Below are 115,343 nucleotides of genomic sequence, written 5' to 3' on the forward strand. Positions count from 1 at the left end.
CTCGTTTCTGCTCTTGCTCGCATGGAGCGTACCGGAGTTGCTATTGATGTCGATTTTCTTGCCGTTATGTCGAAGGAACTTGAGCACCAACTTGAAACCCTTACGCGTGAAATTCACGCTGCCGCCGGCACTTCGTTCAACATCAATTCTACACAACAACTTGCGGAAGTACTGTTTAACAAACTTCAATTGATGCCGGTACGTAAAACCAAATCGGGCTTTTCCACCGACGTCGCTGTGCTTGAAGTATTAAAAGACACGCATCCTATTATTGAGATGCTGCTCGAATTCCGACAATCAACAAAATTGAAATCAACGTACATCGACGCTCTTCCGAAACTGATTAACGGTCGTACAGGACGGGTGCATACATCGTTTAATCAAACAGTCACGACAACAGGAAGATTATCGAGCAGCGATCCAAATATTCAAAACATTCCCATCCGCACAGAGATTGGCAAATCGATAAGGAAAGCATTCGTCGCCGGCGATCCGGGATCGCTTATTCTTTCTGCCGACTATTCGCAAATCGAATTGCGAGTGATGGCGCACATGTCCGGTGACGAAGGAATGACTGAAGCATTTCGGAATAAAGAAGACATTCATACGACAACGGCGGCAAAAGTATTCGGAGTCGCAGCATCGGATGTCACACGAGAGATGCGGCGGAAAGCAAAGGAAGTGAATTTCGGAATTATGTACGGGATCGGTGCTTACGGACTTGCCAGCAGATTAGAAATTAGTCAGGGCGAGGCCAAAGAAATTATTGCGCGCTACTTTGCCCGCTTCCCAAAAGTTCAGCAATACATTGGTGACACGATTGCAGGTGCGCGAAAAGATGGATATGTCAGCACGCTCCTTGGCCGTCGGCGATACATTGCAGACATCCGCAGCAACAATCAAAACATCCGCCAGAATGCCGAGCGGCAAGCCATTAATATGCCAATTCAAGGAACTGCGGCGGACATGATTAAACTCGCAATGGTGCATATTGACGCAGAAATAATAAAGCAGCAACTTGTTAGTTCCATGCTTCTGCAAGTTCATGATGAATTGGTCTTTGAAGTGCGAATGAATGAAGAATTAACTTTAAAAAAGCTTGTAGAAAAGGAAATGTGCCAAGCGCTTCCGCTTACTGTTCCCGTTGAAGTCGATCTCGGTATCGGTAAGAACTGGTTAGAAGCGCATTAATTTTTTTGTTGCCGGCGGCGGAAGATAAGTGAAATCCCCCAGAGAATAATGAGTACGGGCCAGTAGGTGTGCACATAGTATTTCATCTCAAACCAATCAATCACATCCCACCACCATAAATAGTACAGAATGCCGTACCCGCCGAAGAAGAGCATGGGAATAAGTACACCAAAACGACGCGGTTCATAGAAGAATAACATCAAAAATGAAAGGCCGAGCGCAAGAGAAAAAGTTGCCGGGACATCCCACGGAGCAGAATTAAAAAGTTCAAACCTGTGGACGAGAATTGCAATGCTCGAGAAGAATAAAAAGCTTCCCCAGAAAACCACTCCGCGTCTTCGCGTGATAAAGGCCTGGACTGCCGCCGCAAGTCCTGCAACGCCCAGACACACCCAAAGAATAGTCCCCCATTTATAATGAAATAGATTCAGCTTGCTCAGGATAAGTCCCGCGCCCAGCAGAATCAAAAAAATTCCGAATATGGAAAATCCGCTGGACCGCTTTCGTGTAATCGTTTCCATCATTTCCTCACTGTTGTGTTCTTGTTTGCGGTTGACCTTCAGGAATAATCAAGTACATCAACAAATAAATCAAAATTCCTGTACCGCCGGAAAGCACGGTAAAAACCGCATATGCAATACGGATGATTGTCGGATCGATATCAAAATATTCTCCCGCTCCTCCACAAATCCCAAAAAGTTTTTTATCGCTCATCGAACGCCGAAGCGCTTTCGGTTTCGGCTGGTCATGTGGTGAAGAATCCTTGTGTGGTATCTGATCCTGAGAGGGCTGTTCCCCTGTCATTGGTGATTCTTGTGATTGCAGAGGCGTTGAAATCTTGTCGTGTTTTGTAAGGAAATAAATACCGGCAAGAATAAGAAGCCCGGGGAATACAAATTCCCACGACATATGCCACCAGCGATGAAATGATAAAATATCAAGATTGTCAAGTAAGATAGCGACGCCTGCGCCAACGAACAGAAATCCAAAAATGCGCACAGCAGTAAAATCATGAATCTGCGGCGAAGTTGCTTGACCAGGTTCAATTGGTTTTTCTGGAACAATAAAATATGCGAGGATATATGCAATAATTCCTGCACCGCCTAGAAGTGTTAAGAGAATCCAAACAAGGCGGACAACCGTGGTATCTACGTTCAAATACTCACCGAGTCCGCTGCAAACTCCGGCAACCACTTTATTCGTTTGATTTCGATAGAGGCGGCGTTGTTGATTAGTCATGGAAGTCTCCTGTTTGTTTCGTCAGTTATATTCTCAATACGAATTTCAGTTGCGAAGGTTACATTTTCAATCTGAAAAAAGAAATCCCGATTCCGTTATTTCGAAACCGGGATTTCACATTTGACTGGTTGAGTCGGAAATGTTAAGTATTTACATTGATTTATTTATTTTTCATTTAGAAACCTTGCTGTAATATAACAGGGCAGCCGAAAACTCTGCGCTGCACCATGAAAGTGGCGATGCCGGGCTACAATCGCTATTGTTTAAATATATTCTTTCAGGCATCAGGCCATAACTGTTCGAATTGTTTATCATCCAATCGATATTTTGTTTTGCAACTTTCGGATTTCCAAACAAAGAATGGTATTGGGCACTGGCTGCCGTGGTGAAGAAAAAGCAGGCATGTCCATAATCGGTCAAACTATTATCAAGTGTTTCAAAATATTGTACCCCACCATTCAGTTTATAGGTATTCTTCTGGTAGAAATTATTGGATTCAATTGCCTCTTTATGATTTGGATAACCCCAGATGAGGCCAAAATTCATGGAACAATCCCACAAGTACAAAGTATCTTTTGTGATGTTTGAAAGGCTTTCATTGTTCGCACCTTTTATACCAATATACCGGACATCAGCATAGGTTCCGTTCTTCTTATCGAACATCATAATTAAGTTAACCGATATTTTTTCTGAAGTATTTTTATAAAGCAACGCTTTGTCCTTATCCCCAAAGCTATCAGCTATCTTAGATGCCGTTAGGAGACTGGCTGCGCAAGTCATATTGGTAGCAGGTAAATATCCAGTCCATTCAACAATTCCCCCTTCGTATAAAAGAGAATTTTTATCAATTTTACTTACCAGAAAATCAGCCAACTCGTAAATAAAATCCTTATTGACCAACCAAACTTTCTTTTGCTGGTAGTACATATCGATCAATTGAATATAATATCCGTTGGCATCCCATTCGGGTTCATCATACCTGGCACCAGTTCCACCATCAACAGCTTTAGCATTTGCATCATACCTGGCATACCATTCGCCTTTGCTCTTTCGCGGGATTTCCTTTCTATTCCAAAACGTAATAATATCTTTTGCTTCGTCAAAATGTCCGGTCAATAGCATTACCCTGGCACACATCATTTCATCACGGGGATACAACTGGGGCATATTGTTTGTAACAAATTGCCCGGTGATATCGGCAGGAATTTGCCCATTTAAAATTGCTGATTTAACACAATATATATTACGTTCAAAAAAAGCAGAATAGCTTTTTTCATTTTCATTGAACTGGGGCACAATTCCACTCTTCAGCCATTTACTCCAATAATCTTGGGCTGAAGCATATAAGTCTTTTTGTGACCGCAACCTGTTTACATTTTCAATAGCTTCATTTAATGATTTCGAAGGGCAAATTATTACTTCGAGTTTTTCATCCGGTCTTACTTTACCTGTTACACTAACAACCGAACCTTTTATATCTACCAACTGTTCCGATGTCTTTCCAGCTATAACTATAAATACATTGTTAGACCATTCAGCAATGGCTTTGTTGTTTTCAACTTTTAACGAAACCATACGGATTTCTTTATCTGTGACTTTTTTATCTACAAGATTAATTTCAATCTTCTGTATTAATTCATTTGAACCACCTGAAACTTGTGAAGAAAGTATTATCGCATTTTCAGGATGAGCATAACAGTTTACCAATTGGACAGTTGAATTTGGATAGTAATTATTAGTGGAAGCTGTAAAAAAACTTTTAAATCCAATCTCTTTATCCCTTATTGCAATTAATTGATTATCTGTTGACTTATTGTATAAGCTGACTTTAGACGCCGAAATATAATCGCAAGTATAATCATTATAGTAAAAATGCTGGATTCCTTTTCCATCAATTCGCCGATCATCTGAATATACCGCGCATATAGTACCATTACCAAGAATTGAATACCCTTTCCACGGTCTTTTTGAAAGTGAAATATCAGTATTTTCCAATTTTTGGGCGACAATTGATATCTCCCAAAAAGGAATCGAAAAACAATAGAATCCAATTAGAAAAATGCTTTTCATTTTCATATAATTCCTCTTGCTAGAATCGATAAAATATTGGATTTAGAAGTAAACAAACTTGCGATTTGGTTTTTTTTCTTTTCACCATTGAACAATTATATCAGAATCACGGTAAAGCGTCAAGAGAATTCAAACGATACTGTCAACTGTGGTATTCACATTCAATGATCCACCAAGTCAACTGCATACCTCGTGGTAATTACTTTTTTATTTTGATTTCAGAAGTGGAGTTGTTGATTTGCCCTCGGAAAACTCCTATTTAAATTGTCGTATTCATTTTCAGTACGGAATACATTTTTGAAGGTTACATATTCAATCTATAGAAAACAATCCTTATTCCATTAATTAGAAATCGGTATACCATATCCAACAATCTATCGATATCATACTTCCATTATTTCTTTTTCTTTCATAGCAAGATGATTGTCGATATCTTTAATGTGTTTATCTGTAAGCTTTTGTGTATCTTGCTCACCGCGTTTTCGTTCATCTTCAGACATGTGTTCGCCTTTTTCAGCTTTTTTGAGATGCTCGATGGCATCACGGCGGATATTGCGTATAGCAATCTTTCCATCTTCACCGAACTTTTTTACTAACTTCACCAGATCACGACGACGCTCTTCATTCAGCGCAGGAATTGGAACACGCACGATTGTTCCATCTGAAACCGGATTGAGACCAAGATTGGCTACCAGAATTGCCTTCTCAATGATCGGGATAATATTTTTTTCCCACGGTTGAACGGCAACCGTATGCACATCCGGTATGCTAACGTTTGCGACTTTATTCAGCGGAGTCATAGTGCCGTAGTAATCAATTTTAATTCCGTCTAACAGTGCTGTGGTTGCTTTGCCTGTGCGGACTTTTATAAGTTCTTCCCGTACAACTTCCACGGCTTTCTTCATTCTGTCTTCTGCTTGTTTCAGAATATCTTTTGAGTTTGTCATAGGCGTCCCATCAATTAGTGAATTGGATGAATGATGTTACGATTTTTGTGTCGATATTTCAACTATTTTTGATCCAACCGCTTCTCCACAGACCACACGCTTCAAATTCCCGTGAATATTCATATTGAATATGACCAGCGGAAGGTTATTCTCTTTAGAAAGAGTGATTGCAGTGAGATCCATAACCTGAAGGTCTTTTTTTAAAACGTCTGCATAAGAGATTTCGGGAAGATGGATAGCTGCAGGGTTCTTTTCTGGATCGCAATCATACACACCATCAACGCGCGTTCCTTTGATGATCACATTCGCTTCTATTTCGATTGCACGCAGTACCGCGGCAGTATCGGTGGTAAAATAGGGATTTCCTGTACCTGCTGCAAAAATAACCACACGGCCCTTTTCCAAATGACGGATAGCGCGCCGCCGAATAAACGGCTCGGCAATGCGTTGCATATCGATTGCACTCAAACAGCGTGTTTTTAATCCCTTGTGCTCCAGCGAATTTTGTAACGCTAGTGCATTGATAACGGTTGCCAGCATTCCCATTTGGTCGCCGGTCACCTTATCTATACCGTCTGTGGATCCTTCCATACCGCGATAAATGTTTCCGCCGCCGATCACTATACCGATTTGCACGCCAAGCTTTGCAATCGATGCAATCTCCTCAGCATAACGAGTCACTACTTTAGGATCGATCCCGTACTCTCGATCGCCCATAAGTGATTCCCCACTGAGTTTTAAGAGAACACGGTTGTATTTGAGGTCTGCCATACCCACCCCCGCAAAAAAAATCCCGAATTGTTTTCGGGATTTTGATTTTTAATTTGATTCACCAAGATGATAACGAAGGAATCGACGAACAGTGATTTTTTCGCCAACCTTCGCCGTCTCTTCATCAATAATATCTTTAATAGTTTTACCAGAATCCTTGATAAAACTTTGCTCTATCAACACTGTTTCTTGATAGAATTTTTCAAGGCGCCCCTGCGAAATCTTTTCTGCAATCTGCGCCGGTTTGCCTTCATTCTGCGCTTGTATTTTATAGATTTCCAATTCCTTTTCGATAACCGCCTGCGGAATTTGTTCACGAGATACATAGAGCGGAGTCATTGCAGCAACTTGCATGGCAATATCATGCGCCAATTGTTTGAATCCAGCGGTCTTTGCGACAAAATCTGTCTCGCAGTTTAACTCTACCATTGCACCAATTCTCCCGCCGGCGTGAATGTATGCTTCCACTACGCCTTGGTTCGTTTCACGATCGGCACGTTTTGCAGCAACTGCAGCTCCTTTTTTACGGAGATAATCGATAGCGAGTTCCATATCGCCTTTGGTTTCCGTAAGAGCATTTTTGCAATCCATCATGCCCGCGCCGGTTATATCTCGAAGTTTCTTTACTACGTCACTAGAAATTACTGCCATACGAATTCACTTCCTTCTTTCAATTATTTTTTTTCTGAAGCTTTCTCTGCGGCATCTGCTGTTGCGCGCTCTTCCGCTTCTGCTTGTTGTTTTGCAGATGCGCGCTCAACACCATCGAGCACTGCGTCGGCAATAGCTTTCGCAATCAATTGTACTGATTTAAGGGCATCATCGTTCGCTGGAATTGGATAATCAATTGGATCGGGATCGGTGTTCGTATCCACGATGGCAACGACCGGAATGCCCAGACGTTTCGCTTCCTTCACCGCAATGGCTTCTTTTTTTATATCGACAACGAATACAATACCGGGCAGACGCGACATTTCAACAACGCCGGACAGCACTGCTTGAAGTTTGTCGCGCTCGCGAGTTAAGAAGAGCCGTTCTTTCTTCGTAATGTTTTCGAAAGTGCCGTCAGTCTCCATCTTCTCGATATTGGTAAGACGCTTCACACTTTTTCGGATGGTGCTGAAATTTGTCAGCATACCGCCCAGCCAGCGTTCCGTCACGTAATGCGCATGGCATCGCTGTGCTTCCTGCTTCATGACATCACTTGCCTGCTGTTTCGTACCGACGAAGAGCGGTTTCTTCCCTTCAGCAATGCTATTCGAAACAGCGTTGCATGCTGTTTCGAGCATCTCTTGGGTTTTCTTTAAATCGATAATATGAATCCCGTTGCGCTCCATGAAAATATAGGGCTTCATTTTGGGATTCCAACGGCGGGTCAAGTGTCCGAAATGGGCACCGGATTGAAGCAACGCATCGAGTTCTACACGAGGCATAATCAAACATCCTTTCAGTTAGACTGCTATTCTCGTCCTCTTCTTCCGGAATCCCGATGAACTGGATTCATCGGGACACTGCCGGTCGAATCAGAGAATATGATTTGTGATTAAACTTCTGCTCTAGCCAAACGGACCATCGCAGATTGAAAATACAAATTAACGTTTGGAGAACTGGAACCGTTTGCGGGCTTTTTTCTGTCCGTATTTTTTTCGTTCTACCATACGCGGATCGCGTGTAAGAAGTCCGGCACCGCGAAGCGCCGTGCGGGCATCTTCGTCAAGTGCGACTAACGAACGCGCAATGCCAAGCCGTACTGCTCCAGCTTGTCCGTTAGGACCGCCGCCGTTGACGCGTATCATGACATCGTACCGCCCCATCGTGTCGGTGACCTTAAACGGTTTCATGATTTCATCCCGCTGAATCTCCAGTGGGAAATAATTTTCAAATTCTCGTTTGTTCACTGTGATTTTACCGGAACCATCGATCAGCTTTACTCGAGCAATGGCATTTTTTCTACGGCCAACTGTAGTTCTTGGTTGCATGGAGTCGTTCATTCCTTACTCAAAAAGAAATCGGTTCTGGTTGCTGTGCAGCGTGGGGATGTTGCGCTCCCCGGTATACTTTCAATTTCTTAAACATCTGACGTCCTAAACGGTTATGCGGTAACATACCTTTTACAGCATGCTCCATTACCTTCTCTGGATTCGTTTTTATTAAATCTTTAAAGGATTCAAAACGTGCGCCGCCTGGATAACCTGTGTTATGAAAAAGTTCTTTCAACTCAGGCCGTTTTCCGGTCATCTTCACTTTTTCGATATTAACAATCACGACAAAATCTCCTAAGTCGTGATTCGGCGTAAATTCCGGTTTATGCTTGCCGCGCAGAATATGGGCAACGTGCGACGCAATACGGCCTAATGTTTTTCCGTCTGCATCAACAAGAAACCATTTCTGATTGATTTCCTCTGGTTTAAAAAACCGTGTTTTCGGTGACGTGTTCAATCGAATTCTCCTACTCTAAATCTTTATTCAATAATATTTTTTGCGTCCAGAAGGTTTTTCCGCTTACATAACAACAACGAGTCCATTGCTCCATGGTGCACCCACCAGGACTCTCCGCCAGAGGCGGATGCGCCTTCGGCGCAGAACCTGGATCCCATCTTTCACTCTGACCGCTCTACAATGAATCCACTGTTACTTCAGTGCACCCACCAGGACTCGAACCTGGAACCCACTGATTAAGAGTCAGTTGCTCTACCAATTGAGCCATGGGTGCAAATGATTACTTGCTACCCGGTATTGGTGCTTCTGGTACTTGCTGTGCTGGTGGTAACGCTGCCGGAGGAGGACCAGATTGAATAACACTTTCTTTCTTTATCTCACCACGCGGCAATAGCCATAAGTTGATAACCAACGCAAGGACCATGAAAACGCCGGCCATCCATTGTGTCAACTTGGTGAGAAAATCCGAAGTGCGCCGGACGCCAAAGACAGCGCCCATGTTGGCACCGCCAAAACCTCCAGCCAATCCACCACCTTTGCTCGACTGCATTAGAATCGCGAGCATCAATAAAATTCCAATAATGACTTCAATAATGATTGCAAATGTGTACATTGACGTCGTTCCTCAAGCGAAAAAAATCCCCACCAACAGTGGGGCTTGCGGTCTATAGTATAAAAAAAAATGGCTCGAAATGCAAGAACGAAAGTTCGATCACAATTATTTCTTTATCGAAATCCTTCTTACCTCAAATAGGCGTTCTACATACTTGCCGAGAACGTCAAATTCAAGGTTGACTGCGGCTCCCGGTCGAAGCAATTTGAATGTTGTCACTTCCATTGTATGTGGAATAATGGAAACAGCGAAAGAATTACTTTTTACTTCAGCCATTGTTAAACTTACACCGTTGACAGCTATGGAACCGACAGGTACAAGGTGATGGGCAAATTTTTTCGGCACCTGAATCCAGAAAATCCAACTGCTTTCACGATATTCCAGCCCTGCCACTTTGCCCATGCCATCCACGTGTCCAAGAACAAAGTGCCCGCCAATCCGGTCCGATGGCAATAACGGCCGTTCTAAATTGATAGAGCTACCTGCCCGCAATTTGCCAAGCGTCGTTTTTTTCAATGTCTCTTCCACAGCCTGTACGTCGAATGTCTTTGCAGTTCTTTTCATCACTGTCAAACAAACACCTTCCACCGCGATGCTGTGATCGATACGCAAAGTTTTAGCAGTTTTTTTTCCTTGAATAGTGAAGACAACACTGCCCCCTTTTTGTTTCATTGATTTGACGGTTCCAGTTTCCTCAACTAATCCTGTGAACATACTCGTTCTTCTTTCAATCGTGAATAAACTTTGCTTCAATGAGTACATCTTCTCCAACGAGCGTACTTTTTATCATCTTCAGCATTATTGGTTTGCGGAGAAATCTCGGCGTTTTAAAGCAGAATCCATTCAGACCATCTCCCAAAATTTTTGGTGCAACAAACAGATACAGCTTATCAGCAAGAGACCGATTGACAAACCCGCCAACAGTATGAGCACCGCCCTCTATGAGCACAGAAGAAACGCCCTCAGCCGCAAGTGAGCGGAGTATGGATTCCGCGTCGATACGGTAAGCAGATGAAACCGGAAGCACACGTACGCCCTGCGAAACAAGCTTCTGCACTTTTTGAATATTTGCTATCACTGCTTTTGCGGATGTCAGCAGCCACGTTGGCGCAGCTGTTGTATTGAAGAGTGCTTGAGATGTCGGAAGCGAAAGACGTCCATCAACGACAACACGCACAGGATTCCTTCCATTCACAAGCCGGACCGTCAACTCTGGATTATCCTGGAGAACGGTATTCGCTCCAACAAAAACCGCGTCAAAATCATTGCGCAGGCGATGTACTTCTTTTCGCGCGGTTTGAGATGTAATCCATTTTGATTTTCCCGCAACATCAGCAATTCTTCCATCGAGTGTTTGTGCAAGTTTGATGCCGACAAACGGTAATCCGGTTTTCATAAACTTAAAGAATTTTTCATTCAGCAGTTCAGCTTCTTTCTGCAGTACTCCAACGTTTACCTGAATGCCTGCTCTGCGCAGTCGCCGTATTCCCTTCCCGCTGACAAGAGGATTTGGATCCTTCGACGCAATCACCACTTGGGAAATTCCAGCTTGAATGATTGCATCGGTGCACGGCGGTGTCTTTCCGAAATGCGCGCACGGTTCCAAGCTGACATACAATGCTGCACCCTTCGTTTTTTCCCCGGCGTGTTTCAGCGCAAGAATTTCAGCGTGCGGCCCGCCAAATTTCTTGTGGAATCCTTCTCCCACAATTTTACCGTTTCGTACTATCACGCATCCCACCATCGGATTGGGATTGACCATACCTGCACCTTTCCGTGCAAGTTCAAGACAACGGCGCATCATGACATGTTCGTTGAATGTTTTCATCGCCAATACACTTTTAATTTCGAATCGAGTGTAGCGTGCAGAAGATGTGCAGCACTATTTTTTTTTGCTGATATCTCTACCAAACCGTTGCTGCCCACGATGAGACACGGAGTATTTTCCGGAGCTTCATCATAAAATCGAATCCATTTGCTCACCATATTACTGCCGATCGATACGGTTTGTATCTCCTTCATGCTTTTTTCCAATTCAAAAGACCGGAGGTTTGTTATAATGTTCCCATAGCTATCAATATGCAAAATACACATCGGTACAACGTCCCTCCGAGAACTCACAAAAGGCGAAAGAATTACCGGCAGTGAATACGGTATACCAAATTGTTTGATCGGCACGTTGTCGGAAATATATGCAGCGAGCGGTGCGATGAGATCGCGTCCATGGAATGTTGATGAGATATCGCCAATAGCGTATTTTTTGAGAGATGATGGTGTCACCTCAACCGCTGATACACTCTTTTCTTGATATAAAACGAAGTCCAACAATCCGTTATCAGGAGCTATAAATGTATACTTCTTTGTATTCATCACAATGATACGCCTTCCACTACCGACCCCGGGATCTACTACATTTACAAAAATTGTATTCTTTGGAAAATAATTGTACACAGACCAAAGCATATACGCAGCTTGATGAATTCTATAAGGTTGAATTTCGTGAGTGATATCAATAATATTCATCGTTGCATTGATGGACAACATTACTGCTTTCATCGATGCCACATATTGATCCTGTTGTCCGAAGTCGGTGAGGAGCGCGATGATTGGAGCAGATACCTTTCCTGTAGGATGATAAGATCGCGCAGCACGCTTTGTCGAAGAGGTCATTGATATTCTTACAAGAGCTACTTTATTGCAACAGCTTTGCCGCGTTTGGCAGATTTATAAATTAATTCTAAAATCTTCATCCGTTGCACAGCTTCATCGCCGTTAGAAATAATCGAATGCAATCCACGCAACGCGCCAATCCAATGCTTTAGTTCGTTTTCGTATGATTTGCGATAAAGACTCTGCGGCGTTTCGATCGAAGCAGGTGCAACATTGACAAGATTATCGTGCATACGTTTGATGATACGAAACGGATTGAGCGATCCGCTTCCATCCGTACCAAAACAATCGCAGTAGAAAAAGTCCGACGTTGATTCAAACGACCAGCTTGCTTCAATAGTTAAGGTGGAGCCGTTCTTCATTTTGAGGAACGCGATCGATGAATCCTCTACATCTTTTGTATGATGCGAATAATTTGTTGCCGACACTTCTCGCACCTCTGGAAATCCCATCATCCAAAAAGCAAGATCGAGCAGCCGCCTCCGGATTGGGTTTTCTTGGTCAGCCAGGCACTCTCCGCATTCAGCTTCTTGAACCATCCGGCCTTCGTATAGAAGAGTTTACCAAGCGCATTATCTTCTATAAAACTTTTAAGAATCATGGCATCCGGGCGGAAGCGATTGTTCATGCCAACCATCAATGTTTGATGATATTTCCTTGCTGCAGCGGCAATTTCTTCTGCTTCCATTGCAGTTCGTGCTAAAGGTTTTTCAATGAGAACGTTATTCTTCTCCGCGAGGGCCGCAATCGCCATGTCTTTGTGCAATAGCGTCGGCGTACAGATGTCAAATCCATCGAGATCTTGTTCGATCGCAAGCATTTTCTCGAAGTTGTTGTAGTAACGCCGCACTTTAAATTTATCAGCGACAAATTGCGCCTTTGCCCTATCGAGATCGCAAACTGCTACAATTTCGACATCCGGAAATTTACTGAGGATCGGAAGATGAATTGTCTGTGCAATAGATCCAAGTCCAACGATACCAATACGTGCTTTTTCCATACAAGGTCCGGTATGATAGTTACGTGGTATGCAACGCGGAATTTCCGCGAGTAATTTTCAAATGTTCTTTCGCCACTTCAGCAATCCCGTCAGCATCAAGCTTCACCATTTGATGTAATTCACTTGGCGAACCATGCTCAATGAATTCATCCGGCAGTCCGTGTACTTTGACAGAAACATCGGAGATGCCGCAATGACTGAACGCTTCCAATACTCCAGCCCCGAATCCGCCATGAACGACATTCTCTTCGATTGTAACAAATGTATTGATTCGTTGGGCCAACGATTTTAACATTTCTTCATCAATCGGTTTCGCAAATCTCATATTCACAACTTCTGCTTCAACACCTTCATTACTCAATACGTCTGCCGCTGCGAGTGCATTCGGCACCATATTCCCGATGGCAAGCAGAGCAATATCCCTCCCTGAGCGTACTGTTTCGGCTTTACCGATTTCTAACTTCTGAAATCCATTGCGCACAGAAACACCAAGCGCATGACCGCGAGGATACCGAAGAGCAATCGGTCCTTGTTTATACTCAACAGCTGTAAAGAGCATATCGCGCAATTCCTGTTCATCTTTCGGCGCCATGATAACCATACCGGGAATGCAGCGTAAGAAAGAAAAATCTAATGCACCGTGATGCGTAGCACCATCAGCACCAACTAATCCGCCGCGATCCATCGCCAAAACGACGTGTAATTTCTGAATCGCACAGTCGTGTACTACCTGATCGAAAGCACGCTGCATAAAAGTAGAATAAATTGCAACAACCGGAATGTATCCTTCTGTTGCCATCCCCGCCGCAAAGGTCACGGCATGCTGTTCAGCTATACCAACATCAAAAAAACGTTCAGGCATTTCTTCGTGGAGTTGAATGAGGCCCGTTCCATCCGACATCGCAGCGGTAACACCAACAACTTTTGTATTCTGTTTGCAGATTTCCACCAGAGCTTTACCGAAGATATCCGTGTACGCCGGCGGTTGACCATTTTTCTTTGGAGAGATACCGGTAATTTTATCGAAGGGCGTCACTCCATGCAAACGTGTCACCTCGCGCTCCGCCGGCGCATATCCTTTCCCTTTTTCAGTGATCACGTGAATGAGAATAGGACCGTTTAAATCCTTGACTTGCCGAAATATTTCTACCAGCTTTACGACATTATGTCCATTGATCGGGCCGAAGTAACGAAAACCAAGTGCCTCGAAGAGCATGCCCGGAGTTACAACGGCTTTAATTCCTTTCTCCATTTGTTGCGCAACCATGCGAAGTCGATCGCCGAATGTATCCAATTTGCCAGTCAAGTCCCACACATTTGCTTTGAACTTGTTGTATGTCGGATGTGTCAACATCTTTGTAAAATAATTGTGGAATGACCAGACACTGGGTTCTAACGATGAAAGCGAACCCATTTGGTTGTCATTGAGTACAACGATAAGATTTTTTTTCAGCACTCCGGCGTTGTTCATTGCCTCGTACACCATACCGCCGGTCATAGAGCCATCACCGACGATGGCCGCAACTTTGAAATTCTTTTTTTCTAAATCACGAGCCGCTGCAATACCAAGCGCTGCGGAGATTGCCGTGCTTGCATGTCCAGCGCCGAATGTATCGTATTCGCTTTCAGTACGCTTCAGAAAACCGCTCAATCCGCCCAACGTGCGGATTGTTTCCATTCTGTTTTTTCGTCCGGTCAGAATTTTATGCGGATATGCTTGATGTCCGACATCCCATATCAGTTTATCTTCCGGCGTATGAAAAACATAATGAAGCGCTACGGTAAGTTCCACCGCACCAAGTCCGGCACCAAGATGACCGCCTGTTTTCGAAACACAATCGATCAGATACTCTCGTACCTCGGCACAGACGGTCCGGAGTTCTTGAACATCCAGCTTGCGTAAATCTTCCGGAAGATTAATGGAATCAAGAAATTGAAAATTAAATTCGTTCATGCTTCTTCAGACTCATTCAGTGTAAATTGCCCGTCAATCTCTTTTGATAACTTTTTTATTTTCAATTCGGCGGCTTTCAATTTTTCAGCACATCCTTTTGAAATCTGAACTCCCTCTTCATATAAAACCACAGCGTCATCGAGTGGTGTCTCACCGCGCTCCAGCGTTTCCACAATTTCCTCAAGCCGCTTGAGAGAACTTTCTAATGAATTCTTCACTGCTTTCTTCGTCGTCATCATGAATGTCCTTTTTCTACTTTCACACCAACACTACCATCGTGGAATTGAATATCAGCTTCGTCATCGTACCCCAGCATCGTTGCACTCGAAACAATCCGTCCTTCCTTCCTCACAATTGCATACCCGCGTTTGAGCACACCGCCCGGATTCAACGCCTGTAATTGCCGTTGAAGCGAATTATATTTTTGACGCACTGTCTGAGCACTATGCGCAAAAGAAATTCCAAGACTGCGTTCAAGTTCATCCACACGCTGGGAAAATTCCCGGACCAAATCTTTGGGACGATTAAAAGAATAACTGGTCACCAAACCCACTATTCGCTCACGAAGCCCGGACACTTGATTGTCGAATGCGCCGCGCATAGTATAGCACATGTTGGCAATATCTTCAAGAAGTTCTGAACGGTCGCGAACGGCTAATTCTGCCGCCGCCGAGGGTGTTGGTGCACGCAAATCAGCGACAAAATCCGCTATGCTGAAATCAATTTCGTGCCCGACAGCACTTATGATTGGAATTTTTGATGCGTAGATCGCACGAGCGACAACTTCTTCATTGAACGCCCACAAATCTTCCAGCGAACCGCCGCCGCGTCCAACAATCAGCACATCACTACCGCCGTATTGATTCAGGTCTTTGATCGCATCGGCAATTTCCTCCGCAGCACCTGTACCCTGCACGCTCACCGGTGCAAGAATTACGTGGACAGATGGATGGCGGCGCGAAAGCACGCTTCGAATATCCTGCAGTGCTGCGCCTGTCTCCGATGTGACAAGGCCTATGCATTCGGGAAATTCCGGAATTGGTTTCTTATGTTCAGCATCGAACAGCCCTTCTCTTTCCAACTTTTGTTTTAGACGCTCAAACGCAACCTGAAGTTCTCCAAGTCCGATCGGTTGAATCTGATCTACATCAAGTTGATAATTGCCGCGCGGCGGATACACGGTAATTGAACCGCGGGCGATTACCTTCATTCCATCTTCCGGTTGAAACGTGAGATTCGCAACACGGCTCCTCCACATCAGCGCGGAAAGCTGAGCGCCTTCATCTTTCAATGTAAAATACAGATGCCCGGATGTATGCTGCTTGAAGTTCGATATTTCACCTTCAACCCACACGCGTGGGAAACTCGATTCCAGCGAAAATTTAATTTGCCGCGTTAATTCGGTAATGGTAATTACATTTTTTTCGATCGCCATGCAGTGACTCCATTCCCAAAGTACCGAATGTTGGCACCACATTCAACTCTGGAAAATGACAATACATTAATCCTGCATGGATTTGATCGCCTTCAATTTTCTGATTTGTTCTCCTTGTCTTTCCCTCTTCTCTTGTCTATATTTCATTAACACATTTGAGGAATATCTATGAACGTTGACGTATTAGCAATTGGCGCACATCCCGACGATATTGAACTCGCTTGCGGCGGAACAGTCGCTCACTTAGTTCAGCAAGGTTCTAAAGTTGCTCTTTGCGATCTGACACAGGGCGAGCTTGGCACGCGCGGCACAAAAGAGATTAGAAGAGAAGAAGCTCAGCAGGCGGCAATAATTCTTGGCGCTGTAACGCGACGGAATCTGCAAATCCCCGATGGAAACGTTGAAGTAAGTAGAAAGAACCTTTTAAAGATTATCACACTCATTCGCGAGCTCCGCCCCGCTCTCCTTATTATTCCTTATGGTGTTGAGCGGCATCCAGATCATGTGCATACAAGCGACCTTTGCCGTGAAGCCTGGTACTACAGCGGTTTGGAAAAGATGAAAACAATGCTCAACGGCAAAGTACAGGAACGCCATCGACCGCATCACTACTTTGAGTTTATGCAATGGATGGAATTCGAGCCGACATTTATTGTGGACATTAGCAGTTCATTTGACTTGAAAATGAAGTCTGTGCGCGCACATGCCTCGCAATTCTTCAATCCGGAAAGCAAAGAAAGCGAGACGAAGTTGAGCAGACCTGATTTTTTAGAAGTGATCGAAACTCGATGCCGATATTTCGGCTCCAAGATCGGCGTTAAATATGGCGAGCCGTTTATATCAAAATGGTCGCTCGGGATTGATAATCCATTCAACTTTATTGTGAACAGGGGATAAGATTCATTCGGACTTTATGTTTGAGCTCACCGAGGTAGAGAAATCCTATGTGGTCGCAAATTGCGACTGCATAGCCATGAAGAGTTTAACATGTTGATGTTCCAATTTGGAACATCAAGTTAGAGTGGCACACGGAAGCTTCTCTATGCACAGCGAAAAAAGTAAAGCAATGAAAATGAGTTCACAGCATTTCAACGCGCCCTCATTCGTCCATGCAAACTAAATTGGTTGGATAACTATAATGTGTTATTAAGTTGTAGAAAATAATGTTTTTTAAAATTAAGGTATAAATATGGTAAATCTTGGTAAGACTATTCAAATCTACCTTCCAGATGGAAATCCGCGCGGATTGAAGTTGGCTGAAATCAAGGATTGACTTGTTTCTCAGGTATAGTAGATTTTACGAGGTAATTCTTTTATAGGGACATTTAGCGGAACGAGGATATGCAGGGATTTGATTCATCAAATCCCTGTGTAGAAGGGGGCTCAAAAGTACGTGATAAATCACGGGCATACAACGAACATCAAGATTGTTTTTTCATCACACCGATCTTACCTTCGTACTTTGACGGGCATTTGGTCAGCACTTCTGTAGCATGGAAGTAATTGTCTACATACTTCCCTTTGATAACGACGCTGGTTGCAAGATCGAAATTATTTGGTTTGGCGCCGTCTAAAACGACCTTAAGAATCTCGCCACTGTCGTCCTTCAAGAAAAAAGTATATTGAATTTTCTGTGCATCGAAAGAGCTCTCGCGGTCTTTGACCCATTCGCCTTTCACCTGAATTTTTTTCTGCGTTTTTTTCGCCAGGGCGAAATCGCCGTACTCGACATTTGAATCGAAGAAATTTACTACTCCCAGCACAATGCCGAACACAATAATCAAACCACCGACCACCACTTTTACATTCATCTCATTTATCCTTCTTTAAACGTTTTTCGATCTGTCCAATCTTTTTATCAATACGCACCAGATACCAGATGATGCCGGACCAGATGAGCAGCGTGATAACAAGAACGATGTACATTTGGTTTTGATTTAAGAATTCGTACATAACTCCCTCAATTCTCTTTTTTTGAAAGTTGATATTCTATCCGTGCAGCACGGACGCGCACATTGTGAAGCCACACAAATAATAAACTGAACCCGATTATTCCGATGAAGAACACAAAGCGCATATTGGGCGGCATGTGAAGCTGTGCCACCGGTGTGGAACCCGCTGTATCACCTTTTGCACCGGGATGTAATCCGCCAACAATGCGCGGCATGATGAAAATAAAGAATGGAGCTGTTAATCCTGCAAGTATGGAATAGACTGCCGATAAACGCGCGCGAACTTCGTCCGAGCCGAGCGCTGAACGAAGCGCGAAGTACGCTCCGTAAATAAGAAGAAGAATAAAGATGGAAGTCTCACGTGGGTCCCAATTCCAGAAAGAACCCCAGTTGAACTTAGCCCAAAGAGAGCCGGTCACTGTCGCAAGCATGCAGAACACCATTCCAAGTCCTGCTGCAGAGACAGACTTTATGTCATAATCGAAATCCTTTGTCCGAAGATAACGAAATCCGTAGTAGAGTGCGAATAAAAATCCAAGCACCGCTGCCCACGCAACCGGCACGTGAAAGAAAATATTCCGCGCTTTATCTTCGAGCCCGGGAATGATTGGAAATTCCAGCCAGCTTTGCGGCTGCGGTACCATCGGTATCGCAATACCTGCAACAATCACGAATGTGATGAATACAATGGATGAGTATTTAATAAACCTCATGCTTATTCCTTCCATACATAATCAAACAAGAGATACGAGCCGGCAATCATGATCATCAAATAGGAAACAAGAATCTGGAATTCGCCCAGCGCCGCAATGAACAGTTCGCCGTCGAGAGCACGGGCAGTTGACTTCATCACTGTCATGAGCAATGGAATCAGAATTGGAAACGACAGCACGGGGTACAAAGTTCCTTTTGAATTCGCCTTGGCAATGATAGCCGCAATAATAGTCGCGGCAGCGGCAAATCCAAGACTTCCCAGAAAGATTGTCAGCGTAAAGATTGCCATCGACTTGATAATAAACGTCGGAAACGCTGCTACGTATAAAACAGTAACCGCCAATGAAAGTGCAAGCGTCAAACCGCTGTTGAATATCAACTTTCCGAAATAGACTACGGAAGGTGAAGCAACAAGCTGGAGTGTCAGTGTTGTCCCGCGTTCCTCTTCGCTGACAAATATTCGAGAAAGTCCAGACATTGCCGTAAAAAAAATAACCACCCAGAACATTCCGGAGAGGACTTCTGTGCTTACTTCATCGTCTCGAAGAGCAAATAAAATTGTTGCCACCGAGGTAACAACAAACATCAAGAGTGCGTTCATTGCATAACGTGTCCGCAGTTCCGAACGAACATCTTTCGAGACAATCGTCAATGTGCTTGTAATGAAATTCACGGTTTTTTCATAAGTGTTAATACTGATATTACACACAATACAATAAAATATTGCCAAGACCTTTGGCAACGCCATCCCTTCGGGACAGGTCGTGGTATTAATATTTACCAAAAATCTGGGCTTTTCCCAAAGGGATGGCTTTTTGCCAAGCCCAAAGCGATTCAAAATATGGCTAAAGCCGATGCTACTTCATTCTTCTGTCCACGACGTAAACGTCGTGGCTATAAATTTACTGCTGTATTGTCCCAACTTGAATTTGTTGTGCACACCAATGAGCTTCTTCTTTGTTGTTCGTTGCGATAATCAGAATGTTCGTTTCCTTTTGTTTCCGTACGATTTCCTTGACAACTTCGATGCCTTCTGTGTCGAGGTTGCTTGTCGGCTCATCGAGAATCAAGACCGCCGGATGATGAAGGAGGGCAAATGCATACTTCAGCCGCTGTTTCATTCCCGAAGAAAATGTACCTACACTATCATTCCGGCGATTCCATAATCCCACAGTCACAAGCAGTTCTTTTATTCTTTCGTCATTTTCTTGAGCTGCAGCTCGAATGCGGGAAAGGAACTGAAGATTTTCTAATGCCGTGAACTCGTCGTATAAATTCAAGTACGGCGAAACAAATCCGATGTGATGTTTGAATTCCTCAATTCCAATTTGCTTCTCATCTGCCGAATACGTGATAGATCCGCGTGTTGAACTTAATAAACCGGCAAGAATTTTTGAAAGCGTTGATTTCCCCGCGCCATTTTTTCCCGTAATAGACAGCGATGCCGGTGATGCCAGGGAGAACGAAATATCTTTGAAGATGGAACTCCGGTTAAAGTCTTTCGATAGTCCAGTCACTGTAATGGATATCGAATTCATCGGATCACCGCCAATTTCCATTTGTAACTCTTGTTTACCGTTTTTGCAAGAATGAAATAGATTCCGGAAGAAAGTTTTGATTTAATTGCCGATGCCGGCACTTCGATAACGTATGTACCTCCGTTTTCATAGAACGAAGAATGGAATTGTCCGGAGTATGCCAGATCAAAAGTCGAGTTGTAGATGTACACATCTGCCAATGATGCATTGTCTTCATTAATGGGAAGATATAATTTCTGCGCTTCAGCCAGCCGGAAAGGATTTGGCGCCGCATCAAACTGCAAACGCTGTATCGGGACTGCCTCCTGCATAAAGAACGGGCGCCAAAGAGACAGATTATCAACAGCAATTTTAACTTTCAATCCATTTGCCAATTCTATATATGGTTGAGAAAGAGATTGTGAAGAAAGTGTGACATCAATCTTTTGCTGCGTTGTATTTCTCATTATTGCATTGCCAATATCCACGTTCGCGATAACAGCGGTGATCGTATCCTGCTGCAAATTAAACTCGTACATTGAAGATGAAAACGGTTCAACATTACCACTTGTTGTCGATGACGTATTAAAATATGCTATTTTCTGAAGCGGTTGGAAACGCGGATAATGATTTCCTTCCGAGTAGTAATTTATCGTATCGGCACGATCCCATGTAAAATAGTTCCACTTCGTGAATATGGAAAATGCTGTCTGGAGCGTTGTGTCCATATTGGCAAGTACTGCAGCGTTGCTTTCAAGAAAAACATCTACATCCGCCTGATAAGGACTATTCCGCATTGCTTCCCACACCGAGCGCATCACGTTCGCACTAAACTGTTTTGCCATAAAAAGCGCCCAGACACAACGCTCGTACCCGCCGGTACCAGGATTGGAGTTAAACGCACGTCCATCACTGAATCGTCCAAAGTAATCAGGTAGGTAATTATAATAATCATTTACATCAGTATAGACTACATCTTCCATCCAAGTTGAAGTCAATTCGTGAACATATCTATATTTATCAATATCGAAAAGACCATAGGAACCCATTTGAATAGCATGATGGAATTCATGGGCTGCTGTTACTTCCAATCCCCTTATACCAAAAGTTGTGAAACCACGGTAATCATTATCGATAGTAATGTAACTGGTATATCTTGGTGGATACTCAGATCCATTTATCTGCAGGATTGGTGTAGTCGATCCATATTCACCTGTCACATTCGTTACAAAAATGTTGTAATACGATTGACCGCTTTCAAATGGCGGTGCTGAATAACCCATTTGATCGACTTCAACGTCCCAAACGTGATTGAATATTTGAGCGACATATTGTATATATGCTTTCGCAGTCCCTAGAATCCGCTGATTAATACTATCCAGCAATGCCGGTTCGTTGATTCCAGTCGTATCGTAGAAAATATGGAAATGCCCGGCAATTGTATCGCTTTGCGTCACATTGGCTTTCATCAGCAATGACAACTCAGCACGCTGCTCCTGCGAAAATTCTTGCCATCGATTAATCACCTGAGCTCGAATTCCGAACCCGCACTTTCCATCTTGGATTGATCCGTCAGATACCGCAGGTTGAAGAGAAGGATTTTTGATTGAACGTAAATGGTTAAGGAGCTGTTCAGTCGTGAGCCGCTTTGAATTCCCCTTATCTTCCGCTGCAGCCCAATTTGAAACGGTAGAAAAGAGAAGAACAATAAGCGACAAATATTTGAGCCAGCGCCAGGTCATGTTTTTCTTATTAATTTTATTCAAGAAGTTATGTATTAATTCTCTTTTTGCAATTATGAGGCATAGTTTTCTATTTGTTTATCTCAGATCGAAAAGGAAGCCGTTTACCATTAATAATTTTCAAAATACCTTTCTTCCCAAGCGTCATCGCTAAATCCTTCACACCATCAGCATCGACATCGGCAACAGCGTAATGGCTCAAGTCAGGTTGTGTCGCCAATGTTTGATCGGCGCCAAAGTTGCAATCGCCCCGGTTGCGAAACCAATCCACGCGCCCAAGCTTTTGTGAGCCAATGACAATATCGGGAAAACCATCGCCATCTACATCAACAATTTGCAGGTTCGACCGTTCTTCAATCGGTAAGCCGCTTGTGATAATTTTAGGATCGTAAAAAAGGCCGTTTCCCTTCCCTTTGGCAACCATGAGATAGTCCACGGGAGATCCTGCTTGCATCAGAAAATCGAGAACACCGTTATTATCAAAGTCGGCCAGCCAAATGAAAACTTGCTTGACGTCGGGAAGCGCAAATTCTCGCGAGACAATGCGATGTTTCATGGAATACGCGGAGTCGCCATACGCTACTCCTAGTTCTACTAGCGAAGTATCACCGGTTCGGTATGCATAGATAATACCCGGAAACCCGTCTTGATTCAAATCTGCAATCGAAGCTCCTAATAAAAAATCCGGCGGAAGGAGGCGAAACGTACGCTCGATAAATGTTACCGGACCAAGTTGTTCATAAAAGCTTAATGAATTTCCTTCCGGTGACATTGTATTCCATGTAACGAATTCTGACTGATGGTTCTGATTTATGGAAGCAGAGAGCAGTTGCGCATCTCCCTCGCATCCTATGAAAGCATTAGAGACAGAATTATTTGCGGCATCAAGTGTGAAGTACGAAATTTGATGCGTCTGCGGAAATGTAAGTACAAGCTGTAATGTCGTATCCGTTGATGAATGAAACGCGAGATGATTTGGCTCACCAGTCAATAAATACGAAAGTGGTCCAAAAGGAATAGTACCTTTTTGACCCCAATAGAGCGAAACAGATTGACTTTTTGTATTGAGCAATGCAATGTCCATAACACTATCTCGATTAAAATCATTCACAATGATTTCAGTCGGAGAGACACCCGTCGCAAGCTGAATGGAATCTGTCATCGAACTCGGCTTCGCGGCATTCCTGTAAACAATCAATTGGTTACCGTTCCTGTCAAAGACAATACAATTTCCTTGCGGCATGACGACAATATCTTGAGGATCATCACCAGAGGCATATTCCATGCGATCAGTAAATGCATCTATATCATTATTGAACAAAACTTGCAGGGAGGCAGGATTCGTGGACATGACAATGTCATTTAAACCATCATGATTCACGTCAACAAAACAGAAATCTGTAATATGCTCTTCACAAGGAAGATGATTTTTTATTTGAAAATCGCCGAAATCGTTTCCTTCCCAGACTTGAAACTCGGACGGCTTAGTCATCTTCAACATTAAATCAAGTGCATGGTCACGAATCATCGATATTGCCGTAAGTGATTTCACTTCGCCTTGTACCGGAAATGTACTCTGATCTATGAATCTTCCATTCCCGGCTCCATACAGCACATGGAGTTCGCTTTTGACCCAATCCCACAGAACAATGTCTGTTAGATTATCATTGTTCACCTGAGCAAAATCGGCGGCGCCAACTGCGTTGTCCTGTGCGATAATTCTACCACGCGTAAAGTACCCTTTACCGTTGCCAATGAGAGGAAGAATGCCGGGCGTTTTACGTGCATACACCAGGATATCGATATGCTTATCATTGTTGTAATCACCCATGAGTATTTGTTCAGGTTCGAATGGAATCTTCATCGTACTCGTTATTTGAAGAGAATCCGGTTTCAGATTCAGCACGAACGAAATCAATTTCTCATGGTTGTTCACCAGCATGAAATCCGGCAATCCGTCGCTATTGAAATCCGCCGCATAGAGATTATCAAACTCAACCGCCGTGTGTTTCATGGTGTACGTAACAGATGTCTCCGTTGTGTCAAATGTCGCTAAGAGAATTTCGCCGCGATGTCCGGACCACAACGCAAGTGTCGTCACCTGCTGGTGATTTGATGAAACCTGAGTACTCTTTTCAAATTGTGCAGGAAGCGGGAAGAAGTGTACTTCTCCAAAAGCAGATTCATTCGTTTGCGCCGAAACCGTACGGATAGCAAGCCAGAAAACAAATGAAGTAGAACTGAGCACATGTGCAAAGCGATGGCGCCGAGAAGGATCGCTGCAATTGAATGTGTTGTCTTTCCCCGGAATGATAATCAACCTCGCTGACGATGCAACAATCGCAACTTCCTGCGGTACCCTGCTTCACGGAAACGCCTTTTTTCTACATTTTTCACCGGCTTCACAGGATTCGCGGGCACTGGTTGACCATCATCATCGATTGCAACGAACATCAGATATGCGCTGTTTGTGTGCTGCCGTTCACCTGTAAGAAGATTTTCTTTTGTGACACGCACTCCAACTTCGAGGGATGTGCGGAACACTCGGTTCACCGACGCCTGCAAGATCACAACCTCACCCTGCCTGACCGGATGATGGAAATGCAATTCATCCAGCGATGCGGTGACGCAGACACGATTCGTGTGCCGAGATGCGGCAATGGCAGCAGCGATGTCGATCCAATGCATCAATCGTCCGCCGAGAAGATTTCCCAGCCGGTTTGTATCATTCGGAATAACTAATTCGGTCATCTCTACTTGTGAGGCACTGACCGGCTTTGCTTTCAGTATCTGCATGTTATTTTCCCGGTTGAGGCACTGGCTTGCTGGTGTCTTTCATCGACTCCAGCGCTTTTTGATTCTTCGTTTTCTCGGCACGAAGTCCTGCTTCAATATCAGAATCCAACCTATCAGCATCCGACTTCAAAACGCTCGACGGATATTTCTCACGGAACTTCTGCAGTGCTTCTTTTGCATCAGCATATTTCTTACGACTTGTTAATGCTTCGGCTTTCTTGAGCGTTGCTGGTTCTGCATATTGCGTGTCGTGATATTTATCCAGGACAAGATCGAAATAATAAGTTGCGGCTTTGTAATATTCCATGTGCATATATGTGATACCATTCTCGAAATCTTTCTGTGCCAGCTTTGTATTTAGTTCATTAATCCTTTGTTCTGCCAAAGATACTAGTGTGTCGGTAGGGTGGTATTCCAAGAATGCTTGGTATTCATCTATCGCTTTTCGGGAATAATTTTGATCTAAAATAAATTTTGGCGAGAGGTTATAGAAACATGTAGCACGTCGAAAACGGGCACGGGATACAAAGATGCTGGAAGGCATTGTGCGTATCAAGACATCGTATTCAAACGCGGCAAGTATATATTCCTCTCGGAGGAACCTGCATTCAGCCATAGAGAACTGCGCCGAATCGGCAACTTTGCTTCCTTGGTACTGCAGCGATACGACCTTGAATTCTTCAATCGCCGCTAAATAATCTTCGCCTTTAAATGCTTTCATGCCGAGCGCGTACCGCTCTTCAGCGCTCAGCTGCTTCGTCGCTTGATCAGAACCACATCCCGCAATAAAGGTTGAGAGTGTTATACAAGAAAAAAGAATGAAAAAACTATTGAGATGCTTTTCCAACAGACGGTTTAACAAAGTAACCTCGCTCTGTGTGTGTGATAGAAACTGTTGATAACATTTGAATCCGATTCATCAATTCCTCTATTTCGTTCTCGTTCAAATCTGTGCTTGGCTGATACCCGGGATGAAATGGAATCAATTCTATAGACGATATTTTTTTCTGACCGTTCCTCTTTTCAAATTCCAAAAGTGGGGTAAATGACCTCTGTGTCCAGAACCGTTGCGGCTGATTGAACACCGCATTGCCTAGTGAATGGAATATCCAGCATCCACGATACATTTCAATACCATTTGGTACATGTGGATGATGCCCAAAAATAATATCAGCACCAAAATCTGCCAGAAGTTTCATATCCCGATCAGCGGAAGCTCCGGGGACATCTTTATACTCATCACCGCCGTGATAACTTGCAATCACGAAATCCACTTGCGGTTTCAGTGTATGGATTTCGCGCCATGCTCTTGCTGAATCAAAGACAGAAATGAATCCATGCCATCTTGTATGAAAATTAACGGTTTGTGTGTATGCTAAGATACCAAATTTTATTCCATTTCGTTCGATAATGGCCGGCGTAAATTCTTCTCCAGCATTCATGACCGTTCCCGTGAACCGGATGCTGTCTTTTTGCAAAAACCTGATCGTTTCTTGAAGACCTTTCACACCATAATCAAACGCATGATTGTTTGCCGTTGAAACAACTGTTACACCAGCGCGCCGCAGCGTTGCCCCAGCGTTCGGCGGTGCACAAAAAATTACGTTCGATTTTGGACTTTGCGTTTCGCCATTCTGATCCGTCACAGGACATTCAAGATTCGCAAACACAACTTCGGCACGAGCAAGGACGCTGTCAAATTTTTCAAATGGAAAATCCGTTTTGCCTTTCAGAATTTCCTGTCCGACCGAACGTCCGAGATTAACATCACCCAACGCAAGCAGCGATACACTCATCACAGAATCAGAATTCTGTGTGAATACTCTTGACGCTGGTTGAACAATCAACAGACCGACGATCAACAGCGTAAACTTATATCTCAACTTCTCACCGTAAAGAACAAATAGACAATCACGATCGCGCCGCCAACAACGATGAATGGCGTCAACATACGTTGAAGAATTCCATTTTCATCACTTTTCTGAGCTGGCGGAAGCATTCCAGCCGTGACTACCTGTGCAGTATCTTTTGTTTCCCTCTGAAAAGTGCCGAGCAGTCGTACTTCACGTTCAACGCCTTTTACCGTTCTCGCTTCCAGAATTGTTCGGATATTCCGTTCTGATACCTTTGCATTCAACTCCTTTGCTGTAATTTCGGTGTTGAGAAGAAACACTTGAAGCGTTTGATTTGTTGCTGTGGTATCGATAACCACCGAAGTGTAATTACGTTTTTGAAGCGCCTCGATGAACGCATTCTCCGCCAACGTTCGTGGTCCTTCACCTTCTACTAAAACAGCAACGCGCCCTTTTACATCAAACTTCGCTGAATCGAGAACCTCATCGGCAATACTTTGCAGTTGTGATAGAACAATGGACGTACTGTTGACTCCAGTGGTATCTTTTGCAAAAGACACTGCATCTGATCCCGCTAAAAGTATCATCCATGCAGCACACCAGATTGATCGAGTAAGTTTCAAGTGGATGCCTTTAGCGAATACCGCCCATTGCGAGTTGTTCAAGCCGCGCGATGCGTTCTTCCGTCGGTGGATGCGTGGAAAACAACTTAGTAATTCCACCGCCGAACAATGGATTGACGATAAACATGTGCGCAGTTGCTGTGCCTGCATTTTGCATCGGAATTTGTTCTACGCCTTTCTCAAGTTTACGCAACGCGTTGGCAAGACTCAATGGCCGTTGACAAATTTGTGCGCCCCCTTCATCTGCGGCAAATTCCCGCGAACGTGATACGGCAAATTGAATAAGCATTGCCGCGATAGGTGCAAGAATGATAAGAAGAATTTGACCGATGGGATTAGAATCCTCCCGGTCCCTGCTTCCACCGCCGAAGAATGAAGCGTACATCGCCATGCGAGCAACAAAGGTAATCGTTCCAGCCATCGTCGCTACAAGCGTCGCAATCAAAATATCCCGATGTTTCACGTGTGCCAGCTCATGCGCAATCACACCCTCCAATTCATCATCAGAAAGTATGCGGAGAATTCCCTCAGTTGCCGCAACGGCAGCATGTTCCGGATTGCGTCCGGTCGCAAATGCGTTTGGCGAATCACCGGGAATAATGTACACCTTCGGCATTGGCAATTGCGCTTGTGCGGCAAGACGATGCACAATGCCGGTCAGGCGTGGTGCCTCCGCTTCCGTCACTTCTCTTGCACCGTACGTCATCAACACAATCTTACTGGAAAACCAATACATACCAAAGTTCATCAGCAATGAGAATATAAATGCCATAACCAGACCTTGTTCGCCGCCAAGCCAATCTCCAAGGAACAGCAGCAAGCCCATCATAAGAGCCATCAGCAGAATCGTTTTTAGTGAATTTGTCATTTTCAGTGTCCTTTCAAAACATTTTCAGAGTGAATCATTGAAATCTACGAAAAAGTGTGCGGAGTTTCAACTTGAGCAATGGAAGAAGAAGAGAGGAAATTTTATGAATGCGAACGAAATTCTAAGGATGTTTCTACTTTCTTTTTAGCTGGCGGCGAAGCGTTTCAAGTACCAATTCCGGTCGCTCATCGAGGAAGTGCCGCGAAAATCGTCTTGCGCGCTGCACATCGTTGGAATCAAGTTCGGCGTAGATCAGGCATTCTTCCTGCAGCTTCGCGCTGGATATCATCTCTCCGCCGGGGGATGTAATGTTGGAACCGCCCCAGAAGTTCACACCGTCTTCAAATCCAACTCTGTTGCTGAACAGGATGTAAATATTGAGCAGCCGCGCAAATGTGCGGTGATGTTCATAATTCACTACTTGATTATCAAACTGCGTTCCTTCGCCGGAAAGCCGTGTCGGGCTTGCGGTCAAGCAGAGAATCGCTTCCGCTCCATCAAGTGCCAGCAAGTACGGCAGTGATACATGCCAAAGGTCTTCACAAACGAGCATGCCGAGACGGCCAAGTTTTGAATCGAACGCTGTAACAGTCTTTCCGAAACCAAAGTATCTGCCTTCTTCAAACATTCCGTATGTCGGCGGATAGATCTTGCGATGAATGTGTTTGATTTCCCCATCTTCTAAAAACATTGCGCTGTTGTAGATACCATAATGTGTACCGCTTTCAACAAATCCGGCAGCAATGGAAATCTTGCGGCTTCTTTCAAGTAATGGAGCAATGATTTTATTTTGAAAAGGATTCATGGCGACATCCCATGCTAAATCCCGCAGAGTATAACCTGTAAGACTTAGTTCCGGGAAGAGGACAAGCTTCGCTCCTTCGGCGATGGCGTGATCAATAAATTCAAGATGGCGATTGAGGTTATGTTCGAACGCTCCGACACGACAGTCAATTTGCGCTATGGCAGCTTTGAACTTCATTGCCGTAAAAAAGAAGATCTATGAACTTCTAAAGTTTTACTGCACATGCACATCATTAGGCAGCTCATTTGTATCGTCGGATTTTCTTGGAAAGAATTTTGAAAGTTCCACACCAACTGAATGGACTCCGTGAATAATGCCAAGGCGAAATTTTTTCTGAGAGAAATGATTCGACATTTCATTTGCAATCATGTCCCACGTACCATTTTCAACCTTTGAGTGAATTCCATTATCAGCGAGGATAAAGAATTTTTTATCTTCCAGTAAGAGAAAGATCAGGATACCCGTACGGTCCTTTGTCTTTGTCATGCCCAATACACGAAATTCTTGACGTGCCATTTCTTCGATGGTAAGTTTTCTTTCCCGCCACTTCCGCTTCTGGCGGATGCTGACACGAATTTCTCCAGCTGTTGTTTTTTCCGCCTCACCTATTGCCGATGCAATTGCAGAAAGGTCTTCTTTTGTGAACATGTGCTTTACAAGGTTTTTCATGCGGTGCTACTCCGCTACGATAAGTCAATCATTTTAATATCTCTAATGTACTTTACTGTTTTATCTTCTTTCAAATTCCGAAGTTTTTCGAGCTTCAACTGCATCCGTTCCACATTGTCTTTGATCAGTTTTAAGTATTTCACAGCTTTTTCAGGTAACGAATTCTGTTCAAGTTCACTGACGATCTTATTCATATCTTCAAGTGGTTCACTGATCTTATCGGAAATACTTACAACAATTTCCTGCATTGCTTCCAAGCGTTTTCGCTTCATTTCCAATTTATCCTGTTCTTGCTTCAGATATCCCTTCTCTACGACCCTGAGAAGTGTTTGCGGAAAAACGTGTGTGACAACATCTTCTTTCAGCAAATAGTCTTTCACACCCATCCGCATCACTTCAACTGCAAAATTCACATCTTTGCTCGTTGTAAGAAACACAACAGGAATGTCGTATTTCAAGTCCTTCAACTTGTGAGTGAATTCTACGCCGCTCATTCCCTGCAGAACGTCTTCGGTCACGATCACATCGACAGCGTTTTGTTCCTCAAGAAATAGTATCGCCTTTTCAGCACTTGGCTGCCAAATAATATCAAAACGTGCACCCTCAAATTTTGAAAGACGTTCGCTCATAGATTGAACATCTTGCTCGGTCCCGTTCACATAGAGTACTCGTATTTTTTCGTTACTCATATGGCACTCACTCTACTTCCCGCTCTTCATTACCAGCTGCCGGAGGCACCGCCGCCGCCAGACATTCCACCACCGCCGCTAAATCCACCGCCGCCGCCAAATCCACCTCCACCAAATCCGCCACTGCCAAAACCGCCACCATAGCCCCAACCGGAAAAATAGCTATGACCGCCTGAACCGATAATCGATCGTCGCCGTGACGTCATCATCGGCATGAGAACGAAGATAACAAAGAGGATGACTAATGTCACAAGTCCAGCTGATGCGGCAGGTGCTCTTTTCCCTTTATTGTCTGCATGATACTCGCCGGCGGTTGCGCGCATAATCGCATCAACACCGGTGACGATGCCGCCGAAATAATTATCAGCTTTAAAGTACGGAGTAATTTCCTGGCGGATGATCTGCGATGTTATAGCATCAGTGAGCACGCCTTCCAATCCATAGCCTACTTCTATTCTCATTGCATGATCTTGTTTTGCAATGAGAAGCAGCACGCCATTATCCTTCTTCGCTTGACCAATCTTGTTTTCTGTAAAAGTTTTATTGGCATACTCTTCAATACTCTCGCCTTCGAGCGAACGAATCATGAGAACAACAACCTGCGTAGAGGTTGAATCCTCAAAGCTTTTCAGCAATTGATCCAACTGCTGCCATTCCTGAAAGCTCAGTGTGTTTGTGAAGTCTGAAACACGTTGTTCAAGCTTCGGGATTTTCGTTTCTGCAGCAGCAAATGCACTGCATATAACGATCAAAAGAACAAGAACAACCCAGCGAAAATTTTTCATAGGGATACTCAGAATTTTACTTGCGGTGCCTTTTCAGACCCTGCAATGGATTTAAAATATTGTGCTTCACGGAATCCGCCAAAACCCGCTATCATCGATGCGGGGAACCGGCGAATCATGACATTAAATTCCTGCACTGTTTCGTTAAAACGGCGGCGCTCTACCGCGATGCGATTTTCGGTGCCTTCCAATTGCGACTGGAGTTCAAGAAAATTTTGATTGGATTTTAAATCAGGATATTTTTCTACAATAACCATCAAGCGCGACAATGCCGCACCTAATCCGTCTTGTGCCTGTTGGAAATGCTGAAATGCCTGGGGATCGCGCAAAACTTCTGGTGTCACTTTCATTTGGCCAACACTGGCGCGTGCTTCCGTTACACCAATAAGCACGTCTTTTTCCTGCTTTGCATACCCTTTCACTGTTTCAACAAGATTCGGTATCAGATCGTAACGACGCTGGTATTGGTTCTCGACTTGGCTCCAACCATTTTTCACGCCTTCATCTGCGCTGACAATTTTGTTATAGACACCAACACCCCAGCCAATTGTTAAAAAGATAACCAATAGCAAACCGCCAAGAATCGATAACGTGATAATCAATCCTTTACTCATTTTATTCTCCTCATATTTTTTCGATTAAATTGTATGTTATTGTACCAAATCTTCGTGCCAAAAACAACAAAGCCAAATGATGATCCAAGACCTTTGCAAATTCAATGACTTGTGAGTACTTTGCAGGGAACAATGGAACAGGAATGTATCTATGCGGATTTATCTTCATTCAAAAATCCATAAAGCAACAATCACAAACGCAAATCTTCATTACGTTGGTTCTATTACAATCGATGAACGATTAATGAAGCTGGCCGATTTGTGTGAGTACGAAAAAGTGCTCGTCGTTGATAATACCAACGGCCAACGGCTCGAGACTTACGTCATCAAGGGAAAGAAAGACTCCGGTGTCATCGGCATCAATGGCGCAGCCGCTCACCTTATGCACAAAGGCGATGAAGTAATCATTATGTCGTTTCAGATTTCTGACCGCCCTAAGAAACCTGTCAACATTCTTGTTGATCGTAAGAATCAATTTATAAAATATCTCAAAGAAAAGTCCGAGATGCGGGATGCAGATGGATGTTAAATCAATGGAACAGTGTTCCATGAGCAGTGATGATTGAGGAGTTACGTTTTTAGCTTTTCTTTCAAAAAGTATATCTGATAAAAATTGCTACTGCATCTTAAGGAAGAACACCATAAAGTTCTTTCCTTCAATCCGAAAAAATTACCAGTCTCCCCAAAAACAACAGAGCCACGAATTTCTTTCGATCATCGTGGCTCGATTCAGTTAGCTATTCATCACCTTGAGGAATTCTTTGTTTGTTTTTGTACCTCGCATTTTATCAAGCAAGAGTTCCATTGCTTCATTTGGTTCTAAATCACTCAAGAACTTGCGAAGAATCCAGACACGATTCAAATCATCAGGTTCGAACAGTATTTCTTCCTTGCGTGTGCCAGACCGATTCACATTAATCGCTGGGAAAATACGTTTATCACTTAAACCGCGATCCAGTACAATTTCCATGTTGCCGGTGCCTTTGAATTCTTCAAAGATTACTTCATCCATACGACTGCCGGTTTCCACCAGCGCAGTGGCAATAATAGTAAGACTTCCGCCTTCTTCAATATTTCGCGCAGCACCAAAGAATCGTTTTGGACGATGCAATGCATTTGCATCAACACCGCCGGAAAGAATCTTGCCGCTATGCGGAACAACCGTGTTGTGTGCGCGTGCCAGGCGTGTAATGCTGTCGAGAAGAATAACAACATCCTTTTTTGCCTCAACTAACCGCTTTGCTTTATCCAATACCATATCCGCAACTTGCACGTGCCGCTCTGGCGGTTCATCAAATGTGGAACTTACTACTTCTGCGCTGACCGAACGTTCCATGTCCGTTACTTCTTCCGGTCGCTCGTCGATCAGCAAAACAATGAGTTTCACTTCCGGATGATTGCGGGTGATGCTGTTTGCCATCTTTTGGAGAAGGATCGTCTTCCCAGCTTTTGGAGGAGATACGATCATGCCACGCTGGCCCTTTCCCACCGGCGCAAGCAAATCGAGAATGCGCATCGCATATTCGCCGGGAATGGTTTCCAACTTTATTCTCTGTGCCGGATACATCGGTGTCAGATTCTCAAACAAGACGCGTTCACGAATCAAATCCGGATGATCATCATTCACAGCCTCAACACGAAGCAGCGCAAAAAACCGTTCGCCTTCCTTCGGTGGGCGGACTTGACCACTCACTGTATCGCCCGTACGCAATCCAAATTTCTTAATCTGCGAAGGCGACACATAGATATCGTCAGGTGACGGCAAATAATTATAATCAACCGAGCGGAGAAATCCGTATCCATCTGGCAGCACCTCGAGCACACCTTTACTAAACCCCAACCCATCTTTTTGGGTCTGTGCTTCGAGAATTTTAAAAATGAGATCCTGTTTGCGAAGATCGCTATAGCCAGTGATGTTGAGCTCTTTGGCAATCGCGTTCAACTCGGCAATTTTTTTAGTTTTTAATTCTGTGATGTCCATTGGCATGGAAAGTATACCTCGATGTTAGTTTGATAGAATGAGAAGAGAAAATATATTTGATGATCGTATGATAAAATGCGAGTACAATATTTTTTATAAATAATTAGATCGGAACAAAATTTCTTGAAGTAACCTTGGTTGGGTATATAGGAAATGAATATTTCTCTACCAACTTGCACTTCTATGATACTCGATTATTGGTTTATTGTCAAGTATTTTTCCTTATTGAGGAACGCGACCGCCTCACCAATGACAAAGTGAGAACCTGTTATCAGTATTGGCGCGCCATCACGCTGGCTCAGTGCCGATGCAACGCCATCGGCAACAGTATGAAATTCCTTCACAGACAATCCGACTCGGCGAATTTCCCGAGCTATCTCAGCGGTACTTCGTGATCGTTCTGTCTGCGCTTCTACTATGAAAACACTTTTTGCAATCTGCCGAAGCTCTGAGATAATAGTCAGATAATTCTTATCTTGCATCAAACCAAAAACAATATGAATTTTTCCAAGGTGTAATCTTTTCAGTGACGCACACAGTACGCGCACCGCTTCCGGGTTATGCGCAACATCGGCAAGGACAAGAGGATTTCTCTGAACAACCGACAGGCGTGCTTGAATTCCTGAAAACCGTTTGATATCCGCCAATCCTTCACGAATTGCCTTTTCATCAACCGTAAAATTACTTCGCTGAACAGCAACGGTGACTGCATGAAGAGCAAGAAGCGCATTCATTGCTTGATGCATGCCTGCCAGCGATATGCGCACATTTTTAAAATTTTTCCCCGCTACATCACAATCCACCAAAAGTCCATCGAGAGAGGATTGATGAATAAGAACTCTATTCGGGCGGACACGAATGAATTGCGATTTTTTTTTGATACAGATATCACTAAGAACTTGAACTGCTTTCTGCGATTTCACGCCTGTAATGCAGGGAACTCCTTTCTTGACAATTCCTCCTTTTTCGAAAGCAATCTTTTCCAGACTCGTACCGAGAATCTGTGTGTGTTCCAAACCGATAGTTGTAATGACAGAAACTAACGGCAGAAGAGTATTTGTTGCATCTAATCTGCCGCCCAAACCGGTTTCCACAACAGCGATATCCACATGAGATTCGGCAAAGTATTTGAATGCCATTGCAGTCACCGCTTCAAAAAAAGTATAGTGTTTCTTTTCTACCTGAGAACGAATTGCAGTTGCGAGCCGCGCTGCTGCTCGCGAAGAGATTGCTTTTCCGTTGACTCTTATTCTTTCATTAAACCTGACAATATGCGGCGAAGTGTAAAGTCCTGTTTTGTAGCCTGCTGCCGTAAATATTGAAGCTATCATCGAAGCGGTAGATCCTTTACCGTTCGTACCGGCAACGTGGATTGAAGAAAATTGTTTTTCCGGATGATCAAGAGAAGTAAGTAATGTTCGGATTCCATGCAATCCGAATTTCATTCCAAACTTCTGGAGACCGTAAAGAAATCTGATAGATGCAGTGTACGTCAACGTAATGTTACGCGGAAATAAGTAATGCGATTTTCTGGTATTTCACATCCACGATTGAAGGACCGAAAACTTAATATCGGCATCAAGCGCACCAACCAGTGTGCTGATGTCCGAAATGTTATTTTCACGGGCATAATTTTCCAATCCTTTTGCGATCTTTACGGAAATTGCGGGATCGATAAAGTTCATTGTACCGATTTGCACCGCAGTTGCCCCCACGAGCAGGAATTCAATTGCATCTTCGGTACTGGCAATTCCGCCGATGCCAAATACCGGAATTTTTACTGCCTGGGCAACTTCATAAACCTTCGCCAGTGCAACCGGTTTAATAGCTGGTCCAGAGAGACCGCCAGTGACGGTGGAAAGTTTTGGTTTGCGTGTTTTAATGTCAACCGCCATTCCGATGAGTGTATTCATTACAGAAACAGCGTCCGCTCCTGCCGACTCCGCGGCGCGTGCAAATTCTGAAATATGTGTTACATTTGGTGTCAACTTAAGAATGAGCGGTTTGGTCGTTAATTTGCGAAGATGTGAAGTGATTTCCGCCGTCATGTTACAGTCGGTTCCGAAGCTCATTCCGCCTTCTTTAACATTCGGGCACGAAACATTGATTTCATAACCCGAAATTCCAACTTGTTCTTCCAGCACGCTCAGAACATCACAGAATTCTTTAAGCGAGCTTGCAGCAATGTTCACAAGAATGCGAGTATTGAGTGTGCGGAGGTAAGGAAGTCTCTGCTCGATAAACGATTGGACACCGATATTAGCAAGTCCGATTGAGTTGAGCATGCCGCTTGCCGTTTCAGTAATGCGCTGCGGAGGATTGCCGGAACGTGGTTTCCATGAAAGCGACTTAGTAAAGATTCCACCTAACTGATTCACATCTACCAAATCGCGAACTTCATCACCATATCCAAACGTGCCAGAAGCGACAAACACGCGGTTCTTGAATTCCACACCACAAAGTGTGAACGATGTTTTTATTCCGCTCGCCGGTGAGGACGTTGTCATAAATTCACTTCCGTTGAAAGAAATGCGGGTCCATCTTTACAGACGAGTGCATATTTTGCAGGTCCTTCTGTCCGTTCTACTGCACAACCTTGACAAATACCGAAACCACAAGCCATCTGTCCTTCCAGCGACATTTCACAGCAGATGTTCTTACAACGAGCAAGTTCTGTAAGTGCCTTCAACATGACTGTTGGACCGCAGGCAAATATTTTCGCTTTGCCAAAATTGTTTTGAACAAGAGATGACTCAAGAAGTTGGACGACATTTCCATGAAATCCATTGCTGCCGTCATCCGTCGCTATGCGGACATTTTGCAGGTGCTCAGTAAAAACCTGTTCTGTATTTCTGTATCCTATAAATGTCTCAATTCGCTTGCCCCGTTTCAACAATTCGTCTGTCAGAAAAGGAAACGGTGCTACACCGATTCCACCCGCAACAAGCAGTGCAGTGTCATACTCGGCGTTCCCATGGAACGGCTCGCCAAGCGGACCTACAATATCAACCCAATCTCCAAGGTGTTTCCGAGAAAGCAGATTTGTGCCAATTCCAACAACGTGAAAAATTATTTCAAGGATGTCATCCTCAATACGAGAGATGCTAAACGGCCTTCGCAAGAACGGTCCTTCTCCAGTTTCAGCGGCAAGTATGTTGACAAATTGTCCGGGTTGCGCTGAAGCGGCAATTTCTGGCGATTTGAATCGGAAGAGAAATGTCTTCGCGGCAACTTCACGACAAGATTGCACTGGGGATAATTGTTGAACTATCATACTCACTGAAATTCTATTCCTTGTCGAGAGAGTCCGGTTTCAGCACAGGGTTTTTCCTTTGTTCATTCTCTTTATCGATTCGCGGAAAAATCGGCTGATGTTTCACTGTATCCTTTTCAAATCTCATTGTATTTCTTTGAACACTGTCTGGACCAAACGATTTTTGTGGCGGAGACATCGGCAGATGTTTCACTGTATCCTTTTCAAATCTCGTTGTATTTCTTTGAACACTGTCTGGACCAAACGATTTTTGTGGCGGAGACATCGGCAGATGTTTCACTGTATCCTTTTCAAATCTCGCTGCGTTTTTCTGAATACTGTCTGAACTGAACGATTTTATGATTTGTGGGTTATTTTTCGTTTTCATTGTATCAATCTTTATCGTATCAGATTGCTGAACTTCTAAGGATCGTTTTGACGCAGCAAGCGCATACATTGTGCCTTTGTGATCATTTATTACCCGCTTGTATTGTATTATCGCACTATCCGGTTGTGCAAGACGATTTTCCATGATCCATCCAATCGCATATTCACTCTTAGCTGCAAATGGTGATTTTGGAAATAATTGTATAATAGAACGGAGTGTTTCAATTGCTTTTTCGTATAGTTGAGCATCAACTTGTTTTTCGGATCGTGCATAGTATTCCGAGGCAGAATCCGTTTTCACCGTTGAATTTGTTTTTCGAAGGAATCGACGCGCTTCATCTGCATAAATCGACTCAGGAAAATCGCGATCAAGACGCAAATGGTATTCTTCTGGTGCAGGGAGTTTCTTTTCCGGATTAATTCTAGAAAGCTCTGCAAGTATGTAAAGAATACGCGGACTGCGGGAATGATTATAACTCCATACAAGAGACTGATTATACCAAGTGAATGCTGAATCCGGCACCACAACTTCTGAATAGAATATATCACCTAGCTCCTGCGCAGCAATAGACTTGAGTATACGAAGCGAGTCAGCGCTTGGGAGCACAGGCTGGACAACAACTTGTACGGGTTTCCGCTTTGTTGTATCTGAGACAACATTCTTTGTCTTAAGGGAATCGATATGGGAAATTACAGAGAGCGAATCAACGCGTGTAACTTTTCGATGTGTTGAATCAGCAGCTATGGTATTGAGCGTGTCGAGAACTATTTTGTGCGTAGTATCACTGAGAACGAATAACAAACTATCCGCTGTATTCAATCGATGCCATGCATCAAAATAGCGGGTGAGCGCTATAAATTTTCTACGCCCCTCTGCTATAACGCTTGGTCCTGTTGCAGCGTTCACTTCTGAATAATATTTCAGCGCTTGCTGGTAATTACCAATCTCCTTCTCGAACATTGATCCGAGTTGATATGCAGAACGTACAGCGTACTCGGTGCGAGCGTACGTCGTGTCCACATAAATATATTCGGCAATTGCATCGGCTCGTCTTCCGCTTGCGGCATAGTTATTCGCTCGCTCAAAGAGTAAAGCCGCCAAATATTCCTTATTACGGAAATCATCAATCATGGAATTAACCAGAGCCAACCCTTTGTTCTGCTCTCCCATTGTACGATAGGCGATTGACGCTTGCAATTTGCTGTAATAGTTTAAATAAATATCAGAAGTGTATTCTTCAGTTCGGAGATACACTTCTACCGCCTTTTTATATTGACCATCTGTAAAATAAATATCTCCCACACTTCTCAGCGCATCACATTTGTCAGCATTACTATTTGCAATGGAGATCGCTTTTTCGTACTCGGCAATTGATTTATCCGTTTGGTTCATCCGGCGATAAAGTACACCGAGCAGTACGTGTCCTTGAGTTTCTATTTCATTTTCATTGCTCGTCTGAGCAGCAAGTATCACTGCATCACTCTCACGAACGCCATCATTCAATTTTCCCAATTTCTCTGCCGATCGCGCGTACCAAAGCTGTGCTTCTAACGCCAGCGAACTGTTTGGAAATTGCGCTAGCAATTCGGCAAATTTTCGTTCTGCCTTGAGGTATTCCGCTTGATAGAAAAAGGATTTTCCAATAAGCAGGAGTGAATTATCGACTAAACTGCTGGTAGAATGAAATGCAAGAATATAGGAACATTTATCAATAACCTGTCCAAGCTTCTGTTTTGCTGTTGCAGGAATCTGATTAGCTTGCGCAGCAGGAACTTCTTTTCCCCGCGCCTGAAGAGCTGCTGTTGTGATTTCCTCTTCTGCATCACTGAACAATTTTTTTGCATTATAGTATCCATTAAAGTACGTAACCATGTTTTCGTACCCCAACGAAATAGTATTGCCAATAGAACAGCCGTTACAGAAGAATGCCATTACAAGAAAAAAGACGGCCAGGCATAATCGGACGTAGTGTAGGTGTTTCTTCATTGCTATCAATATATTAAATGGTGATCAGTGTATCAAGATGCAGCAACACGTCGTGCGGACTCAAGAACCGCTTCTTGAAAATATCCTTAAAACGTCGTCATACAATAAAGCACGTCGAGACTGCACAGTAGCAATAAAGAATTATTTTGCCTCCATTAGCTTTTTGAATTCCTGTTGATCAATGTGAGAAATTCGCTCCGTGTCTTCACATCATTTCGAAACGCGCCGAGCATTGCACTCGTCGTCGCAGTGGAATTGAGTTTCTCGACACCGCGCATAATCATGCACAAATGTTGTGCTTCCATTACGACAGCAACGCCCATCGGATTGAGATGCTGATACAGCGTATCAGCAATCTGTTGCGTCATCCGCTCTTGAACTTGAAGGCGCCGTGCAAACACTTCTACAATCCGCGGCATTTTGCTCAGGCCAACAATGCGGCCATTGGGAATGTATGCGATATGGCACTTACCAAAGAATGGAACGAGGTGATGCTCGCACAGAGAGAAGAAATCGATATCTTTCACGATGACCATTTCGCTGTATTTTTCCTCAAAGACCGCGCCATTCATTACTTCGCCAATGTCTTGTTGATATCCTTTCGTCAAAAATTCGTACATCCGCGCTACACGATCCGGAGTTTTCAACAACCCTTCTCGTTGTGGATCCTCACCGAGTTCTATAAGAAACTCTTTGATGAGCGTTTCTTTCCGACCGCTGTGTCCAGTCGTCATTCTTCACCTCGATATTCTACCATATTATTTTCTGTTTCATGCAGGCGAATGGCATAGAGTATCGCTTCGCCGTTTTTCGATTCCAGTACGCGCCAAAACGCACGGACGATGTTCTCCGCCGTTGGGATGATACCCTGTAAGAAATCGACATCATAATTTAAATGTTTATGATCAACCTTTTCAATGATCTCTGTTCGTACAAGGTTCTTCAGTTTTTTGAAATCAACAGCAAATCCACTATCGCCTTTCACATTTCCAGCAACAGTCACTTCAAGAATAAAATTATGTCCATGGCCATGTGGATTTGCGCACTTGTCGTACAATTCGAAATTCTGCTCATGAGACAATTCTTGATTCCAAAGGCGGTGTGACGCACTAAAAACTTCTCTCCGAGTGAGATACATCTTCGCCATAAATCATTGTCCTCCTCTTATAGTACAGCAATCACTTCATCGGTGTGGCCGTCTACCTTCACCTTATTGAAGATCTGCCGGACAATTCCCTTCTCATCGATTACGACGGTTGTACGTTCAATACCAAAATATTTCTTGCCGTACATCGATTTTTCTTTCCAGACACCATACGATTTGACGATTTCTTTCTTCTCATCGCTGAGTAACGGAAAGCTTAACCCATACTTCTGAGCAAACTTCATATGCGAGTCAACACTATCCGCACTCACACCGATGACTACTGCACCTTTTTTCTTAATTACCTTAAGATTACTCTCAAACGAGCATGCTTCCTTTGTGCAGCCGGAAGTATTATCTTTCGGATAGAAGTAAAGAACGATCTTCTTGCCAGCAAAATCTTTGAGGTTCAGAGTTTTTCCCTCGCCGGACGCAAGAGTGAAGTCAGGTGCCTTTTGACCAATCTTGAGCATAATTTTTCCTTAGTAATAGAATAGGGATAATCTGATTGAAATTCAAAAGAGATTTATAAGATTTTTCACTTGAGCGCTTGTGTGACCGCAGTGTAATCCGGTTCCACACCTGGATTTTCCGAAACCCAAGCATATTTCACGGTGCCGTTCGTGTCAATGATGAATACTGCACGTTTCGAAGCGCTGTATCCTTTCATTCCGGCAAAATCTTCATGCACGCCGCCGTATTGTTTGCTCACTTCGCGCGTGTAATCACTCAGTAACGGAAACTGTAGATTGTTTTGTGTTGCAAATGCTTTATTTGCGAACGGCGCATCCACACTGATTCCAACGACCTGCGCATGAAGATCGTTAAAATTCGACATCGCGTCGCGGAACGCACAAAGTTCTTTCGTGCATACTCCTGTAAACGCGCCGGGGAAAAAGGCGAGAACAACTTTCTTTCCGAGGAACTCGGAGAGAGAACGGGATTTCTTATCTGCGTCAAATAAAGTGAATTCTGGTGCTTTACTTCCTACATTGATTGCCATAGTGATATCCTCCTATTTCTTTTATCGTGATTTCAGAGATAAGAACATTCTTTCGAAGTAAAAGGTTTCATCGGCACATCTTTTGAATTCATTACGCTTTTTCTGTATATTTGAATCTCAGAGACCAAACTCGGAGAGGTGCGAGAGTGGTTGAATCGACCGGTCTCGAAAACCGGAATAGCCGCAAGGTTATCGAGGGTTCGAATCCCTCCCTCTCCGCTTTTTCAAGCAACAATTTGGAAATGAGATAATAGATTAGGATATTTGATTAATTGGAGAGATGCAAGAGTGGTTGAATTGGCTACCCTGGAAAGGTAGTGTATCCGTAAGGGTACCGTGGGTTCGAATCCCACTCTCTCCGCATAAAACACAAAAGCCGATTCTTTTGAATCGGCTTTTTTATTAGGTTTTTGCTTTTGTAGGGACGTGATTTATCACGTCCTCCTCCACAGAGATTTGATAAATCAAATCCCTACGAGGGTTTTCCTTCCACAATATTTATCTCTTCCCCAACGCATCATTTTTCACCCATGCTCGGATTGGTTCTCCTAACTTGGATCTGTGGCGGCAGCCGTCACATCAACATGCTTTTTCAATCTGCTCTAATGCTTTTAGAACAATCTCCAGATCGGTAACTCCTGTAAACCCACTAAATCCAACAGAAAGTTTTGTTCCGTCTTTTAAAATGATGGGTTGTCCACCTTCCCAGCCAATGAAGTCTGGCTTACTTATTCCAGCAATTTCTTCGGCAATTTCATTATTATAAATTTTCTTTTCATACTCTCCTGTTTTCATTCCGGTGAGCCATACTTGGCTTGCCTTTATCCATGCGACTCTAAATGATTCGCGTGCTCGTATTTTGTTATTGTGGATAAACACTTTTCCAAATACTCCGCCTGCTTCATCAATGATGCAGATAGCAACATTACCATTCGATATACCTTTATCTTCATCCTTCTTCATGTAAAGAGGAATTAACTCTTCCATCTTTTGAATAAGGTGTTCAATGCGTTTCTGAGGGTTATTCATTATTTTAACTCCAATGTTTTTATGCAACAATTATGTATGATTATGGTATCACAGATTTCTATTTGCTCTACAATAATATTTTCAATTACACAAAGTCTGGATGCCCGCTTATCCGCCAAAAAGACGACGGAATGACTATGGTGTAACGGTTTTTGCTTTTGTTGGGATGTATGGCGATACGTCCCTACAAGGATTTTCCCTCCACAGTCTTTCTCTCTTCCTCCGTCAACCCGTACAGCTTATACACCGCTTCGTAAATTCGGCGCTCTTTTCATTTGTAGAATCCGATCACAGATCGGATTGTTCACCCGCAATCGTCCGATGTAATCATCGGACTCTACGCTTTTCCCTCCACAATCTTTATCTCTTCCTCACTCAACCGATACAACTTATTAACCAATTCATCAATCTCGTTATCTGTTGTTTCGATTGTTTTTTATCCATGTGTCACGAATTTAAACAATTACCATAGTAAATGAAAGCCTTTTGCTATTTGACCGCTCTTTGCTTATCTTTCTAACGAATAGGAGATTGAAAAAGGTCTTCCCTTATAGTTTATTCCGGCAACGGTATATATCTTCTTCAAAAAACGCGAGTTTGACAAACACCTGCACCGGATGGAGGAATATTAAAATGCTCCACCGTTTATTCATACTTTCAATTTTCATTATTATCCTTCCTACTGTCATCTTTTCGCAACAAGTTGTTTTGCTGAAAATTGATGGTGCTATTAATCCGGCATCATCGGCTTTAATCGAACGCGGCATCGAAAGATCTGCTGAAAAAAACGCGGAGTGTCTCATCATCCAACTTAACACACCCGGCGGATTGCTTACATCTACACGTATCATTGTGAGTGCAATTCTGGAATCCAAAATTCCTATCGTGGTCTATGTTGCTCCAGGCGGAGCGCATGCAGGTTCGGCTGGTGTTTTTATTACAATGGCGGCGCACATTGCAGCGATGGCTCCAGGCACAAACATCGGCGCTGCCCATCCTGTGGAAATGGAAGGGAAAATGGATTCGGTGATGGGTGAAAAAGTCACTAATGATGCCGCAGCATTTATCCGCACGATCGCCGAAAAACGAAACCGTAACCTGAAGTGGGCTGAAGATGCTGTCCGGAAAAGCCAAGCTATTACAGAAACAGAGGCGCTCGACACAAATGTTATTGATCTCATTGCGAAGAATGTCGACGAATTGCTTACGCAAATTGACGGCAAACAAGTTGAGACCATCACCGGAACAACAACGCTCCATACAAAAGGCGCGCGGATCGAACAGATGGAGATGGGATGGGCCGAAAAGTTATTGGATCTTTTAAGCAATCCGAATATCGCCCTCATTCTTTTTCAACTCGGCACGATCGGCCTAATACTTGAGTTGTATAATCCGGGTTCCATCTTTCCCGGTATCGTTGGCGTGATTAGTCTCGTGCTTGCGTTTTATTCCATGCATACACTCCCCATCAACTATGCCGGACTCGCACTGATCATTTTTGGAATCATACTCTTCCTCTTGGAGATAAAAATAATCAGCCACGGCATGCTGGCAATCGGCGGGGCTGTATCAACTTTTATAGGATCAATTATGCTTATTCGTACATCAAGTGTTCTTGAGTTTGTGGAATTATCGTGGTCGGTCATCGTTGCATCGGTCTTGATAACCACCTTCTTTTTTGTCGTCATCCTCGGATTAGGAATTAAAGCTCAACGACGAAAGCCGACAACGGGTATTGAAGGATTGAACGGAGAGATGGGAGATGTTATCGAAACACTGAAGCCGGAAGGTGTTGTCCGTATCCAAGGTGAGATCTGGAATGCAGAATCACTCTCAGGGACAATTCAAAAAGGCAAGCGCGTACGAGTTGTTAAAATCAACGGATTAAAATTGTTAGTCGAACCATCCACAACATCTAAGGAGTGACTATGGAACCAGGATTTGTTTACATATTTCTTTTAGTATTTGCCTTTTTTCTTCTCGCAGTCAATTCAATAAAAATTTTACGCGAATATGATCGCGGTGTCATATTCCGTTTAGGACGATTGTTAGGAGTAAAGGGACCAGGACTTGTCTGGTTATGGCCCGGTATTGATAGAATGGTAAGAGTGAGTCTGCGAACAGTCGTTATGGATGTTCCTCCGCAGGATATCATAACACAGGACAACGTTTCGCTTAAAGTGAATGCTGTCGTATATTTTCGCGTGATGCAGCCAGAAAAAGCAGTTGTCTCGGTTGAGAATTATTTATTTGCCACGTCACAACTATCACAAACAACGTTACGAAGTGTGTTGGGACAGTCTGAATTAGATGATCTTCTTTCGCAACGCGACAAGATCAACCAAAAGCTCCAGCAAATTATCGACAGCCATACCGAGCCCTGGGGCGTGAAGGTTTCCAATGTCGAAGTGAAGCAGATCGATTTACCGCAGGAGATGCAGCGAGCGATGGCAAAACAGGCGGAAGCAGAACGTGAACGCCGCTCGAAAGTTATCGCAGCAGAAGGAGAATTCCAGGCATCACAACGCTTGTCCGATGCAGCAAAAGTCCTTAGCGAACAACCTAGCGCACTGACATTGCGTTACCTGCAAACGCTTCGTGAAATCGCTACGGAAAATAATTCTACGACAATCTTCCCAGTGCCTATCGATTTATTGAGGCCGTTTATGAATATGAATCTTGATAAGCCTAAGAAATGATGAATGGACAAGCTGCTCTATGGATATAATACCGAAGAGCGCATCGTCGCTGTCCAACAGCTGAACGATCAGACAATCAGACTCTACAAACGAGTTGAAGGGAAGGTTCTCCATCAAGATGTAGAATTCTTCCCTTTCTTTTTTCTGTCCGATGAATCGCTGATCAAAGACTACCCCAAAAAAATCTGGTTGAAGGAGCTTGCCGGCGGAAATTTTTACCGTTACATCGCTGCCTTCACGCGCTGGAGTGAGATGTGGGAAGCAGTACATTTCATTCTGCGTCAATATAACAAAACACATTCCTCTCGTGTGTCATCGTATCAGGAATTTAAAGAAATTCTTGTCCGCGCAGACGCCGTGCGCCAGTTTCTTCTGCAATCCGGTATCACATTATTCAAAGGGATGGAGTTTGAAGAACTCGTGCGGCTTCATGTGGATGTTCAGTTCGCCGCCGCAGCAGGGAAAAAACGGAATAGAAAAAGTTCAGAAGAACAAATTCTTGTTATCACGCTCGCCGCCAGCGATGGAAGTGAATATATATTCAGTACTGATAAGCACAATGAGCAAACGGTATTAAAACATTGTATTGACCGTATAAACATAATCAATCCGGATGTGATCGAAGGGTACGATTTGTTTGGAATGATTTTGCCAGCGCTCAGCCGTGCTTGCGAGCGCTCACAAATCCCGCTCGCGATTGGTAGAGATGGCAGCAACATACGAACTCCAACCGGATATGGCGCCGCTAGTACCGGAGAAAGTGAATGGTTTTCTTTTGATGTTTTCGGCAGACATCTCGTTGACTTGTTAACATTGGCAGAAACGGAAATCGACACGAAAAGAATTGAACAATCATTTACGCTCATTTCATTGGCAAAACATTTTGAAATTCCAATCGATACAGAGAAATCTGTTCCCCCACAACGAATAGCGGAAGAATGGAATCGTCAGCCGGAGAATATTATAAATCAATCTCTTCGCAATATTCGCATTGCACGCGATCTTTATAACTATCTTTCACCGCCGCTGTTCTATCTCGCGCAGATGTGTCCATTCAACTATCGAATGCTGACTCAGCTCAGTGCAGCTTCACGAATCGAATCTCTGATGCTTCGAGAATATGTCCGCCAGCGGCATTCAGTCCCACGAGCAAACGATAATTCCCGATCCATGACAACTCCATCGGAGATATTTCACGCCGGCGTTTTCTCCGACGTACTGTATGTTGAGTTAGCAGGAGTTCACTCTTCCATTTTACTCCGTCAGAACATCAAGCCAAGGACAGATGAATTAGATGTTTTTATTCAACTTCTTACACAACTCTCCGCGTTGCAGCGAGAGACATCCGGCCCGACGAACAACGAAACACTACACTCCCAAGATTCGGACCACCGATTGAAAGCGGTGCAACGTCTTCTTGATTCATTTCATCTCTATCTCGGCTCTGCGCGCGGATTATACAACGATCCTGAACAAGCAGAAGTTGTCTTGACCGCATATCACGAAATTCTGAAAGAAATTCTGGGCCAGATTGAACGCTTCAACGCGACCATCATTCAATCTGATGGTGAGGGTTTTTTTCTTCTCTCTCCAAACAATATTGTCGGCGAAGTAAATCAGAAGAATTTTGTCGAACGGCTCTCAAATACATTGCCGGAAGAAACCACGCTTGTCTTATCACATCGTTACAAGCAAATGTTCAGCTATCGGAAAAATAATTACGCCTTACTGGATCAGAACAACAATGTTCTTATCAAAGGAAACAATCTTTTCTCCCGCGGGATAGAACGTTTCCTAAGAGTATTTATTCAGCGGATGATTGAATGCCTGATGACAAACGATTTAAAACGGCTGCACCATGCGTATGCGACGGCACATACTCAAGTGCAGCAGCACAAATGGACTCCGGGAGATTTTTGTCGCACAGATATTGTCCGTATGGATACAGAAACGTATCAGAAGGAAGTGCTTTCTGGTCAAATCACAGCATCACCAGCGATGGAAGCTCTCGTACGATCAAGTCTCTTTGTTAAAGCGAATTCAAAAGTCTCTTATTACATAACCGGAAACGATACGGGTATTGCGCTTACTCGATCCTCTCGTTTAGTTGATGAATGGGACCCACATCAGCCAGACGAAAACACCGCCTATTATCTTGCTCGTTTGCATGAAACCATAGGCAAATTCCGGGAGTTTTTTGAACCGGCAGCATTTGAGCGACTATGTACGTTAGATGAAATGTTTCCTTTTTCCGATGAAGGCATCCACATCTTGACTCGAAGAATTACACCGGAAGGAGCAGAACCCAAGATCGAAACTGAGGAATATGGCATCTGGCTGGCAGACGAAGAGTAAGAAGATAAAGTGAAACACATGGTCTCACCACTTGCATTTTAATGCACGAAATTGTAATATTTGATCGTAGTTCACTGCACCGATTTTGTTTCATCGTTATTTGTTTTAGCTGTCGCGTCGCCCGTTGTTCATTCGACTGTGTGGATCCGATGCTTGGAAGCTGAGCAAGACAGGTGTAAAGCACTCGATGCACCTTTTTCGTTGAGAGACAAAGTTGCGGTGTGATGTTCAATGCATCAAGGGGATGAACCCGTATGGAACAGGGTACAGTAAAGTGGTTCAACAATACAAAAGGTTATGGCTTCATCAAACGGGAAAGTGGTGAAGACGTGTTCGTGCATTACAAGTCCATCAACGGAGACGGCTACAAAACGCTCAACGAAGGCGACAAAGTAGAGTTCGAAGTTGAACAGGGTCCCAAAGGGTTGCAGGCCGTCAAAGTTGCAAAACCTGCTTAAAACAACTTTAACAACACAAAACCCGTTGAGTGATTCTTAACGGGTTTTTTATTGTACTCAATCCATTCTTATACTGTATCATTTTCGATTTTATAGTTTTCTTACCTGGGGAGTTTCTAAATCAATTATAAATCGTTGCAATGTTGAATAGAAACGCGCAAGCGGGAATCCAACGACATTATAGAAACATCCGTTCACTCGCTCGATGAAGACAGCCCCAAAGTCATCCTGAATTCCATAGGCACCTGCTTTATCCATCGGCGAACCGCTATTAACATAGTCAGCAATTTCTTTCTCGGTTAATTTACGAAAACGGACTTTTGTTTCTTCCACGCCTGCTGTATGCTTTCCAGTTTCCACATCTTTTAATGCAAAGCCGGTAAAGACCGAATGCTCGCGTCCGCTTAACAATCTCAGCATCCGTTTGGCATCATCTTTGGATTTCGGTTTGCCGAGAACGTGATGATCGAGAACAACAATGGTATCTGCACCAATGACAATTCCTTTTCGCAAATGGGCAGCAACATCTATTGCCTTTTCCAAAGCAATGCGTTGAGCATTCTCACCTGGACTCTGGTGAGGAGAGATCACCTCTGCCGTTCGGCTTGGAACAACACGGAACTTCATCCCAATCTGATTGAGCAGATTTTTTCTCCGTGGTGATTGAGATGCAAGAATCAAAGGTTTCATTCAAACGCCTATAAACAAAAAAAGCGATGCAAAACGATCGCTTGATAAAAATTTTAGATATTCACTCAGCTCAACGGAACATTGCTTTGATGCTGCCCCACGTGCGTTTTGCCGCCGAGCTTGTGCTGCTGTAGGATGCGCCAACTTCACTCTGACATACGATAGTTGCATCCGCACGCAATGCTAGTACTTTATAGCGAAAATATTTTCCGGAAGTCTTGAATAAATCATTATCGCTGAAAGAGTAAGTTCCGCGAGGTACTTCTCCGATATGGCTGAATTGTCCGGTATTACCGGTACTTCTAAATATTGCATAATGGTCAATTCCGTCCTCTGACCCAATTGACCAGCTGATTTTCATTGTACCATCGTTTTCTTGTTTAACACCTATATTCATCGTTGTGGAAGTTTGCGCGAACATCATCCCGCTCACAATGATAATTAGAGCAACAAGAAGAAAATATTTTTGTCCTGCTTTCATCTGCCTCCAATATACTTTTTGGTCATGACTTACGCAAGTACTGAATTATTAATTTTTACTCTGTAACGCATTTTTTCGCGTCTTTTGATACAGGTCACTCAATCTTTATTCTATGCTGATTTATGCGATTAATTTCATTGCACTTCTTTGTTCTTGCGCGTGAAAATATCATCCGATAATTCAGATACTATCAAACCAAACAGAATCAGTATTCCTCCAATGACTCCCATCATCCCAATTTGTTCGCCAATAATAAAGAAGGCAAAGAGTGCAGCAAAGGGTGGTTCCATTGAATAAATAATTGCACTCCGTGTCGGCGTAGTATACTTCTGATATTTTGCCATCACATAGAGCGCGACAACGGTCGGCATCACCGCTAAATATGCAAGGTTCAAGAGGAAGTTGAAAGTCATATTCAGATGTGCCGTTTCTAAAAAAGGAATTGCCATGAAGGCAAATATTGCTGTAAAAACAAACTGGATAAAAGTTAAATGTGCTGGGTCATGGTCTTTGCCATACACACCGAGATACACGGTGTATATGCTGAACAAAACAGCGCACACGAGAGTCAGCGCATCACCAAAATTAAATTCTGATCCTTGGGGAGATGTTAAGAGATACAATCCAATGGCAACGAGCGCAACTCCGATCATATTTCCAATCTTTGGTGCTTTACGCTCGATGATGAGTTGAAATAGTGGCGTGAAGACAACCATGAGTCCGGTGATGAACGCAGATTTTGAGGCGGTCGTGAATTTCATCCCGATCGTTTGCAGGATGAAGCCGAGAAAGAGCAGCACACCCAGCACCAAACCTTTCGCGATTCCATCCTTTGAGATTGTTCGCAGTCTTCGGAAGAAGAACGCACCGAATAAAAGTGACGCGATAAAAAAACGGAGCGCGACGTAGACAAGAGGTGAAGCATCCTCGAGGATGAATTTCGTCAGAACAAACGTACTGCCCCAGATAATCGTCAAGGAAAGCAGAAACGATTCGGCGCGTGTTCGTGATGTCAGCTGCATTGCATTCACCGATTATGATCCGGTTGGCTGGTACGATGCAAAGAGTTGTCCCCATTGCGTTTTCGTAAGCCAGTGTTTGAACACACGTCTCTCTCGAAGCGGCCACCGGTAATAGTCGTGATAAAACTCCGAGGCAAAAATAAATACGTTGACAAGAGGTGTCCGGAAAAAAACACTTTGGAGCTTTTTCAAAAATCCAAACCACATCAGGTCACCCGCCCTGCTTGCTATATTATCACCAACCGTAAATTTCCAATTTTCGTTTGTAACGTCTTCTCCTACAATAGTAATTCCGCGGGGGTCGCCGCATCCGAGGCCGCTTTGGTGCGCCAGGCTAATATATTTGATAGAGAGCGGATCAAATCCCATCATCTTTGCAGCAACGGCATCAATCGCTACCTGATCGGCACTGGCAAGAATAAGATTTTTTTCAATGGGGAACATGGTTCGAGGTCCTGGACCGTTCCCTGCAGTTGTTCCGTCCATGAGTGCGAAAACGCCCGAATGAATTTCTTTCTGAATGGCAAGCAAATCAACAAGTGTTTCATGAATCCATGTATGCGTATAGTGTCTATGCGTAGCCAGCAAACCACCAAATGCATTTTTCATTGCTCCGGTTGTTGTTGTATAGATATGGCATTTTACAGTTGGGAGATGAAGAACGTTCTTTCCAAAAAAATAATCTGGAATTGAGATGCCTTCCGGGAAGATTTGATCGAGCACCAGCATGGGTGATTTTGGTTTATACGCAGTCCACTTCATATCACTCTCTTGAAAGTTGAAGAGAACCGGAATCTGATATTTCTTAAACAGCGGCGAGTATTTATTTAAGTCCTCCCCTTTGAATGCATCCGTTACCACTGTTCTATTCTGTACACACACAACATCGTTAAAACCATTCTTGTGTAAACCAAGAATCGCGCCCTCCAATTGCCATGGTGTTGTATTGGCGCCAGGGAAAGGGAAATGCCATGAGATGTTATCTTTCAGAATTGTAGGTGCATTTGTATGCAGCGTATTTTTCAATCCGGCAAGTTCCATTGCACGCTGCACATCTTCCAGCACTGTTTGCGGCGTCGTTTTCACAACAGCTACTTTCGGTGTGCAGGATGGAAGACCCGTGATTGTAATTGGCAGTTTGGGTTCGGGCAATTTCATTTTAGAATATCCATCTGGATGTGTCAGGAAAATAAATAATGAATACACATGCAAGGAACCAGAGAAGAATGTTCACAACCAATGGCGTATCGCTGAGTAATAAATGCATCGGATTGTCGTCCGTTTTTCGTCCTCGCATAAGAAATAGGTACCTAAAAATGCCAAACAAGACAAACACTGACGTAAAGATAAGATTCTCTGTGCCAAAGATATTCACAGTACGTTCGGCAACAGTATAGAGCGCGTACGAAATTGCCATTCCAGACGCCGCTACTGTCATGATTTGATCCATGAACGCCACATCGTACTGCTTCAAAACCGGACGAGAAGCATAGGAATCGGTCGCGGCGCTGAGCAACAATTCGCCGCGCCGTTTGGAAATAGCAAGGAACACCGAGACGAAGAGTGTACAAAGTATTATCCACGAAGAAATCACAACCTCGATCGCGAAAACACCGGCAAGAACGCGCAGCATAAATCCCGCCGCAATGATGAAAACATCCACGATAACAACCTGCTTCAACCAGAACGAATATGCAAGGTTGAGAAATCCATACAGCGCAATGGTGTACCAAAACCGAATACTGAGATATGGTGTCAAACTGATGACAAACGCAAGCAAAATGAGAATAACGACGACGACATCAGATAAACGAAGAAGTCCCGATGCAAGCGGACGATTTCTTTTTATGGGGTGAAGTCTATCCGCTTCAAGATCTGCAATATCGTTGATGGCGTATACAATACTGGAGACAAGACAAAAACCGGCGAACGCAAGTGCTTCCCGGCAGAAGTATGCCGGTTCGAAGAGATGTTTCGAGAAAATAAGCGGGGCAAAGAGAAAAATATTTTTCATCCATTGGGTAGGACGCAATACATGAAACGCGCCGACAATTTTCTTCTTCACTGCTCCTCTCTCCTCATTCTCTTGAAAGGTGATTCATATCCATCGCGAAGACAAATTCTCTTACGTTCTCCCAAACCGCTTATCGAGTTCTTCTAATGGAATTTTCACAATCACCGGCCTGCCATGGGGGCATACGTAGGGCACTTTCGTAAGAAACAAATATTCGATCAGCACAACCATCTCTGTTACGTTCAACCTATCCCCCGTTTTAATCGCTGCTTTGCAAGCAAAAGATTTTGCCAGATTGTCCCGTACATCTTTCACACCGGAGTGTTCGTTGTTTTTGAATTCATCCAGCACTTCCTGCAAGATCTTTTTTTCGTTCCCAATTCGTACATCCGCTGGAATACCTTCTATCACAACCGTGTTTTTACCAAAGAGCCGCATATCAAATCCAAGACGTACAAGATCCGGCAGCAATTCTTTTACTAAGGCATAGTCGCTTGCGCCCAGATCAACGGTTTCCGGAAACAGAAGCTGCTGCGATGATGGCAGAGTGTTCTCAAAATTCGCCATCACACGTTCATAGAGAATCCGTTCATGCGCAGCGTGCTGATCAATTATCATCAGTCCATTGTGAATCTGTGAAATGATATATTTATTGTGCGCTTGCCAAATAGGTCTGCTTTCCGGCATCTGCGATTGATCCAGCGCCGATCTTTGCCCAAGAATGCGATTGAGCGAGGATGAAGAGGCAGTCGCGTCAAACGGCAACCGAGATTCTGAACTTGAAGCAGAAGATCGAATATCATCAAGACCGATTATATTCGGTGTTGTTGGCACTGAATGTTCGCCAGGCCGAACGTCGGGACGAAGTGGGAACACCGGTGCACCAGTTTGATCGATAACTCCTTGTTTCCATGCGTGTTCACTAAATTGGAATTTGGCATCAAACGGCGAAACCGCGTTTCCATCTCGAAACGCCATTGATGGAATCAAATCATTCGCCGCAAGCGCCTTCCGCACAACCGACAGGATAATGCGATAGACATTCGATTCGTTTTCAAACTTCACTTCCATCTTCGATGGATGCACGTTGACATCAATTTTTTTCGGATCAATCGTAAGATTCAGAATAAAGAACGGAAATGATCCTTTTTCCAACAAATGTTCGTATGCTTGAAAAACCGCATGGTTCATCATTCTGCTGAAAATGAATCGCCGGTTAAGAAAAACAAATTGTTCTACGCGGCTCTTGCGCGCAAAGTTTGGTTTGCCGAGAAATCCGTTCACTGTCATCAATTCGTTGGTGTCGTCAAACTTGAACATCGAGCCAAATTGCGACTTGCCAAATACTTCCGCCACACGCCTTTCAACGTTTTGCGCTTTTACATCGAGCATGACTTCGTCGTCGCTTGCGTAGAACCATTCAACTTCAGGATATGCAATCGCCATTCTCACAATCACATCGGTTATGTTCTTAAGTTCGGTATGGCGGGTTTTTAGAAAATTGCGGCGCGCCGGAGTATTGTAGAACAAATTGCGTACTGTAATATTTGTACCGCGTTCCAGCGCTGATTTGGATTTCTCAATGGTCTCGCTGCCCTCAATCCGGATGTGCGTTGCGAGATCATCAGCATCTGTTCGAGTTTTTAATTCCACTTGCGCAACCGCCGCTATAGAGGCAAGCGCTTCGCCTCGAAATCCAAGCGTCCGGATTTCTTCCAGATCACTTGCCGAATGAATCTTGCTCGTTGCATGTCTCCGGAATGCGAGTGACGCATCCTGTTCGGACATTCCTTCGCCGTCGTCCACTACTTGGATGAACGCTTTGCCTGCATCTTTAACGATAACGCTGATACGCGTCGCCTTGGCATCAAGTGAGTTCTCAATTAACTCTTTGACAACAGCTGCAGGACGCTGCACTACTTCACCTGCGGCAATTTTGTTGGATAACTCGGGTGATAATATGTGAATTTTAAAAGCCACTTATAAATGATTTCCAATTTCCAAATGTCAATTGTCGATTAATGTGAATTATTTCCTATTCTGTTTTGCTGTTTTTGCTGATGCCGCAAATATTGCAACAAGTTCATACACTTCTTTTAAAGGCGTTTCTCCCTTATCTTTTGCCACAATATTTAGTTCCAATAAGTATTCAATCCATAAGGCAGTCTCATCAGCTTCTTCCTCTACAATACCAATTTTATTGATGAAATCAGCGCGAGATCGCGCTTTACATGCCGCACGATAGTTCGCAGCCACCGATGTTGCAGATCTAATTACTTGTCGTGAAAATATATCAACTTCTCTTGAGCGAGGCAATGAAGTAACCAATCGGATAACCGACAATGACATCTCTTTTGTTCGTCTTTTCAATTCTTCGGAAGTCATATCATCTATGGCCTATGAAAAATTAGCAATTGGAAGTCGGCAATTGGCAATCATTAGCTCAACTGCTCATTAACTCACCTCAAACAAAGCATCGACAAATGCGCGGCGATCAAAGACTTGAAGGTCATCAATCTTTTCGCCAACACCGATAAACTTCACAGGCATCTTCATTTCATGACTGATGGCAAGCACAATCCCGCCTTTTGCAGTTCCATCAAGCTTTGTCAGCACAAGTCCGGTGAGCTCAACAGCTTCGTTAAAATGTTTCACTTGCTGCAGGCCGTTTTGTCCGGTCGTTGCATCGAGCACTAACAATACTTCGTGCGGAGCACCGGGCAGACGTTTTGCCATTACCCGCCTAATTTTTTTTAATTCTTCCATCAAATTTGTTTTCGTATGCAGACGACCCGCTGTATCGATGATAACAACATCGGCTTGCTTCGAGAGTGCTGAGTTGATTGCATCAAATGCGACTGACGCCGGATCTGCACCATGCGATTGTTGTACAATATCTACACCGGCACGTTGCGCCCAAATTTCGAGTTGTTCATTTGCCGCCGCGCGGAAAGTATCCGCCGCTCCGATGACAACCTTATGGCCTGCTTGACGGTACTGATATGCCATCTTGCCAATCGTTGTCGTTTTACCCGCTCCATTCACTCCGACAACCATCACCACAAACGGCTTGGCCGATGCGGGCAGAATGTTCAAGGATGATTCTTTTCCGTCATCGACATGCAGAACCGTTCCAATTTCTTCCTTCAATAAAGAAATAAGCTGAGATGGTGATTCGTACTTCTCTTCTTTTACACGACGTTTCAGGTGAGACAAAATAACATCCGTCGTCTGCACACCAACATCGCCCGCTATCAAAATATCTTCCAACTGACTGAGCAGTTCGTCGTCGATCGTACTCTTGCTTGCGGCAAGCTGCTGCACTTTGCTGACGATCGAATCCCGCGTCTTAGCAAGTCCGGCTTTAAGCTTGGAGAATGTATGAAAAAATCCCATTGTTATTTCCCCGCTTCAATATTCCTGCCGATAAATAATCTTTGTGCGTAATTTACGAGCGATAAAAGCATCATGATCATACTTGCCCATAGAGTGTAAGTAAAAAATGTGCTTAATGCATTCACTTGAATTGTCGCTAAAAAGAACACAACGCCAACAAGCGAGACAGCAATTTTACCGGGCCAATTTGATTGAGGTACGATATTTTTCTTGCGTTGAATGTAAACTCCTCCGCTAAATATGAGAAGATCTCTCAGAAGAACAAAAATAACAAACCAGAAAGGCACATCTCCCGTCCAAGCCAACAACACCGCATAAATACCGATGCCAATTTTATCTGCGAGCGGATCAAGAATTTGACCGATGTCCGTTACTTGATGCAATTTTCTTGCGAGGAATCCATCAAGCAAATCTGTCACAACAGCGATGACAATGATACCTGCAGTCCATAAACGATGATGGGGGAAATCCAGGACAAGACAATATCCCATCGGAATCACCAAAAAGATGCGGCTCGCACTGAGAAAATTAGAAATTGTAAAATAGCGATGCATTACTGATCGTTTTCGTTCTTTGCTGCTTCTGGGTCGATGGGTACCGGATAATTACCGCTGAAACAAGCGGTACAATAATGTTTGCCGTCTTCTGTCGGTGCTGACGCAAGAAGTTTTTCCATCGGCAGATAGGAAAGACTGTCAACGCCTAATTCCTGCCGGATAGCTTCAATGTTACCATGTAATCTGTTTGCAACTAATTCCTCGCGGCTTGGAAAATCCATTCCGTAGTAACACGGAAATTTAATGGGGGGACTGGAAATGCGAAAGTGCACTTCTTTTGGTTCGGCTTCCCGAATCATCTTCACTAACAATTTTGATGTGGTTCCCCGAACAATTGAATCATCAACAATAATAACTTTCTTGCCTTTCAAGACTCCCTTCACCGTGTTAAATTTCACTTTCACTTTCAATTCGCGATGATTCTGTTGCGGTTGTATAAATGTACGTCCAACGTAGTGATTGCGGATAAGACCGAGTTCCAGTTTTACATTCAATCCTTGTTTGTTGCTTTCGCTCACATATCCCAGGGTGCAAGTGTTACTGGAATCAGGAACACTAATGACTATTATTTTATCGTCAGCAGATTCTTGGGTTATCGGATTTTCACTCGCAAGGAGCTTTCCTAACTTGCGGCGCACTTTGTCGACATTGACGCCGAAGACTTTGCTATCCGGGCGGGCAAAATAGATATATTCAAAAATGCAATGATGCGGCTGAGAAGATTTCTTGGAAACCCAATACGATTTTATATTTCCCGATGCAACTACTTCTTTGTCGATCACCACAATTTCACCAGGTGCAATATCACGGATGTATTCCGCACCGTTAATATCGAACGCACAAGTTTCTGAAGCAACGACGTACGCTCCATCCACTTTACCAAGCGCCAGAGGACGAAATCCGTGAGGATCGCGTGCTGCAATCAAACTATCATCCGTTAATATGACAAGTGAATAAGCACCTTCTACAACATCCAGAGCTTCTTTAATCTGCAGAATTTGCTCTTTCTGTTTGCTGTGAGCGATGAGATGCAAGATGATTTCGCTGTCGGACGTTGATTGGAAAATCGTTCCATCTTCCTGAAGCTGATGGCGGAGTAACCGGTAATTGGTCAGGTTCCCATTATGACCAAGTGCAAGATTACCGGTTTTGTAGTTCACAACAAAGGGTTGAATATTAGATTTGTTATCCGAAGAACCTGTCGTGGAGTACCTGTTGTGTCCAATGGCAGCATTGCCTTTGAGATCTTTGCGAAGGATGTCTTCATCTTTGAAAACATCTGCAACAAGCCCGACACCTTTTTGGATATTGAAGCGCCACTTTTTCTTATCCTCAAGCCACTCACTGGAAATGATACCGGCGGCTTCCTGCCCGCGATGCTGGAGGGCATGCAAACCATAGTAGCAAAAGACAGACGCTTCCGGATGACCAAAGACGCCAAAGACACCGCAATGGCAACGCGGCTTTCCTTCTACGAGAGCAAATTCTTTCATGGTAAATGTAAGATACAAAAAAAATGGCGGGCTTCCAAAAACACAAAAATAATCTTGGAGTCACGAAGGAATGATATTCTTTTGAGAAAGAGAATAAAAACTAAGAGAAATAATAAAAGGGAGAAAAACCAATTTTGTTTCTCTCCCTTTATTAAAGAAAAGCTATTTTACAAATTAAAAGTAGAATGTTAAGGCAGTACCTGAAAGAGTACGAATTACTGAATATTTTGCTCCGTTTGGGCCAATATTAAAATATTCCAATCCTATAAATGCCTGAATGGAGAAACGCGAACTGAACGCATACTCTGCACCAACTTTTGCTTGAATATCGACACCGTTCATGCTAGTTCCACTACCTGGGCTATATGTGAGATATCCAATCTGGGCACCAACTAAGGTGGAAAGATTGTCAGCTGAGTTAAGGTAATAATCAAAACCAGCGCCGATTTGAAAATCCGATGTGCTGGAACCGACACTTGGGGACACCGTTGCGAAACCAATACCAAATCCAACTCTTGTGTTTTGATTCACATTGTACAGAACACCCAGTGTTTTACCGCCAATATTATTAAACAGATCCTCACCACCCAGGACTCCGGTCTGAATTCCAAACGCCCCTTGCTTCAACTGTGCAGTAGCTAATGAGGCAATCATTGCGATTGCAACCAGAACTACGAAAAGTTTTTTCATTGTATAGCTCCTTGTTAGATTAGTGAAGGGAAATACTGTGGTTCACCCACACGTAATACTGTCAGTCAAAACCCACGGAAAATATATGTTTACAGCGATCAAATGTCAAACGTTTTTTTCTCTATGAACACTGTCAGTGCGGCTTTCCTTCTACGAGAGCAAATTCTTTCATGGTAAATGTAAGATACAAAAAAAATGGCGGGCTTCCAAAAACAGAAACCTTGTCAAGGTTTCTTTGATTAACGTTGTAACCTTGACAAGGTCACAGAGAAAAATAAAAAGGGAGAAAATCCTTTCAGACTTTCTCCCTTGATTTTGCCAAAGAATGGCTAAGAGTTCATTACAGCGGGAAAATATAAGCAACGTTCAACGCGAGGTTGCCAACATCACCGCTGAGCACATATTTCACAGATGCATCAATTGGTCCAAATTGATAACCAACACCAGGAATGAAAACGAATCGGCTCTCTGTACCGGTAATATCCTGGGCGCCTGAGGCAGGGACAATTGTTACACCACCAAAGATAACAGCTGGGGATCCGGGGAAAGAAACAGTTGTAGATACTGAATAAATTCCAAGTTGAAGTTCTCCATAGAAGCCAGGAGTAACTGACTTACTCAAGTTATATTTACCACCAACAAGAATTTCTAAGGAAGAACCACTGCTAATATCATTTTTCTTGGCCCATGAAGTATAGCCAACCTGACCGGTTGCTAAAATATCTTCATTAATGCCATATTGGAATAAGCCGAAACCTCCAATGCCTACACCAACAAAATCGCCCCAAGTTCCCATTGGTAATCCAAGCTCAGCACCAACGCCGGCGGACATTTTACCTTGTCCCCACACTGCTTGCGCAGAGGCAACCGATGCCACTAATGCAATAACAACTAAAACTGCGAATAATTTTTTCATGTATAGCTCCTTGTATGAATGTGTTTTGTTAGTTAGAAAAAAGGGATTCCCCCACTGTTAATTATCTTTAAAAAACCTCCGCAAATATAAACCTACAACGCCTAAATGTCAAGCAATTTCTTGATAACCGAGCTGAATTTTATTGTTTAGTCATCCGTTTATTTCTCTTCTCTTATGTTCAAGTAATGTGCCAAAAAATGAACTCTTAAATTTTTTCATTATAAAACAAATCATATTGATCTGTCGCATACAATAGACATAGAAGTATTCTTTTTCGTTGCTACTCTGCGACAATAATTGAAATTCTTAACTAGACATCTCAAAAATACCACGTCAATCCTGTTGTAGCAGATGTGAAGACATCTGAAGCGGGCTTCTCTGCAATCTTATAGGAAGCTGAGACAAGACCAATATGACCAAACCAAGAGAAATGAGAATTAAACCAAAACTCAGCCCCAAAGAAACCGCTCACACTTACAAGACTGGTCCCAATGCCTGCGACATCCGTTGCGGAACCAAATCCCAACGCTCCGCCAAGAAAAGTAGAAATATTTTCGGCAGTATGGAGATAATACCACACATTCCCAGTGAACGTAAACTCAGAATTTTTCTCTCCGCTTGTGTCTGACCGTGATCTAAATCCTAATTCACTTCTTATACTGATACGATTTGACGGCATATATGCCATACCAATATTCAACGAGCCATTATTGGCGGAAATATTAGATGAGGACACAAATCCTTTGGAGATAGTCGTTGTAATACCATACTTCCCTTTCTTCGGTTGAGAATGTACCGTGACCGTGAAGAGTATAGCAAAGATGATAATACATAACAAATGGTACGTTTTAAGGTATGGCTTGATCATACAAGAATTTTATATGGAATGAAGCGAATTGTATTGATACGCAATGCTACTTCAGTGCCAAGCTGTAACGGTCATAGCAACTCAGAATATTGTCGACATATTCAACTGTCTGCCGGGCACTATGTAAATATCCATTCGGCGGACAACCGTCACTCCAAACACGGCTATGCAGAGTGTAGTTCTTTTTTGAGAGAAAAGGAAGTGCAGCGCGAATAGAAGACCATTTGTGAGGATCGTTTCCCATATATGAGGCAATCTTTTGGGCATCCTGCACTCGCCCAAGTCCTGCATTATAGGCGGCAAGTGTAAGACATATTCTGTCTTCCCTCGGTATATTTCTAAACATCGCAAATAGCGATTTTAGATGATAAATGCCTACTTTGATATTATTACGTGGTGTTAACGCCTCTTCAACACCTATTTTTTCTGAAATTTCAATCTGTGTCATTGGCATAATTTGCATCAATCCGTATGCGCCTTTATAGCTCACTGCATCATGGTCGAATCTTGATTCCTGCTTCATTACAGCCAGTACCAATATCCAATCGACTTTATACTCTTCTGAGTATTTTTTTACTAATGGAATATATTGATTCAAACCTGCCGTACTCATCGATGCGAACGGAGAAGGCTGTAAAGGAAGCGTACTTTCGGTTATATCCTCAATGGAAGATCCGGCTTTTTGAGCATACGTAGCGCTTGTTACTTGCTGAGAACAACCGAACAATATAAACGAACTCAGAATTAAAAGAATTACTGTTAAAAGACTACAAAAAATCTGTCCTTTTCCCTTTTCAGTAATAGTCATTAAATCTTCCGAAGTTGTTTAACATCAGTTGTTTTTGAAACACTAAGAATTCCCTTTGCGTTCCATTGCAACAATATATCCAATTCTAATGTATGAATCAATATAAACATGAAAGTTTAAAAAAACACATGTGCGTTTTTCGCTCATTTTCGCCATATCAAATTTTATCTTCATCACTCAACTTCAATAATCTTGTTCTTTCCTTTGAAACCAGAAACAATGGCAATGGATCGCTTGGGTTTATTCAAATATTCGGCCAAAACTTCTATCACTCTTTCGTTCGCTTTCCCTTCAATTGGCGGTACATTGACGCGAATAACAAGCGAGCCATCGGCGGAGCGTGTAACCTCGTTCTTTCTTGCATTCGGTTTGACAGTGATTTTTAATTTCATTGAATTACTCTTTTTTAACGAAAAAACCGCCTTAACGAACTGTTAGCGGTTTTAGAGTTTAAAACTCATTTTTTTATCGGAATTATTTCAGAAATCGCTTTTCAACATCACTGATCTTATTCACCCTGGGCAAATGCCTGCCGCCGCTAAAAGGAGTAGCGAGCCAAAGCTTGACGATTGTTTTCACCATCTCAATTCCCAACACTTTGCTGCCAAGTGTAAGAACATTGGCATTGTTATGCTCGCGGCTGCTGCGTGCCACAAACTCATCGTAACAAGGAACCGCACGCACACCCGGCACTTTATTGGCCACAATTGCCGATGCCACACCGACACTGTCAATCATAATACCGCGTTCAGCTTTGTTTGAAGAAACCAGAGACGCAACGGCATAGGCAAAATCAGGATAATCGCATGCTTGTTCTGAATCGGTCCCAACATCGATGACTCGATTTCCTTGTTCCGCAAGATAAATTTTAAGAGCTTCCTTCATCGAGAAACCGCCATGATCAGAACCAAGTGCAATTGTCATTGTATTTTCGTGAGTTATCCGGGGCGATGGTTCGGGAATTGTTTTTTGAGAAGCTGCCTGCGAGATAGTTGCACTTTGTGTTTGAATAGAAAATTTAATGTGTCGCTTCTGCGCTTCGTCTTGAGCGGCGGCAGTGATGATAGCATTTGATTGAATCATCAGCACTTTTATTCCATGCAGCGCAGCATCAACCACATCTCGTTCTGTAATCAAAGTACGTTTCAAGGTATTCTATTGTCCATTTCCCCATTCCAACACTTCCAGGCGCACGCGCGCCGTGCCGGTACGAATCAAATCTATTTCCTTCGCTGCACCCATCGACAAATCCATCATCCGCCCTTCTACAAAGGGTCCGCGGTCGTTAACGCGCACAATGACGGTTTTGTTATTCTCCAAATTCGTCACACGTACTTTTGTCCCGAAAGGGAACGTTCGATGCGCAGCAGTTAGTGCATTCATATCAAAGATCTCGCCGTTCGATGTTTGTTTGCCATGAAAATCATGCGCATAGTAAGAAGCAATTCCTTCGAGTGTCAACAGAATTTTCCCCGAGTTCTGCTGCATTGGCCGTTCAGTTTGCACCGCCGGCCTGCGTTCGCCGGAATGCGACCCGCCTCGTTCCGCAAATCTGGGTGTCGAAGCACAGCTGACAAGCAGACAGGCTGCTGCGCAGCACAGAACACGAATCGTTAACTGCCTACAACAGTCCATTGATTTGTTTACGCCGGAGGTAATCCACAACCTCCTTAACATCTTGTGATCTTCCTTTTTTGCAGATCAACACAGCGTCATCTGTCACGACGACGATGGCATCTTCAATGCCAATTGTCGCTACCACTTTGTTGCCCGCGTCAATATAGTTTCGATGCGAATCTTTTGCGATGACCGTTCCGCGCAGTGCGTTGCCTTCCCCATCGATCGGTGTGAGACGAACCACTTCATCCCACGAGCCGACATCACTCCATCCGAAATCTCCTCTCGCTACAAAAACATTCGATGCCTTTTCCATCACGCCATAATCGATGGAGATGCTGCGAATGACACCATAGACACGTTCAAGTGTCGCTTGGTAACTCTCTGTGCCGATCGTATGTTCTAACTTTATCAGTTGTTCACTCAGTTCTGGAATATATTTTTCAATTTCCTGTAGAATGACACTCGCCTTCCAGATAAACATCCCGCTGTTCCAAAGGAAATCGCCGCTCTTTAAAAACTTTTCTGCCGTTTCAAGATTTGGTTTCTCGGCAAACGTCTTCACGCGGTAAATGCTATCCGCCGCATACGGATTCTTATCTGACGTGTCTTCAAATTGGATATACCCATATCCTGTTTCGGGGTGCGTTGGTTTGATACCTATCGTCACTAACGCGTTACTTTCCTGCGCTACGTGAGCTGCACGCCGAAGCACGCATAAAAATTCTTCCGTATCCCGGATGATATGATCCGCCGGAAGGATGATCATAATAGCGTTTGGATCATTGCGGCTAATCCATTTCGCAGCAAGTCCGATGCACGGAGCCGTATTTCTTCCAAGCGGTTCCGTAAGAACATTTTGCAATGGCAGTGAAGGCACCTGGTTGTGGATGATATCTTTTTGAAGCTTGTTCGTCACCACCAGTACTTTATCCGATTGAACCAACGGCTGAATGCGTGCGATGGTATTGGATATCATAGAACCAGAGCCGACAATTTCAAGAACTTGTTTGGGTGATCGTTCACGACTTTGAGGCCAGAAACGCGATCCTACACCACCCGCCATTATTACTGCGTAGATATTAGGTTGATTCATTTTTCTTATTCGAACATAGTTCTAAAATCACGGAGAGTATCGTTTACCGTGCTCATGATGCCGGCTCGTTTGTCCGGCATACTTCGTGCCCATTGCGCAAACGGATCTTGAATATTGGAAAGGATATTCATGACACGGACATCATCGAGGTACTGGTTATTTGAGATATACTCAAGAAATTCTATAAGCATCTTGCAAAATTGTTTGTAATCTTCAGCCGCAGAACCAGCGGTAATCACTGTATTGCATTCATCGATAATATCAGACAATAACTTTGTTCGGTCGTCATTACCGCTTTGCACGGACTCTAAAAACTTTTCCAGCAGCAGGGAAAACCTCTGTTCTTGTTCACTATCGGTTTTCGATCCACCGCCCGCAGATCGATTCAGTTCAGGAGAGTGTACCGTTGCACCAAATATTGAGTCTATTGTTGCCTCTGGTGTTGAAATTGATTCAAAACCCGGTGGTGAAGAAAGATTGAAGTCCGAATTCAATTCAGGTGTTGGCATTGATCCAGCTTCTTGTGAACCAGAAAGATTAAACATCGTTCCTGCAGTACCCGATTCTGGCCCAGAAGGAGATTCATCTCCAATCGCCTGACGGAACTTGGAGAACACATGTGTCTCTTCATCGATCGTTGATTCCTCCTTCGTAATATCCTTTTCTACCTTGTCCGCAATCCACATCAAGCTCAGGGCAAAATCGGCACATCCCTTTACTTGATATAGAGACCGAAGTTCCGCATAAATATCTGGAGTGGATGAAACTCGATCACGAATTCGATCGAGAATCGTTTGATGTTCGTACGAGCGAAGTTCATATTTCGGTAAACGCTCGAGAAGAAGGGAGATGTATTTCTGAGTGCGATTCATATTGTCCTATAGATTCGTGGAACACGTGAACTGATCCCGCACAGAAACTCATACGTGATGGTCCCGATTTTATCGCAGAGAGATTCAAGCGGGATCGTACAGCCATCCATTTCACCAAAAAGTAAAACGTCATCTCCGTTATATGCCGTGCCATCCATCCCAATATCTACCATACATTGATCCATGCAAATCGATCCTACCACCGGATATTTTTTTCCGCGTATGACGGCTACACCTTTATTCGAAAGCAGACGGAAGTATCCGTCGCCATATCCTATGGGAAGTGTGACGATGCGCGTTTGATCGTTGGTCCTATAGGTGTGGTTATAACTAATTCCGGTATGCGAAGGAACTACCTTAAAGTAAGAAACTTTTGTTTTCAGTGTCATGACCGGCTTCAACTTTTTACCGTCAAAAGTAACATCCGGCAGATATCCGTTCGGATTATATCCGTATAACATGATACCAGGCCGTACCATGGAGTAATGTGAATTCTTATAATTCATGATCCCGGCAGAGTTGGCAATGTGAACGAATTCGGGGAGAAGCCTCTTTTTCTCCATGCTCTTCAATATCGATTCAAAACGACTCAGCTGTTGGGCCGTACAGTCAGTGTCCGATTCTGCTTTTGCCAGATGCGAGAATATACCTTTTATCTTGATTGATTCCAACTCGTATGATTTTTCGATGAACCGTTCAGCATTGTACCAGTGTACACCGATTCGCTCCATGCCAGTATCAATTTTTAAATGAACCGATGCAACTTTCCGCATCTCTTTTGCTACAGCGGCAATGGCTATCGATTTATCAATTGATGAGCTTGTAATTTCAATATCATGAGTTATAAAATCAGCGATCTGATCTGCATTGATGGGACCGAGCACAAGAATAGGAGCAGTAATTCCACGTTCCCGCAAATACACCCCCTCTTCGAGAACCGCAACGCCTAAATAGTCAACCCCTTGTTTTAAAAGCTCACTGGATATTTCGTAAAGTCCGTGTCCATAGGCATTTGCTTTAACCATCGCCATTATTTTTACATCGTCGTGTATTAACGATTTGACGATAGAAAAATTGCTGCGCAGGTTTTCGAAGGATATTTCTGCACGCGTAGGTCTGTTCTTATAGGTTTCAATTCCAGCAATCATTTCTGATCTCTACGAGTGAAAAACCTACTGATTGATTCAGTGGGTTTCTAATTACTCCACGCCGACAATCTTTAAGCGGTTCAGTGCACGATAGAGAGCAAGTTTTGCACGTTCAATATTGGTCTCGGGATATTTCTCCGCTATCCGTTTCAACGCACGATCGCGCGCTGCTTTCACTCGCTCCACATCAATTTCATCGGTACGTTCAGCTGTCTCTGCAAGGAGAATGACATTGTTCTCTCTCACCTCTACAAACCCGCCTGAAGTAGCATATTGAAACTCGGTTCCGCTTGCATCAATAATTTTTACTTTGCCAATCGTAATGGATGCAAGCAACGGCGCATGGCTGTGCAGTACTTGAAATCCCCCGTCAATACCCGGCGCACTAAAACTTGTGACTTCACCTTTAAACACGATGCGTTTTGGTGTCACAATTTCCAAATGGAAAGACTTATCTGTCATAATTATGCGGCCTGCAGCTGCTTCGCTTTTTCGACAGCTTCTTCAATTGTACCGACCATCAAGAATGCATTTTCAGGCAACGTATCGTACTCACCATCTAGGATTCCTTTAAAGCCGCGTATGGTATCTTCAATTTTTACGTACCTGCCAGGGATGGAAGTGAATTGTTCTGCAACAAAGAACGGCTGTGATAGGAACTTTTCAATCTTTCGAGCGCGCGTCACGGTCAGTTTATCTTCATCAGAAAGTTCATCCATTCCAAGTATACTGATAATATCTTGAAGGTCTTTGTATGATTGGAGAACTTCTTTCACCCGTTTCGCTACACTGTAATGCTCAGAATCGATGATGTTCGGATCGAGAATACGTGAAGTAGAATCCAGTGGATCAACTGCGGGATAAATTCCTTTATCCACAATCTGCCTGCTCAGCACGGTCGTCGCATCTAAGTGCGAAAACGTTGTTGCCGGCGCAGGATCAGTTAAATCATCTGCAGGGACATAAATCGCCTGCACCGATGTAATCGATCCTTTCTTCGTGGACGTGATACGTTCCTGAAGTTCACCCATTTCCGTTCCGAGCGTCGGTTGATATCCGACGGCAGACGGCATGCGTCCAAGCAGCGCAGATACTTCCGAACCTGCCTGCACAAATCTAAAAATATTATCTATGAAAAGAAGAACATCTTTGCCTTCCTCATCGCGGAAGTACTCGGCCATTGTCAGCGCTGTGAGGCCAACACGTTGACGCGCACCGGGAGGCTCATTCATTTGGCCAAAGATCAATGCTGTCTTCGCGAGCACACCGGATTCTTTCATATCCAACCAGAGATCGTTTCCTTCGCGTGTTCGTTCGCCGACCCCGGCAAACACTGAATATCCACCGTGATGTGTGGCAATATTATGTATCAATTCTTGAATAATAACTGTCTTCCCCACACCAGCTCCGCCAAACAGTCCGGTCTTTCCACCTTTTGTATACGGTTCAAGAAGGTCGATAACTTTGATTCCGGTTTCAAACATTTCTTTTTTTGTGACGAGTTGATCGAAACTTGGAGCTTGACGATGAATGGGATAATATGTTTTCGCTTCTATCGGTGGAAGACCATCGATGCCCGCGCCAAGCACATTAATCAAGCGACCGAGCACTGCCGGACCAACCGGAACTGTAATTGGTGCACCGGTGTCATGGGCAGTCATTCCACGCATAAGACCATCGGTGGAATCCATCGCGACTGTTCGTACGCGGTCTTCACCCAACTGCTGCTGAACTTCTACAATGAGATCTTCGTTTATTCCTTCGACATTTTTTCTTGGAATTCTTACGGCATTCATAATTTCCGGGAGTTTGCCGCCAGAAAAGTCGATATCAACTACAGGTCCGATAATTTGGACTATTTTTCCTTCGTTCATAAAATCCTTTCAGAGAAAAAAATGTTACAAAACTGAACTAAATTATGAAAAGATGCCCCCACAATCAATCGTTTTTTCGCATACGCTCTTTTAGCACATAGCAGTACTCAGAGAGAAAAAATGTGAGCTAAAATAATTCTGACACCAATAAGAATGAGTAAGACGCCTCCTATTTCCGCCGCTCTTTTGCCGAATTGTCTTGAAAACCTTTGACCAAGCAAAAGACCAATGAATGACGTCGCACCAGTAACAACACCGATCACAACTGAGGGATACCAGATGGAAACACGTAGAAGTGCCAAACTTAATCCGATCGCTAATGCATCCAGACTCGTTGCAACCGAAAGCACGACCAACATCATTCCTCGACTCGGGTCTTGCTGCATAACGCCTTCATCATTTGCTCGCGCAGATTGAATCATGTGGACAGCAACCCATGTAAGCAATCCAAATACAATCCAATGATCGAAGGATTGAACATAGTGTTCAATGCTGAGACCTGCCAGCCAGCCAAGGATAGGCATAAGAAACTGGAAAAGTCCAAAATGAAACGATAATCGCAGCATAGACCGATGCCCGCGCGTTGCGCCTGTTGATCCAGCGGCGACCGATACCGCAAATGCATCCGCTGCTAAACCGAGCGCTATTAGAACAACCTCAAAAAACGACATTGGTTATGTTTGATGGTCTATCAAAGACAAAAAAAAACCGCCTCAGGCGGATTGATAATAATTTCATATTATGCTGAAGGTGGAGTTTACGCCAACTTGTCTGCCATCTTTTGGGCAGAAGGCGCATGAGCCTTTCGCTCAGAACCCACGACATGTGAAAGAATTGTGAATTATTAAATGTAATGTAAGAACAATCTTTTTCTTGTGCAACAAACACTATCTACTTATTAACATTTGGGGGGAATATTTGAGCTTGCCAGGAGGATCTGAGATAATCACCATAAAATTTTGCGTCGTTCTCTATAGTCGCTAGAACAGAGATCGATTTGATCTTCGTCAGATCGGATGTCGTGTGTCCGGTACTGTCGTAGTATGTGAGATAAAACTTTCTAAAATTTTTTCCTGCTGTGAACGGCGTTCCTCCATTGACCGTTCTCATCAAAAAGAATTTCGTTGATGTGGGCATAGGTGCAAGATAATATCTGACCTGCTCGACACTACCATTATTATCGATGTCTCCTACTATCTCAACCCTGCTTGTCTCTGCAATCGTAAAAGGTGTCGCCGAAGAATTATAGCCAGCCTGTCTCATTTCGGAAGAGAACGTAAAAGACGCCGTACTAAGCTCTCCTTCCAATGCCGCCTTTTCAGTATGTTGATAGAGTAAGTTTTGCAGTAATAACATTGCTTGGAGAATGATGAGGATGATTACTCCTTTAATAATGTAGGATTGGATGATATCAAAGGGTATCATAACTAATATGTTTTTACAGCACTGAAAGAAATTGGTGAAAGGTACACTGGATGTTGCACTGTTACCACTATTCGTTTAAAATATCCTTTTGAAGTACTGACAACATTTAAATTGCCGGATTGTACATAGGTCACTGTACATGTTGCTATGAATCCGTTGAGGGCAGGAGTGTTGACTTTCCGTACATATCCATTATAATCATCAAAATCATTATAAGAACCTAAGGAACGAAAAGTAGATGTAGTTGTAGCTGTATCCGGTATAGAAACTGAAAATCTGGGTTCAGATCCTTCAGGTCCTAACGCAGATGGATCAGTAAATTCACTTGGAGGTTGATAGTACGCGGGGTTTACATTTGTACCGAATTTCTTGCTGAGTGCTTCATTCATGAGAGCACTTGCGATTTCACTGGCTTGATTGAATGCGATACTTCGATATTCATCTTGCTGACTCTGAACGATCAGTCTGTTTGCACTAATCACTAGAATCGTAATCGCAATGAGTGCAGCAGCCGCCAATATCGATTGTCCTAAATTCACTTTGCCTCTTTATAGCATGTTCCTTACTCCCACACAACACATAGATCGGATCAGTTCAGCAGACTAATCGTCTTCCATAGTCACTGTCGCAACCTCTTCCAACGAAGTAATACCTTGTTTTAGTAATTCAATGCCAGAAGCACGTAGCGTTTGCATGCCGTTCTTCATGGCGAGCGACCGCAGAGCATCTTCATCGACCAATTGATCAGATTTCAAAATAATCTGACGAATATTTTTACGGAAATATAAAGCTTCGTGAATGGCTATACGTCCTTTGTATCCATGAACACAGTCACCGCACCCGACGGGTTTATAGATCGTAATTTTTTTCGCCTCCTCTTCTTCAATGCCGAGTTTGACCAATGCTTCCAGATCAACGTCTTCCAACACTGCTTTACATTTGGAACACAAACGGCGCATCAACCGCTGCGCAAGGATAAGATTGATGGCATAGGCGATCAGGAACGGTTCCACTCCCATTTTGAAGAGCCGTGAAATAGCGCTTGGCGCATCATTTGTATGTAAAGTGGAAAGAGTGAGGTGCCCTGTGTTTGCCAGTTTGATCGCGATATCAGCAGTGATACGATCGCGCATTTCACCGACCATCACAATATCAGGATCATGACGAAGTATCGCCCGCAATGCCCCTTCGAAGTCAAGTTTGGGATTTAATTTCACTTGGCGTCCGCCATCAATAAAATATTCCACCGGATCTTCAACGGTCATTATATTGACGGACGGATTCATGACCGTCCTCAGCGCCGCAACGAGTGTCGTGCTTTTACCGCTTCCGGTTGGTCCGGTGACGATAATGATCCCATGCGGTTTTGCCAGTGCTTTGCGAAGTGCTTCTTCAGCATATGGTTCAAACCCTAGCTCTTCGATGCGAATATTGAGATTGGGTTCTTGCAGAATTCTGATCACAATCGATTCATATCGACTCTTCAATTCCTTTCCCACCACTGGAATTACTGAAAGTCGGTAACGAACGGTTTTTCGATCGATAATAATCTGGGCAAATCCATCCTGAGCAGTATTGCGTTCAAATCGATCAAGGTTCTTTGCACGATCTTTCACAACAGCGGACACAGCTTCTGCGCGCGCGTCGGTATAGGTGAACCACAGTGAAAGTTTTCCATCGATTCGAAAATGAAATTCGGTGATCCTTTCGCCTCGCGGAATGACATGGATATCGCTCGCACCGACGCGAACACCATCGACAAAGATTTTTTCGACGAGGTCAACAAGTCCGCTTTTGCTGATTTCATCTTCCAGGGCTTGTTCGTATTGTTCCGCTTCCTCCTCGTTTTCATCTTGTAGATAACTTGACTCATCTGCGTGCTGCTGATAGGATGATCGATCGATTGCAACACGCTTCCACAAATCGCTCCACTGTGAATAGGGCAAATAACAAATCTCAAACTTACCATAACGAAATACACGTGCAACGGACACCGCCCCATGACCGGTGGGATCTGGCGTTGCGACGAGGAGACGATCTGGTCGAATCGGATCGACGGAAAATGGCAGAACGCTGTGCTCGATGGCTTTATCTTTGATCGCATCAGGGAGTGCATTAAACTCACGTCGGATAAACGCAAGTTGACTATCTTCAATCTTTGTTTTAGAAATATCCAAAATACGAAATGCATAAAACTTAGCAACTTCGAGATACAAGAGGTCGCGATCCACCTTGAACGTGTTATAAATGACCCACGGGAGGTTTCGTCTCGTCTTTTGAGTATCCCCGCTCATGATCTTTACTGCCTCAGACAACATCTCTGAGGTGACTATCCCTTTTTCTACAAGGGCATCACCAAGGTCGTGCTTTTTAAAGCTACCCGTCGTCTCTGACACCTCTGAATTCATTATCTTACCTGTTCTTATTGATGTATGATCGCTGATCTATACTCAAGAACTTATCGTGTTATGGTTAGTATCTTTATTTAAGATGCACATTTGCTGTTTCCGTTGAGAGAAGTGTAAGAAAAACAAGTGAAACTGTAATCATTAATGTCACGAACATTTCAATAACATTTGACAAATTCTTCATGGCATAACTGTTTTCCATTTGATAATAATCGGCAAGTTGAATCGCTGTCGCTTTAACGTTGCCAGTCTCTGCACCTGTTTTGAATCGCGAGATAACCATCTCATTGAAGAATCCCGTTTCTTCTATCGCTTTTCCGAGTTCCACGCCAAATCGCAGCATATGGGGGATCGCCACAGTACGAATCTGATGTGCCAAGTATGGATTACCAGAAGTATCTCCCGCAATCTGAATTGCATCAATGTTCTCGCCAGAGGAGGTGTACATAATTCCGAACACCCGGCAAAATATTTCAATGCTCGTATTACGCAAAATGCGGCCAAAATATGGGACAGTAATGATAAACTTATGGTAATTCAAGCGTCCTTGTACAGAAGTGATGTACAAATAAAAAATAAGACATAGAAGAAAGATAAAGATAGCAATATATATAAAATATTCTTTAAGCCATGCACTTGCTTCTAATGTGAAAGCGGTCAGTGTTGGAATTGTATCCATTTTGGGTCCTAGCATTTCCATCATTTGAGGTAAAAGATACATCACATAAAATCCAATCGCTCCAATCACCGCAAGTGCCGTTACAGCCGGAAGCATAAGGGAACTGCTCAATCCCTTTTTAAAATCTGCCTGCCGTTCCACGAGCTGTGCCACACTTTCAAATACTTGTTCCATGTTGCCGCTCTTAGTCGCAATTCCCAGCATGAGGCTTGTATGATATCCAAACACAGGCGCTTGACGTAGAAATGCCTCTCGTGAATCTATTCCATTCCGCAGGTCATTAATAATTTCACGTAAAGCACTTCGAAGATTTTTTTCCTTTGTGTGATTTGCCATGAGTAGTAAAACGTCATTAAAAGGAAGCTTCTGCTCGATAAGCTTTGCGGATTGTTTAATGAAGCCCACTACTTCATTCGCGGGAGCTTTTGTAAAAAAATTACGGCGTCGATGTACCGATTTAATCTTGAATCCCAAGCGTTGAAGAGCAAGAACAACCTCTTCCCGTGAATAAGCACTTTGAGATCCTTCGATAGTATTGCTGCCCTGGAGAACTCGATATTGATACGTGACCTTTTGCTTTATGGATTGAATTGTGCTGCCATGCGGAATAAAAGCGATTGCCCGTTTTTTTGCATGGTCTACTGATGCTGCGACAATTTTTCGTTGTGTGATATTGCCAGACTTATCACGAATCGTTACACGATATTCGTTCGTACTAGATAATTGCATTAAATTCTCATTCTACTGTTTCATACACACTTTGTATAGTATGTAAAAGTAATATAATAAAAATATTACTATGGAGTCTCAAGCTCATTTCATTAAAGCCATGGGCAATATATCTATTATTGAAGAAATGTGCACGCAAATGAATGCCGGGTGGATTCAGGGGAAAGGAGCATGTACAAGTGCGATTTGCACTACTCCCTTTCTGTAATGAATTCAACATTTATTTGATACAAAAAAGAAGTGTGATGTGAAAAAGATCGAGTGTGTTTGCCAGTTCGAGTTTTTTAATTAAGCTCGGAATCGGGGAGTCGATATGGATAGACGTACACTTTTACAACCTGGCACCTTAAAGTAGATGATCCAGAGAAAGAGTATGGGGGTGCCATCGAAACATTTTTAATGACCGCAATTTGTTTTGCCGCAACACTTCCAAATTTCGCAGTTACTGTGACACGAGCTTCATTAGCTGCTAATGGCCACGGTCTTTCGATAAGGTACGAAACAGTATCACCGCCTGCCAAAAGAGCACTCTTGACGAGGGAATATCCGTTGTTGAGGTACCACCAGTATTGTTCACTTTTCATGTTGTAGATAGCATGGTTGAGACCGGCCGTTGAATTCATTCGCGCTTGTGTATAATAACTTTTCTGATCTCCTATCTGTATGATCCTGTTGTTGACTCCTTGGATCATGAAAGCATAGAAACCAAATACGATACTAAAACCGCCGACCAATATTACTTTTACATTTCCATTCACGCTGTCTTACCCCTTAGAGCTCCGCAATGTACGTATCACTTGAGAGTATCTAAGATGCCTAATAAGTTTTCTTTCCCGACGAATGCTGATGCACCAACCCTGTATGCAGCTTGTCTTATGGCTTTGGTGTCATCCTGAGAAACAATCATGATTTTTGCTTTAGGAAAATATTGATGAATCATTCCAGTGGCTGTGAGGCCATCTATATAATTCATCTTTACATCCATCACTACCCAATCTGGACGGTGAAGGTTATATTCAGCAAGTGCGTCCATGCCATCCGAACATTCGAAGATCTTACTTGTTTTGTGTTTTATGATATCCGCAATCATCGATCTCATTTTCGCATTATCATCGACAATTAAAACGCTTAAACTTGGATTCATAATTTCATCTTAGAGCATGTCGGCTTGATTTCTTTGTCACAGTATATTTTTTTGTCTCAACATGCACAATCGGAGTTCTCCCCTATCTTTTTCCCTAGGTGTTCCCACCTAAGCGAGAAATGGAACAAGAAAGAGACCGGTTAGTATCAGGGAGGATGAAATCTCTACTTAAAAAAAGGTAACTACTCAGCGAATTAGAAAAACAAATTAAATATCGGCATCGTGTGTTGAACTCCTGACGGAGTTCTCCTTCTTTTGTCGGCTTTTGTTACAAACATGCAACTCCTACGGAGTTCTTTCACTCAAATCTGAATTCCACAAATCCCGTAGGGATTGTACGTTTATAATTCTTGAAACAAAAAAAATACAGAACTCCATAGGAGTTCTACACGTTCAGGTGAATAAATTCGAGTTACTGTTATGTTTGAATGTTATGCTGAGTAGTTACAAAAAACCTAATTTTTGCACGTTCACCGAACAATGACCCTTAGAGAAGAGATCTATTCTCTATAAGGAACCGTAATAGTGCATGACTTCCATGAATGCCCAATTTGATACAAATATTTGTACGATGATTTTCGACGGTTTTAGGACTGATGAACAGCTCTTCTGCAATCTGTTTCGTGCTTTTATTCGCTGCAATGAGTTTGATAACTTTTCGTTCAGCTATTGTTAAGAGCTCAAGACCTTTCACCTTGTCCGAAAGTGGTGGCGGTGGACCGCTTCTCCTTATCAGGTAATGAGAGAACATTGAACAGACATAATAGCGTCCTTCTAGTACTGTCCGTATAGCTTCTGAAATTTCTGTTATCGCATTTTCCTTACTTACGAATCCTTTTACACCAAGAGCCATTGCGCGGGAAAACAGCTCTTCCTCTTTATGCATGGTAAGAATGATGATCTCAACAGGAAATTTTTGTTTCACAACTGCCTGCGCAAATTCCAGGCCGTTCATTTTTGGCATGTCCAGATCAAGTATGACTACATCGATAGAATGATCTTTGAGAAATTCGAGTGCTGCCTCACCATTGGATACATCGCCAACGACATGCATCTTTGGTTCGGCATCAATGAAGCTGCGCAGACCACTCCGGAATACAGGATGATCATCGACAATGAGAATATGACTAACGTTACTCATTGTACTCTATCGAGGTATATCGACCACGATCATTGTTCCAGCTCCTGGAGTGGAAACACAATTCATAGTACCTTTAAGCATATTCACTCGCTCTGCTAAAACTATCTGTCCAAGTCCTTCAAACATTTTTCTCTCCGCCGTCTTTGTTACCATACCTTTGCCATTATCAGAGATGACGAGATGAATCATTGTACCGTTTTTTGTGATCTTCACATCAGCTTCTTTCGCTTGAGAATGTTTAACGATATTATTGAGAGCTTCCTGAACTAATCTGAAAAGATTAATCTCGGATTCCTTGTCAAAGATATTATCCACTTCATCAATGTATACAGTAAAAACGATGGAAGTCATTGAAGCAATCGTTGCAACGAGATGTTTAAGCGCTTGTGTGAGTCCGAGCCGATCCAACAAAACTGGGCGCAGGTTATGAGAAATTTTCCGTACCTCTTCCAGTGTTTGAGAAGCAAATGATGATATTTGATGTAATTGTGCAGCCATTTTAGACAGGCTTTTCTTTGATCGCAATCCTATCAGTGCATAATTCTTTATGATGAGAATATCCTGACCGATACTGTCATGTAATTCAGCCGCAATTCTCTTTCTCTCTTTTTCCTGAAGATCGATCAGCATATGCGATAATTCGTGCTCTCGTTTTCGTTCTTTTCTGATATAGTAATATTGAACAGCACTACCGATATAGAGAGCGCCTGCACTTACAAGAAGGATAATATCGAGCCACCATTTATTCATAAGCAGCCTAGAGTATTGTTGCAGAAATGGGTAATGTGATGGACAAGAACATCCTGGAATTGTTGCGCCAATGGATACTTCCTGGATGGTTGTTGTTGGTTAGTCGTGGATAAAATAGTTTGAAGAATCTCGGGATCGGATAAGGAAAAAATCGAACGAGATCGTAATAAGGTTTTACATCCTTGCGAATTATTCCGAGAGCGGAAGCCCCAATCGAAAGGATTAAGCGGTAATCGATATTTGCCATATTTCCCCAAGAACCATGCTATCTCATTTCAGAGTTGAATTCCTCTGCACGCGTAGGATAATAGTATTTCCTCGTTCTTTGTTGTGCTGTTTCGTACAATTTTCTAGATGTCCACTATCGGGAAATCTACGCTTTCGAGATTGTAATGTCAATCTTTATATCGATTTTAAAATGAATCATGGTACCCTCCATCCGATGAAGCTGGATACTTGTGCATAACAGGGCACGCAGAACAGGATTCGTTCTTTGGTAGACAAGAAAACAGCCCGGCCAACAACCGAGGCTTTTTTGTGCAGTACTATTGATAACGGGATCAAGAGTGATGTGAATGGAAAAGCAGCCTCAGTGATAATAATTTTGCTGCTTGAAATTCTAATAATAAACGTGTCGATGCGTTGAAGATGAGATTTGGATTATGCTATTTTCTTAGTTTCCAAAAACTCTTAAATCGCTTAAGAGCAACTTTTTTCTTGTGTTGGTTGAATCTTCAGGACTTTATCGACAATCGCGATAAGCCGCTCCAAAGAAAATCCTTTCTCCAGATATTCTATCGCAACACCGGATTTCCACGCTCCTGCGTTGAGCGCGGGAGTCGTCATCATAATAACCGGAATCTGGGCTGTCTCTGGATCCTCCTGCAATGACTCCAACATCATAAATCCGTTCAGATTATCCATGATCACATCACTGATGATGAGGTCTGGTATTTGCCTTTTAGCAAGTTCCAGACCAACAAGACCATTTTCTGCTTCAAGAACCTCAAATCCTCTTTTATGTTTCAATGCAACGGCGATTGATTTCCGGACAGCATCATCGTCATCAACGACCAGAATTGTTGTTGCCATAGCACCAATCCTCATATATGGGACAGAAAATTCATCTGAAGGAAAGTTTCAAAGTGATGATACCTAATAATGCCAAAGAAGAATAATTGCCTTTGATAGATAGTTGAAATTGAATAATCGGGACTTCAAGCTGAAAGTGGGAGTTTACGCCAGCATGTCTGCCATCTTTTTGGCAGAAGGCGCATGAACCTTTCGCTCAGAATCCACGACCTGCGGTTTTTCCCGATAATTTCAATTGATTTTCTGAGCTGGTGGTCGGACTTAAACCGACGACCCGCAGTTTATCCCGATCCATCGGAACTGCTCTACCACTGAGCTGTAGGTGGGAGTTTGCACCAGAGGCGCATGAGCCTTTGGCTCAGAACCCACGACCTGCGGTTTATCCCGATCCATCGGAACTGCTCTACCACTGAGCTGAAGGTGGGAGTTGAACCCACGACCTGCGGTTTACGAAACCGCTGCTCTACCACTGAGCTACTTCAGCAATTTGTTTTCTTTCTGGATTCGACACTTAAAATCTCAACTTAAGTCGTGTCCAATCCTTCAACTATGAAATACCATAGTAATATAAAATATAAAAAAATGGAGAATGATGCAATTCGGCTAGCAGACTTACTATTCTTTTAAAAATCAATTTTAAAGATTCCTAAAAGAACATGTATCACACTCAATGTGTTAGTCTTCGACAGGATCACTTCCGAGAAGATGACGGAGGAATCGAAGACCATTCACCCATTCGAACAACCATACTTCGACCCACTTGAAAGGATTCCAAAGATAGAGATACCATCTCTGCCAGATGCGATGAGCATAGGTTCTGGTAAAAGCACTCGCAAACGGATTTCGTTTTCTTAACCAGAGTCTGACAGCAGAGGGAATTTTGACTTCAGGTATTTCGACTTGGAGCTTTTTATAGAGTGCAACGAGTTCTTTTCCCTGAACATCCCGCCAATCCATAACCCCTTGTTTTGTTTTTACGATCAACTCGAACAACCCTTCTTCAATTCTACTCTTCGGGCGGCTCCGGAGCCATACTTCTTCAAGCTGGAAGAAGAGTTTTGCCATCGCCCCCAATCGGAGTGCAAGAACTTTCGAGCGATTCCACCAGAACGGAATGAGTGCTTCGCGCTGAAATCCTGTCCTGCGATCGTCTCGACGGCGCACAGTCCAGAAACCGCAGTTCATCGGATGTAAACGCTCGATCCTGGAAGCATACAGGTACCACATGAAGAACGCCAGTTTCTCTCTATAATAGTGGTGGTCGTGTCTCCAGATCTTCAAAATATTGACCATATGCTTGGTGGAATAGAACTGTTCCCAAGTGTTTCGATATGCTTCCATCAGCTCTTCTTCGGACATGCGTTCCGGTTTTACAGCAACGTGAGCCGAATCATACATGTTAAAATCCTCATGCATCCATCGCCCCTCCCGCCACCATCTCTGGTGATCTTTTGATCCGGGCAGCGGCGAAAGAATGTAGAATGAAGCAGAATCGAACATCATGTGTTGAAGCTCGGCAACATCTTGCTTGATACTTTCCGGCGTGTCGAAGGGCAGTCCCAAGATATACCCTGCATGGCACGTGATACCCAGAGAGTGGCAGTGAGCAACAATATCTTTGTACTCGGAAACCTGGTTTTGAAATTTATCCTTGGATTTGAGATTCTCACGGTTCACGCTTTCCACGCCAAAGAATACCTGGTTACATCCAGCCCGTGCCGCGAGTTCAAAGAAATCACCGCCGGACATCTTCCGGGCTGCGAGATCGCTCTGCATCATAAAGGTGAAAGGGATTTTTTCTTCTTCACGCATGCGGATGAGTTCTGAAAAAAGTTCTCGCCATCGAGGATTTCGTGCAGTGTTATCATCTGTAAAGAACGAGTGTGTAACACCTGCCTCGCGATAACTTTGTCTTACAAATTCGACAACCTGCTTTGGTTCCCGATACCGCATTGTTTGACCCTGTACATTGATAATAGTACAAAAGTCACAATGAAAGACACAACCGCGCCCCGTATCAATGGTGGTAAATCGGGAGGCAAAATTCTCAAACTCATCTTTCGTGATGTGAGGTATTGGAACGTTGAGCAAATCTGGCGTGGGATTAAGAAAATTATAAAGGGGTCGTGCCCTATCTTTGAGAACATCTTCTACAACCGCTGATAACCGTCCTCCTTCAACTTCTCCGGCAACAAGTATGATTCCCTTCGACATTGCATTTTTAAGGTCGCGAGTAACACCAATCATAGCAAGCGTACCGCTGACGTGGAAACCGCCGATCAATACCGGGATTCCATATGGCAGAAACTTCGACGCGATATCCAAAGCCCGCGGAAACTGATTTGTTTGTACACCAACGAGCATGACAATGGATTTTACTCCAGGTGCGTGTGAACGATGAAGAATTTCCTTCACAGGTACCCATTCAATGGCTTCATCAATCTTTCGGATATTGAGCGAGACTCCTTTTAGAAAAGGATCGTTCACAAGATCATGGACAAGCGTTCCGATCTGTGTCAACGTATTGCTGCGGATAACACCGATGCGTGTTTTGATTGGATATCCATCGTCCGTGTAATTGGTAGGACGGATGAGCGTCACATCAAGTTGTTGCACTCCGTTCCCTGGAGCTCTTGGATAATCATTGTGGGTACTTTCAATATTATTCACAGAATTGAGTGTTCGCATTCTTTTACCCTTGAAAAGGTTAGGATTCGATTTCTTACTCAAAGTTTTTAATACATATTCAAGAAGTTATTGGAGATAGATTGATGCATGCGGTCATTATTGCTTTAGAATGTTTCTCCGCTTTCTCCTCCATCATCCTGCCAACGATTCTCAGCATCGTGAATTCTTCGAAGCTCGGTCTCGTCAAATAAATCCCGGGCAGTCTGCATGTCTTTACGCCTGCGGGCATCAGATTCTTGATCATCCGATTCTTTCTCTTGATCTTCTCGTTGATCAAAAAATTGAATATACGGCGAATCATCGGAGTATTGGTTCATCGAGTTGAGTCCTATCTCCCATCCATGAAGTCCCGGACCGGTATATGGAACGGGTGCTGAACTCTCTCGGTTGTGTTTTGCTTGATTATTGTCTTTTTTCATGATCACACTTCATTCATTGTCCTGAGGGAGAAAGCGGTATTGGGGAAATCTGCAAGAGTTCCTCACGAAGGTTTTTTTTCTGATCATCGTTATTTCCCATAATCTTTTTTCAAGAAAAGTTTTGCTGAGGCGGTGTTGGAGGAATTTTTAGATTCACCTTGCGCAGAGTTTGCTCCGAGACGGTAGAACGATACAACGGATGATTTTTTACTGTAATATTATAGAGTGGAAAAGCATCTCCGTCGGGTGTTTTCTGCCACCCGATGAAGACAGCGTCTGAATTTTCATTCTCCTGATTGTTTGAATTTTGGTTATGATTTCCGTGTTCAGAGATTTCTGAGTCCTGACTATATGGCCGCAGTCTCGCTACCCAATCCTTCACTACCTGGCGAATTTCTCTTAACGGAGATGAACTATTGCCGTCACGATGTATTTGATAACTTTTATTTTCCATAGTGAATTATCTCTTCAATTCATTCAGAATAAACGATTTGTAACTCTCTTTATGAGAAAAAGCATACCAATGATTTTGATTATGAGAAATAGTTCAAAAGGATGAAAAAGGAATTAATCCCTCTGCATCGTAGTATGAGATTTTATAGCGGATGCAAGAACACAGGACATTGGGTTTAGTGCGCTTGATCCCTTTTTTGCTATATATCCATTATCTTTCGCATAATTGAAGAGTCTTTTTTGCAACATTCTTCGACCCCTGTGCAGCCTGGAACGTACGGTACCGACAGGACAAGCAACCATTCGAGCGATTTCATCATACGTGAGTTCTTCAACATCACTGAGAATGATGACTGTCTTAAAAATATGAGGCAATGCTTCAAGAGAATGCGCAATCTCATCTTCAAACATTTCATCAGAGTGCTTTACCTTGAGATAGGTATGGTCAAACGATCCGTCATGAAATGCTTTGTAACAAAAGCGGTTTTCATCATACTCAACTTTATTCGGTTCCTTAATTTTTTTCCTGTAATTATTGATGTATGAATTTTTCATAATTTGATATAACCATGCCTTGATGTTGGTACCTTCCTCATAGTTGTTCCAGAACCGGTACGCTTTCAGATATGTATCTTGCAACAGGTCTTTCGCATTCTCAGAATTATTCGTTAGATGCATTGCATAGTTTTGTAAAAGAGTCATATGCGGTATAGCTGACTGTTCAAAACCCTGGTGATCTTCCATAACCTTTATCCCCTTCGTCCTTCATACAGAATAATTTTCAACTGGAAATAAGTATGTTGACAATTTGGTGAACAGGAAATACTCCAAAAGGATGAAAAAGGAATTAATTCTTTTGTAAGATAGTGAGACAAGGTACGCTGGAGTAATTGTTAGAAAATATCTTTGTTGTTGGAATAGTTTGCAATCTGAAGACGGCTATGTAATGCCAGCTTTTCCATGACGTTATGCACATGGCTTTTCACTGTGTGGGTAGCAATATTGAGTTGCTGGGCAATTTCTTTGTTGCTCAAACCATCGGCAATCACTGCCATGATTTCACGCTCACGCTCTGTCATCCGCACTGCTGAAGGTAATTTTCCTTTTCCTTCTTTCAATGCATATTCGATAATATGTGAAAACAACGACCCGGTCAGCGACGGCGGAAGAACTTTAATTCCTTTGGAAACCGTCCGAATGGTACCCAGAAATTCCTTCACCGTTGCATCTTTCAGTATGAACCCTGAAGCACCAGCTTCGACCGACTCGATGATGTCCGTCTGCGAGGGAAGGAGGCCCATCCCGATCACTTTTAACTCGGGAAAATCTCTCTTCACTCCTTCCAGTACACTCCGCTGTTTATCGCTCCATAAACCTAAGTCCAAAAGTTGAATATGAGGATTTACTTCGCGTAGAGTCTTCAGAACATTAGTACCGCTTCCAATAGCAGCCACGACTCTCATATCTGGCTGTTTATTGAGCAGGGCTACAAGACCGTCTCGTAAAACGCGGTTATCTTCAACAACGAGTATTCTAATTTTTTTCATTGATGAGTTTGTTATTCCCGTCCCGATTGATATAATCAATCGGGATGTTCAAAACACAAAATCGGCAGGAATGACAGTCCCCTTATTCCATGCTTGCATAACAGCTGTTAATCGTAATGGTTATCTGTTTAATTCGATAATGATCTCACAATCTTAAGCACCATATTTTCATGCGGAGATAGTTAAAAACAGAATCGCAAGGTTCAGAGAACACTCTTACTGTTGTATGTTGAGTCCTTGGTTCTTGATTTCATTTTTCTTCTCTCTTTTAGCTGCTTTTTTTTCCTGCATTGTTTTCGCCGGCGCTTTTTTAGAACTTTTTTTACTGCTTTGACCTTTACTCATGATCTTCTCCTGTTGTTGTTTTTGGGGATTTTGATTCTTATCCGCTGCTGCGAATTTTTACTTATTCAACATGACGCTATGCTCTACGAGGTCCAATCCCACCAACACACGTTCTGTATTAGATAGATCGCCAATGATGTTCCGCATTGGTAAGGGTAATTTACGTACTAACGTTGGGATGGCAAGGATTTGATTATCACGGGCGAGCTGCGGCTTCTTCAGAAGGTCTATCACTTCTAATTGGTATTTACCCTTTAATTGTTCATCACAAATTAATTTGAGATTGTTAAAAGCAATGACGCATTTAGGAGTCTGCCCGGCAATGTATAAACGTAAGATCCATTTTTCGCTTTTTACTTTGGCTGGCTTTTTTTTCCACCGGCTGGTTTTTGATTTTTCCTGTTTGTTTTTCATTGTACGTTCCTTTAAACTTTCATTTTATTCTTGTTTGTACCGGCTATTTTTAGTGAAACATCGCCTTTACGACTCTTCGCCATTTTTGCCTTGTCCTGAGTTAAACGATCACCTCTTGCTTTTTCAATGCCAATAACTTTGAGCGCTTCTAATTCTTCACCTTCGAATTCAGATCGAAGCAAATTAATCTGTGCTTCCATTGCTTCACGCTTACGCTCTATTCCAATTTGTTTGCGTACGATTTCCTGCTGATGCAATAATTGTTCCGCATCGTCTTGCGACTCTTGTGATAATCGTGCCGAACCGGTCAACACACCGCCCGGACCAACATAGACATCAAGCAGTTCGATACCGTGGTTTGTCAATTTAAATTCACGAATCTGATTGGAATGCTCCATACCACGGGATTTCAGCACATACAATCCTCTGTTACGTTCTCCCCCAATTTCAATATCACGTAGAAGCAGCCATGTATCTATCAAGGATGAGATGTAAACATCAGTAATCTCAAAATTTTCACCGGCTGAATTGAGACTTGTGAAAAATGCTGTGATCCGTTTCATCTTCAGAAAATCTACGAGTCGCAGGAGCATTGTTTTGACCTCAACGTGGTTCTCACCCGTCACAAATGCATTAATCGGATCGAGGATAACGACTTGAGGGCTAAAGTTGTTGATAAGTTTAATACTTGTCGTCAGGTGAGTTTCCAGGCCATAGTGTGTCGGGCGTGTTGCATGAAACTGGAGCAACCCCTTCTTCACCCATAGTTCTAAATTTATTCCAATGGAACGCATATTGCGCACAAGCTGATTTGGAGATTCTTCGAATGTAAAATAGAGAACGCGTTCTCCCCTCTTGCATGCCTCTTCAACAAATTTCGCTGCAATGCTCGTCTTGCCTGTACCGGCGGTGCCTGAAACAAGCACTGTGCTGCCGCGGAAGTACCCTTTCCCGGAAAGCATGGTGTCGAGACGCGGAATACCGGTGGAGATTCTTCCGTTGGATGAAGAGTAATTCAACCCCAGGGAAGTGACAGGCAAAACGGAAAAGCCGTCTTCATCTATAAGAAAGGGATACTCGTTCGTACCATGCGTTGAACCGCGATATTTAACAACACGCAGCCGCCGTATGGATGATTGATCGGTCACGCGATGATCGAGCAGAATGACACAATCGGATACGTACTCTTCCAAACCCTGACGCGTTAAGGTACCATCGCCCCGCTCAGCAGTAATGATTGTTGTGACACCTTTCCTTTTCAGCCATCGGAATAGCCGGCGCAGTTCAGCACGCAGGATCAGAGGGCTTGGCAATTCTGAAAAGAGCGACTCGACCGTATCCAGTACAACTCGCTTAGCGCCGACACTCTCAATTGCATGATGGATCCTGATAAACAAACCTTCCAAATCGTATTCACCGCTTTGTTCGACTTCATTTCGTTCAATGTGAACATGCTCAAGCCAAATCTTTTTACGCTTTACAAGGTCGTCCAAATCGAATCCCAACGAAGCAACATTTGCCGTAAGTTCTTGCTCTGTTTCCTCGAACGAAATAAAGACGCCTGGTTCATTATACTGTATTGCTCCGCGGACGAGAAACTCCATGGCAAAAAGGGTTTTCCCGCAACCTGCGCCACCGCACACAAGCGTCGGCCTGCCTTTTGGCAATCCCCCGCCCGTGATTTCATCTAATCCCTGAATACTTGTGGGAGCTTTCGGAAGGGTTTTACGTTGAGATGCTGCTTCTTTTTTCTTCATGATATTTTCTCCATACGGTCAGTATTGTTTCGCTTACGAGTTCAAAATCAACCATTTCTCTTAAAAAGAGAGTTTTGTACTTTGCCGCTACATTTCATCAAATTATAGAATATTCTTTTCGACAAAACACTAATCCAAAAGGATGAAAAAAGGATTAATCCAAAAGGATTAATCCTTTTAGGGCAGAAACCGTCCTTCAATGAGAGTGGAAGGATACTGTGACAAGAGTTTTGGGGAAATTACTTAAGCGAGGGAGAATGTATAGAACTAGTTTGTCGTTTCGTCGCGGGTATACTTTGCTATCTGCAAGCGGCTATGTAATGCCAACTTTTCCATGATGTTATGAACATGGCTTTTCACTGTATGGGTAGCGATGTTGAGCTGCTGGGCAATTTCTTTGTTGCTCATGCCGTCGGCAATCACTGCAATGATTTCACGTTCACGCTTCGTCATCTGTATTGCAGCGGTTAAGGTTTTCTTCCCTTTTTTAATCGCATGCTCGACCACATGGGAAAAAAGTGAATTGGCCATTAGCGGCGGAAGAACTTTTATTCCCTTGGAAACAGATCGGATGGTGCCAATAAATTCATTGACTGTCGCATCTTTCAGTATGAACCCTGAAGCACCAGCCTCGACTGATTCAATGATGTCTGTCTGCGACGGAACGAGGCCCATCCCGATCACTTTTAACTCGGGAAAATCTTTCTTCACTGCTTCCATTATGCTCCGATGTTTTTCGCTCCATAAACCCAGGTCTAAAAGTTTAATATGAGGTTTTACTTCACGTATAGTCTTGAGAACATTATTCCCGCTTCCGATAGCAGCCACAACTTTCATATCCGGCTGTTTATTGAGCAAGGCAATAAGTCCATCTCGTAAAACGCGATTATCTTCAACGAGGAGTATTCTGATCTTTTTCATTTAACGGGTCAATTTCTTGGCACAATGCCCCATTCCTCTTATAAAATTCGTAAAAAAAAATCAAAAATCAATAAAATATATATAAAAAATATATAAAATATTAAAATATTTAGGTAAACTTTTATGGAGGCTGTATTTTTATAATGAAGGAGGAACTGGGGATTTCAAAAAGAAAAACCAACATTAGTGAACTACTCCGATTTATTCATGGCACAGCATGCTATACATCTGCCAAATTAATCATAATGGTTTTGAGTGCGATCTATCGTGCCGAAGCGGAAATATATGGCGATGCAAATGGAATTTATTTCCGCAACGACGATAATTGCTTGAATAATTCAATTTCTCGTTCACTCAGATGGTCGGGAAGTTGTATTACAACAGTCACATACATGTTTCCGAATTCGTTCTTCGTGCCATAGACCGGCATTCCAAGCCCCAGAAGTCTTAGCACTTTGCCGTTGTGTGTTTCCCTGGTAATATCTACATCGACTGTTCCTTTGATTGTTTTGATCCGTGCCTTGCCGCCGAGCATGGCGGTGTATAATTCGACCGGTCTATCGCAGTAGAGATCATTTCCCCGGCGCTGAAATTCTGCATGCGGTGCAACTCTGATTGTGATGTATAGATCTCCATTCGGGCCTCCGTTTGACCCGCGGCCGCCCTTGCCTGCTACTCTCAATACTTGCCCGTCTGCAATACCCGGCTTCATTGTTATCTTGATTGTCTGATCATGAATCTTCAGGAGCCGTTCCGAACCATGGTAGGCTTCTTCAAGCGTAAGCGTTGTTTCGGCTTCAAAGTCCTCTCCTTTGCTTGCCCTGCTCCTTCTCCCGCCCTTTCCTCCGCTCTGCTGCCCAAAAATAGATTCGAAGATGTTCCCAAGACCCTCTTCGCCGAACATCGCACTGAACTCTTCTTGACTCATGGTATGTTCTCGTCCGCCGCGGCCGCCCGTGTACTTCGACCAATCGAATCCTCCCGGCTGTTGTCCGGCTTCTTCGTATTGTTTCCAATCCGCTCCAAACTGATCATACTTTTTCCGTTTCACAGGATCGCTGAGAATTCCATTTGCTTCGTTTATATCTTTAAATTTTTCCTCTGCGGCTTTGTCTCCCTTGGTCTTGTCGGGATGATATTTGTTGGCAAGCTTGCGATATGCCTTCTTGATTTCATCCTGAGTCGCCGTCTTTCCAACACCCAATATTTTGTAGTAATCTTTATATGTCATTGTGTTGCAGCCCTCTCGTCAATTTCCTTTAGTGCGGTGTTTCCACAGCGCGTCGTGAACATTTTTTGTCGCAGAAATTCCAAGCTATTCGGCAATGCACACCTGTGCCGGACGCAGCAATTCTTTTTTCCAGAAATAACCGCGGCGCATGTCATCAATGATAATGCCATGGTCAACCCCTTTACGTTTCACCATAGCTACGGCCTCATGTAGTTCCGGATCGAATTTCTCACCAATACTCACGAGAGGGCGAACATCTTCTTTCTTCAGCAAAGCAAGAAATTTCTGATGGATCATCTTGATACCATCGGCAATCGGCCGTTCGTCTTCACTCGTCGACTGCAACGCATGTTCAATATCGTCGATGATATCGAGAAACGAAAGCAAAATTTTACGGATCGCTGTTTCTGCAAACTTGTTACCGTCACGCTCAATGCGGCGACGGTAATTCTTGAACTCTGCCAGCGTGCGCAGATGCCGATCACGTTCATTGGTCAACTCCTCTTCTAATCTCTGGATTTCTGTTGCCAAATCAGCTGGCGGCAGCAGGTTCTGTTCGTGTTCTTGTGCAATTATAGACATGGTTCACCTTCTCAAAACGATCAACTGACCTTCACAAGCTGTTTACCAATATTTTCTCCTGCAAATAATCCGATGAAGGCTTTCGGTGCATTTTCCAATCCTTCAACCACGGTTTCTGCGTACTTCAGTTTCTTTTCCTTCAGCCACACACCCATTTGATGTATTCCTTCTTCGAACCGATCTTCATAATTATGAATGATAAAGCCCTTCATGAGAGCGCTGAATGTTAGCAAGCGAGGCTGAAGTCGCGGACCCATCGGAATCTGCGCCTCATTATACAATGATATTTGTCCACACAGGGGAATGCGTGCATTATTGTTTATTAAGGAAATGACCGCGTCCGAAATCTCTCCACCAACATTATCAAAGAAAATATCAACGCCATTCGGACAAGCTTCTTTCAGGGCTTTCCTCAGATGAGGAGTAGTCTTATAATTGAGTGCACTATCAAATCCCAGTTCGTCAATCAAATACTTGGTTTTCTTGTCAGACCCAGCGATGCCGACCACATGGCAGCCGTGAATCTTGGCAATCTGCCCTACGATCGTTCCTACCGCACCCGCTGCGCCTGAGACAACAACTGTTTCACCCTGCTTTGGCCGTCCAATATCCAATAATCCGAAGTATGCCGTTAGCCCGGGCATTCCCAATACTCCCAGTGCGGTGCTTACTGGAGCAATTTCAGGATTTATCTTTCGGAGTTCCTTCTCGCCGGCTATGGAATAGTCCTGCCAACCGAGATTTCCGACGACAAAATCCCCCTCGATAAAGTTATTTGATTTTGACTCGACGACTTCTCCAACAACACCGCCAGTTAAAACTTCATTAAGCTGAAAAGGTGCGACGTAGGATCTCCGATCGTTCATCCTGCCTCTCATGTAAGGATCAACGGAAAGAATTCGTGTCCGCAGCAATACCTGTTCGTTCATCGGCAGAGGTATTGCGGATCTAACCAATTTGAAACAACTCTCATCCGGCATACCGACTGGCCTCTTGATGAAGATAATTTGTTTGTTGATTTGTTCTTTCATAGGATGTCCGTTTTTCTCATTCAATCAGATTGACAGGTTTCTTCTATGAGCGTGAACAGGATAGTCTGTATATCCCTTTACGCCCGGAGAATAAAATGTAGTCATATCAAGTTCTTTTGAGAGCGGCCAGTCGTGCACAAATCGTTCAACGAGATCAGGATTATTAATAAATGGCCTGCCAAATGCGATAAGGTCCGCAAGTCCTCCTTGTAATTCTATTTCAGCGCGTTCTTTTGTATATCCGCCGCCGAGAATAATTGTGCCGTGAAATCTTTCGCGGATTGCCTTTTTTATTTCGAGGGGCACTTCCGGCGCTCCCATGCTGCTATGGTCTACTATATGAAGATACAATAACCCTATGCGATTGAGCTGTTCAGAAAGATATTTATATGTGCTGTCTATTTCAGGATAGTGAGGCATATCGCTTGCTACACCGTACGGAGATAAGCGTATACCGACCTTCCATTTTCCAATTGCATCAACTGCACCTCCGACTACTTCTAACAAGAAACGGCAGCGATTTTCTATACTGCCACCGTAGTTATCATTTCTTATATTACTCACAGGAGATAAAAATTGTTCTATGAGATATCCATTAGCACCATGAAGCTCTATACCATCAAACCCCGCTTGTATTGCGTTCGTTCCAGCAGATATGTATTCTTGTTTTGTATGTTTTATTTCTTCAATGTCCATAGCTGTTGGGACAGGATAATCCTGCAATCCCAGAGCATCAGTCCACATTTGTCCGGTGGGCTTCACAGCAGAAGGTGCAATAATTTTTGCACTTTCGAGCATATTCGCTGAATGACTGATGCGCCCGGTATGCATAAGCTGAACAAATATTTTTCCTTCTTTGGCATGCACGGCATTTGTGATTTTCTTCCAACCTTCTATCTGGACTCCGCTGAAGATGCCGGGAATTCTGGCATAACCAAGTCCGTTTGGCGAAGGGGATGTCCCTTCGGTAATGATAAGTCCCGCAGCAGCACGCTGTCCATAGAATTCAGCCATCAATTCGTTTGGGATATTGCTCATAGCTCTGGAGCGCGTCATTGGCGCCATAACAACTCGATTTTTTAGTTCAATGTTTCCCAGTTTATACGGGTTCAATAATTTAGTATTTTTCATTTCATTTCTCCTTGTTTAATATCTTATACAACACATTTATTCAAGCGGCAATTCGTTTACGGTGGCCTGAAAAATATAACATAATCATTATCTATGGCTCTTCAAGACGAACACCCACGATATTTTAATTATACCAATGAATGGATTGTGAAGTAATAGACCGAAAGGATGGAAAAGGAGTTAATCCTTTTTCGAAGAGTCTGAATTAAATCTGGCACATAAATGTAAGGTGTTATTAGGTTGCACCGGGTTTTTAAGAATTCGCTATCAACACGATCTTTAACGAGGTTGGTATTCTCGAAATGATTTGCATAATCTCATCTTTAGGGCACACGCCTGAAGCAATGAGTTCGATAACTATTCTGATTCCTCCACACTATACGTTCCACTGATTCTTACTTTTCCCGAATTTTTATCTTTGCCTTCGGAGAATACCAAACTCCTTTTATAATTGGTAACTGCCTAACGATTGTGATAAGCTGCAGCAACCTGAGCTGTTCGATAAACGGTATTCATTGAAATAATGAGGTTCATCGCATGAACATATATATGTTTTTTCCAACGAGAATATTTTATTTCCTCAGGTTATAGCTCAAACAATAATCTTGTTGCTGTCACGTTTTCGATGCGAGCATTCGATCATTAAAACGAAAAACCTACCTGCGCAACTAATAACAATCGCCCCTTTTTTTGAATAGGTAAAAACGGTGCCAACTCCAGGCCAATGTTAATTTTTTTTGTAAAACCGATATTGACTATTCGTACCATTTCCGCCAAATCCAAAAACATCGACAACGCAAAACCTCCTCGACCGGTTCCAACATCAACCGGTGAATTCACTCCAAACATTCCTATCCCCATGCTGACAGGAAATCGATTTCCTGTCCCTGGATCAATATAATAGAACCGCACCATTGCGCTGTAGTTACCATATTGAATCGTATCATTGGCTCGTGTATCGTACAACACTTTGGGAATGGCGAGTGAAAATCCTAATTCGATTCTTGGGCCTCTCACCCGAAAATATTGTGTCATACTATTGGAACGATCCACTGCGCCGATTTTAATGGAGTAATCGGGTTCGATATGGACGCCAAGAATTGCCCAGTCAGGCAGTGAATCTACCGGCACTAATACTTTTTCAAGTTCTTCGGAACGGATATTGGCAAACGCGCCGTAAGCGGCACGGTACTGAATAAACATTGCGCGATCTTTGTAGGGATCGCCATGACTTCTATATGTTACTACGCGTCGTTCGTACGATGGAGCCGCTATGCCGTCTCGCAACAGTATTGTTGTTGTTATTCTCACAAACTGTGGCCCCATGTCAAGCCGAATGCTGTCGCGTTGAAACCGCACCATGAGATTTCGAACTTGCTCACGATCCAGTGTAACTGCCGTCCGGATATTATTGCTGCCGGCATCGGGTATCACGCTGACGTATCTATTGAGTTGTTCGACGTCTTGGTGTTCTTCCACGGTGACAACGCATGCCGTTTCATACCGAAATCGCCGCCCCCCGGCGTCCGTTACTCTAAGGCTGACGGGATATGATCCCGGTGTTACAGCTTGAGGAATAAAAGCAATGTACCTGCGTCGCCCAATTGATTTGAACGTTGTTCCTTCGATAAGAAGTATCGGAGTAATGATTCCCGCTGTCGAAGTATCGTTTCGTTGAATTGCCAGAATAACCGTGTCACCCGGAAAGTAGATCGACTTGTCGACAGAGATATTAACACTCTCATCCTCGAGCGTAGACTGAATGAGTACCGTAGTCCTCAACTGTGCTTGAGCACTGAGTATTCCGATAACACAAAGCAGAATACATTTAGCGAATTTTGTTTTCAACATATCGTCTCTTTCGCGATCAATATGATTGCTTCCTATAGTACAAAGAACTGTAAGACACAACAATCAGCCGAAAGGATGAAAGAGTAGTTAATCCTTTTATGGAGAGCGTAAATATTTTTCGGCATTACGAAAGGATCAGATACCACACGTTCTACTTGTTGCGTAAGGCCCATAGCGACCCCTCTGTCCCGATGAATGTCGTTCATCGGGACATCTCCCCTCGGTGAGGGGAGAAAAATATGAGTTTAAATTTCTTCCACTTTCTAAGGGGAAGTGGCTCGAACGACGAAATCGGTCGAGACGATGGGGTCAGTTATCATACTTTCCACTTGTTTCACTTCTGCACTTCTGTTATTTTTCGAGCGTTAAGAAACACCTCTCCGATCGCTTAAAGCGGTCGGAGAGGTAATGCAATCCTTCTATTTCTCCAAACTGGTTAAACCATGGTAGTAAATTGTGTTTGCTTTATTCTTCAATCTGCTGAATCACTGTACTGTTGTGAACTTTGCTTCTTATTCTATTTTTTTAAAATCAATATATCCCCGCTCTACATCTGTGTGCAGTAACTGAACGCGGCATCTTTGTCCAACATCTAAGCTTTCAAAGCCGTTTACTACTCTTCCTTCAATGGGTGGATGCAGAAGACGCACCCATGTACCTTTATTAGAAGCACCGGTAACAATGGCATCGAATTTTTCTCCAATCTTTGATTCCAACACCATGGCAGCCGCGGATTTTTCAACCTGCCGTTCAACTTTTTTCGCTGCATCCTCTTCTTCGGTGCAGTGCTTTGCAAGCACAACCAATTCATCGTTTGTATAAGGCAAGGATTGTCCACTCATTGCTGCTTTGAGCAACCGCTGCGTAATCAAATCGGGATATCGACGGTTCGGTGCTGTGGAGTGAGCATAATCTTTGACTGCAAGACCGAAGTGTCCGGCAGAGCTGCCGCCCGGAAGCTCGACGACGTATTCACCGGGGCCTAAGAGTTTGATGACACTGAGACAAAGATCGGGAAATCGTAGAGGATCGGCTGCTTTCGCCGACACTAAAAATTGATCCAATGCTTTTGAGTCGGGCTGCTGAGGCAGTGTGAATTTTTGCTCCGAGGCGATCTCAACGATCCGATCCCATCGTTTGGGTACGCGGACAACGCGTCGCAGCGATGGAAACTTTTTAGATGCGAGGTATCGTGCGGTGACACCGTTTGCCGCAATCATGAAATCCTCTATGAGATCTTTGGCGCTGTTCCTTCTATCAACTTCTAAGTCCTTGACCTCATCTCCTTCGAATACGGGACGAGCTTCTATTGTTTCGAGATCAAGCGCACCATGTATATGCCGAAGGGATTTCAGCATTCGCGCAACGCGATCCTGGAGTCGAACATTTTCGACGAGACCGTTCACCGTGTTGATTGCTTGAGGCATCGGCCCGCTCCCCTCCAGCCAACCTGCAACGCCGTTGTAGGTAAGCTTTGCTCGATTACGTACCATTGCTTGATATATGTCCGAACCTTTCAGCGATCCATCAGGACCAATAATCATTTCAACAATGACGGCAAGACGGTCTGAATCAAAATTAAGAGATGTGAAATCGGTCGAGAGTTTCTCAGGCAGCATCGGGAATATTTCCGCCGCAGTATAGATCGAGGTGGTGTTGTGTTTCGCATGATCGTCAAGCGCCGACTGCTTCTTAACGATGGCATCAACATCAGCAATGGCGACAAGAATATTCACAGCTTCTCCGGACATTGGTATGGCGACGGTAAGTTGATCCAGATCGAGCGAATCGTCATTATCAATGGAGCACCAGGCAAGATTTCTGAGATCACGCGTCGATTCTTCAATTTTTATTGCAGGTCCATGGATTCCGTCGAGCTCGGCGGTTGCCTGAGATGAAAAATCCGGAAGAAGCCCTCTTTCCATCATCACACGGCGTGCAATTCTTCGCAGGATGGAACGGTGCTGTTTGTCATCTGTATTTATCATATTATCGCCCTCAAAAATTTTCCATAGTTTGTTCTTTCAGAATTTCAGCATCTTGTAAAGAATCGATTTGGATATTTTCGCCGTGATCATATATGCCATAATGCCTATCCCTATGTGGAGACAGAGTACCACCGCGATGGCACCGTTCCTATGTGCTTTCATATTATACCTCTTATTCAAATATATCGATTTGGGTAAATGGCCAGTCTTCGGTGGTCTGTTTAACTGATCGCAGCCCTCTCTCCCCAAACTCGGACGATCGTTTGGTCGGGCCGGTGTTATCTGCCGCAGAGATATTTTATGAGAGACCAGTATTCTACTTCTTTTATTTTGTCATTTAGCTAGTACTGAACTTAAAAATTCAATACGCGGATTTTCTGCTCGGCTCTCATCGTGTCATTATAGGCGGCGGATGAGTTCTCCGCTTCACTTTAGTATCATCGTCCACGCCGCCGTTCGTTTCTATTTTCACCAGACCGGTGTGATATTTATATTCCTGGAGGATCAATAGCAGGTGATCGTTCTATTTCACGACAACCTCAAAAAGAACTCGCATGTTAGCTTTCGCTGCCTTTGAGTTACTGTCACCGGGTTTCACTTCATACACAGCCGGTTTTGTCCTGCCATATCCGATTACCGTGATTCTTTCGGGTGCAACGCCTTTTTCGATCAGGTAATCTCTGACTGTATTCGCTCTTTGTTCGCTTAAGATTTGGTTGTCTTTTTCCGAGCCTTCCGCAGATGTATAGCCGGCCATACGAACATGCATTTTGGGATTTTCATTCAGGACCTGCACATTCATATCCAGCATCGCCTTCGCATCCTCGGTAAGGATAGATTTATTATAATCGAAATGCGTATCCCCAAAGACGATCACCTTCTCATCAACCTTTGGATCGAGCACAACCATCATAACCTTCAGATCTGACAGGCTCTTTTCAGACAGTTGCATCGTAGCTGGTTTCTTGAACAGCGTCACTAAAAGAATCGCCGCAATAACACATAATATTCCAACAATGCCAACAATGGCAAAAAGAATATTTTTCATTTGTTTCGTACGCCTTAACCTGGAGCGTTTTCCCGTTTGTCGTTCGGCCTCAAGCCAATCAATAAAATCATTGCCGTCCTTAAAGCCTTGTTTCTCATAGAGTTCATATATCTGAATCTTTAATTCCTTATTCTCTTCATTCAAATCTTTGTATTCCATGGCGTCATATCCTTCTGTTGATGAAATTTTATTTGCGTGAGTGACCATCCTTCGACGGTCTGTTCAATTGACCCAAGGTTGTATATCACTCCCGCCCGAACGATCGTTTGTTCGGGCGGGAATAATCTGCTTCGTGCGTTTTTTAAATCCTCGTTCTTCAACTATTACTGAACATAGAATTCCATGCGCCGATTCTGTGCTCGACCCTCTTCCGTCTTGTTATCGGCAACAGGTTCTTTTTCACCTTTCCCGACAGTTCTCATGCGGTTCGATGCAATGCCTTTTTTGACGAGCCAGTTCTTTACTGCCTGCGCCCGCTTCAATGAGAGTGTCTGATTAAATTTGTCACTTCCCACATTGTCCGTATGCCCGGTAATTACTACTCGCGCATCAGGATTCGCGATCATCGCGCGATATGCCCGCCATAGTATTGTCTCAGAATATTGCGTGAGTGTCGCTTTATTGAACTCAAAATTGACACCTTTCAGAACGACGGTCTTACCTTTAATAAGTACGAAAACGGTATCGGTCTCCTTTTGTACTACCACTTGCACTGGCCGTGGTGCTGCTTTGGCCATGTCTTTCAATCGTTGTGCCTCTGCCGCCGTCTTGATCGAATCCTGTATACGCTGTGCCTCGGCAGCTTCCCGCACACGTCGTGCCTCGGCAGCGGCAGCTTCCTGTACACGTTTTGCTTCGGCAGCGTTCGCTTCCTTTACACGTTTTGCTTCGGCAGCGTTTGCTTCCTGTACACGCCGTGCCTCAGCAGCGGCTAACTCTTCGTTTCTTATACGGCTTGCTTCTTTCTCTGCCGCCTTATTATCAGGACCAAAAATAGTACAGCTTACTCCTGCAAAGAGTCCCCACCATGCATCATTTCCAGAACCAATTTTAGAATTTGGAACCCAAGTGGAAACAATGGTATTGGTGAATGCATAATTAAAATTCGTATTGACATCAAACTGCAGCCAATCATTCACTGCATACTCTGCTCCAAGAGTAATCGGCACATATCCTGCATAACCATTCTTTTCAACATTGGGATTGCGAAGTGTCACATTTGCAAAGTAGTATGTAATACCCAATCCGGCACCGAGATAAGGGTGCAATTGATCGTCATAAAACGAGTACGGTGAATAGAGAGCTTGATATTCGACGCCCCACATATCTGTTTGATAGTATTGTCCTTTAATACCGCCATACATACCGGAAAGTTCACCATCAAAGTCGCCTGAAATATTATGTCGAAGGTAAAGTTTTCCTGTGGGATCAAGTGCATTGTCAGTCATCTTTGTCAATCCCTGCATAGATCCAGCTGCAATCCCAAACCGAACCCCTCTATCCTTAAATTGCCCGAATACTTGGGCTGAAAAGAGTGTTACCATAATCAATATGGCCGCACCGAAAATGTAAATATTTTTTTTCATTTGTATCTCCTATAATTAGTGTGTTTTTATAAATACATCGGTTGTTTTGATACATCAAATGCATTCACCTGCAATACAAATCCCTCACTATCCGATTGTCAGTTGAAGATTGCATCAAAGAGATCCAGAGAACTAAAATTGAGGTTAGGAAGATTCTTTGACCCTGTGCCGATACTCTACTGAGAATCTCGAGTGAACCGGGATTGATCTTCAATATAATTGTCGGAATGTTCCATTTATTTTCTTTCCACAAACTTTCGTTCCCATGACAATTACAGGGTTGCTTCTTCCATACCGCAACAAATCATACTCATGATTTAAGAAACTAGAAATAGACCAAAAGGATGAAAAAGGGGTTAATCCTTTTATCTGATAGGAAGTGTCCTTCTAAGAAATTCCGGAGCAGGCGAGCCGTGTATTCATTGGTCATTCAAGATATTGGCAAGACAGTGGAAGACCATAATTCAAATCAATTATTTAACACTACGGCAAAAAGGCGGTAAAAGGACTAACGAGAAATGTGAATACTATCTGAAAAGTGAAGTACCCATGATGTGCAACCATCCCGAATTCTTTGTTGCATATCGGAATTTTTGTCAAATGTCTGCTTGTAAGTAGGATTTGGGATACTGATACGGTAACAAGCAACTTGTTTATGGTAACTTGTAACCGATTATTTTCCATCGATCACTCAGAGTTGTTTTATCAAACATAAAAATAACTCGTAACTTGCTATTCCTAAAATAAAATTTAGATGTTTAATAGATCCTCAGACTCTATTTTATAAAGTGCTGCCTGATTTTTACCACAATTTGGTTATCTGTCATCTTATCAGCCGTTTCAATGCCGACAATGTTGCCATGGAGTTTTTCATTCTCAAGTTTTTTTTTCAATTCACCCTTTGCTTCACCGGGACCGAAGATTAAAATAGATTCGGCAGTGCGAATATATGAAATCACTTCATCATAATAATTGTTCAGATGACCCGTAAAACGATTGTCACGATGGTCCTCCGCCGATTCTTCTTCCATCCCGCCAGAATACCGGACATGTTTTTCCATGTTTGATGATATTCTTTTTATTTCGGCTCCGTCGTCTGACAGACTAAAAATCACAGCCTTCTTATGGTCAATCCATAATCCTACTTTTCTTTTCATAGATATTGCCTTTCCAACTCATTGTATCGTCTTACCGATAATTTGTGTAGGTGGTACATTAAATTTTTCTCCGTGTTGTTCAAGCCACTCCAGCATGGCACGCACGCTGCCCGTGGCTAGAGCAATGTTCGAATCCGCTACTCCGTAATATAAACGAAGCGTGTCGCCATCAGAAGCAATAGTGTATCCGCACGGAAAAACTACGTCATCCACATCGCCGCGCCGTTCGTAGGATTCCTCCGGACCGAACATCCATTCGTTGCTGCGTTTTAAGCAGTACTCCGGTGTGTTTAAATCAAACAGTGCAAGTCCTAACCGGTAAATAGAGCCGGACGCTGTCTGCCGTACGCCGTGATAAATCACCAGCCATCCTTGCGGTGTTTCGATTGGCGGGGGTGAAAGGCCTATTTTGTTTGCATCCCACCACGCACCCTTCCGGGCTACCAGCATCAGTTTGTGATTTCCCCAAAACCGAAGATCGGGAGAATACGATACCCACATGTGAGCGCCCTGAGCGCTTACCGGGCGATGGATTAACACCCAACGACCGTCGATACGACGAGGCAGTAGAGCCGCGTCCTTATCATCCGGCTGCATGATCAATCCGTAACGCTCGAAAGAATCAAAATGTTCTGTGAGCGCCAGGGCTACACCGGGACCATCACGCGTATAAGCGGTATAGACGACAGCATACTTTTTTAATTCGGGAACATACGTTATGCGCGGATCCTCAATACCCCAGAGTTCTTCAGGGAAGTGTTCAGGATCTGGCATCAAAGTCGGATGGGAGTCAATCTGCCAGTTATCTACACCGTTGGCAGAGCGGGCAGCACAGAGATGTGAATGTCCGCGCCGATCCTCCACCCGGCATAAGAGCAAGGTGGTTCCATCCGCCAGCATTGTTGCGCCGGGATTAAACACGCTATTGATGGGATACGGCCAATTGGCAGCAGTCAATATTGGATTAAGCTTATAACGGAAAAAGATTTCCGGATGTCGGTTGTTCATTGAGGTTGTGCTTCCATAGATAAAAGTGTGTTTTCAGCCATTCGCAGGTCCAGCAGCGCCTGCAGAAAAGCTAATGTTGATTCCGCACCCTGATTTTCGTTCGGGCGGTCGGGATGCAGACCGTCACGACAGCCGCCCGTTTTCGGATCGTAGATAGGAAGATTCAGATCGTTGCGCCCAAGGAACCACTCGAACGCGCGCTGCGCTTCCTTGCGCCAGTGCTTGTCTCCTGTCACCCTGTATGCTTCAAGGCATGCAGAGACCATGGTTTGTGCCTCAACAGGCTGCTGATCAAACCTGGCGCGCTCACCGCCGCGCTTATAAAAACCGTTCGATCCAATGGGAACAAAGTATCCACCGTCTGCATCTGCTCGCTGCAAGTCTGCCAGCCAAATGAGCGACTCCAATCCGGCATCAAGCATGAGTTTATTCGTCATCAGGTGACCGCACATAATCAATGCATGCGGAAGCACTGCGTTGCAATACGCAAGTCCTTCTTCGTACCATCGCCATTCGTTCGATCGGTTCGCTTGATATAGCGTCAGCAGCCGACCTGCCAAATCATCCCGTACCTGACTTGCCATGCGATCACCGGCAAACCGTCGCAGATAATCATGGATTCCGATGAGCGCAAATGCCCAGGCACGCGGGCTCGTGGTATCACGAATAGCGGGTAATGCCTGCTCAAACATCCAGCCGGCCATATTGTGGAGAGCGATCGTAGTTGATCGGCCCAGCACTGCGCCCAATGCCCTCAAAGCGCGGCCGTGACTATCTTCTGAACCACTGTCTTCCAACCAGTGACGTTCGTAATTCAAGAAGTTGCGGAAGCGTCCGGTCTCAAGATTGAAAGCATACCAAATAAAAGCGAGATAGCGTGAAGCAAGTTTGAATGCCTCTTCACTTCCCAGATCTTCCAGAAGAGGGATAATCATCAAGGCGCGGGCATTGTCGTCGGTGGTATAACCCTCGCGGTAGTTCGGTACCGTGAAATTTGCATGCTGCAAGATGCCCGTCTCATCCGTGAGGTGACGCAGGTGATCCAGCTTTAATGGGGGAAGCTCACCCGGAGCTTCATCCAGCGCTTTAACGATAAATCCGGGACGGCTGAAATGCCGACGTTCGGATCGGGCGCGTTGAAAACTTTCCATATAGCGTCGTGCTACCTGCGGCCAGATCATATCCCTTCCAAACATATATGCCCGCTTCCGCATGGCATGCCGCTTGGACTCATTGTCTAATAAGTCAATCACTTGTTCAGCTAACGCCGATGGATCGTTGAACGGAACCAACACTCCCCGGTCGTCGGCTAACATCTCTTCAGCGTACCAATACGGTGTTGAAATCACCGCCTTGCCCGCTCCGAGTGTGTAGGCGAGAGTGCCTGAAGTGATCTGCGCTGCATTGAGATACGGTGTGATGTAAATATCCGCTGCACCTATGAATTCGACAAGTTCCTCCAAGCTGACAAACCTGTTATAGAACATCACATGACCTTCTACGCCTTTTTCCTGAGCCATCCATTGAAGCGACAGCCGATACGTCTCACCTTCATGTTGAATGACATGAGGATGAGTTGCACCGAGAATAATGTAGACGACATTCGGATAGCGATTCACAATAGCGGGTAAAGCAGCGATGACGTTCTCAATCCCCTTGCTTGCCGAGAGCAATCCGAAGCTCAGCAGAACGATCTTGCCCTCGACGCCAAACAGGTCTTTGTGAAAACTCGGATCGACAAAGGGCACATCGGGGATTCCATGCGGTATAAGATCAATCTTCTCCGGCACTACCCCGTAGACATTTTGGAGAAATTCTGAACCGCGCTTACTCATAACGACCAAACGATCCGACATTTCAGCTATTTCTTTCAATACCCTGTGTTGATCCTGATCGGGATCACGGAGGATCGTATGCAGAGTCGTCACAATGGGCATACGTAATTCTCGCAGCAGGGCGAGTATGTGTCTACCTGCACGACCGCCGAAAATTCCATATTCATGCTGCAGGCACACGAGATCAACGCGATTAATATTCAGGAAGTCTGCAGCACGCCGGTACGAATTTACATCCTTTTCCATCAGTTCAAATCGTACACGCGGTGGATATGCATAACCGGCTTCGATGTCATTGACGGGAAGGGCAATGCATGTTGAATCGGTGAATTCAGCAGCGACTGCCTCGCATAAATCAGTAGTGAAGGTGGCAATACCACACTGGCGTGGCAAGTAATTCCCAATGAACGCAATACGTTTAATTGTTGAGCCGTGTTCTGTGTTGTCTTCCATTTTTTCTTATTCAATCGTGAGAATGGACTTGAAAGATTTTTACGGTATCTGGTTCAGAGTCATACAACAACTCTTTACTAAGACATAAAAGGATTCCAATGATTTTGTCAAAGAGCATTACTCGAAAGTTTGTTCCGCGTTCATTTCCTTGACGGCTCATTTAACTTCATCGATATTCTACCCGACTTCTTCTTGTGGAAAGTCTTTTGCATTATGATCAATTCGTGATTTAACTTTTTCAATTGCTCGGCGGTTCTTTTGTATTTATCCATTTGATGTCTCGCTTCCTCTTTGGCAATCCCATATTTCTCCTGCAGCTTTCCAACAAGCTCCTCGTACTCACCCGCGACTGTTGCTAGTTCGTCGTTCATTATTTTCCCCCAATGGGTCACAGCTGTGCCCCTCCGCTGTTTCTATTGTCCTTCTATGCGATCCCAATTCATGTATCTTGTTCCATTCTTCCTAAAAGATTCATATAAGCCGTTCAATGATCATTCTTTGAGGTTCAATTCATTTTCTGCAGCGATAGACAAACACAATACACCTATAATTACATCAAATGGTAATAGCCCAAAAGTATGATAAAGTACTTAATCCCTTACGAAAGAAGGTTGATGAGCCTGCAACGCACTATTCTTATCGACCCCGTTTCTTTTCGTCCTCCTGTTTCTTTTCATCTTGCATAGACTGATTGGTCCTGGGCTGCGATAGCTGCGACTTAACATTCTTCCTGGTTGGAGCTACATTCTGCGGCTGTTTCTCCCTATTATTGTTTGGATTTACATTGGGTGATTGCTTTTCTTTCCCTATGCTGTTGGACGGCTGAACAATCTGTGATTTCGGCAGCTGGTTCGTACGAATATTCTTCATTGGATTTACTACAGGCTGCCGGTTCCCAGTATTTCTATCTGGAGCGGGTATTGGTTTGATCGCTTTCGATTGCTGAACATTCTGCGATTTCGGTGGCTGCGCGATTCGGTCATTTTTCGCTGGATGTCCGTCCGGCGGCCGGTTTCCCGCGTTTCTTACTGATGGGGGTTTTACATCATTCAATTTCATCACTTTGGATGGGGCAGGTTTCTGTCCATTGGTATTTCCTCTTTGCACTTGAGGCCTGTAAATTTTCAGTTCGCCATTGTTTAATTGATACCCCGGCTTAGTGTTTTCTCGAATAACAACTGATGGAACCACTGTGCGCGTAACCTTTTGAACATCATTTCTATCAGGACCTGCAATGTACGTGGCGTTTCGTTTGTCATCTTTTCGTGTATTCACTATCACCGTCGAATTATTGATGATCGTAACGTTTTTGGTTCGATTGACATAACGACGGCTCACATCGGGCCTTGTTATATCCCTCTCTCCTACAAATGTCCAGCGTTCGTTTCGTTCACGGTAATCGCTGCCAAAGGCTATACTTATACTGATGCCGGGTCGTAAAGGTGCCCAACCGTAATAACCGGGAGATCTTCTCCACGATACCCACGCAGGACCCCATTCATTATCAGGAACCCAAAACCAACCGTACACATTATCGTAATCCCAGCGACCATAATGGAACGCTGCCCATCCCCAGGGATAATCGGAAATCCAAGTCCAACCGTCATCGGTAAATATCCAGTGGCCGGAAGTCGCATAGGGACTGAATCCGGGATCTCCATTTGGTATCCAAACGTATCCGTAGTTAGGATAGTCTACCCACATGCCGTATGGGCTCAATTCATCATAGAAGAGTTGAAAACTTACAGATCCCTGCTGCGCATGTGCTACTTGCGGTATTATCCATGCACACGTATTCAAAACTACAAACAAGGCAACGAACTTTAAGGATCTCATTGTTGTGTCCTTTTATATTATAATGAATAGATAAGTAATTCTTGATTTTCTATGCTTCACTTGAACCGAAGAAATAATTTCCACATAGAGCGGCAGCTCTCTATGTTGTTGTCGTAAATTCTTTCATCTCATCGAATTGCCGCAGGTCCGTCTCACCCGTCTCCTCAACTTCCTGCACTATCAACCGATTGACCTCATTGATGATCAGCAGAAGGTCACCTTCGATCTCATCGGTATCCTGGTCAAACCTCCGCAGCATGATTATTTCTCTGATACGGTAACGATAGAGTGCGTTCATTTGATCAGCAGGAGATAAGAGCGGATTCCTTTCTGTAGCTTCCTTGCGCAGGGATTCAAGACTCGGCTGTTTATACAATTGATGAACATTGCGATATTTTTCGATGATGATCCATATGATCACTGTCGCAATGGTGAAACTGATGAATATTGCCATACAGTTACCTCTTTAGTTTCGCTTTCAATTGAAATCACCATACTTCTCTTCGTGTCATGCTGACATGCATAACAGGCGGCGTTTCTATTCTGGCACGTGCGTATATCCTTTCGATCATGTGCACTGCAACAAGGATATTATTACTGCCTTTGATCTGTAAGAGTTCTGCTACTCTTATCTTTCCCTCTAGCCTGAACGTCAATTGCACGGAGGATCGAGATTGGAATATTAATACATCTTTAACATATCTTGGCATTTTAATAATTTTGATACCGGTTAAATCGACTATTGCATTCACGATTGTGACGGACAGCCACGTATCATTTCCTTCACTTTTTAACCAACTTTCGAAATGGGGCAGATTTTTGCTGCATTGAATTTGAATTAAATAGCCGTTGGATTTCTCTTCATAATTCAATCCGGTTATATCAAATATCGGCAACGGGATTTGGCTGCCGGCATATTTTACTTTATTGGAAGAGTTACAGGAAATATCGATGCTTTTTCTTGGGAACAGAAAATGACGATCATCATCCATCCTATAAACAAGCGATGCTTCCGAAATAGCACCCACACGGATCGGTTCAACTATATTCCGACCAAGTTCAAATTTACGCTCTTGAGCAATGGACACATATATAGCAAGAGACAGATAAAGTGTAGTAACCGTAGAATAAAAATATTTCATATATATTTCTTCCTTGAGGAGGGGCCGTCTGGATTTTAGTCGTTTGACGTAAACCCTTTCCCATGGTCAAGCTATTCTTTATCATCCTATCGCAGTGCGCGGGACAACAGCGCCAACGGTTCGGCTGGACCCACCCGTTAAACATGGAGCTTAATCTCGGAATCGAAGAAAAGCTTTTCTTAGTTTTTCTTCGACAGGTGCCAGAGACCCACAGACCCAAGAGCGATCCCGACGACGCCTCCAACGAGCATCCAAGTTGCCTTGTCGGTTGCCGAACCGGTGAAGAAACGAGAAACGTCAGAGCTGAATGAATCCGATTCATGAATGCCGAGAATAAGAAACAGGATACCACAGGCAAGAAGTGCGAGCGAGACTGCTTTGTTCATAAATAATCCTTTTGATTTTCCATACCTGAATCCATGGAATGGTCACAGAGGTTTTCGTCCTCTAATAACGTTGACCAAGATGACCACGATAGCGATTACCAAGAGAACGTGAATAAAACCGCCCATGGTGGTGGAGGTGATGAGTCCCAGCAACCACAAGATGATTAGAATAACAGCAATAGTTAATAACATAGACAGTATCCTTTCTTTTATAAAAATGAATCCGTCAAGAGTGGAGAGGATGTCAGTACCCTCTTCTGAAATTCACAGGTAGCATACAGATATTTTTTTGAAACAGTAATCGCTCGAAAGGATGAAAGAGTAGTTAATTCTTTTTAGACAGAACCTGTCCTTTGTTGAGGATAGAAGTATCCCCATAGATACTTTCATAGTAATGATGGCTAAGAAAAAAATCAGGCGTTGAATATTCCATTTTTCCACTAACGCACAATCTCTACTGAACATGTTGCATGGAGCGACACAGCTTGAGATACCGAACCCAGTAAAAAGCCTGAAACAGCTCCATGACCATGTGAGCCGACAACGATCAAATTGGCACCAAATTTTTTGGCTGCTTCCAGTATAACACTCTTTGGAGAACCTTCGATAGCAGCGGTTGATATTGACAGTTTAGGTCTTTTTTTATGAACAAGAGCGGCTGCATCTTCAACTGCTTTTTTTGCCGATCGCTGCGAATAATCATCCACTATAGCATGATATTCAGACAATGGACCCATTATTGGATCAGTATTCATCATATACAAAGAGCTATCATAAGCAGAAATAATTCGTACTTTGGTATTGGGAGCAAAGGTTCTTCCTGCAAATTCCGTAATCATTTTTTTGCTATGCGCAGAGCCATCTGTAGCTAATAGTATTTTCATATGTTTCCTTTTTCTATGTTATTATTAATTACAGAACAAATGTAGACGTTGAAAAAAAAGAATTCAATCGAGCAAAGGGATGAAAAAGTAATTAATCCTTTATAGTGGAAACATACCGACAGAATGAATATCTTTCAGCTGTCTGTTCACCTCGGTGAAATCATACCCTTTTTATAGCCTGAACAAATTTGCATCTAGCCCTTTTTGTTCGCAGCCGTGTCCAAGCTTTATGAAGCACATCATGCGTGCCTCTCTATGAGTTACTGTTCTATTTCTTTATCAACTTGCCCCGGGATTAAATCAAACACAAGCGGGATAAAAAATAGTAATACAGCGTATTTCGGTACGAGGAAGGAAACTGGAATAGCGAGCAAATAAAAAAATGTCGGCAATAAAATCCTTGTCCGTACACTATTGAACACTACTGATGTCACATGCGGCTTAAGAAATTTTTTCTTCCGCGAATAATAGAGCATAAGCAGATGACACAGACTTGCACTTAAAAGGTTGATACTGTAAAATATAATGCTCACTTTATCGTCGGTATAATTGTTGAGCAAACTTGCAGAAAAAGGGATAACTGAAATAATCATTAAAAGCAGGATGTTGATCCAAAGAAGTATCCTGTCTGTTTTAGCGGTAAAGTGATGCTGAATATGAGTCCCTACCCAATATGTCCCGAGAATGAGAAAACTTAACAGGTAGATCATCAATGGGATGAATATTCTCGCGAAGAATATCTTGGTTTCGTTGGAAGAATCGAGTCCAACGGGGACTTTAATTCCTAAAATCAAAATGGTCATAGCAATGGCGTAGACGCCATCGGTTAAATTTTCTATTCGAAAAGTATTAAATCCGTTTGAGGTTGCCATCGTAAAATTATTTCCTTATGAAATATTAATTACTTTCGCCATGATTTTTATGAACGTCAAGCGTACCGCTGTTATGCGTTCGTGAGCGGCGGCCGTGCATTTGCCGTAGCGACGCGCCTGCCCCAGGAAATCAGTTGCCGGGTACAGTCATCTCGGTCGATCGCGCATTCGATCAAGGTAGGACCTTCAATATTCTGTTTGGCCTGCTGGATAGCTGCAGCAAGTTCATCCGCCGTGCCGGCGTGCAGGCCCTTTCCGGATCCATTGTCCGCATTAAAAACATCGATCAGACCGGCATAGTCCCAGTTCTTGATGTTGTTATACGGACCATCATGAATTTCTACTTCGATAGTGTAACCCCGGTTGTTTATCAGGAAAATAATGACCGGCAGCTTATGGAGAATCATCTGCGCTACTTCTTGTGCAGTCATCTGAAACGAACCATCGCCGATCATAACAATTATATTGCGTTGCGGTGCTGCCAGGGCGTAACCAAATGAAGCCGGTACCGACCAGCCGATGTGTCCCCATTGCATTTCAATCTCGAAGTTGGCGCCACGGGGTAATTTCATATACATACCATTAAACCAAGAATCTCCCGTATCAACGAACAGCGTCGACTCTGTCGTAAGCATCGCCTGTACTTGCACAAAGATCTCGTGACGAGTCAGTTTACCTTGTGCCGACACAACCGCCTGAGGTGCGTTGAGGGCTTGGAAACGTGCGTATTGAACCATGGTAGCCGGATTTTTCTGTACCTTGTCGGCAAGTGCGGAAAGGAAGTCTGCCATCCGGATGTTACTGAAGTCGTGACCGGGAAGAATAATCCTGTCAATGCGCGCTTCGATCATGTTTTTAGCGGCAGGCATTGATGTCCAGCCAACAGTGCTGTAGTCAGTAAACACTGCACCCGCACACAGCAATCCGTCTGTCCAATCAAGAAGTTCGTTACATCCATGGGTGCTTACTTCACCGAGTGCGATGCCCGCGAACTGCGGATGGTCTTCCGGAAAAAATCCTTTGGCCGATGGCATCACTGCCACTGCGCTGCCGAGTGCTTCAGCGAGTTTAAGAAACGACGCTTGTGCGCCTGCGGTACGAAGCTTTGGTCCTGCAAGCAACATGGGTTTGGAACGAGATGCAAGGAACGCAACAGTAGCTTCCACAGCCGATTGCAGAGTGTCCGGGTCGCTTGGAACAGCCTGCGTCAGGGAACTAATAGGTCCTGGCGATGCACAAGCGGAACCAGCCAGATTACAAGGAATCTCGATATACGCAGGCTTGTGTTCACGCAGCGCAGTTCGAATAGCATGGTCAATCAGAAAGGGTGCATCATCAGCCGATGTAACTGCGACGGCAGCACAGGTGAGGTGTTCGGCAATCTTACGTTGATACGAAAAATCGTGTGCACCCAACGTGTGATGCAGCAAGTGCTGAGCACCTGCGTCATTGGTGTTAGGTCCGCCCGAAATAAGAATCACAGGTAAATTTTCTGCGTAGGCACCGCCAATTCCGTTCAGTGCGGAGAGCGCCCCCACACTGAAGGTGACGACACAGGCTGCCGCACCATGAGCGCGTGCATAACCTTCGGCAGCAAATGATGCGTTGAGTTCGTTAGCGCAGCCGATTTGCAGCATATCTGAATTGGAGAGCAGTTGATCGAGCAGAGCTAGATTGTAATCGCCTGGCACCACGAAATGGTGCTTCAAGCCAATTTGCGTTAACCTTGCGGCAAGGTAACTTCCGACAGTATGCAATTGAATGTCCCTTTTTAATTAATTGACTGCCCCTGTTGAGCTTGGACTATCGTGATTCTCATTTGTCACGATTACCTTCAACGCCCGTTCTTTTGCGGCATTTCCAAATATGTCATACGCCTTCATGATCTCGAGGAACGGAAAGCGATGAGTGATTAGTCGGTTCGGTTGGAGTTTCCCCGAGACAACAGTTTTAAGAAGCATTGGTGTCGTGACGGTATCGCCAAGGCGGGTCGTGATGGTGACATTATGCGACCAGAGTCTCTCTAAGTGCAGTTCGACACTTTTTCCATGTACTCCGATATTAGCAATATGTCCGCCAACGGCGACTATTGATTGGCAGATATCGAATGTTGAAGGAGTGCCAACAGCCTCTATGGCCACATCAACACCCCTGTTGTTTGTCAGCATCATCACCTTCTCAACACTTTTTCCATCGCTGCTGTTGATCACCTTCGTTGCACCAAATTTCTTCGAGGCGTCAAGTCGGTTTTCATCCAGATCGATCATTATAATTTCGGCAGGCGAATAAAACTGGGCAGTCAGGAGCGCCGCCATTCCGATCGGACCTGCACCGACAATCGCTACGCTGTCCCCCGGTTTCACCTGACCGTTCAGGATGCCGCACTCAAAGCCAGTGGGTAGTATGTCACTTAACATAACCATAGCTTCCTCGTCGGCACCCGTTGGGATGTGGTGCAAACTAGTATCCGCATAAGGAATTCTCACATACTCAGCGTGCGTCCCATCGATTGTATTTCCGAGAATCCATCCGCCTTTTTCACAGTGGGAGTACATCGCCTTCTTGCAGTAATAGCACTTCCCGCAGGAGGTAATGAACGATATCACTACTTTATCGCCCGGGCGAAAACTCGAAACACTCGCCCCAACTTCTTGAATAACTCCAACTCCTTCGTGTCCCAACGTACGCCCAATGGTTACAGTCGGTACATTTCCTTTCATAATATGGAGATCTGTCCCACAAATAGTCGTGTGAATGATTTTAATTAAAGCATCTGTTGACTCTTTTACAGAAGGCATCGGTTTTTCTTCAAGGGCCCGCTTACCAGGGCCATGATACACTAACGCTTTCATACTCATTATTTCTTTCTTTATGTGGTGCACCATTGTGATTTCAATTGTAATTGATATGCACTCGCATTCAACAGATGACGATTATTCATGTTACCATTGTTGAGTAGTCGTTAAGCAGAGTTCTACTTCGACTTCTTGATTATTTTATTAACTTCCTCCGCCCCTTCTCCATATAACTTCTCTTCATTTGGAGCCAGCTCGCGGAGGAGTCGGAGGAACTCTCCGGCATGAATAAGTTCTTCATTGCCGATATCCTTCAGGACCGCGATGGCGATTTTATTGTCCGTTGACTCGGCAAGCTGCGTGTATAATTGAATCGCTTCGTACTCCGCAGCAACCATGAACCGGATTGCCCGGATGAGTTCCGTATCTGTAAGTTTCCTATTATTCGCTAATCCAGAAAAAGACGATCCAAACTCTGCCATGACTATTCTCCTTTTTTTAGTGTTTTTTCGATTTTACATTCAATATTAAAACCAACAAGCGTGCAGCAACAACGCTGACAACAATGTCCAATAGAGCAACGAGACTAAGCTTTGAGAAAATCCAGCAGGTCAATGTTGAGCTGGTCCTTGTGTGTGTCTGCTAAACCATGGGGACCACCTGGATAAATCTTCAGTGTCGCGTTCTTGATGAGCTTCGATGAAAGTATGGCCGAGGCCGCAATCGGTACAATCTGGTCGTCATCGCCGTGGATGATCAAAGTCGGTATATCAAATTTCTTTAGATCTTCGGTGAAATCCGTCTCGGAAAATGCTTTGATGCAATCTAGTTCGTTCTTGAGACCACCCTGCATCCCCTGCAACCAGAACGCATTCCGCATTCCCTCCGTAACCTTGTGGTCCTTGCGATTGGCACCATAGAACGGTATAGTTAAGTTTTTGAAGAACTGCGAGCGGTCGGCAGCGACACCAGCGCGGATTTTGTCAAACGCGTCAATCGGCAGTCCGCCGGGATTGGTCTTCGTCTTCAGCATCAGTGGTGTCACTGAACCCATGAGAATAACTTTTGCGATGCGGGATGTTCCATGACGGCCAATATAACGGGCGACCTCACCGCCTCCCGTGGAATGGCCAATCATCGTAACGCCTTTCAGATCGAGCGCTTCTAATAATTCCGCCAGGTCCTCAGCATAGGTATCCATCTCGTTGCCGATCCACGGCTGGCTTGATCGGCCATGGCCACGACGGTCATGCGCAATGCAGCGATAGCCATGGGACGATAGAAAGACCATCTGGTACTCCCAAGCATCAGCATTCAGCGGCCAGCCATGGCTGAAGACAACGGCTTGACCCGAGCCCCAATCTTTGTAGTAAATTTGCGTATTGTCTTTGGTGATTATCGTACTCATTTTAGTCCATTCTTTCGTTATTACCCCGCGACGCAAGAGCGTCCGAGGCTATTATTTTTTATATTTTGATCTGTTACACTTGTGGTCTATCGGTGTCTTACGGTAAGACACAACGAACGATTGAGTTCTCTTTTTTCCTCCATGATTCGCCAAAGCCTTCAATTATTTTTACGAAATAATTGACTCCTATGTCTGCAAGCATACCGATGATTTTGTCAAACGGAAATAGCTCGAAAGGATGATAAAGTAGTTAATTCTTTTTCGGGAGGCGGCCGCACAACGTTCTCTTTCGGAGAGGCATTCAAGTTAGACTAGCAATTGTCAAGTTACTTTCTAAAACGTGGCAAGCAAGAAATACCCAAGAGTACCGCAGTGTTATTTTACAAAGCACTCTTTCATTTAGTTCACAATTATCTTTTAAACATCGTAAGGACATTCCTTAGATTATTTTCGTCATTATTTGGGATTGTTAACGATGATGCCGCATACGATCAAGCCACTTCTTTTTTCTTTCCCAGCGGCAACGCAAATGAAAATGTACTTCCAATTCCTTCCTGGCTTTCAACCCAAATTACACCTCCGTGCGCTTCGACGATACTTCGACAGATGGCCAGCCCTAGTCCGGTTCCTTTTAATGTTATCTCTGAATTTCCAGATGTCTGACGGTATTTTTCAAACAGGGAAGCAATTTCTTTCGCCGGAATGCCCGGGCCGGTATCTGTGATACTGACGAGCGCCACAGGATCGGATATCCCCCGACTCACGAGATCCTGTTGAGGACCCTCGATGTACGTCGTTGTAAGTGTGATCTTGCCGCCGATCATTGTAAACTTGACAGCATTTCCCACCAAATTATCAATCACTTGTTCAAGTTTTTTAGCGTCGGCTATGATTTGTATTGAAGATGAAACCGGTTTCATTACTAACGTTAGAGATTTTTTTGCCAACAACGGCCGCAATCGTGCTACAGCACGTTTCACCACCTCAAGCAAATCTATCTCTGTGGTGTTTAACTTGACATATTCTGCTTCAAGTTTCGAGAGATCGAGTATATCATCGATAATTGATTTCATATGATTGCTCGATTCCATCATAATCTGCAGTATTTCTTGCTGGGTATTTTTCATTACAGGATCAGTGAGGAGCATCTCCAAAAAACCTGCAATCCCGAGCAGCGGACCACGGAGATCGTGTACAAGCATGGAAAAATAATCGTTCTGTAACTGCCGCAATCGTTTTTCCGCCGTTGTGAGGCGAAGAATGGAACGGACACGCACAAGCAACTCACGAGCGTCGATTGGTTTATAAAGATACTCATTGACGCCAAGCTCAAAGCCGCGTTCCATATCCTGGGCATCGCGCATATGCCCTGTTAAAAAGATGACAGGCAGATCGTGCGTATGTTTGTGAGCACGGATAAGTGTCAGGACGGTAAATCCGTCCATCTCAGGCATGTGAATGTCCAGCAGCGTTAAATCACAGTGTTCTTGTTCCAATACGTTGAAAGCCGCTCCTCCACTGGAAGCAGTCGTAACTCTATAACCGCTCCGCCGAAGCAATTCTGCAACTGTATCTCTATGGTCCTGTTCGTCGTCGACAACCAGGATGTGAGTCGCCTGTTCTTGTTCTTGAACCTTTTTCATAAGATTATGCAATTAATTTTAATTTATTTTATTAACCGGGTCTTAGTGTGGAGAGAAATTGTTCCTTTGCATTAAGCATGTTAACCTGCTATTGTTTTGTTTTATCGGATATAGCTCGAAAGGATGATAAAGTAGTTAATCCTTTCTGAAGGAGTATATATGCTCTTTTCATAGAGAGTTTTAGATTAGCGTTTTCCGGGATAACTTAACGAAGAAATGCAGCAGATTAATAAAAGGTCCGGCTAACTCACGGGTCTCAAGTATCTCAATTATTTGTTAATGCTTCATCATTATCGGGATGCACGTCCTGCGTGATCGTACTGTCCATTAATAGTTATCCTATTGCACTTTTACCCGAGCGGAGCGAACCAGAAATTTCAGCGAAGTCAATCGTGATTTGTGTGTGATTATCGTGTTCATTGTTTTTCTACTTTTTTTTCAGTGAGTGCCGTCGACCTTTCCGGTCCGTTGGTGTTCCCGCTCTCGATGGTCGTCCTGACCGCCTCTGGCGGATGACTTTCTTCCTCTCGTCGATCATCTGAAATCGAAGCGGCAATAGCTGCAGCTTGCTCTACAGGCACACCTACTGTCCGGCGCAGATACTCTTTCTCTGCGCGCTCGTCACCGACGCGCTGATCCACATCTGCAACCCGTTCTTGCTTACCCGGAAGCTCAATTCGAAGTTCTTCGATGAGCATCATAATGGTTGCTGCAATAGGGAGCGCGAGGAGCGCGCCGAGGATCCCCATCACCGTCCCGCCCGCAAGGAGCGCGAAGAGCACGATAGACGACGGAAGGCGCAGCGCACGTCCGTAAATACGAGGAACAAGCACACGGCTCTCGAATTCCTCATACGCGAGCATGATCAACAAGATAACGGTCACGACCACCGGGCCACGCGCCAGCGCCGCAACGACCATCGGTGCTATAGAAAGGATTGCGCCGATATATGGTAGAATATCTGCTATGCCCGCAAACACAGCAAGCGCCAACGCATTTGGCACGCCGCATAACACCAGAAGGACGAACGAAAAGATCGCAATGGACAGGCACGTAATCAGTTGCCCACGAATGTAAGCGCCGACAATTGTCTCCAGATTCATCATAACGCGAGCTAAGCGGATATGGTGCGATCGAGGAACGACCGCGAAAAGCCAGCCACGGAGCCGGTCGCGGTCGATCATGATGTAGAGCGCGAGAAAGATGGCGCTGATGCCATACGCAGTAATTTCGAAAATGCGCATTGAGATGGCGAGGACCGTTGTGCTGATGGCACTCGATATAGCCTCGTACTTAATGTCCCGCAGCCAGCCCGCTATTGGCGCTGTCAGATTGGAACGGGCGAGATAATCCGAAAGTTGTGCACGGAATACAGGTTCTTGGTCAATAAGTGCCGAGGCCTGTACCAACAACGACGGTATCGTCAGAATTAAGGCGAGAATCACGACGACAAAGAAGAGTGTGAAAACGATGACGATCCCAAGGGTGTGCTTGACACGCCGTGCCTCCATCCAGCTGACAGATGGACTCATTGTCCCGACGATCAGGAGAGCGACGACGAGCACTAGGAAAACCGGCCAAAGCTGGATCAGCAACCACAAGCAGGCTACAACAAGGATGAGCTGGATCATAGTCTTAGACGATACCTCGAAGCGCATAACACGTATTTTCTTGTCAGTCGAGGGCCTGTGCTCGGGGAGTGGCGGATCGGTGACCGCATTTGATTGGATCTCTTTTTTCATTTTCTTTTCCTTTGCGTCACAGTTTCAGCCAGTAGCGTTGCCGCACACACCAGCACAAGCATCGCAACACGCTTCGTGCCGTGGCACCCGATGTAGCGGGTACTCTCTCCACTGTCTTTTGCGGTAATCGCGTTCATGGCAAGATTTCTTTCGTTGATTAAGAGAGGTTGCCGCGGTGTTGTTTTTCGCTTTTTCGCAGCGCTTCCTCAGTACTTTTGCGAACGGCTATCTCAGCCGAAAGTTCCGCAGTTCTTTCCGTTACTAATTCTTCTAAACGTTCATTAAGTTTTCTTAAATCATCCTGTGCCTTTACCAGTTCATCGTTTCTCTGAACTGCCGCTTCATACGTTGAGATGAGCAGCGTAAGTATTTGCTGATGATCCACTGTAATAACCCGTTTCTTACCTCCAACGAGTACTTCCAATTCAACTTTAATCGTTTCGCTTTTGTGAATTTCCCTATCGGAAAGGATCTGTTCAATTTGTGAAACAAGATACTCTTCCCGAAATGGTTTGGTCAGGAAATTATCAGCTCCACAAGAAATAGCTTCCATCACATCTTCTGTTCGAGAAAAGGCTGTCAGCAGAATAACGGGAATGTTAGTAGTCTTCTCACGAGATTTTATTTCTTTGCACAGATCGTAGCCATTCATTACCGGCATTTGGATATCGGTGATAACCAAGGAAGGATTATGTTCAATGACCATTCCTATGGCTTCTTTGCCATCTTTAGCAACAAGTACCTTGTACTTGTGTTTCTCAAGAAAATACTTCAATTGTTCAGCCTGAGTCGGACTGTCCTCGGCTATTAGAATTTGATCAATCTCTTTTACGACATTCTTTTTAGTTTTCATACAATCACCTTTTCATTTTTATTTATTAGCGCTGTGAGAGCAACTATAATCTCTTCCGGTGAAAGAATATACGTTGCCGCATGAAGTTTTATTGCTTCACCGGGCATACCGTATATAATAGAGCTCTCTTCATCCTGTGCAAAAGTAACCGCCCCTTTTTCTTTCATTATTTTCAATTCATCTGCTCCATCCCGCCCCATTCCTGTGAGTAATATACCAACTGCATGGGAACCGAAATTTTGTGCTACTGAACGAAAAAGGTAGGCAACCGAAGGACGCAGACCATTTTCCAAGTCATTGTGGTTGAGTACAATTTTAGGCCCTCGTTCAATTCCCATGTGAAAATCATCCGGAGCGACGTATCCGTGTCCCGGCAGCGGGTATTCACCATCGGAAGCAATATGTAATGGAAAATTGGTTGTATTCTGTAACCATTCAACAAATCCCGCTGTGAAACCTTTTGAGATGTGTTGAACAATGAATATTGGAACCGGAAGATCTTTAGGTAATCCGGAAAGTATTGTTTGCAAGACATTAGGGCCGCCTGTAGATGCACCGATAGCAATGATTTGAATATCCGATTCCGCTCGAAAATATTTTCCGATTGACGGTTTCGTAGTCTCTTGTCCTGTTGAAGTTCGAGCGATACGTTTAACCAACTTCACTTCGGACATGAGTTTTAATGTCTGGGTTAACTGCTGTGTCTCTTTTTCATAATCGGGGTGATCTGCACTCGGCGGTTGTTGTATTATCGCTAAAGCTCCTGCCTCAATCATGCGAAAAGAAACTGCCGCATCATTCGCCGCAACACTGCCAGTCACTATAACAATAGGTGTTGGTGTTGTTTCCATAATAATGCGTGTTGCCTCAAGACCGTCTAATTTTGGCATCTTCCAACCCATTGCAATAACATCCGGATGTAATTGCTTTACAGCTTCCAGAGCTTCTTCACCATCAGACGCGACACCGACAACTGTCAACATCGGATCTGAACTGATTGCGTGTCTGAGTACTTGCTGCATGACAAGTGAATTTTCCGCGATGAGAACTTTGATCATTTTTATGACTCTCGAATATTTCTATAAGTTTGTTCCTGCTCAGTGCTGCAGTTATAAAAGTCTTTTTATTACTTCTAATAAATTACTCTGGTCAAAACTACTCTTGACAATATACGC

Annotated in this window: 121 protein-coding genes and 5 tRNA genes (2 of these 126 cut by a window edge); 9 read left to right on the plus strand and 117 right to left on the minus strand. The window is 43.8% G+C overall.

Annotated elements, in window-relative coordinates:
• Positions 1-1,191, plus strand: partial view of a DNA polymerase I gene (gene polA, locus NTX44_02325; GenBank protein ID MCX6120441.1) — the 3' end only. It extends 1,638 nt beyond the left edge of the window; the window shows 1,191 of its 2,829 coding nt (coding positions 1,639-2,829); its start codon lies off the left edge, out of view; the stop codon is at positions 1,189-1,191.
• On the opposite strand, the gene NTX44_02330 is transcribed toward polA, so the two are convergent.
• The 19 genes from NTX44_02330 to xseA form a co-directional block, all read right to left on the minus strand.
• Positions 1,188-1,715, minus strand: a complete 528-nt coding sequence (locus NTX44_02330) for a hypothetical protein (protein ID MCX6120442.1) — start codon at positions 1,713-1,715, stop codon at positions 1,188-1,190. The genes polA and NTX44_02330 overlap by 4 nt on opposite strands.
• 4 nt (positions 1,716-1,719) lie before the next feature.
• Positions 1,720-2,430, minus strand: coding sequence for a PspC domain-containing protein (locus NTX44_02335; GenBank protein ID MCX6120443.1), 711 nt, complete (start codon positions 2,428-2,430; stop codon positions 1,720-1,722).
• Positions 2,431-2,601: 171 nt separating this feature from the next.
• Positions 2,602-4,506, minus strand: a complete 1,905-nt coding sequence (locus NTX44_02340) for a hypothetical protein (GenBank protein MCX6120444.1) — start codon at positions 4,504-4,506, stop codon at positions 2,602-2,604.
• A 377-nt stretch (positions 4,507-4,883) separates the two neighbouring features.
• Positions 4,884-5,447 carry a ribosome recycling factor gene (frr, locus tag NTX44_02345; GenBank protein ID MCX6120445.1) on the minus strand — a complete coding sequence of 188 codons (564 nt, stop codon included), beginning with the start codon at positions 5,445-5,447 and terminating at the stop codon, positions 4,884-4,886.
• Between the two features lie 36 nt (positions 5,448-5,483).
• A complete protein-coding gene (gene pyrH / locus NTX44_02350) occupies positions 5,484-6,218 on the minus strand; it encodes a UMP kinase (GenBank protein MCX6120446.1) in 735 nt (244 codons plus the stop codon).
• A gap of 48 nt (positions 6,219-6,266) precedes the next feature.
• Entirely contained in the window at positions 6,267-6,869 is a 603-nt protein-coding gene (gene tsf, locus NTX44_02355; protein MCX6120447.1) for a translation elongation factor Ts, read from the minus strand.
• A gap of 23 nt (positions 6,870-6,892) precedes the next feature.
• Positions 6,893-7,651: a 30S ribosomal protein S2 gene (gene rpsB, locus NTX44_02360; protein ID MCX6120448.1), complete on the minus strand. Its 759-nt coding sequence runs from the start codon at positions 7,649-7,651 to the stop codon at positions 6,893-6,895.
• Between the two features lie 159 nt (positions 7,652-7,810).
• The gene (rpsI, locus tag NTX44_02365; protein MCX6120449.1) at positions 7,811-8,197 is read right to left on the minus strand and encodes a 30S ribosomal protein S9; all 387 of its coding nucleotides are present in this window, start codon (positions 8,195-8,197) and stop codon (positions 7,811-7,813) included.
• Between the two features lie 19 nt (positions 8,198-8,216).
• On the minus strand, positions 8,217-8,657 hold the full coding sequence (gene rplM, locus NTX44_02370) for a 50S ribosomal protein L13 (protein MCX6120450.1): 441 nt from the start codon (positions 8,655-8,657) through the stop codon (positions 8,217-8,219).
• Between the two features lie 201 nt (positions 8,658-8,858).
• Positions 8,859-8,931 (minus strand) — tRNA-Lys (locus NTX44_02375).
• A gap of 6 nt (positions 8,932-8,937) precedes the next feature.
• Positions 8,938-9,270 (minus strand): preprotein translocase subunit SecG, encoded by a 333-nt coding sequence (secG, locus tag NTX44_02380; GenBank protein MCX6120451.1) that lies wholly within the window; start codon positions 9,268-9,270, stop codon positions 8,938-8,940.
• Positions 9,271-9,375: 105 nt separating this feature from the next.
• Entirely contained in the window at positions 9,376-9,984 is a 609-nt protein-coding gene (locus NTX44_02385) for a riboflavin synthase (GenBank protein ID MCX6120452.1), read from the minus strand.
• A 13-nt stretch (positions 9,985-9,997) separates the two neighbouring features.
• On the minus strand, positions 9,998-11,098 hold the full coding sequence (gene ribD, locus NTX44_02390) for a bifunctional diaminohydroxyphosphoribosylaminopyrimidine deaminase/5-amino-6-(5-phosphoribosylamino)uracil reductase RibD (protein ID MCX6120453.1): 1,101 nt from the start codon (positions 11,096-11,098) through the stop codon (positions 9,998-10,000).
• Complete coding sequence (locus tag NTX44_02395) at positions 11,095-11,940, minus strand: SAM-dependent chlorinase/fluorinase (GenBank protein MCX6120454.1); 846 nt, start codon at positions 11,938-11,940, stop codon at positions 11,095-11,097. Before NTX44_02395 ends, ribD begins: the two co-directional genes overlap by 4 nt.
• 17 nt (positions 11,941-11,957) lie before the next feature.
• On the minus strand, positions 11,958-12,368 hold the full coding sequence (locus NTX44_02400) for a Gfo/Idh/MocA family oxidoreductase (GenBank protein ID MCX6120455.1): 411 nt from the start codon (positions 12,366-12,368) through the stop codon (positions 11,958-11,960).
• 23 nt (positions 12,369-12,391) lie between these two features.
• The gene (locus NTX44_02405) at positions 12,392-12,940 is read right to left on the minus strand and encodes a Gfo/Idh/MocA family oxidoreductase (protein ID MCX6120456.1); all 549 of its coding nucleotides are present in this window, start codon (positions 12,938-12,940) and stop codon (positions 12,392-12,394) included.
• A gap of 19 nt (positions 12,941-12,959) precedes the next feature.
• Positions 12,960-14,894 carry a 1-deoxy-D-xylulose-5-phosphate synthase gene (gene dxs, locus NTX44_02410; protein ID MCX6120457.1) on the minus strand — a complete coding sequence of 645 codons (1,935 nt, stop codon included), beginning with the start codon at positions 14,892-14,894 and terminating at the stop codon, positions 12,960-12,962.
• A complete protein-coding gene (gene xseB, locus NTX44_02415; protein ID MCX6120458.1) occupies positions 14,891-15,133 on the minus strand; it encodes an exodeoxyribonuclease VII small subunit in 243 nt (80 codons plus the stop codon). Before xseB ends, dxs begins: the two co-directional genes overlap by 4 nt.
• Positions 15,130-16,329: an exodeoxyribonuclease VII large subunit gene (gene xseA / locus NTX44_02420; GenBank protein ID MCX6120459.1), complete on the minus strand. Its 1,200-nt coding sequence runs from the start codon at positions 16,327-16,329 to the stop codon at positions 15,130-15,132. The genes xseB and xseA overlap by 4 nt, the downstream gene beginning before the upstream one ends.
• A gap of 168 nt (positions 16,330-16,497) precedes the next feature.
• Between xseA and bshB1 the strand changes: the two genes are divergently transcribed.
• The gene (gene bshB1 / locus NTX44_02425) at positions 16,498-17,226 is read left to right on the plus strand and encodes a bacillithiol biosynthesis deacetylase BshB1 (protein ID MCX6120460.1); all 729 of its coding nucleotides are present in this window, start codon (positions 16,498-16,500) and stop codon (positions 17,224-17,226) included.
• A gap of 524 nt (positions 17,227-17,750) precedes the next feature.
• Here bshB1 and NTX44_02430 read toward each other — a convergent pair.
• The 17 genes from NTX44_02430 to NTX44_02510 form a co-directional block, all read right to left on the minus strand.
• Complete coding sequence (locus tag NTX44_02430; GenBank protein MCX6120461.1) at positions 17,751-18,140, minus strand: cytochrome c maturation protein CcmE; 390 nt, start codon at positions 18,138-18,140, stop codon at positions 17,751-17,753.
• A 1-nt stretch (position 18,141) separates the two neighbouring features.
• Positions 18,142-18,282 (minus strand): CcmD family protein, encoded by a 141-nt coding sequence (locus NTX44_02435; protein ID MCX6120462.1) that lies wholly within the window; start codon positions 18,280-18,282, stop codon positions 18,142-18,144.
• A gap of 7 nt (positions 18,283-18,289) precedes the next feature.
• Entirely contained in the window at positions 18,290-18,994 is a 705-nt protein-coding gene (ccsA, locus tag NTX44_02440) for a cytochrome c biogenesis protein CcsA (protein ID MCX6120463.1), read from the minus strand.
• 2 nt (positions 18,995-18,996) lie between these two features.
• Positions 18,997-19,668, minus strand: a complete 672-nt coding sequence (locus tag NTX44_02445) for a heme exporter protein CcmB (GenBank protein ID MCX6120464.1) — start codon at positions 19,666-19,668, stop codon at positions 18,997-18,999.
• 229 nt (positions 19,669-19,897) lie between these two features.
• A complete protein-coding gene (locus NTX44_02450; protein MCX6120465.1) occupies positions 19,898-20,554 on the minus strand; it encodes an ABC transporter ATP-binding protein in 657 nt (218 codons plus the stop codon).
• Positions 20,530-22,254, minus strand: a complete 1,725-nt coding sequence (locus NTX44_02455; protein MCX6120466.1) for a hypothetical protein — start codon at positions 22,252-22,254, stop codon at positions 20,530-20,532. Before NTX44_02455 ends, NTX44_02450 begins: the two co-directional genes overlap by 25 nt.
• A gap of 70 nt (positions 22,255-22,324) precedes the next feature.
• A complete protein-coding gene (locus NTX44_02460; protein MCX6120467.1) occupies positions 22,325-24,574 on the minus strand; it encodes a VCBS repeat-containing protein in 2,250 nt (749 codons plus the stop codon).
• Positions 24,571-25,050 carry an acyl-CoA thioesterase gene (locus tag NTX44_02465; protein MCX6120468.1) on the minus strand — a complete coding sequence of 160 codons (480 nt, stop codon included), beginning with the start codon at positions 25,048-25,050 and terminating at the stop codon, positions 24,571-24,573. The genes NTX44_02460 and NTX44_02465 overlap by 4 nt, the downstream gene beginning before the upstream one ends.
• Position 25,051: 1 nt before the next feature.
• On the minus strand, positions 25,052-25,912 hold the full coding sequence (gene bamD, locus NTX44_02470; GenBank protein MCX6120469.1) for an outer membrane protein assembly factor BamD: 861 nt from the start codon (positions 25,910-25,912) through the stop codon (positions 25,052-25,054).
• A complete protein-coding gene (locus NTX44_02475; protein ID MCX6120470.1) occupies positions 25,878-26,933 on the minus strand; it encodes a CapA family protein in 1,056 nt (351 codons plus the stop codon). The genes bamD and NTX44_02475 overlap by 35 nt, the downstream gene beginning before the upstream one ends.
• Complete coding sequence (locus NTX44_02480) at positions 26,930-27,526, minus strand: hypothetical protein (protein MCX6120471.1); 597 nt, start codon at positions 27,524-27,526, stop codon at positions 26,930-26,932. The genes NTX44_02475 and NTX44_02480 overlap by 4 nt, the downstream gene beginning before the upstream one ends.
• A 10-nt stretch (positions 27,527-27,536) precedes the next feature.
• Positions 27,537-28,394, minus strand: a complete 858-nt coding sequence (gene htpX, locus NTX44_02485; GenBank protein MCX6120472.1) for a zinc metalloprotease HtpX — start codon at positions 28,392-28,394, stop codon at positions 27,537-27,539.
• A 133-nt stretch (positions 28,395-28,527) separates the two neighbouring features.
• Entirely contained in the window at positions 28,528-29,376 is an 849-nt protein-coding gene (locus NTX44_02490; protein ID MCX6120473.1) for a hypothetical protein, read from the minus strand.
• Positions 29,377-29,412: 36 nt separating this feature from the next.
• The gene (locus NTX44_02495; protein MCX6120474.1) at positions 29,413-29,868 is read right to left on the minus strand and encodes a TPM domain-containing protein; all 456 of its coding nucleotides are present in this window, start codon (positions 29,866-29,868) and stop codon (positions 29,413-29,415) included.
• A gap of 14 nt (positions 29,869-29,882) precedes the next feature.
• On the minus strand, positions 29,883-30,557 hold the full coding sequence (locus tag NTX44_02500) for a response regulator (protein ID MCX6120475.1): 675 nt from the start codon (positions 30,555-30,557) through the stop codon (positions 29,883-29,885).
• A gap of 29 nt (positions 30,558-30,586) precedes the next feature.
• Positions 30,587-31,342 carry a YgcG family protein gene (locus NTX44_02505; GenBank protein MCX6120476.1) on the minus strand — a complete coding sequence of 252 codons (756 nt, stop codon included), beginning with the start codon at positions 31,340-31,342 and terminating at the stop codon, positions 30,587-30,589.
• A gap of 8 nt (positions 31,343-31,350) precedes the next feature.
• Positions 31,351-31,956: a LemA family protein gene (locus NTX44_02510; GenBank protein ID MCX6120477.1), complete on the minus strand. Its 606-nt coding sequence runs from the start codon at positions 31,954-31,956 to the stop codon at positions 31,351-31,353.
• Between the two features lie 151 nt (positions 31,957-32,107).
• On the opposite strand from NTX44_02510, the gene NTX44_02515 reads away from it, so the two are divergent.
• Positions 32,108-32,485, plus strand: coding sequence for an aspartate 1-decarboxylase (locus tag NTX44_02515; protein ID MCX6120478.1), 378 nt, complete (start codon positions 32,108-32,110; stop codon positions 32,483-32,485).
• Between the two features lie 204 nt (positions 32,486-32,689).
• Here the strand turns inward: NTX44_02515 and rho are convergent, their stop codons facing one another.
• From rho to NTX44_02560, 9 genes are all read right to left on the minus strand, one after another.
• Entirely contained in the window at positions 32,690-33,937 is a 1,248-nt protein-coding gene (gene rho, locus NTX44_02520; protein ID MCX6120479.1) for a transcription termination factor Rho, read from the minus strand.
• A gap of 194 nt (positions 33,938-34,131) precedes the next feature.
• Positions 34,132-35,382: a bifunctional folylpolyglutamate synthase/dihydrofolate synthase gene (locus NTX44_02525; protein MCX6120480.1), complete on the minus strand. Its 1,251-nt coding sequence runs from the start codon at positions 35,380-35,382 to the stop codon at positions 34,132-34,134.
• A 93-nt stretch (positions 35,383-35,475) separates the two neighbouring features.
• Entirely contained in the window at positions 35,476-36,444 is a 969-nt protein-coding gene (locus NTX44_02530) for a dihydroorotate dehydrogenase (protein ID MCX6120481.1), read from the minus strand.
• Positions 36,441-37,211, minus strand: coding sequence for a dihydroorotate dehydrogenase electron transfer subunit (locus NTX44_02535; protein MCX6120482.1), 771 nt, complete (start codon positions 37,209-37,211; stop codon positions 36,441-36,443). Before NTX44_02535 ends, NTX44_02530 begins: the two co-directional genes overlap by 4 nt.
• A 13-nt stretch (positions 37,212-37,224) precedes the next feature.
• On the minus strand, positions 37,225-39,564 hold the full coding sequence (locus NTX44_02540) for a tetratricopeptide repeat protein (GenBank protein ID MCX6120483.1): 2,340 nt from the start codon (positions 39,562-39,564) through the stop codon (positions 37,225-37,227).
• 155 nt (positions 39,565-39,719) lie between these two features.
• Positions 39,720-40,298: a GTP cyclohydrolase I FolE gene (folE, locus tag NTX44_02545; protein ID MCX6120484.1), complete on the minus strand. Its 579-nt coding sequence runs from the start codon at positions 40,296-40,298 to the stop codon at positions 39,720-39,722.
• The gene (locus NTX44_02550; protein MCX6120485.1) at positions 40,295-40,711 is read right to left on the minus strand and encodes a 6-carboxytetrahydropterin synthase; all 417 of its coding nucleotides are present in this window, start codon (positions 40,709-40,711) and stop codon (positions 40,295-40,297) included. Before NTX44_02550 ends, folE begins: the two co-directional genes overlap by 4 nt.
• Before the next feature lie 17 nt (positions 40,712-40,728).
• Positions 40,729-41,181 (minus strand): thioredoxin-dependent thiol peroxidase, encoded by a 453-nt coding sequence (gene bcp / locus NTX44_02555; GenBank protein MCX6120486.1) that lies wholly within the window; start codon positions 41,179-41,181, stop codon positions 40,729-40,731.
• A gap of 65 nt (positions 41,182-41,246) precedes the next feature.
• Entirely contained in the window at positions 41,247-41,711 is a 465-nt protein-coding gene (locus NTX44_02560; GenBank protein ID MCX6120487.1) for a peroxiredoxin, read from the minus strand.
• A 132-nt stretch (positions 41,712-41,843) separates the two neighbouring features.
• Between NTX44_02560 and NTX44_02565 the strand changes: the two genes are divergently transcribed.
• Both NTX44_02565 and NTX44_02570 read left to right on the plus strand, forming a co-directional pair.
• Positions 41,844-41,930, plus strand: a tRNA-Ser gene (locus NTX44_02565).
• Between the two features lie 55 nt (positions 41,931-41,985).
• Positions 41,986-42,072, plus strand: a tRNA-Ser gene (locus tag NTX44_02570).
• A 218-nt stretch (positions 42,073-42,290) separates the two neighbouring features.
• Here NTX44_02570 and NTX44_02575 read toward each other — a convergent pair.
• Positions 42,291-42,740, minus strand: a complete 450-nt coding sequence (locus tag NTX44_02575; protein MCX6120488.1) for a heme-binding protein — start codon at positions 42,738-42,740, stop codon at positions 42,291-42,293.
• 633 nt (positions 42,741-43,373) lie between these two features.
• On the opposite strand from NTX44_02575, the gene NTX44_02580 reads away from it, so the two are divergent.
• The 4 genes from NTX44_02580 (at position 43,374) to NTX44_02595 (ending at position 48,252) form a co-directional block, all read left to right on the plus strand.
• Positions 43,374-44,666 (plus strand): nodulation protein NfeD, encoded by a 1,293-nt coding sequence (locus NTX44_02580; protein ID MCX6120489.1) that lies wholly within the window; start codon positions 43,374-43,376, stop codon positions 44,664-44,666.
• A 2-nt stretch (positions 44,667-44,668) separates the two neighbouring features.
• Positions 44,669-45,439 (plus strand): slipin family protein, encoded by a 771-nt coding sequence (locus tag NTX44_02585; GenBank protein MCX6120490.1) that lies wholly within the window; start codon positions 44,669-44,671, stop codon positions 45,437-45,439.
• Positions 45,440-45,442: 3 nt separating this feature from the next.
• Positions 45,443-47,794 carry a hypothetical protein gene (locus tag NTX44_02590; protein MCX6120491.1) on the plus strand — a complete coding sequence of 784 codons (2,352 nt, stop codon included), beginning with the start codon at positions 45,443-45,445 and terminating at the stop codon, positions 47,792-47,794.
• A gap of 254 nt (positions 47,795-48,048) precedes the next feature.
• Positions 48,049-48,252, plus strand: coding sequence for a cold-shock protein (locus NTX44_02595; GenBank protein ID MCX6120492.1), 204 nt, complete (start codon positions 48,049-48,051; stop codon positions 48,250-48,252).
• A gap of 90 nt (positions 48,253-48,342) precedes the next feature.
• Here the strand turns inward: NTX44_02595 and NTX44_02600 are convergent, their stop codons facing one another.
• From NTX44_02600 to NTX44_02950, 71 genes are all read right to left on the minus strand, one after another.
• Positions 48,343-48,942 carry a Maf family protein gene (locus NTX44_02600; GenBank protein MCX6120493.1) on the minus strand — a complete coding sequence of 200 codons (600 nt, stop codon included), beginning with the start codon at positions 48,940-48,942 and terminating at the stop codon, positions 48,343-48,345.
• Positions 48,943-49,012: 70 nt separating this feature from the next.
• Positions 49,013-49,423 (minus strand): hypothetical protein, encoded by a 411-nt coding sequence (locus NTX44_02605; GenBank protein ID MCX6120494.1) that lies wholly within the window; start codon positions 49,421-49,423, stop codon positions 49,013-49,015.
• Positions 49,424-49,557: 134 nt separating this feature from the next.
• Complete coding sequence (locus NTX44_02610; GenBank protein ID MCX6120495.1) at positions 49,558-50,445, minus strand: EamA family transporter; 888 nt, start codon at positions 50,443-50,445, stop codon at positions 49,558-49,560.
• Between the two features lie 12 nt (positions 50,446-50,457).
• A complete protein-coding gene (locus NTX44_02615) occupies positions 50,458-51,603 on the minus strand; it encodes a DUF362 domain-containing protein (protein MCX6120496.1) in 1,146 nt (381 codons plus the stop codon).
• 1 nt (position 51,604) lies between these two features.
• The gene (locus tag NTX44_02620) at positions 51,605-52,510 is read right to left on the minus strand and encodes a decaprenyl-phosphate phosphoribosyltransferase (GenBank protein MCX6120497.1); all 906 of its coding nucleotides are present in this window, start codon (positions 52,508-52,510) and stop codon (positions 51,605-51,607) included.
• Positions 52,511-52,570: 60 nt separating this feature from the next.
• Positions 52,571-54,439: a DNA mismatch repair endonuclease MutL gene (mutL, locus tag NTX44_02625; protein MCX6120498.1), complete on the minus strand. Its 1,869-nt coding sequence runs from the start codon at positions 54,437-54,439 to the stop codon at positions 52,571-52,573.
• Between the two features lie 48 nt (positions 54,440-54,487).
• Positions 54,488-54,844, minus strand: coding sequence for a four helix bundle protein (locus NTX44_02630; GenBank protein MCX6120499.1), 357 nt, complete (start codon positions 54,842-54,844; stop codon positions 54,488-54,490).
• Positions 54,845-54,913: 69 nt separating this feature from the next.
• Positions 54,914-55,855: a signal recognition particle-docking protein FtsY gene (ftsY, locus tag NTX44_02635; GenBank protein MCX6120500.1), complete on the minus strand. Its 942-nt coding sequence runs from the start codon at positions 55,853-55,855 to the stop codon at positions 54,914-54,916.
• A 2-nt stretch (positions 55,856-55,857) separates the two neighbouring features.
• Complete coding sequence (locus tag NTX44_02640; protein MCX6120501.1) at positions 55,858-56,409, minus strand: CDP-alcohol phosphatidyltransferase family protein; 552 nt, start codon at positions 56,407-56,409, stop codon at positions 55,858-55,860.
• A complete protein-coding gene (purF, locus tag NTX44_02645) occupies positions 56,409-57,923 on the minus strand; it encodes an amidophosphoribosyltransferase (protein ID MCX6120502.1) in 1,515 nt (504 codons plus the stop codon). The genes NTX44_02640 and purF overlap by 1 nt, the downstream gene beginning before the upstream one ends.
• A gap of 156 nt (positions 57,924-58,079) precedes the next feature.
• Complete coding sequence (locus tag NTX44_02650) at positions 58,080-58,595, minus strand: hypothetical protein (protein MCX6120503.1); 516 nt, start codon at positions 58,593-58,595, stop codon at positions 58,080-58,082.
• 340 nt (positions 58,596-58,935) lie between these two features.
• Positions 58,936-59,511, minus strand: coding sequence for a hypothetical protein (locus NTX44_02655; protein ID MCX6120504.1), 576 nt, complete (start codon positions 59,509-59,511; stop codon positions 58,936-58,938).
• A gap of 319 nt (positions 59,512-59,830) precedes the next feature.
• Positions 59,831-60,379, minus strand: a complete 549-nt coding sequence (locus NTX44_02660; GenBank protein ID MCX6120505.1) for a hypothetical protein — start codon at positions 60,377-60,379, stop codon at positions 59,831-59,833.
• 46 nt (positions 60,380-60,425) lie between these two features.
• Positions 60,426-61,187 carry a transglycosylase SLT domain-containing protein gene (locus NTX44_02665; protein ID MCX6120506.1) on the minus strand — a complete coding sequence of 254 codons (762 nt, stop codon included), beginning with the start codon at positions 61,185-61,187 and terminating at the stop codon, positions 60,426-60,428.
• 173 nt (positions 61,188-61,360) lie between these two features.
• Positions 61,361-61,579, minus strand: a complete 219-nt coding sequence (locus tag NTX44_02670; GenBank protein ID MCX6120507.1) for a DUF167 domain-containing protein — start codon at positions 61,577-61,579, stop codon at positions 61,361-61,363.
• Positions 61,580-61,661: 82 nt separating this feature from the next.
• On the minus strand, positions 61,662-62,336 hold the full coding sequence (rpiB, locus tag NTX44_02675; protein ID MCX6120508.1) for a ribose 5-phosphate isomerase B: 675 nt from the start codon (positions 62,334-62,336) through the stop codon (positions 61,662-61,664).
• 6 nt (positions 62,337-62,342) lie between these two features.
• A complete protein-coding gene (locus tag NTX44_02680; protein ID MCX6120509.1) occupies positions 62,343-62,822 on the minus strand; it encodes a septal ring lytic transglycosylase RlpA family protein in 480 nt (159 codons plus the stop codon).
• Positions 62,809-63,900, minus strand: a complete 1,092-nt coding sequence (locus NTX44_02685) for a mannose-1-phosphate guanylyltransferase (protein ID MCX6120510.1) — start codon at positions 63,898-63,900, stop codon at positions 62,809-62,811. The genes NTX44_02680 and NTX44_02685 overlap by 14 nt, the downstream gene beginning before the upstream one ends.
• A gap of 5 nt (positions 63,901-63,905) precedes the next feature.
• Positions 63,906-64,772 carry a hypothetical protein gene (locus NTX44_02690; protein MCX6120511.1) on the minus strand — a complete coding sequence of 289 codons (867 nt, stop codon included), beginning with the start codon at positions 64,770-64,772 and terminating at the stop codon, positions 63,906-63,908.
• On the minus strand, positions 64,769-65,920 hold the full coding sequence (gene alr, locus NTX44_02695; protein ID MCX6120512.1) for an alanine racemase: 1,152 nt from the start codon (positions 65,918-65,920) through the stop codon (positions 64,769-64,771). Before alr ends, NTX44_02690 begins: the two co-directional genes overlap by 4 nt.
• Before the next feature lie 51 nt (positions 65,921-65,971).
• Positions 65,972-66,382: a F0F1 ATP synthase subunit epsilon gene (locus tag NTX44_02700; protein MCX6120513.1), complete on the minus strand. Its 411-nt coding sequence runs from the start codon at positions 66,380-66,382 to the stop codon at positions 65,972-65,974.
• 2 nt (positions 66,383-66,384) lie between these two features.
• Positions 66,385-67,794 (minus strand): F0F1 ATP synthase subunit beta, encoded by a 1,410-nt coding sequence (gene atpD / locus NTX44_02705; GenBank protein ID MCX6120514.1) that lies wholly within the window; start codon positions 67,792-67,794, stop codon positions 66,385-66,387.
• 107 nt (positions 67,795-67,901) lie between these two features.
• Positions 67,902-68,465: a manganese efflux pump MntP family protein gene (locus NTX44_02710; GenBank protein ID MCX6120515.1), complete on the minus strand. Its 564-nt coding sequence runs from the start codon at positions 68,463-68,465 to the stop codon at positions 67,902-67,904.
• Between the two features lie 220 nt (positions 68,466-68,685).
• A complete protein-coding gene (locus NTX44_02715) occupies positions 68,686-69,219 on the minus strand; it encodes a hypothetical protein (GenBank protein MCX6120516.1) in 534 nt (177 codons plus the stop codon).
• A 2-nt stretch (positions 69,220-69,221) separates the two neighbouring features.
• Complete coding sequence (locus NTX44_02720) at positions 69,222-69,758, minus strand: hypothetical protein (protein ID MCX6120517.1); 537 nt, start codon at positions 69,756-69,758, stop codon at positions 69,222-69,224.
• A 63-nt stretch (positions 69,759-69,821) separates the two neighbouring features.
• Positions 69,822-71,627 (minus strand): GspE/PulE family protein, encoded by a 1,806-nt coding sequence (locus tag NTX44_02725; protein ID MCX6120518.1) that lies wholly within the window; start codon positions 71,625-71,627, stop codon positions 69,822-69,824.
• A 73-nt stretch (positions 71,628-71,700) separates the two neighbouring features.
• Positions 71,701-73,035, minus strand: coding sequence for a type II secretion system F family protein (locus NTX44_02730; protein MCX6120519.1), 1,335 nt, complete (start codon positions 73,033-73,035; stop codon positions 71,701-71,703).
• Positions 73,036-73,319: 284 nt separating this feature from the next.
• Positions 73,320-73,793 (minus strand): hypothetical protein, encoded by a 474-nt coding sequence (locus NTX44_02735; protein ID MCX6120520.1) that lies wholly within the window; start codon positions 73,791-73,793, stop codon positions 73,320-73,322.
• A 35-nt stretch (positions 73,794-73,828) separates the two neighbouring features.
• On the minus strand, positions 73,829-74,179 hold the full coding sequence (locus NTX44_02740) for a response regulator (GenBank protein ID MCX6120521.1): 351 nt from the start codon (positions 74,177-74,179) through the stop codon (positions 73,829-73,831).
• Positions 74,180-74,666: 487 nt separating this feature from the next.
• Entirely contained in the window at positions 74,667-75,320 is a 654-nt protein-coding gene (locus tag NTX44_02745; protein MCX6120522.1) for a response regulator transcription factor, read from the minus strand.
• A 6-nt stretch (positions 75,321-75,326) separates the two neighbouring features.
• Complete coding sequence (locus NTX44_02750; protein MCX6120523.1) at positions 75,327-76,070, minus strand: sensor histidine kinase; 744 nt, start codon at positions 76,068-76,070, stop codon at positions 75,327-75,329.
• Between the two features lie 699 nt (positions 76,071-76,769).
• Positions 76,770-77,162, minus strand: a complete 393-nt coding sequence (locus NTX44_02755; GenBank protein ID MCX6120524.1) for a response regulator — start codon at positions 77,160-77,162, stop codon at positions 76,770-76,772.
• A 249-nt stretch (positions 77,163-77,411) separates the two neighbouring features.
• Positions 77,412-77,480: transfer RNA gene (locus NTX44_02760), tRNA-OTHER, on the minus strand.
• Positions 77,481-77,574: 94 nt separating this feature from the next.
• A tRNA-Thr gene (locus tag NTX44_02765) sits at positions 77,575-77,646 on the minus strand.
• Between the two features lie 191 nt (positions 77,647-77,837).
• Positions 77,838-79,850, minus strand: a complete 2,013-nt coding sequence (locus NTX44_02770; GenBank protein ID MCX6120525.1) for a radical SAM protein — start codon at positions 79,848-79,850, stop codon at positions 77,838-77,840.
• Positions 79,851-79,954: 104 nt separating this feature from the next.
• A complete protein-coding gene (locus NTX44_02775; GenBank protein MCX6120526.1) occupies positions 79,955-80,269 on the minus strand; it encodes a hypothetical protein in 315 nt (104 codons plus the stop codon).
• Between the two features lie 109 nt (positions 80,270-80,378).
• Complete coding sequence (locus tag NTX44_02780) at positions 80,379-80,723, minus strand: hypothetical protein (protein ID MCX6120527.1); 345 nt, start codon at positions 80,721-80,723, stop codon at positions 80,379-80,381.
• A 113-nt stretch (positions 80,724-80,836) separates the two neighbouring features.
• Positions 80,837-81,466: a sigma-70 family RNA polymerase sigma factor gene (locus NTX44_02785; protein MCX6120528.1), complete on the minus strand. Its 630-nt coding sequence runs from the start codon at positions 81,464-81,466 to the stop codon at positions 80,837-80,839.
• Between the two features lie 149 nt (positions 81,467-81,615).
• Positions 81,616-82,269, minus strand: a complete 654-nt coding sequence (locus tag NTX44_02790) for a response regulator transcription factor (GenBank protein MCX6120529.1) — start codon at positions 82,267-82,269, stop codon at positions 81,616-81,618.
• 216 nt (positions 82,270-82,485) lie between these two features.
• Positions 82,486-82,614: a hypothetical protein gene (locus NTX44_02795; GenBank protein MCX6120530.1), complete on the minus strand. Its 129-nt coding sequence runs from the start codon at positions 82,612-82,614 to the stop codon at positions 82,486-82,488.
• A 57-nt stretch (positions 82,615-82,671) separates the two neighbouring features.
• Entirely contained in the window at positions 82,672-83,028 is a 357-nt protein-coding gene (locus tag NTX44_02800) for a hypothetical protein (protein MCX6120531.1), read from the minus strand.
• 11 nt (positions 83,029-83,039) lie between these two features.
• Positions 83,040-84,785 (minus strand): circadian clock protein KaiC, encoded by a 1,746-nt coding sequence (gene kaiC / locus NTX44_02805; GenBank protein ID MCX6120532.1) that lies wholly within the window; start codon positions 84,783-84,785, stop codon positions 83,040-83,042.
• Positions 84,786-85,052: 267 nt separating this feature from the next.
• Positions 85,053-85,706 carry a response regulator transcription factor gene (locus NTX44_02810; GenBank protein MCX6120533.1) on the minus strand — a complete coding sequence of 218 codons (654 nt, stop codon included), beginning with the start codon at positions 85,704-85,706 and terminating at the stop codon, positions 85,053-85,055.
• 304 nt (positions 85,707-86,010) lie between these two features.
• The gene (locus tag NTX44_02815) at positions 86,011-86,937 is read right to left on the minus strand and encodes a J domain-containing protein (GenBank protein MCX6120534.1); all 927 of its coding nucleotides are present in this window, start codon (positions 86,935-86,937) and stop codon (positions 86,011-86,013) included.
• Positions 86,938-87,021: 84 nt separating this feature from the next.
• Positions 87,022-87,519, minus strand: coding sequence for a nucleotide exchange factor GrpE (locus NTX44_02820; GenBank protein MCX6120535.1), 498 nt, complete (start codon positions 87,517-87,519; stop codon positions 87,022-87,024).
• A 20-nt stretch (positions 87,520-87,539) separates the two neighbouring features.
• Positions 87,540-88,550, minus strand: coding sequence for an NADP-dependent oxidoreductase (locus NTX44_02825; protein ID MCX6120536.1), 1,011 nt, complete (start codon positions 88,548-88,550; stop codon positions 87,540-87,542).
• Between the two features lie 24 nt (positions 88,551-88,574).
• The gene (locus NTX44_02830) at positions 88,575-89,681 is read right to left on the minus strand and encodes an alkene reductase (GenBank protein ID MCX6120537.1); all 1,107 of its coding nucleotides are present in this window, start codon (positions 89,679-89,681) and stop codon (positions 88,575-88,577) included.
• Positions 89,682-90,323: 642 nt separating this feature from the next.
• Positions 90,324-91,532: a hypothetical protein gene (locus NTX44_02835; GenBank protein MCX6120538.1), complete on the minus strand. Its 1,209-nt coding sequence runs from the start codon at positions 91,530-91,532 to the stop codon at positions 90,324-90,326.
• Between the two features lie 512 nt (positions 91,533-92,044).
• The gene (locus tag NTX44_02840; protein MCX6120539.1) at positions 92,045-93,520 is read right to left on the minus strand and encodes an RNB domain-containing ribonuclease; all 1,476 of its coding nucleotides are present in this window, start codon (positions 93,518-93,520) and stop codon (positions 92,045-92,047) included.
• 36 nt (positions 93,521-93,556) lie between these two features.
• Positions 93,557-93,682 (minus strand): hypothetical protein, encoded by a 126-nt coding sequence (locus tag NTX44_02845; protein MCX6120540.1) that lies wholly within the window; start codon positions 93,680-93,682, stop codon positions 93,557-93,559.
• Between the two features lie 361 nt (positions 93,683-94,043).
• On the minus strand, positions 94,044-94,727 hold the full coding sequence (locus tag NTX44_02850; protein ID MCX6120541.1) for an OmpA family protein: 684 nt from the start codon (positions 94,725-94,727) through the stop codon (positions 94,044-94,046).
• 164 nt (positions 94,728-94,891) lie between these two features.
• Positions 94,892-96,154 carry an OmpA family protein gene (locus NTX44_02855; protein MCX6120542.1) on the minus strand — a complete coding sequence of 421 codons (1,263 nt, stop codon included), beginning with the start codon at positions 96,152-96,154 and terminating at the stop codon, positions 94,892-94,894.
• A 776-nt stretch (positions 96,155-96,930) separates the two neighbouring features.
• A complete protein-coding gene (locus tag NTX44_02860; protein MCX6120543.1) occupies positions 96,931-97,311 on the minus strand; it encodes a hypothetical protein in 381 nt (126 codons plus the stop codon).
• Between the two features lie 18 nt (positions 97,312-97,329).
• Positions 97,330-98,319, minus strand: coding sequence for a glycosidase (locus NTX44_02865; protein ID MCX6120544.1), 990 nt, complete (start codon positions 98,317-98,319; stop codon positions 97,330-97,332).
• A complete protein-coding gene (locus NTX44_02870) occupies positions 98,316-100,607 on the minus strand; it encodes a glycosyltransferase family 4 protein (protein MCX6120545.1) in 2,292 nt (763 codons plus the stop codon). Before NTX44_02870 ends, NTX44_02865 begins: the two co-directional genes overlap by 4 nt.
• Before the next feature lie 140 nt (positions 100,608-100,747).
• Positions 100,748-100,978 carry a hypothetical protein gene (locus tag NTX44_02875; GenBank protein MCX6120546.1) on the minus strand — a complete coding sequence of 77 codons (231 nt, stop codon included), beginning with the start codon at positions 100,976-100,978 and terminating at the stop codon, positions 100,748-100,750.
• A 265-nt stretch (positions 100,979-101,243) separates the two neighbouring features.
• Entirely contained in the window at positions 101,244-102,443 is a 1,200-nt protein-coding gene (locus NTX44_02880) for a hypothetical protein (protein MCX6120547.1), read from the minus strand.
• 100 nt (positions 102,444-102,543) lie between these two features.
• Positions 102,544-102,897: a hypothetical protein gene (locus tag NTX44_02885; GenBank protein ID MCX6120548.1), complete on the minus strand. Its 354-nt coding sequence runs from the start codon at positions 102,895-102,897 to the stop codon at positions 102,544-102,546.
• Between the two features lie 34 nt (positions 102,898-102,931).
• Positions 102,932-103,585 carry a hypothetical protein gene (locus NTX44_02890; protein MCX6120549.1) on the minus strand — a complete coding sequence of 218 codons (654 nt, stop codon included), beginning with the start codon at positions 103,583-103,585 and terminating at the stop codon, positions 102,932-102,934.
• 179 nt (positions 103,586-103,764) lie between these two features.
• Positions 103,765-103,971, minus strand: coding sequence for a DUF3185 family protein (locus NTX44_02895; protein ID MCX6120550.1), 207 nt, complete (start codon positions 103,969-103,971; stop codon positions 103,765-103,767).
• A 440-nt stretch (positions 103,972-104,411) separates the two neighbouring features.
• Entirely contained in the window at positions 104,412-104,855 is a 444-nt protein-coding gene (locus NTX44_02900) for a universal stress protein (GenBank protein ID MCX6120551.1), read from the minus strand.
• Between the two features lie 260 nt (positions 104,856-105,115).
• Positions 105,116-105,727, minus strand: a complete 612-nt coding sequence (locus NTX44_02905) for a TMEM175 family protein (GenBank protein ID MCX6120552.1) — start codon at positions 105,725-105,727, stop codon at positions 105,116-105,118.
• Positions 105,728-105,798: 71 nt separating this feature from the next.
• Positions 105,799-107,484, minus strand: a complete 1,686-nt coding sequence (locus tag NTX44_02910; protein ID MCX6120553.1) for a thiamine pyrophosphate-binding protein — start codon at positions 107,482-107,484, stop codon at positions 105,799-105,801.
• A gap of 18 nt (positions 107,485-107,502) precedes the next feature.
• Positions 107,503-108,612 (minus strand): zinc-dependent alcohol dehydrogenase family protein, encoded by a 1,110-nt coding sequence (locus NTX44_02915; protein ID MCX6120554.1) that lies wholly within the window; start codon positions 108,610-108,612, stop codon positions 107,503-107,505.
• 89 nt (positions 108,613-108,701) lie between these two features.
• Positions 108,702-109,004 carry a hypothetical protein gene (locus tag NTX44_02920; GenBank protein MCX6120555.1) on the minus strand — a complete coding sequence of 101 codons (303 nt, stop codon included), beginning with the start codon at positions 109,002-109,004 and terminating at the stop codon, positions 108,702-108,704.
• 104 nt (positions 109,005-109,108) lie between these two features.
• Positions 109,109-109,930: an alpha/beta hydrolase gene (locus tag NTX44_02925; GenBank protein ID MCX6120556.1), complete on the minus strand. Its 822-nt coding sequence runs from the start codon at positions 109,928-109,930 to the stop codon at positions 109,109-109,111.
• Positions 109,931-110,421: 491 nt separating this feature from the next.
• Complete coding sequence (locus tag NTX44_02930; GenBank protein MCX6120557.1) at positions 110,422-111,573, minus strand: hybrid sensor histidine kinase/response regulator; 1,152 nt, start codon at positions 111,571-111,573, stop codon at positions 110,422-110,424.
• A gap of 416 nt (positions 111,574-111,989) precedes the next feature.
• Entirely contained in the window at positions 111,990-113,315 is a 1,326-nt protein-coding gene (locus NTX44_02935; GenBank protein MCX6120558.1) for an AI-2E family transporter, read from the minus strand.
• A 157-nt stretch (positions 113,316-113,472) separates the two neighbouring features.
• Positions 113,473-114,168 carry a response regulator gene (locus NTX44_02940; protein MCX6120559.1) on the minus strand — a complete coding sequence of 232 codons (696 nt, stop codon included), beginning with the start codon at positions 114,166-114,168 and terminating at the stop codon, positions 113,473-113,475.
• Positions 114,165-115,226 carry a chemotaxis-specific protein-glutamate methyltransferase CheB gene (cheB, locus tag NTX44_02945; protein ID MCX6120560.1) on the minus strand — a complete coding sequence of 354 codons (1,062 nt, stop codon included), beginning with the start codon at positions 115,224-115,226 and terminating at the stop codon, positions 114,165-114,167. Before cheB ends, NTX44_02940 begins: the two co-directional genes overlap by 4 nt.
• Before the next feature lie 51 nt (positions 115,227-115,277).
• A protein-coding gene (locus tag NTX44_02950; GenBank protein ID MCX6120561.1) for a response regulator crosses the window boundary here: on the minus strand, positions 115,278-115,343 show its end. Its footprint extends 2,295 nt past the window's final position; the window shows 66 of its 2,361 coding nt (coding positions 2,296-2,361); its start codon lies beyond the right edge, outside the window — the gene reads right to left on this strand; its stop codon occupies positions 115,278-115,280.

Source organism: Ignavibacteriales bacterium (assembly GCA_026390575.1).
In the GTDB taxonomy this organism is placed as follows: domain Bacteria; phylum Bacteroidota; class Ignavibacteria; order UBA10030; family UBA10030; genus Fen-1298.

Bases quoted from the DNA above. Each gene is read 5' to 3' on its own strand.
- NTX44_02755 (MCX6120524.1), bottom strand. From the start codon at position 77,162: ATGGCAACAACAATTCTGGTCGTTGATGACGATGATGCTGTCCGGAAA.
- NTX44_02845 (MCX6120540.1), bottom strand. From the start codon at position 93,682: ATGAAAGCACATAGGAACGGTGCCATCGCGGTGGTACTCTGTCTCCAC.
- NTX44_02790 (MCX6120529.1), bottom strand. From the start codon at position 82,269: ATGAAAAAAATTAGAATACTCGTTGTTGAAGATAACCGCGTTTTACGA.
- NTX44_02815 (MCX6120534.1), bottom strand. From the start codon at position 86,937: ATGACATATAAAGATTACTACAAAATATTGGGTGTTGGAAAGACGGCG.
- pyrH (MCX6120446.1), bottom strand. From the start codon at position 6,218: ATGGCAGACCTCAAATACAACCGTGTTCTCTTAAAACTCAGTGGGGAA.
- NTX44_02810 (MCX6120533.1), bottom strand. From the start codon at position 85,706: ATGAAAAAGATCAGAATACTCCTCGTTGAAGATAATCGCGTTTTACGA.
- NTX44_02610 (MCX6120495.1), bottom strand. From the start codon at position 50,445: ATGCAGCTGACATCACGAACACGCGCCGAATCGTTTCTGCTTTCCTTG.
- NTX44_02330 (MCX6120442.1), bottom strand. From the start codon at position 1,715: ATGATGGAAACGATTACACGAAAGCGGTCCAGCGGATTTTCCATATTC.
- NTX44_02560 (MCX6120487.1), bottom strand. From the start codon at position 41,711: ATGGCAATCAATGTAGGAAGTAAAGCACCAGAATTCACTTTATTTGAC.
- NTX44_02505 (MCX6120476.1), bottom strand. From the start codon at position 31,342: ATGAAAAATTTTCGCTGGGTTGTTCTTGTTCTTTTGATCGTTATATGC.
- folE (MCX6120484.1), bottom strand. From the start codon at position 40,298: ATGACGACTGGACACAGCGGTCGGAAAGAAACGCTCATCAAAGAGTTT.
- NTX44_02730 (MCX6120519.1), bottom strand. From the start codon at position 73,035: ATGCAATTATCTAGTACGAACGAATATCGTGTAACGATTCGTGATAAG.
- rpsB (MCX6120448.1), bottom strand. From the start codon at position 7,651: ATGCCTCGTGTAGAACTCGATGCGTTGCTTCAATCCGGTGCCCATTTC.
- NTX44_02710 (MCX6120515.1), bottom strand. From the start codon at position 68,465: ATGTCGTTTTTTGAGGTTGTTCTAATAGCGCTCGGTTTAGCAGCGGAT.
- NTX44_02580 (MCX6120489.1), top strand. From the start codon at position 43,374: ATGCTCCACCGTTTATTCATACTTTCAATTTTCATTATTATCCTTCCT.
- NTX44_02890 (MCX6120549.1), bottom strand. From the start codon at position 103,585: ATGAAATATTTTTATTCTACGGTTACTACACTTTATCTGTCTCTTGCT.
- ftsY (MCX6120500.1), bottom strand. From the start codon at position 55,855: ATGGGATTTTTTCATACATTCTCCAAGCTTAAAGCCGGACTTGCTAAG.
- ccsA (MCX6120463.1), bottom strand. From the start codon at position 18,994: ATGAGGTTTATTAAATACTCATCCATTGTATTCATCACATTCGTGATT.
- NTX44_02825 (MCX6120536.1), bottom strand. From the start codon at position 88,550: ATGAAAGAACAAATCAACAAACAAATTATCTTCATCAAGAGGCCAGTC.
- NTX44_02665 (MCX6120506.1), bottom strand. From the start codon at position 61,187: ATGACTATTACTGAAAAGGGAAAAGGACAGATTTTTTGTAGTCTTTTA.
- NTX44_02935 (MCX6120558.1), bottom strand. From the start codon at position 113,315: ATGAAAAAAGAGATCCAATCAAATGCGGTCACCGATCCGCCACTCCCC.
- NTX44_02605 (MCX6120494.1), bottom strand. From the start codon at position 49,423: ATGAAAGCAGGACAAAAATATTTTCTTCTTGTTGCTCTAATTATCATT.
- NTX44_02615 (MCX6120496.1), bottom strand. From the start codon at position 51,603: ATGAAATTGCCCGAACCCAAACTGCCAATTACAATCACGGGTCTTCCA.
- NTX44_02465 (MCX6120468.1), bottom strand. From the start codon at position 25,050: ATGCAGATACTGAAAGCAAAGCCGGTCAGTGCCTCACAAGTAGAGATG.
- NTX44_02535 (MCX6120482.1), bottom strand. From the start codon at position 37,211: ATGATAGTTCAACAATTATCCCCAGTGCAATCTTGTCGTGAAGTTGCC.
- NTX44_02795 (MCX6120530.1), bottom strand. From the start codon at position 82,614: ATGAGTAAAGGTCAAAGCAGTAAAAAAAGTTCTAAAAAAGCGCCGGCG.
- NTX44_02395 (MCX6120454.1), bottom strand. From the start codon at position 11,940: ATGACCTCTTCGACAAAGCGTGCTGCGCGATCTTATCATCCTACAGGA.
- NTX44_02775 (MCX6120526.1), bottom strand. From the start codon at position 80,269: ATGAAAAAAGACAATAATCAAGCAAAACACAACCGAGAGAGTTCAGCA.
- xseA (MCX6120459.1), bottom strand. From the start codon at position 16,329: ATGGCGATCGAAAAAAATGTAATTACCATTACCGAATTAACGCGGCAA.
- NTX44_02750 (MCX6120523.1), bottom strand. From the start codon at position 76,070: ATGAATAAATGGTGGCTCGATATTATCCTTCTTGTAAGTGCAGGCGCT.
- NTX44_02630 (MCX6120499.1), bottom strand. From the start codon at position 54,844: ATGACTTCCGAAGAATTGAAAAGACGAACAAAAGAGATGTCATTGTCG.
- NTX44_02780 (MCX6120527.1), bottom strand. From the start codon at position 80,723: ATGGAAAATAAAAGTTATCAAATACATCGTGACGGCAATAGTTCATCT.
- htpX (MCX6120472.1), bottom strand. From the start codon at position 28,394: ATGACAAATTCACTAAAAACGATTCTGCTGATGGCTCTTATGATGGGC.
- rho (MCX6120479.1), bottom strand. From the start codon at position 33,937: ATGGACATCACAGAATTAAAAACTAAAAAAATTGCCGAGTTGAACGCG.
- NTX44_02860 (MCX6120543.1), bottom strand. From the start codon at position 97,311: ATGAAAAGAAAAGTAGGATTATGGATTGACCATAAGAAGGCTGTGATT.
- NTX44_02785 (MCX6120528.1), bottom strand. From the start codon at position 81,466: ATGGAAGATCACCAGGGTTTTGAACAGTCAGCTATACCGCATATGACT.
- NTX44_02540 (MCX6120483.1), bottom strand. From the start codon at position 39,564: ATGAAGAAACACCTACACTACGTCCGATTATGCCTGGCCGTCTTTTTT.
- NTX44_02385 (MCX6120452.1), bottom strand. From the start codon at position 9,984: ATGTTCACAGGATTAGTTGAGGAAACTGGAACCGTCAAATCAATGAAA.
- NTX44_02925 (MCX6120556.1), bottom strand. From the start codon at position 109,930: ATGAGTACGATAATCACCAAAGACAATACGCAAATTTACTACAAAGAT.
- NTX44_02920 (MCX6120555.1), bottom strand. From the start codon at position 109,004: ATGGCAGAGTTTGGATCGTCTTTTTCTGGATTAGCGAATAATAGGAAA.
- bcp (MCX6120486.1), bottom strand. From the start codon at position 41,181: ATGCTCAAGATTGGTCAAAAGGCACCTGACTTCACTCTTGCGTCCGGC.
- rpsI (MCX6120449.1), bottom strand. From the start codon at position 8,197: ATGCAACCAAGAACTACAGTTGGCCGTAGAAAAAATGCCATTGCTCGA.
- NTX44_02700 (MCX6120513.1), bottom strand. From the start codon at position 66,382: ATGACAGATAAGTCTTTCCATTTGGAAATTGTGACACCAAAACGCATC.
- NTX44_02855 (MCX6120542.1), bottom strand. From the start codon at position 96,154: ATGAAAAAAAATATTTACATTTTCGGTGCGGCCATATTGATTATGGTA.
- NTX44_02455 (MCX6120466.1), bottom strand. From the start codon at position 22,254: ATGACCTGGCGCTGGCTCAAATATTTGTCGCTTATTGTTCTTCTCTTT.
- xseB (MCX6120458.1), bottom strand. From the start codon at position 15,133: ATGATGACGACGAAGAAAGCAGTGAAGAATTCATTAGAAAGTTCTCTC.
- NTX44_02335 (MCX6120443.1), bottom strand. From the start codon at position 2,430: ATGACTAATCAACAACGCCGCCTCTATCGAAATCAAACGAATAAAGTG.
- secG (MCX6120451.1), bottom strand. From the start codon at position 9,270: ATGTACACATTTGCAATCATTATTGAAGTCATTATTGGAATTTTATTG.
- NTX44_02670 (MCX6120507.1), bottom strand. From the start codon at position 61,579: ATGAAATTAAAAATCACTGTCAAACCGAATGCAAGAAAGAACGAGGTT.
- atpD (MCX6120514.1), bottom strand. From the start codon at position 67,794: ATGAACGAAGGAAAAATAGTCCAAATTATCGGACCTGTAGTTGATATC.
- NTX44_02430 (MCX6120461.1), bottom strand. From the start codon at position 18,140: ATGAATGTAAAAGTGGTGGTCGGTGGTTTGATTATTGTGTTCGGCATT.
- NTX44_02930 (MCX6120557.1), bottom strand. From the start codon at position 111,573: ATGAAAAAGGTTCAAGAACAAGAACAGGCGACTCACATCCTGGTTGTC.
- bshB1 (MCX6120460.1), top strand. From the start codon at position 16,498: ATGAACGTTGACGTATTAGCAATTGGCGCACATCCCGACGATATTGAA.
- NTX44_02590 (MCX6120491.1), top strand. From the start codon at position 45,443: ATGGACAAGCTGCTCTATGGATATAATACCGAAGAGCGCATCGTCGCT.
- NTX44_02650 (MCX6120503.1), bottom strand. From the start codon at position 58,595: ATGAAAAAACTTTTCGTAGTTCTGGTTGCAATCGCAATGATTGCCTCA.
- NTX44_02435 (MCX6120462.1), bottom strand. From the start codon at position 18,282: ATGTACGAATTCTTAAATCAAAACCAAATGTACATCGTTCTTGTTATC.
- NTX44_02895 (MCX6120550.1), bottom strand. From the start codon at position 103,971: ATGAACAAAGCAGTCTCGCTCGCACTTCTTGCCTGTGGTATCCTGTTT.
- dxs (MCX6120457.1), bottom strand. From the start codon at position 14,894: ATGAACGAATTTAATTTTCAATTTCTTGATTCCATTAATCTTCCGGAA.
- NTX44_02340 (MCX6120444.1), bottom strand. From the start codon at position 4,506: ATGAAAATGAAAAGCATTTTTCTAATTGGATTCTATTGTTTTTCGATT.
- NTX44_02820 (MCX6120535.1), bottom strand. From the start codon at position 87,519: ATGTCTATAATTGCACAAGAACACGAACAGAACCTGCTGCCGCCAGCT.
- NTX44_02905 (MCX6120552.1), bottom strand. From the start codon at position 105,727: ATGGCAACCTCAAACGGATTTAATACTTTTCGAATAGAAAATTTAACC.
- NTX44_02515 (MCX6120478.1), top strand. From the start codon at position 32,108: ATGCGGATTTATCTTCATTCAAAAATCCATAAAGCAACAATCACAAAC.
- NTX44_02900 (MCX6120551.1), bottom strand. From the start codon at position 104,855: ATGAAAATACTATTAGCTACAGATGGCTCTGCGCATAGCAAAAAAATG.
- NTX44_02690 (MCX6120511.1), bottom strand. From the start codon at position 64,772: ATGAATCGCACTCAGAAATACATCTCCCTTCTTCTCGAGCGTTTACCG.
- NTX44_02865 (MCX6120544.1), bottom strand. From the start codon at position 98,319: ATGAACAACCGACATCCGGAAATCTTTTTCCGTTATAAGCTTAATCCA.
- NTX44_02875 (MCX6120546.1), bottom strand. From the start codon at position 100,978: ATGAACGACGAACTAGCAACAGTCGCGGGTGAGTACGAGGAGCTTGTT.
- NTX44_02840 (MCX6120539.1), bottom strand. From the start codon at position 93,520: ATGATAAATACAGATGACAAACAGCACCGTTCCATCCTGCGAAGAATT.
- NTX44_02680 (MCX6120509.1), bottom strand. From the start codon at position 62,822: ATGGACTGTTGTAGGCAGTTAACGATTCGTGTTCTGTGCTGCGCAGCA.
- cheB (MCX6120560.1), bottom strand. From the start codon at position 115,226: ATGATCAAAGTTCTCATCGCGGAAAATTCACTTGTCATGCAGCAAGTA.
- NTX44_02660 (MCX6120505.1), bottom strand. From the start codon at position 60,379: ATGATCAAGCCATACCTTAAAACGTACCATTTGTTATGTATTATCATC.
- NTX44_02490 (MCX6120473.1), bottom strand. From the start codon at position 29,376: ATGAAGTTCAAAGCTGCCATAGCGCAAATTGACTGTCGTGTCGGAGCG.
- tsf (MCX6120447.1), bottom strand. From the start codon at position 6,869: ATGGCAGTAATTTCTAGTGACGTAGTAAAGAAACTTCGAGATATAACC.
- NTX44_02830 (MCX6120537.1), bottom strand. From the start codon at position 89,681: ATGAAAAATACTAAATTATTGAACCCGTATAAACTGGGAAACATTGAA.
- NTX44_02530 (MCX6120481.1), bottom strand. From the start codon at position 36,444: ATGACAACGTCCTCACCGGCGAGCGGAATAAAAACATCGTTCACACTT.
- NTX44_02600 (MCX6120493.1), bottom strand. From the start codon at position 48,942: ATGAAACCTTTGATTCTTGCATCTCAATCACCACGGAGAAAAAATCTG.
- NTX44_02850 (MCX6120541.1), bottom strand. From the start codon at position 94,727: ATGGAATACAAAGATTTGAATGAAGAGAATAAGGAATTAAAGATTCAG.
- ribD (MCX6120453.1), bottom strand. From the start codon at position 11,098: ATGAAAACATTCAACGAACATGTCATGATGCGCCGTTGTCTTGAACTT.
- NTX44_02550 (MCX6120485.1), bottom strand. From the start codon at position 40,711: ATGGCGAAGATGTATCTCACTCGGAGAGAAGTTTTTAGTGCGTCACAC.
- NTX44_02880 (MCX6120547.1), bottom strand. From the start codon at position 102,443: ATGAGATCCTTAAAGTTCGTTGCCTTGTTTGTAGTTTTGAATACGTGT.
- NTX44_02835 (MCX6120538.1), bottom strand. From the start codon at position 91,532: ATGTTGAAAACAAAATTCGCTAAATGTATTCTGCTTTGTGTTATCGGA.
- NTX44_02940 (MCX6120559.1), bottom strand. From the start codon at position 114,168: ATGAAAACTAAAAAGAATGTCGTAAAAGAGATTGATCAAATTCTAATA.
- NTX44_02595 (MCX6120492.1), top strand. From the start codon at position 48,049: ATGGAACAGGGTACAGTAAAGTGGTTCAACAATACAAAAGGTTATGGC.
- NTX44_02655 (MCX6120504.1), bottom strand. From the start codon at position 59,511: ATGAAAAAATTATTCGCAGTTTTAGTTGTTATTGCATTAGTGGCATCG.
- NTX44_02685 (MCX6120510.1), bottom strand. From the start codon at position 63,900: ATGAATCAACCTAATATCTACGCAGTAATAATGGCGGGTGGTGTAGGA.
- NTX44_02495 (MCX6120474.1), bottom strand. From the start codon at position 29,868: ATGAAAAACCTTGTAAAGCACATGTTCACAAAAGAAGACCTTTCTGCA.
- NTX44_02770 (MCX6120525.1), bottom strand. From the start codon at position 79,850: ATGCGAACACTCAATTCTGTGAATAATATTGAAAGTACCCACAATGAT.
- NTX44_02725 (MCX6120518.1), bottom strand. From the start codon at position 71,627: ATGAATTCAGAGGTGTCAGAGACGACGGGTAGCTTTAAAAAGCACGAC.
- NTX44_02575 (MCX6120488.1), bottom strand. From the start codon at position 42,740: ATGAATAACCCTCAGAAACGCATTGAACACCTTATTCAAAAGATGGAA.
- frr (MCX6120445.1), bottom strand. From the start codon at position 5,447: ATGACAAACTCAAAAGATATTCTGAAACAAGCAGAAGACAGAATGAAG.
- NTX44_02510 (MCX6120477.1), bottom strand. From the start codon at position 31,956: ATGAGTAAAGGATTGATTATCACGTTATCGATTCTTGGCGGTTTGCTA.
- NTX44_02715 (MCX6120516.1), bottom strand. From the start codon at position 69,219: ATGATACCCTTTGATATCATCCAATCCTACATTATTAAAGGAGTAATC.
- NTX44_02450 (MCX6120465.1), bottom strand. From the start codon at position 20,554: ATGGAAATTGGCGGTGATCCGATGAATTCGATATCCATTACAGTGACT.
- NTX44_02915 (MCX6120554.1), bottom strand. From the start codon at position 108,612: ATGGTGCACCACATAAAGAAAGAAATAATGAGTATGAAAGCGTTAGTG.
- kaiC (MCX6120532.1), bottom strand. From the start codon at position 84,785: ATGAAGAAAAAAGAAGCAGCATCTCAACGTAAAACCCTTCCGAAAGCT.
- NTX44_02640 (MCX6120501.1), bottom strand. From the start codon at position 56,409: ATGCATCGCTATTTTACAATTTCTAATTTTCTCAGTGCGAGCCGCATC.
- alr (MCX6120512.1), bottom strand. From the start codon at position 65,920: ATGATTGCTGGAATTGAAACCTATAAGAACAGACCTACGCGTGCAGAA.
- NTX44_02800 (MCX6120531.1), bottom strand. From the start codon at position 83,028: ATGAAAAACAAACAGGAAAAATCAAAAACCAGCCGGTGGAAAAAAAAG.
- NTX44_02885 (MCX6120548.1), bottom strand. From the start codon at position 102,897: ATGGCAATATTCATCAGTTTCACCATTGCGACAGTGATCATATGGATC.
- NTX44_02870 (MCX6120545.1), bottom strand. From the start codon at position 100,607: ATGGAAGACAACACAGAACACGGCTCAACAATTAAACGTATTGCGTTC.
- NTX44_02405 (MCX6120456.1), bottom strand. From the start codon at position 12,940: ATGGAAAAAGCACGTATTGGTATCGTTGGACTTGGATCTATTGCACAG.
- NTX44_02740 (MCX6120521.1), bottom strand. From the start codon at position 74,179: ATGAATCCAAGTTTAAGCGTTTTAATTGTCGATGATAATGCGAAAATG.
- NTX44_02585 (MCX6120490.1), top strand. From the start codon at position 44,669: ATGGAACCAGGATTTGTTTACATATTTCTTTTAGTATTTGCCTTTTTT.
- NTX44_02745 (MCX6120522.1), bottom strand. From the start codon at position 75,320: ATGAGTAACGTTAGTCATATTCTCATTGTCGATGATCATCCTGTATTC.
- NTX44_02525 (MCX6120480.1), bottom strand. From the start codon at position 35,382: ATGAAATTCGGATTGCATGGAATCCGAACATTACTTACTTCTCTTGAT.
- NTX44_02500 (MCX6120475.1), bottom strand. From the start codon at position 30,557: ATGAGTAACGAAAAAATACGAGTACTCTATGTGAACGGGACCGAGCAA.